Origin of the sequence: Bacillus sp. FSL R5-0416, from assembly GCF_037975425.1 — a bacterium.
Lineage (GTDB): Bacteria > Bacillota > Bacilli > Bacillales > Bacillaceae > Bacillus > Bacillus subtilis.
Window position 1 is genome coordinate 754217 of sequence record NZ_CP150252.1, and the last position, 115343, is coordinate 869559.

Below are 115343 nucleotides of genomic sequence, written 5' to 3' on the forward strand. Positions count from 1 at the left end.
GAGTATCATTCGGGGGACATCAATGCGCTCCACCTGTCGTATTTCCGCAGAAAATACCCGGAGGAAAGAGCGTTCCGCACCTGCAATTTAAGAAAAAGCCGCGGTTTCCACCTCGCCGCAATGGGGGCCGATCCGCTGCCTTCTCCAGACGACGCTGATTCTCCGTATCGTATGAAGCTGATCAAAGACAAAGGCTATGTGCACTTTTCAATCAATGGTCTGCCCATTCTTGAGTGGATGGACGACGGCAGCACATATGGGCCTGTGTTAACAAAAGGAAAAATCGGGTTCCGGCAGATGGCCCCCATGAAAGCCGTTTACAGGGATTTTGCCGTGCATCAAGCGGTGAGAAGATGAAGACGACTGTAACGGATGCGCTTTATGCAGGCTGCGAAGCGGTGGTGAAAATAGCATGGCTCAACGGGCTGTGGCTGTTGTTTACACTTTTGGGCGGCGTTCTTTTCGGATGGGCGCCCAGCACAGCCGCGATGTGTGCCGTTATAAGGAAATGGCTGATGGGGCAAAAGGATGTCCCGATATTTCCGTTATTTCTCGATACCTATAAAAAAGAGTTTCTCAAGATTAATGCGATCGGATTGGCGTTTTCGGCTCTTTTGATCATATTGTCTGCCAACTATCATTATTTTTCTGCCAGTACGAATTGGCTGTCCTTTGCCGTAACAAACTGCACGCTGCTTGCAGGGCTTTTGTATATCATCGCGCTGATGTATGTGTTTCCCCTTTATGTGCATTACCAGCTCCCGCTTCGCAAATATATTCCGCAGGCACTGCTGTTTGGCGCCATGAGACCGCTGACAACCGGCTGTATGCTGATCGGGTGCGGATTTGTCCTTTATTTGCTTTATACGCTTCCTGGCCTGATCCCATTTTACGGCCCGTGTTTATTTGGGCTTGTGTTGATGTTTTTTGCTCTTAGGGGATTTCAAAAGACGGAGGCCCAGCATCATCAAGCCGGGTAACAAAAAAATGACAAATATGCAAAAAAGTGCAGTGTCCGAAATAGGCAGATGCAAAAAAGTGAAATTGAAGACAGCTCACACAGCGCATAAAATCCAATTTAAGTAAGCGCTTACAGATAAATGAGAAGGAGCTGTCTGATGATTACACGAAGGAAACGCATGTTTACCGCTGTTACGTTGCTGGTCTTGTTGGTGATGGGAGCCTCTGTATGTCCTGTGAAAGCTGAAGGGGCAGCGCGGCAGATGGAAGCGCTGAACCGGGGGCTTGTAGCGGTCAAGACGGACGGGGGCATTTTTGTCAGCTGGCGGTTTCTTGGAACCGAAAACGCATCTGTTTTGTTCAATGTGTACAGAGACGGGCAAAAACTGAATGCTGCGCCTGTCAAAACCACGAACTATGTGGATAAAAATGGATCGGCGGGTTCGACGTATACGGTCCGGGCTGTTGTAAACGGTACCGAACAGCCGGCTTCTGAAAAAGCCTCCGTATGGGCGCAGCCGTATCATTCCGTTCCGCTGGATAAACCGGCTGGCGGCACGACGCCAAAGGGTGAAGGTTACACGTACAGCGCTAATGACGCAAGTGTTGGCGATGTGGATGGTGACGGGCAATACGAGCTGATCCTGAAATGGGACCCGTCCAACTCAAAAGACAATTCACAGGATGGCTATACGGGTGACGTGCTGATTGACGCGTATAAACTGGACGGCACAAAGTTATGGCGGATCAATCTTGGCAAAAACATCAGAGCGGGCGCGCACTACACCCAGTTTATGGTGTATGACCTTGATGGTGACGGAAAAGCGGAAGTGGCAATGAAAACGGCAGACGGGACAAAAGACGGCACGGGCAAAGTAATTGGAGATGCCAATGCAGATTACAGAAATGAACAGGGGCGTGTGCTTTCAGGCCCTGAATATCTCACTGTGTTTCAAGGTTCAACCGGGAAAGAGCTTGTCACCGCAAATTTTGAACCGGCGCGCGGCAATGTGTCGGATTGGGGAGACAGCTACGGCAACCGTGTTGACCGTTTTCTCGCCGGCATTGCCTACCTTGATGGACAGCGGCCGAGCCTGATCATGACCAGAGGGTATTACGCTAAAACCATGCTAGTTGCCTATAACTTCAGGGATGGAAAGCTGTCAAAGCTTTGGACGCTGGACTCCTCAAAGTCAGGAAATGAAGCGTTTGCCGGACAGGGGAATCACAACCTGAGCATCGCGGACGTTGACGGGGATGGAAAAGATGAGATTATTTTCGGCTCAATGGCTGTTGATCATGACGGGAAAGGCATGTACTCGACCGGCTTAGGCCATGGGGATGCCCTCCATACAGGAGATCTTGATCCGGGCCGGCCGGGGCTTGAGGTGTTTCAAGTTCATGAGGACAAAAATGCAAAATACGGCTTATCTTTCCGGGATGCTGCAACCGGAAAAATCCTTTGGGGCGTTTATGCCGGCAAGGATGTAGGCCGGGGAATGGCTGCTGATATTGACCCGCGTTATCCGGGACAGGAAGTGTGGGCAAACGGTTCTCTCTACTCAGCGAAAGGAGTCAAAATCGGAAGCGGGGTTCCGTCCTCGACCAACTTCGGCATCTGGTGGGACGGCGATCTGCTCCGGGAACAGCTGGACAGCAACCGAATTGATAAGTGGGATTATCAAAACGGCGTATCGAAAAATGTGCTGACTGCATCAGGCGCAGCGGCTAACAACGGCACAAAAGCAACACCGGCGCTTCAGGATGATCTGCTCGGTGACTGGCGCGAGGAAGTCGTGTGGAGAACGGAGGACAGCAGTGCTCTGCGCATTTACACGACGACCATTCCGACTGAGCACAGGCTGTATACGTTGATGCACGATCCGGTGTACCGGCTTGGCATCGCCTGGCAAAATGTCGCCTATAACCAGCCGCCGCACACAAGCTTCTTTTTAGGAGACGGCATGGCGGAACAGCCAAAACCAAATATGTATACGCCTTAACTGAAAGGGGGAAGGAACGGGCTGCGCGCAGCCCGTTCCCATCAAATGAAACCAAAAAAGAGGCAAATGGAATACTTGACCAGAGGTTTGATTGCGGTAAAGACAGAACAGGGCGTGTTTGTCAGCTGGCGTTTTCTCGGCACGGATCATGAGACGACGGCTTTTCACCTTTATCGAGATGGAAAGCGGATCACCCGCGATCCAATCGCTGAAAGCACTAATTTTCTCGATCAAAACGGAACGGCTGACTCTGTTTATCAAGTGGCGGCTGTCAATAAAGGACGGGAAGAAAAGCTTTCCAAGGAAGCTCGTGTTTGGCAGGAAAATGTTCTGGAGGTTCCGCTTGCCAGACCGGAAGGCGGTGTGACGCCGGACGGAAAGCCGTACACTTACAGCGCCAATGATGCCAGTGTCGGGGATGTAGACGGGGATGGAGAATATGAAATGATCCTGAAGTGGGACCCATCCAATTCAAAAGACAACGCTCATGACGGTTATACCGGGGAGGTGCTCATAGATGCCTATAAACTGGACGGCACCTTTTTGTGGCGCATCAACCTCGGCAGAAACATCAGGGCGGGCGCTCATTACACGCAATTTATGGTGTATGACCTGGATGGTGACGGAAAAGCAGAAATCGCCATGAAAACAGCTGACGGCACAACAGACGGGAAAGGACATATCATCGGTGATGAGCATGCCGATTTTAGAAACGAACAGGGCAGAATTATGTCCGGTCCGGAATATTTGACGGTGTTTAAAGGAGAAACCGGTGAGGCGCTCACAACCGTGGAATATGAACCGCCCCGCGGCAAGCTGGAGGATTGGGGAGACGGCTATGGAAACCGGATGGACCGTTTTCTCGCCGGGATCGCTTATTTGGATGGGGAGCGGCCGAGCCTTGTAATGGCACGCGGCTACTATACGAGAGCCGTGCTCGTGGCATACGATTTCAGAAACGGAAGGCTCAAAAAACGCTGGGTATTTGACTCCAACCAGCCGGGACATGAAGCGTACGCAGGACAGGGGAACCACAGCTTAAGCGTGGCGGATATCGACGGAGACGGAAAAGATGAAATCATATACGGCGCAATGGCTGTCGATCATGACGGAACCGGCCTGTACTCAACGGGGCTCGGGCACGGAGACGCGATGCATGTAGGGGATCTGGACCCGTCACGAAAAGGGCTTGAAGTGTTCCAGGTGCATGAGGACGCCACGAAGCCGTACGGACTGTCGCTGCGAGATGCCGGAACCGGTGAGATATTATGGGGCGTCCATGCTGGAACTGACGTTGGCCGGGGCATGGCGGCTCATATTGACCCAAGCTACAAAGGGTCGCTCGTCTGGGGAATTGATCCGCCGGGCAATGATGGCATGTCGTATGGGCTTTTTACGAGCAAAGGCGAAAAAATCAGCGACAAAGCGCCCTCTTCAGCCAATTTCGCCATCTGGTGGGACGGTGATTTGGTCAGAGAACTGCTTGATCATGACTGGGACGGAACGATCGGCAGGCCAAAGATTGAAAAATGGGATGCTGAAAACGGCTGTCTGAAGACGATATTTCAGCCGGCCGGCGTGCTGTCCAACAACGGCACGAAAGGAAACCCGGTTCTTCAGGCCAACCTGTTCGGAGACTGGCGGGAAGAAGTGATATGGAGAACGGAAGACAGCAGCGCGCTCCGTATCTATACAACGACACATCTCACCCGCCACCGCTTTTACACGCTGATGCATGATCCGGTTTACAGGCTCGGCATCGCCTGGCAGAATACCGCCTACAACCAGCCGCCGCACACGAGCTTTTACCTCGGAACGGGAATGAAAAAACCGCCGAAGCCCGCCCTGTACATAGCGGGAAGCAAAGCGGAGGCGCCGCTGTAGGAGGACTAAGGGATAAGACGTAAAGGCTGAACGCTACGACAAGATGATTAGAGAACGGGCAGGACGAACCAATGCACAAACGCTGTACGCACCGGTTTTTTCAAGGGAAGAGCTATCCGTGATGGAAGCTGTATAAAAACGAGGGGGAATGAAAAATGGCAAATCATATTTATCTTGCCGGCGATTCGACTGTTCAAACGTATGGAGACAGCACAAATCAAGGGGGCTGGGGGCAGTTTCTCGGCTCGCATCTGCCGGAGCATATTCAGGTGATCAACAGAGCGATCGGGGGAAGAAGCTCGAAAACATTTGTGGAAGAGGGCAGGCTTCAGGCAATCCTTGATGTGATCGAGCCGGATGATTGGCTGTTCGTGCAGATGGGCCATAATGACGCGTCGAAAAATAAGCCGGAGCGCTACACCGAGCCCTACACTACTTATAAACAATATTTAAAGCAGTATATCGCAGGCGCGCGGGAAAAAGGCGCCCATCCGCTTCTCATTACCCCCGTAGCCCGCTTTCATTACGAAAACGGCGTGTTTTTGAACGATTTTCCAGATTACTGCATTGCCATGAAGCAGACGGCTGAAGAGGAAAATGTCCAGCTCATTGATCTGATGGAGAAAAGCCTTGCTTTCTTTACTGAGAAGGGCGAGGAAAAAGTATACACCTATTTTATGATTTCAGAAGGGATTAACGATTACACGCATTTTACAAAAAAAGGCGCAAATGAAATGGCGAAACTTGTGGCAAAAGGCATAAAGGAGCTCGGCCTGCCATTGACAGAATCGATCATCAAAGAAAGGTGAAAATATGATGAGAAAACTGTATCATGGCGCTTGCTATTATCCGGAATTATGGGATGAAGAGACGATTCAGCAGGACATTGACATCATGCGTGAAGTTGGCGTAAATGTTGTGCGGATCGGCGAATTTGCCTGGTCTGTCATGGAACCTGAAGAAGGAAAAATTGACGTCGGTTTTTTCAAAGAAATCATCGCCCGGCTGTATGATAGCGGGATCGAAACGATTATGTGCACGCCGACGCCTACACCGCCGATTTGGTTCTCACATGGCCGGCCCGAACGCATGCATGCCAATGAAAAAAGAGAGATCATGGGGCATGGCTCCCGTCAGCATGCCTGTACGAACAACCCGTATTTCCGAAAAAAAGCCGCCATCATCACCACAGCCATCGCCAAGGAGCTTGGCCGGCTCCCGGGGCTGATCGGCTGGCAGCTAGACAATGAGTTTAAATGCCATGTTGCAGAATGCATGTGTGAGACATGCTTGCGCCTATGGCATGACTGGCTCAAAAATTGCTACGGGGTAATTGAGCGCTTGAATGAAGCTTGGGGAACCGATGTGTGGAGCGAGACCTATCAGACGTTTGAGCAAGTCCCGCAGCCGGGACCGGCCCCGTTTCTGCATCATGCCTCTCTACGCACTATGTATCAGATGTTTTCGATGGAGATGATCGCTTCGTTTGCGGATGAACAGGCCAAAATCATCCGCTGCTATTCAGATGCGCCGATCACGCATAACGGATCAGTCATGTTCAGCGTGGACAATGAGCGAATGTTTCAGAATCTCGATTTTGCCTCCTATGACACGTACGCTTCGCAGGAAAACGCCTCTGCCTTTTTATTGAACTGTGATTTATGGAGAAATCTGAAACAAGGGCGCCCGTTTTGGATTTTGGAAACGAGTCCGTCGTATGCCGCCTCGCTTGAAAGCTCCGCTTACCCGCACGCAGACGGGTATTTGCAGGCCGAAGCCGTATCGTCCTACGCCTTAGGGAGCCAGGGGTTTTGCTACTGGCTATGGCGACAGCAGCGTTCAGGCAGCGAGATTTCCCACGGTTCGGTTCTCAGTGCCTGGGGCGAACCCACCATCGGCTATCAAAATGTGCTGGCGGTTGAGCGGGCAAGAAAGGAAATCGAGCCTATTATTCTATCGACTGAACCCGTTCAAGCCGAGGCGGCGATGACTTACTCTGACAGAGCAAAAGCATTTATTAAAACTGAGCCTCACCGGGGACTCCGGCATCGTTCGCTTGTGACGCATTTTTATGAACGTATTCTCAACACGGGGATTCACCGTGACCTTATTCCGGAAGGCGCTCCACTGGACGGCTATCGCTTGCTGTTTACGCCATTTGTGCCGTATTTGTCTTCTGAATTTATCAAAAAAGCTTCGGCATTCGCTGAAGCGGGCGGCATCTGGATCACCGGGCCGCTGACAGGAGGGCGCACATGCGAGCATACCATTCATACCGATTGCGGACTTGGCGAACTTGAGAAAACGTCAGGGATCAAAACACTTTTTACCTTTCCGATGAATGAGAACGTGAATACAGGAAAAGCGTTTGGCATCACGGCGCCGCTCGGACTATGGAGCGCGGTGTTTGACACAGAGAGCGGAAACACCCTTGGCACGGTTGAATCAGGACCGGGGGCGGGCCATGCATTTCTGACGGAACGGAATTACGGCGAGGGGAAAATTGTCATGCTGGGCTCGCTTCCATCCGGGAAAGAAGGGGATGCGATGCTGGAGGCGCTTGTCAGGCATTACGCCGCTGAGGCAGCCATTTCTGTCCGCTCGGATGTAACACCCGGCACGATCGTTGCCCCGCGCAAAGGCGATAACGGCCTTGTGTGGATCATCGTGAATATGGATGGAAAAGGAGGAAGTGTGACACTGCCGGAAGCGGGAACAGATCTGTTGACGAACCGTTTGGAAAAGGCGGGGAGGCTGGCGGTCGGACCGCATGAATACCGTGTGATTCAATTTGACAATCACAGCTGATTCTTTGCATCGAATCAGCTTTTTTCTATGGAGGGAGAGACCGATGAAAAAGATCAAATGGTTATCAGAACAGCCAAAGTTGACAAGCGGCGTGACGTGGGGCGTGCCATGGAAAAAAGGAGAATTAAAAAAGGGAGACCGTCTGGCGCTTATGAATGAAAACGCGGAAACGCGATATGTGCAAAGCGAACCGTCGGCCTATTGGCCGGACGGGAGCATCAAGTGGACGAAGCACGCGGCGGTGTTTGGCGGTCAGGAAAACCAAAGCTTTACAGTTCGCAAAAGAGAAGTGCCGCAGCCAACTGAATCGCTCAGCATTCTTGAGACAGAGCATGACATCCAAGTGAATACAGGAGCACTCGTTTGTACCATTCATAAAACAGGATCTGATTTCATTCAATCATTGCAGATCAACGGAAAGCCGATCGCCGCAGGCGGGAGGCTCGTTGCAATAAGAGAAACGAGAAAAGAGTCGGCGGCGGAAACGGTTTTTTTGCATGAAAGGTCTGCCAGCTTTATCAAACGGGCGGCGATTGAGCAGAGTGGTCCTGTCAAAGCAGTAGTCAAAATCGAGGGAGTGCATGTGCTCCATAAAACGTATGAGGAATGGCTGCCGTTTGTCATCCGATTAACGTTTTATGCCGGGCTGTCTGAGATCGGCCTTGTGCACACGCAGCTGATTGACAGGAGCGGTAAACTAGAATTCGTTAAGGGGCTCGGCATCGAATTCGACCTTTTTTTGGAGGGAGAGCCGTACAACCGCCATTTCCGCTTTGCGGGAGAGAAAGGGATGTACAAAGAACCCGCCCAACTGTTTGGCACACGTAAATTCAATGAACGATATCCGCTTTATGAAAAACAAATCAATGGCGAAATGCTGTCTCCAGATGAAGAGCATAAGGAATGGTTTGCACATGGCACACAGAATGCGGTTTGGGACGATGTCAAGCTCGTGCAAGATTCCAGCGATCATTACAGCCTGTCAAAACGGACCGGAAAAGATTATGCGTGGGTTGGAATGCTGCATGGCAGCCGGGCGAAGGGGCTTTGCTATGCGGGCGGAAAAAATGGCGGTGTGGCTCTCGGCCTGCGGTATTTCTTTGAGAAATACCCTTCAGCACTGGAAATCACAGGTCTTGCCGGCAGCCGCCCCAAAATGACTATCTGGCTTTGGCCTCCGGACGGCGAAGCGATGGATTTGCGGCATTATACAGGAAACACCCACGTGGCCAGCGCGTATGAAGGCTTTGATGAAATGCGCTCTGATCCGACAGGCATTGCGAACACAAATGAAATCAGCCTGGCGTGCTTTTCGCACATGCCGTCTGACGAAGTCCTCAATGCGCTGGCTGACAAATGGCAGGCGCCGCCGCTCATTGTATGCGAGCCGGACGTCTATTACGAATCAAAAGCACTCGGGGTATGGAGCATCATTGACACATCCCATCCGCTCAAAAAAGAGCTGGAAGAACAGCTTGATGCGGCCTTTCTGTTTTATAAAAAGGAAGTAGAGCAACGCAGATGGTACGGTTTTTGGCATTATGGCGATGTCATGCATACGTATGACCCGATTCGGCATATGTGGCGGTACGATCTCGGCGGATACGCATGGCAAAACAATGAGCTCGTTCCGACCCTATGGCTGTGGCAGGCGTTTTTCCGCTCAGGCAGAGAGGATATCTTTCGCATGGCAGAAGCCATGACCCGCCATACGAGCGAAACGGACAGCTTTCACCTCGGTGAATACGCCGGGCTTGGCTCACGGCATAACGTTGTGCACTGGGGATGCGGCTGCAAGGAAGCGAGAATCAGCATGGCCGGGCTTTATAAATTCTATTATTATCTGACGGGTGATGAGCGGACGGGAGATCTTTTGACAGAAGTGAAGGATGCCGATTATGCCCTCGTCAAAACCGATCCGATGCGCGCTTTTTACGAGAAAGGCAAGCACCCGACTCACGCCAGAACGGGACCGGACTGGGCGGCGTTTTGCTCGAACTGGCTGGCGGAATGGGAGCGGACCGAAAATCCGGAATATCTCAAAAAAATCGAAACGGGAATCAACTGTCTGAAGCGGCTGCCGCTCCGCTTATTATCTGGCCCGACATTTGAATATGATCCGGCGACCTCGATGCTTCATCATATAGGAGACGGCATTGCGGGCGGATATCATATGATCATTGCCTTCGGCGCGCCGCAAGTGTGGATGGAGCTGGCTGAGCTTCTTGATGACCGGGAATGGGAGGATATGCTGAGTGAATTCGGCGAATTTTACACACTCAGTGATGAGGAAAAACGAAAAAAAAGCGGAGGCGCTCTTCATGACGGGCATTTTCACTGGCCGATGTTCGCCGCCGGTATGACAGCCTACGCCGCAAGAAAAAAACAAGATCCTCATCTCGCCGCCAAAGCGTGGAATCTTTTGCTAGAAGATAAGCTCAGCCATACGCCGCTTCCGATCAAACCGGAGCGCATCGAGACATGGACGCAGCTAGAGGAGCTTCCATGGGTGACAACGAACACTGTCTCTCAATGGTGTTTAAATGTCATAGCGGCGCTGGAACTGATCGGAGATTCCCTTCCGGCAAAAAAAGAAACATCGGACAAAAAAGGATAACAGCCGGAATTTCATAGGAGAAATGGTGCAAAAAATGAAGATTGCAAGAATTTATGTAAGCGCTTTATATTGAGAGGGGCAAAGGGGAAATGCAAATTGAAAAAAGGGGGACTTACGCAACATGAAAATAAGAATGCGAAAAAAATGGATCGCCTTGCCGCTTGCTGCCATGATGATCGCCGGATGCAGCCATTCGGAAACATCCAATTCAGCAAGCGGTTCGAAAGATACGATCAAAATTATGGCGCCGCTTTTATCGCCGGAAAGCCCGAGTGATAAGAGCCCTTCATTAAAAGCGCTCGAAAAATACACAGGCAAAGAGATTAAGGTCACATGGGTGCCTGATTCATCCTACAACGACAAATTCAACATCGTCATGGCTTCAGGAGAGATGCCTCACGCGATTGTCATTAAAGATAAGTCAGCCGGCTTTATCAAGTCTGTCAAAGCAGGGGCGTTTTGGGAACTGTCTCCTTATTTAAAAGACTACAAGAATTTAAGCCAGGCAGATGAAAAGATTTTGAAGAACAGCTCGGTGAACGCCGAGGTGTACGGAATCTACAGAACGAGGGATCTGATCAGGGCGTGTATGATCATCAGAACCGACTGGCTGAAAAATGTCGGTCTGGATATGCCGGAAACGCTTGATGATTTCTATGAAGTGCTGAAAGCCTTTAAGGAAAAAGATCCTGACGGAAACGGCAAGGATGATACGTACGGCATGGTCGTGCCGAAATGGATGGGACTCGGCAACGGAAGCCCATGGGATGTTCTGCAAATCTGGTTCGGCGCTCCGAACCGCTACGGTGTTGAAAACGGAAAGCTGATTCCAGATTTTACAACGAAGGAATACATGAATGCGCTCACGTTTTTTAAAAAGCTCTATGATGAGGGATTGATTAATAAGGATTTTGCTGTCATGGATTCTGCGAAGTGGAATGATCCGGTTGTAAAAGGAAAAGCGGGTGTCATCGTTGATACAGGCTCAAGAGCGTCTCAAATCCAAAGCGCGATGGAGGAGGCGGATGAGTCGAACAAGGATATCATTGATATCGTCGGCTCGCTTGAGGGACCGAATGGCAAGCGCACTTTCCCGACATCTGGTTATTCAGGCATGATCACGATACCAAAATCAAGCGTCAAAACTGAAAAAGAGCTGAAAGAGGTGCTGTCCTTCCTCGATAAGATGAATGATAAGGAAGCGCAGATTCTCACGAACAACGGAGTGAAGGGCCGCAATTACGAGCTCAAGGACGGCGTATTCACTTCACTTGAAAAAAATAACAAATCTCTCCTGTATGAGCATGAAGGCTTGGCACAGTTCAGCATGTCGATTCCGAAAAGCGAGTATTACATCGAAGACCAGAAAACCAAGCTCTTCCAGCATCGCAAGGACATCATAACCGAAGGAGAAAAAATAGCCGTCTTTAACCCGGCTGAGTCGCTTGTATCTGATGTCTATACCCAAAAAGGTGCCCAGCTTGACAACATCATCCTCGACGCGAGAACACAATTTATCATTGGAGAAATTGATGAAAAAGGGTTCGCTGATGCAGTGGAGCTTTGGAAAAAAAGCGGCGGCAATGACCTGATGAAGGACTTGAACAAATTGTACCAATCGTCAAAATAAACCGATGCGCCTGCCTTTCGGCGGGCGCCCCGGTAACACGAAAGGAGAACAGATATGGAAACAGTGCCGAAGAAGGGAGATTCACCTGTTCTCACCGCTGGAAAAGGCATCAGCTGGATGGCTGCGCTCAAACGGGACAAATGGCTTTATCTTCTTCTTATTCCCGGTCTGCTTTATTTTTTGATTTTTAAATACTTGCCGATGTGGGGCGTGCTGATCGCTTTTAAAGACTACTCGCCATATCTTGGCTTCTGGAAAAGCGAATGGGTCGGCTTTGATTATTTCAAAGACTTTTTTATGAATCCGGATTTTTTCCGGCTGCTGCGCAACACCCTCATGCTGGCGAGCCTGGATCTTTTGTTTGCCTTTCCCGCGCCTCTCATTTTAGCCCTGCTTTTGAATGAGGTAAGAAAGGCCGTGTATAAAAGATGTATCCAAACCTTCATTTACGTACCCCATTTTGTATCATGGACAATTGTGGTCAGCATCACCTTCGTTTTCTTTACTGTCGATACAGGTGTGATCAACAAAATGATCATGAGCCTGACAGGTGAGCAGATTTCTTTCTTGTCGGATGCAGACTGGTTCCGGCCGATGATTGTGATGCAAAGCATTTGGAAGGAAACAGGCTGGGGAACGATTCTATTTTTGGCAGCGCTTGCTACGGTTGATCAAGAGCAGTATGAAGCGGCCATCATGGACGGAGCGGGGCGGTTCAGGAGAATGTGGCATATTACGCTGCCGGCGATCAGAAGCACCATTATCGTTTTGTTGATTTTAAGAATCGGCAGCTTTTTGAATCTTGGCTTTGAACAGGTGTATTTGATGACGAACTCACTCAACCGCAGTGTGGCTGACATCTTCGACACGTATGTGTACATGATGGGGATTACCCAAGGGGCGTATAGCTACAGCACGGCGGTCGGTTTGTTTAAATCAGTTGTCGGGATTATCTTGATTTTTGGCGCCAATTACATTGCGAAAAAGTTTGATCAGGAAGGATTGTTTTAGAGGAGGGAGAGGTATGGCTGAAATTCACACGATGCACAACACCAAAGCCGGACGGGTGTTTGACGTCTGCAACATTCTGTTTCTCGGCGGTGTCGGCGCGATTACCATTTTGCCGTTTTTATATATTATCGCCGGTTCCTTTGCGACAGAAGCGGAACTCGCCCAGCGGAGCTTCTTTATTTTCCCGAAAACCTTTACGCTTGATGCTTACAAGTATGTGTTTTCGACACCAACGTTCCTTCGAAGCATGGGTGTGTCCATCTTCATCACGGTTGTTGGGACGGCTGTACAGCTGTTTTTCACCTTCACGATGGCGTATCCGCTGGCGAAGCGGCATGTGAAGGGACGGAATCTGCTGTTGAATCTGGTGATTTTCTCCATGCTGTTTTCAGGCGGCATGATTCCGACGTACCTTGTCGTAAAATCACTTGGCCTTTTGGATACGTATTGGGCATTGATTCTGCCGATGGCGATTAATCCGTTCAACCTTATTATTATCAAAAACTTCTTTCAGCAGCTGCCGCGCGAGCTGGAGGAATCAGCAAAAATTGACGGCTGTTCCGAAATCGGCGTCTTCTGGCGGATCGCCCTGCCACTGTCAAAGCCAGTTATTGCGACCTTTGCGCTGTTTTATGCGGTCGGGATTTGGAATGATTTCTTCCACGCTCTCTTATATATCAATGACAGTGCAAAATGGCCGCTGCAAATGGTGCTTCGCCAAGTCACAATTTTATCGGATTTAACGGCGACCAATGGTGATACGATGCAAAATGCAGTTCCGCCGGAGCAGGGAATTAAACTCGCTGTCATTGTCATTGCGACGCTGCCGATTTTGGCGGTCTATCCATTTTTACAAAAACACTTTGCAAAAGGAATGCTGATCGGTTCGGTGAAAGGCTGAGAAAGGGAGTGTTTCATATCAGTACATTAGATCAGATTAAGATTGCCTATATCGGCGGGGGGTCCCAAGGCTGGGCCAGAAGCCTGATGAGTGATTTGTCGATTGATGAACGGATGTCAGGCACGGTGGCGCTCTATGATCTTGATTTTGAAGCCGCTCAGAAAAATGAAGTGATCGGCAATCACAGCGGGAACGGCAGATGGAGATATGAGGCTGTTTCTACTTTGAAAAAGGCGTTATCAGCCGCTGATATCGTCATTATTTCCATTTTGCCGGGATCACTGGATGATATGGAAGTCGATGTCCACTTGCCTGAGCGCTGCGGTATTTATCAGTCTGTAGGTGATACTGTCGGGCCTGGAGGGATCATCAGGGGCTTGCGTGCTGTGCCGATATTTGCGGAAATTGCCCGGGCAATAAGAGACTACGCACCTGAATCATGGGTCATTAATTATACAAACCCGATGTCTGTCTGTACAAGAGTGCTGTATAAAGTGTTTCCCGGAATCAAAGCGATTGGCTGCTGCCACGAGGTATTCGGGACGCAAAAGCTATTGGCGGAAATGGTCACGGAAAGGCTGGGGATAGAGGTGCCGCGGCGTGAGGATATCCGCGTTAATGTGCTCGGCATTAACCATTTTACATGGATCACAAAAGCCTCTTACCGCCATATTGACCTGCTGCCTATATTCCGTGAATTCAGCGCGCACTATGGGGAATCAGGATATGAGCTGGAGGCGGAAAGCTGGAGGGACAGCGTCTTTTGTTCGGCACACCGTGTTGCGTTTAATTTATTTGAAACGTATGGCGCCATCCCTGCTGCAGGAGACAGGCATCTGGCAGAGTTTCTTCCCGGCCCATACCTCAAACAGCCTGAAGTATGGAAATTTCATCTCACACCTATATCATTCAGAAAAAAAGACAGAGCTGAGAAACGACAAGAAACAGAACGGTTGATCGTGCAACAACGGGGCGTTGCTGAGAAAGCTTCGGGAGAAGAAGGCGTGAACATCATAGCGGCTCTTCTCGGATTGGGTGAACTCGTCACAAATGTAAATATGCCGAATCAAGGCCAGGTCTCAAACCTTCCTATACAAGCCATTGTCGAAACAAACGCATTCATCACAAGGAACCGTGTCCAGCCGATTTTTTCCGGAGCGCTTCCGAAAGGTGTGGAAATGCTGGCAGCTAGGCATATATCCAATCAAGAGGCAGTGTCGGAAGCAGGTCTAACAAAGGATACTGGCCTCGCGTTTCAAGCTTTCCTCAATGACCCGCTTGTCAGGATTGACCGCAGTGATGCAGAGCAGCTTTTCAATGACATGCTCCAATGCACCATGCAACGTTGAGCGGAGCTTTTCCGGTTTAGAAAAGAAACCATTGACCATACTGATAGTATAATCAAGAAGTAGGTGCTATCAATATGGGAGATTATTTAAGTGTTGCGGTAGAATTGGTCTGCGGTTTAGGCATTTTATTTATTATCTTAAAGCTTCTCGGGAAAACCCAATTTTCTCAAATTACGCCGTTTGACTTTATTTCTGCTTTAATTTTAGGAGAATTGGTCGGAAATGCCGTCTACGATCATGATATCAAAATCAAAGAAATCATTTTTGCTTCGCTGCTGTGGGGCGTGCTGATTTATGTTATTGAATTTATCACGCAAAAAATGAAATCATCGCGAAAGTTCTTGGAGGGTGAGCCGAATATCGTCATCCGCAAAGGAGAGCTTCAATATAAAGTAATGAAGAAAAATAAGATAGACATTAACCAGCTGCAAAGCCTATTGAGGCAAGCGGGGAGTTTTTCCATCCAAGAAGTAGAATATGCGATTTTGGAAACAAACGGGATGGTCAGCGTGCTTCCAAAATCAGACTTTGACAAACCGACAAATAAGGATTTGCAGATTCCTTCGAAGTCCGTTTCTCTGCCGATCACGTTAATCATAGATGGAGAGATTGTGCGGGATAATTTGAAGGAAGCAGGTGTGGATGAACAGTGGCTGAAACAAGAATTGAAAAAGAAGAACATTGATAAGACAGAGGACGTGTTATTTGCAGAATGGCATAAAAATAAGCCGCTGTATACTGTAACGTACGAACAAAGCAGATCAACATGACTCTTAGAAAAAAGCTTGCAGCAAGGCGCAAGCTTTTTATTGATTGTATGTCCCTTGTTTGACAGCACGTACATGGTACATGCTCACTTCAGTGCTGATCAGATAGTCAGGCTTTGGTTTGCCTTTGTTTGCTTTATGGCCGGCGATATGCGCATCGCTTTTTTCCCATTGCTTCCAGTGATCCTCTGATTCCCAGCGAATCATGACAACAACTTCTTCATCACCGCGGCGCACATTTTTCTCAAGCACTGTCACATCAATTAAACCTTCTTGTTTTTCAATGATTCCTTCAGCGCTGAAACGTTCTATAACTTTATCTGCAAAGCCTTCTTTAACCGTCATTTTTCTCAACTGTACAAACATTTGTCTCACTCCAATCATTCTCACATATGAATAATTGTAAATGAAATTCATTCTCAATGTCAAAGAAAGCGCAGGACGGAATCGAACCGCCGTGCGCAACAGTTTATTCTTTTAATAAAAACACATTTCCGTCTTCGTCCTTAAATTGAACGAAGGTGCCCCACTCCATTTGATTGGGCTCACCGAGAAATTCTACACCGTTTGTCTTCATTTTCTCGTATGTACCAAAGATGTCTTCGCATTCAAACACAATAGAAGCCTTCATTTGCTCTGAGCCTTTCATCATGGCTTTCGGGTAAATGACTAAACGAGTCTCGGCCCCTTTTGGCGCAACCTCCAGCCAGCTTGCTTCAGGTCCCATTGGGTGGTCCGCTGCAATATCAAAGCCTACCTTCTCTGTCCAAAATTGCTTCGCTTTCTGCTGGTCCTCGACATATACAGCAACAGTGCCAATTTGTTTGATCATAGGGAAACCTCCAAGTTGAAAAGATAATAATACTATAACCTGTTTACGGCCGAAGTAACATAAAAAAATCAGCCGGGAAACCGGCTGATTTTTAAAATGAGCAGCTGACAACATCGATGTGATTTGTGTCTAAGGCGAAATAAACCCAGCGGCGCCGTGAGGAATCCCAATAAAAGCCGCCGACAGACCTTCTGCCAAGGATGATCGGGTAAAACCAAAATGAGCGGCCATTGGTTAACCAAACATAGGTAAATCGGAAAAGGCAAGGACGAATGGTGATTGGTTCAACTAACAAAACGGCTCCTTGAGAACCCTGCGGTTTTGGGGGTTTCGCTGGTATTTGGGAAGGAGGAGGTCCCTGTGGCGCACCGCTGAAGCCTGGGCTGGCACCGCTGCCAATACCAGGGCCGGAGCCGCCGCCAAAGCCTGGAACAGCGCCACCGCCAATGCCAGGGCCGGAGCCGCCGCCGAAGCCCGGAACAGCGCCGCTGCCAATGCCAGGCCATGGATATCGGTATTCATATTCAAAAGCAGGCCAAGGCTCATAAAAATGCCCCGCAAACATATAAGGATCAACATAATACATGTGATAACGTCCTTTCTCATTGTAAACTGTACATTGCAGTTTATGCGGGCGGACTCTTATTGGTGCATTCGCCTAAGGATATGAAGCAGGAATGCTCTCAGAGAGCAGAATCATTTGATTTTTCTCTAGTCTTATTCACAATTCCGATTTATCATTTTATAATGAAAGTGCTTCTATTACGAAAAAGGAGACAGACCGTGAATATCGATCAATTATTATATCAATATATCATAGACAACACTGCGGATATTACTGAGAAATGGTTCAGTTTGCGTTGCCAGCTAAAAGGCGAGCTATATTCCGCCAGCCATTTAAGTGAAGAAACGAAAACACTTTTAACCGAGCAGCATACATTTACCAATATAACAATCGCAAGCGCATTTCTGGAGGATCAAACCGATTTTCAAGAAAACATGACAAAATGGGCGCAAAACGTTGCGAAAAACAGGGTAGAGCAGGATGTTCAAGTTCATGAGGTCGTAGAAGCCATATCCAATTCAAGAATCTCATTCTGGGACGCAGTCGTCACATTTATAAAAGAGAATCAGGAGATTGTGACAAATGAGGATGCAGACCGATGGAACCGCATTGTGAATCAGTCGTTCGATAAGCTGATTATTGAATTCTCCGAGCAGTACCAAAAATTCATGCTGATGAGGCTCACATCTCAGCAGGAATTGATCTCAGAGCTTGGCTGCCCGGTTATTTCGATTGCCGATGGAATCGGGATATTGCCGCTTATCGGCTCCATTGATACAAAACGGGCACAGGTCATTTTAGAAACAGTGCCGGTCCGCTGTGTCGAGAGAAAAATCACAAGCCTCGTCGTTGATCTTTCGGGTGTTCCGATTGTGGATACCATGGTGGCTCAGCAATTGTACAACCTGTCTAAAACACTTTTCTTATTAGGCGTCAAAGCCGTATTTTCAGGGATTCGCCCGGATGTGGCCCAAACATCGATTCAATTGGGGCTTGATTTTAGTGAATATGAAACGTACGGCACGCTGAAGCAGGCATTAGAAAACATGGGTGTCCGCTGTATTGTTGAGGAATTGGAAGAAAACAAATAGGAAGTTTCCAGGCATATGATTGTCCGTCACCGGGTGATCATATGCCTTTTTGATTTGAACAGAAATCACCATTGATTTATCAAAAAAAACATAATATTATAATTCTTATAAGAATACTGTGAATTAAAACCTATTCAACAGGGGGGAAGGTCTTTTGGTTTCTAAATCAACGATTGATCCGGAAGTGATTAAAAAAATCATCAGCTCGCTGGAAACACTCGATTTCGGCACGGTTCAGATTACGGTTCATGATTCTCAGATTACCCAAATTGAGAAAATAGAAAAGCACCGTTTTTCGCTGAAAAGGAAAGAATCAAAATGATAATGTAAAGGGCGTTTGTTTTCATTAAATTCTCCTTAAAACATATACATATTTCATCCAATTTTTATATAATAGACCTTTAAGATCATTTTTTAGGAGGATTTTTGACATGCAAGCTACGGTTCACGAGAGTAAGCAATCGATCATGCAACGCATTTTGACAGTCTTTGTCTTCACATTGCTGATCGCGACTGTCGGCCTTTTTATCGGCCAATTTGTTCCTGCCGCTTTGATGCTGCCGCTTTCTATTCTTGAAGTGGCGATGATTATTCTGGCCTTCTGGATGCGCAGAAGAAAAGCGGTCGGGTATGCGTTTGTATATACATTCGCGTTCGTTTCCGGCATTACCTTATTTCCGATCGTCAGCCATTACGCTTCCATCGCCGGCGCCTATGTCGTGCTCGAAGCCTTTGGCTCTACATTTGTCATTTTTGCCGTCTTGGGCACAATCGGCGCAAAAATGAAGAAGGATTTATCCTTCCTATGGTCATTTCTGCTGGTTGCGGTGCTCGCCCTCGCAGTGGTAGGGATTTTCAACATTTTCAGCCCGTTAAACTCAGCGGCGATGATGGCGTATTCCGTGATCGGAACCATCGTCTTTTCCCTTTACATTTTGTATGATTTGAACCAAATCAAACACCGCCACATTACGGAAGACTTGATTCCCGTTATGGCATTATCGCTGTACCTTGACTTTATCAACTTATTCATCAACCTGCTCCGCTTCTTCGGCATTTTGAGCAGTGATGATTAATGAAAAAGCGCCTGTCATTGGATAGGCGTTTTTTGCCATACACAAAAAGGCAGGTGGAGTCGTGCGTCTGTCATGTTGTCAGGCGTGCTATTGAAGGAGCCGTTTGAGCTTGTGCACATTGCATGTGTCATCGGCGGCATATTTGTGACGGCCATAAAGAAAAAACAGCCAATGCGTATCCAGCTGCAGAAAGACGCTGTAGCCTGTCCAGATCGGACGGGTTTTTTAGTCTTTAAACACGCTCAGCCTTTCAAAAAGATCACCAAGCATCTTCACGAACATGTCTTTTTCCTCGTCGCTGTAGTTTTCCATGACAGCGGATATTTTGCTGAAATGGCCGGGCAGAAATTGCTCAAGGCGTGCTTTGCCTTCCGTTGTCAGTTCAATGCTGATTTTTCGTTTATCCTCTGTGTGATGCCTGCGGCTGACAAAACCGTCTCTCGCCAGCCCGTCCAGCAGGCCTGTAATTGTCGCTTTCGTGACGTTTGACTGTTTGGCAAGCTCTGTCGGACTTAACCTATGATCCTTGGCATCAAAGAGCAGCATCAGGATTTTGAATTTTCCTTCTGACAGCCCTCGGCCAGCAAAGTAATGCTCCATCACATGATTCATTTTTTTTGAAATATCAAAAAGAGATAAAAACAATTCAAGAGAGCCGGCGTCAATATTGGCATACGTTTCGGCGTGCTCTGTTATATGCTTATATTTCGGTAAATGTTTTAATTCCATCGCAAGTAGCTCCCGTACATTCGTTGTGACACGATTATAAAGGAGGGAAAACCATAACGCAACTTGGCTTGGAGATGATTGACAGATTTTCTTGGGACATAGTAAGGTAATATAGTTAGGTGCCTAACTAATACATATAGAGCTGAAAAGGTGGTTATTGATATGAAACATATGTTAATTGCAGGAGGCGGCATCGGCGGCTTGTCAGCGGCCATTTCTCTCCGTAAGGCAGGGTTTTCCGTCACCTTATGTGAAGCGGCTTCAGAAAACCGAAAAACAGGTGCGGGGATTCTTCAGCCGCAAAACGCACTGGCGGTGTTAAAAGAACTGGGCGTATTCGAAGAGTGCTGTAAGCACGGCTTTCAAACAGAATGGTTTAAAACGTTTGATGAACAGGGGAATTTGCTGTTTCAAGTCAGTGAATCCTTTTTAGACGATTCACTTCCGGGACGCAATAATATCCTGCGCAAAACGTTAAATGACATTCTCATGAAGCATGCCGAGGCGGCGGGTGTAGACATCAAGTGGGGGAAAAAGGTTGTCGCTTATGAAGAAACAGCTGAATCGGTCACTGCCGTATGTGAAGATGGGGAAAAGATGCAGGCTGACATTCTGGCGGGCTTTGACGGCATTCACTCCGTTGTTCGCGATATAATGCTGCAAAAGGAGACGGAAAAAGAGCATCTCGGCATGGGAGCGTGGCGCTTTTATATCGAACTTCCTGATTACACATTCGAGGACGCAACATTCATGTATAGAAGCGGAGACACACAAATCGGGGTGGTGCCATTGGCAGAACACGCTGGCTATGTCTTCGTCCTCCAGCCTTGCACGAGCGATTACTGGGATGAGGAAGATACCCGGTTTGATAGAGTAAAAGAGATTCTTTCTGGTTTTCGGGGGCTGGATTTTGTCACAAAGCACATGTCAAAACAGCATCCTGTCATCTTTAACAAACTGGAGCAGGTCGCCGTGCAGGAGCCATGGCATAAAGGCCGCGTTGTCATCGGAGGAGACGCTGCCCACGTCGGCGCGCCGACCCTGGCGCAAGGAGCGGCAATGGCGATCGAGGATGCCATCGTCCTCGCCGAAGAACTCCAAAACCACGCCGACCACGAAACAGCATTACAGGCGTACTACAAAAGAAGAGCCCCACGAGCGCTCAAAGTCCAGAACCTATCATCGGAAATCGTCCGCCGCGGGCTGAAAGGAGAGCCGGGAGCGGAAGAACTGATTGGGGAGTGCTATGCGGTGTTGAGGGAAGGGTATTAAATAGGAAAAGTCCAGAAAGTGATTTCTGGACTTTTTTATTCTTGCTCTGTTTTATTCCTTATCCGCTCAATCACCTCATGCAGCCCCTCAGGCTTATAAAACTCCACCGGTGAACTGCCTTTCTCAAACGAAATCGTCTCGGCTTCAATCAGCGCGACATAGCGCCCGTTTACTTTTGCGAGATGAATAGAATCGCCAAAATCCGCTAGCAATCCCTTAATCTCTGTTTCTCCGACTTTCATTTTCAGCTGGGCCTCTGGCGTGTGCTCGATGATTTGGGCGGAGGCTTCGATGACTTGATGGGTGTCGAGGCGCTCTTGGATTTCCCGCTTTTCGCTTGCTTCCCAAATTTCAATGTCGTGCTCGAACTGCTTGAGCTCTTCGCTGTTGTCTTCAAATGTCTCGTAGACGTGCTCCTGCACCATGTTCATGACCTGGTTTTTCATGATTTCCGGCATCGATTCGCCGTACTCGACGAATTTCAGAAAGTCCTCAAAATAGCGGGCGTGCGAGGCCTGGTGGATTTTCAGCTCGCCTTCCTCGACCATTCCTTCCTCGGGCATGTATGGATATTGGATGCTTTTCATGTTTTTTGTCGTGATCGCCATTTCGACTTTTTTAATGAGAGAAGACGCGTCAGAGATGCGGGCGACCTTCGGCTCAAAATCACATTTCATAATGAAGACAAATGACTCGTCAAAGTATTTTCTCGGCACGGCCGAAGCGACGAGAAACACGCCGCCGCGAACCGCGCTTGTGTCAAGGTACGTGCGGACGAACTGCTCGCTCAGCTCATTGAAGTCTTCTATTGTTTCCGCCAGACGCGCGCGGTTGAACATGTTGTAGTTTGGGTTGGAATCAAGCTCGTGGCCGGGCTCGACGATAAAATGGCCGATTTTCGTCGGCACCTGCTCGGACTGCGGATGGCGGTCTGCTTTCCGTTTGACGATTTTTTTCAGTTCCCCGTCGAGAAAGTCCTTCAGCTCGCTTTCTTCAAATTCGCCCGTATCAAGGGTCTGGAAGTGCTTGAACTGCTTGTTCGCCTGCTCATCTTTGCCTTCCACCTGTATGACATAAAAGGATAAAAACCGAATTTCAAAATCCATATATAAACTCACCTTATTCGCGTATTGTACAGCTTCTCAAGTATAGAAAAAACAGCAATCATGCGTCAATTGGGAGAACGGAATAATCATGACCATGAAAGGGAAATGTAGTCAAATAGAAGGCATCTCATACGGAAAGGAATGGTTCGATGAAGGAAACAAGCCCGATTCCTCAGCCGAAGACGTTTGGGCCGCTCGGCAATTTGCCTTTAATCGATAAAGACAAGCCGACGCTTTCGCTGATCAAACTGGCGGAAGAACAGGGCCCGATTTTTCAAATCCATACACCCGCGGGCACGACCATTGTAGTGTCCGGCCACGAATTGGTGAAAGAGGTTTGTGATGAAGAACGGTTTGATAAAAGCATTGAAGGCGCCTTGGAAAAGGTTCGCGCATTTTCCGGTGACGGATTGTTTACGAGCTGGACGCATGAGCCTAACTGGAGAAAAGCGCACAACATTCTGATGCCGACGTTCAGCCAGCGGGCCATGAAGGACTATCATGAGAAAATGGTCGATATCGCTGTTCAGCTCATTCAAAAATGGGCAAGGCTCAACCCGAATGAAGCAGTCGATGTCCCGGGAGATATGACCCGGCTGACGCTCGACACCATTGGGCTATGCGGGTTTAACTACCGCTTTAACAGTTACTACAGAGAAACGCCCCACCCGTTTATCAACAGCATGGTGCGGGCGCTTGATGAAGCGATGCATCAAATGCAACGGCTTGATGTTCAAGATAAGCTTATGGTCAGAACAAAGCGGCAATTCCACCATGATATTCAAACGATGTTTTCGTTAGTCGACAGCATTATTGCAGAGCGCAGATCGAATGGAGACCAGGATGAAAAAGATTTGCTCGCCCGCATGCTGAATGTGGAAGATCCGGAAACGGGTGAAAAGCTCGACGACGAAAATATCCGTTTTCAGATCATCACGTTTTTGATTGCCGGCCATGAAACGACGAGCGGCCTGCTTTCCTTTGCGACCTACTTTTTATTGAAGCACCCTGACAAACTGAAAAAGGCGTATGAAGAGGTCGATCGGGTGCTGACAGATGCAGCGCCGACCTATAAACAAGTGCTGGAGCTTACATACATACGGATGATTTTAAATGAATCACTGCGCTTATGGCCGACAGCTCCGGCTTTCAGCCTTTATCCAAAAGAAGACACAGTCATTGGCGGGAAATTTCCGATCACGACGAAAGACAGAATTTCTGTGCTGATTCCGCAGCTTCATCGTGATCGAGACGCTTGGGGAAAGGACGCTGAGGAATTCCGGCCGGAACGGTTCGAGCATCAGGACCAAGTGCCTCATCATGCGTACAAACCATTCGGAAATGGACAACGGGCCTGTATCGGCATGCAGTTTGCCCTTCATGAAGCCACACTTGTGCTGGGGATGATTTTAAAATATTTCACACTGATTGATCATGAGAATTATGAGCTTGATATCAAACAAACCTTAACACTTAAGCCGGGCGATTTTCACATTAGGGTTCAAAGCCGTCATCAGGAAGCCATTCATGCGGACGTCCAGGCAGCTGAAAAAGCCGCGCCTGATGAGCAAAAGGAGAAAATGGAAGCAAAGGGTGCATCGGTCATCGGTCTTAACAACCGCCCGCTTCTCTTACTGTACGGCTCTGATACCGGCACTGCAGAAGGCGTCGCACGGGAGCTTGCTGATACTGCCAGTCTTCACGGCGTAAGGACAGAGACGGCACCTTTGAACGACCGGATTGGCAAGCTGCCGAAAGAGGGAGCGGTTGTCATTGTGACCTCGTCCTATAACGGAAAACCGCCAAGCAACGCCGGACAGTTTGTCCAGTGGCTTCAAGAAATCAAACCGGGTGAGCTTGAGGGCGTCCATTACGCGGTATTTGGCTGCGGCGACCACAATTGGGCGAGCACGTATCAAGACGTGCCGAGATTCATTGATGAGCAGCTTGCGAAGAAAGGCGCGACTCGGTTTTCTGCGCGCGGGGAAGGTGATGTCAGCGGTGATTTTGAAGGGCAGCTTGACGAGTGGAAAAAAAGCATGTGGGCGGATGCCATTAAGGCATTCGGACTTGAGCTTAATGAAAACGCTGATAAGGAACGAAGCACGCTGAGCCTTCAGTTTGTCAGAGGGCTGGGCGAGTCTCCGCTCGCTAGATCGTACGAAGCCTCTCACGCATCCATTGCCGAAAATCGTGAACTCCAGTCCGCAGACAGCGATCGAAGCACCCGCCATATCGAAATTGCATTGCCGCCGGATGTTGAATATCAAGAGGGCGACCATCTTGGCGTATTGCCAAAAAACAGCCAAACCAATGTCAGCCGGATTCTCCACAGATTCGGCCTGAAGGGAACCGACCAAGTGACATTGTCGGCAAGCGGCCACAGTGCGGGGCATCTGCCATTGGGCCGGCCTGTCAGCCTGCATGATCTTCTTAGCTACAGCGTCGAGGTGCAGGAAGCAGCCACAAGAGCGCAAATACGTGAACTGGCGGCATTTACAGTGTGTCCGCCGCATAGGCGTGAATTAGAAGAACTGTCAGCAGAGGGTGTTTATCAGGAGCAAATATTGAAAAAACGAATTTCCATGCTGGATCTGCTTGAAAAGTATGAAGCGTGCGACATGCCGTTTGAACGATTTTTAGAGCTTTTACGTCCGTTAAAACCGAGATATTATTCAATTTCAAGCTCTCCAAGAGTGAATCCGCGGCAAGCATCGATCACAGTCGGTGTCGTGCGCGGCCCTGCGTGGAGCGGCCGTGGCGAATACAGGGGCGTGGCTTCAAATGATTTAGCTGAGCGCCAAGCCGGTGATGATCTCGTGATGTTTGTACGCACACCAGAATCTCGGTTTCAGCTTCCAGAAGACCCTGAAACGCCAATCATTATGGTCGGACCTGGCACGGGAGTCGCGCCATTCCGCGGTTTCCTTCAAGCCCGCGAAGTTTTAAAGCGGGAGGGGAAAACGCTCGGTGAAGCTCATCTCTATTTTGGATGCAGAAACGATCGTGATTTTATATACCGCGATGAGCTTGAGCAGTTTGAAAAAGACGGAATTGTCACTGTCCACACAGCCTTTTCCCGCAAAGAAGGCATGCCGAAAACGTATGTCCAGCATGTCATGGCTGACCATGCAGAAACGTTAATATCGATCCTTGACCGCGGAGGCAGGCTTTATGTATGCGGTGACGGCAGCAAAATGGCCCCGGATGTGGAGGCGGCACTGCAAAAGGCGTATCAGTCTGTTCATGGCACCGGGGAGCAAGAAGCGCAAAACTGGCTGAGACATCTGCAGGATACCGGTATGTACGCTAAGGATGTCTGGGCAGGGATATAGATAAAGAAGACTGGAGACATCCAGTCTTTTTTGTCCTTTAGAAAAAATGGTGATCGCGCTAAACATTGATGCATACAATAACTTCAGTCCGCCGGAAGGGCGGGCTGTCTGCAAAACCTATTTTTCGTTTTTGCTAGTTTATGTTATTCTTATACTCGGTATCTATTTCTTTTTTCAAAGGCACACATGACAAAAGAAATCCTTTTTTTATTTCTGAGAAAAAAATGTGAAACGAAATGAAGGTTTCTTTCGTCCAGTGATTGGTTTCCAAATGGTTGTAATAAAAATGATATGGTGCGAAACATAAATATTCCGGCTTGCCGCGGTGTATTTATTGTTGTGTGATGCCTTGATTTTGTTTGGAAAGAAGGAATTGGAAGGCAGGATATAAAGAGCAGGTAAATATGAATGAAGAACTTAAAGTGTTTAAGAAAGTAGAGGTTGCCATGAAGAAACTTTTTTCTTACAAACTTAGCTTTTTTGTGCTGGCTGTTATACTGTTTTGGGCAAAAACGTATTTATCCTACAAGACTGAGTTTAATCTTGGGGTAAAAGGCACAACTCAGGAGATCCTCCTGATATTTAACCCATTCTCAAGCGCCGTCTTCTTTTTAGGACTGGCTTTGCTGGCGAAAGGGCGTAAATCAGCCATTATTATGCTGATTATCGATTTCTTGATGACATTTGTGTTATATGCAAATATTTTATTCTATCGTTTCTTTGACGATTTCTTGACGTTCCCGAACATTAAACAGTCCGGAAACGTTGGAAACATGGGAGACGGGATTTTCAGTATCATGGCCGGTCATGATATTTTCTATTTCTTAGATATTATCATTTTGATTGCGGTATTGATCTGGAGACCTGAATTAAAAGAATACAAAATGAAAAAACGCTTTGCGTCTTTAGTGATCCTTTCTGGGATCGCACTGTTTTTCATCAACCTGCACTATGCGGAAAAAGACCGTCCGCAGCTGCTGACAAGAACGTTTGACCGCAATTATATCGTGAAGTATTTAGGTCTGTACAACTACACCATTTATGACGGTGTGCAGACGGCTCAAACAGAAACGCAACGGGCCTATGCAAGCAGCGATGATTTAACAAGCGTCGAGAATTACACGACGTCTCATTATGCGAAACCAAACGCCGAGTACTTCGGCTCTGCCAAAGGCAAAAATATCATTAAAATTCACCTCGAAAGCTTCCAGTCATTCCTGATTGACTACAAGCTAAACGGTGAAGAGGTGACGCCTTTCTTAAATAAACTTGCGCACGGCGGGGAAGATGTGACGTATTTTGATAACTTCTTCCATCAGACAGGCCAGGGAAAAACATCTGATGCCGAGCTGACAATGGATAACTCGATCTTCGGTCTTCCTGAAGGCTCCGCGTTTGTGACGAAAGGCGAAAACACTTACCAATCGCTTCCTGCGATTTTAGACCAGAAGGAAGGCTATACAAGCGCCGTCCTGCATGGTGATTACAAATCGTTCTGGAACCGTGACCAGATTTACAAACATATCGGATATGACAAGTTCTTCGACGCAAGCACGTATGATATGTCAGATGAAAATGTGATTAACATGGGACTTAAGGATAAGCCGTTCTTTACAGAATCGATTCCAAAGCTTGAGTCTCTTAAACAGCCGTTTTACGCGCATTTGATTACTTTGACAAACCATTATCCGTTTAACCTGGATGAAAAAGACGCGTCTCTTAAAAAAGCGACAACTGGCGATAACACAGTTGACAGCTACTTCCAGACAGCGCGTTACCTTGACGAAGCGCTTGAGCAATTCTTCAAGGAGCTGAAGGAAGCCGGCCTGTATGACAACTCAGTCATCATGATTTACGGTGACCATAACGGTATTTCTGAAAACCATAACCGAGCGATGAAAGAGATTCTTGGAAAAGAGATCACAGATTATCAAAACGCACAGAACCAGCGTGTGCCGCTGATGATCCGCGTTCCTGGCAAAAAAGGCGGAGTGAACCATACGTATGGCGGCGAAATTGACGTCATGCCGACAATTCTGCACTTAGAAGGAATTGATTCTCAGAAATACATCAACTTTGGTACTGACTTATTCTCTAAAGACCACGACGATACAGTGGCATTCAGAAACGGAGACTTCGTAACGCCGAAGTACACATCAGTCGACAATGTCATTTATGATACGAAGACTGGTGAAAAACTGAAAGCGAATGAAGAAACGAAGAATCTGAAAACAAGAGTGAACCAGCAGCTGAGCCTTTCAGACAGTGTCCTGTACAAAGACTTGCTGAGGTTCCATAAACTAAATGATTTCAAAGCCGTTGATCCGTCAGACTATCATTACGGCAAGGAGAAAGAAATCAAATAAGATGAAAAAGAGCCTTGAGCGGGCGCATTGCCTTCGCTCAAGGCTCTTTTTTTGGTTATACAACCAACTTGAAAAAATAGATTCCATTTGGTCACCAAGGCTGGCTTTCTCTCATATCATTACAGTAGATTTTGAAACCGGTATTGAAATCGGACAAATTATCGGGGAAATGCCTTGATAGATTGTGAAGATGTACCAGGTTTCGAACTCAATATTCATAGAGATGAGGGGTAGAGATGAAAGCGGTCATTCTCTGCGGCGGAAAAGGAACGAGAATGAGTGAAGTCACGAATGACATTCCTAAACCGCTCGCCATGATAGGCGGCAAACCGATTCTATGGCATATTATGAAAATTTATCAGTACTACGGAGTAAACGAGTTTATTCTGCTGTTGGGCTATAAAGGAGAAAAAATCAAGGAATACTTTCTCGACTATGAATGGAAGCACAACAGCCTGACACTCGACAGCTCTACGGGAGAGGTACAGATCCTGGGGCAGCCTGAAACGTGGAAAATTACGTTTTTGGAGACTGGGGAAGATACGCTGACAGCCGGAAGAATCTTGCAGGCGAAAGACTATATCGGTGATGAAACATTTCTGCTCACCTATGGGGACGGGCTGGCCAATATCAATCTTTTCCATCTCATCAGCTATCATCAGACAAAAGGTGTTGCCGCGACTGTCACCGGCATTGACAAAGTCTCGCAGTTTGGCACCTTGACGGTTGAGGACGGCATGGCGAAAACATTTTCTGAGAAGACATCAAGTGACGGAATCATCAACGGCGGATTCTTCGTTCTCAGTCCAAAGGTTTTCGAGTATTTGCCGAAGGACGGGAACGCGATGTTCGAAGATGAACCGCTGAAGAACCTTGCCAAAGACGGGGAGCTTGCTGTGTACCGCCATTATGGATTTTGGACGGCCATCGATACGTATAAAAATCTCTTAGAAGTCAACAAAATGTGGAATCAAGGACAACAAGTATGGAAGGTATGGTGAATCGATTTGAGTTTCTGGAAAAATAAAAACGTATTTGTCACGGGATGCACAGGTCTTTTAGGAAGCTATTTGGTGAAAGAGCTGATCGATCAGGGCGCAAATGTTACGGGGCTTGTCAGGGATCATGTGCCTCAATCCAATCTTTATCAGGGAGAACATATCAAGAAAATGAATATCGTGCGGGGCTCTCTTGAGGACTTGGCTGTGATTGAACGCGCGCTTGGCGAGTATGAGATCGACACTGTCTTTCATCTCGCTGCACAAGCGATTGTCGGCGTAGCAAACCGCAACCCGATTTCTACCTTTGAAGCGAATATCCTCGGTACCTGGAATATTCTCGAAGCCTGCCGCAAGCATCCGTTAATTAAGCGGGTCATTGTCGCTTCAAGTGATAAAGCTTACGGCGATCAAGAAAACCTTCCATACGATGAAAACATGCCGCTGCAAGGCAAGCACCCGTACGACGTCTCAAAAAGCTGTGCAGATCTGATCAGCCACACCTATTTTCACACGTACGGGCTTCCGGTCTGCATTACGCGCTGCGGAAACTTATACGGCGGCGGAGATTTGAACTTCAATCGCATCATTCCTCAGACGATTCAGCTTGTGCTGAACGGGGAAGCGCCGGAAATCCGAAGCGACGGCACATTTGTACGGGACTATTTCTATATTGAAGACGCCGTTCAGGCTTATCTGCTTCTTGCAGAAAAAATGGAAGAAAACAATCTTGCCGGAGAGGCCTTTAACTTCAGCAATGAGATCCAGCTGACCGTACTTGAACTGGTAGAGAAAATATTAAAGAAAATGAACAGTAATCTGAAACCTAAGGTGCTGAATCAGGGAAGCAATGAAATCAAACATCAATATTTATCCGCGGAAAAAGCAAGAAAGCTGCTGAATTGGACACCGGCCTACACCATTGATGAGGGACTTGAAAAAACGATTGAGTGGTATACGGAATTCTTCAAAAAGTAATGTGAAACGAGGTGAACAAGACTGTGACCAGCGCGTATTGCACCGTTTTATCAAAAGGAAGATTATATCAGGCAGTCGCTTTGTTTAAGTCGTTAGAGCTAGTTGATCAAGACAGTCCCATTTTTATACTTTGCATGGATGAAGATACGCACCGCGTGTTACAGAAGCTGAAGATGAAGCAGCTGAACCTTGTGCCGGTGGCCGCTCTTGAAAATGAATTGCTATTGAAGCTGAAGGAAACTAGAGATCAAAGTGAGTATTGCTGGACGATGAAGCCGATCTTTCTGCAAGCTGTGCTGAACAGCAATCCCGGGCTGGAGCGTGTGACGTATATTGACGGGGATCTCTTTTTCTATGCAGATCCATCGCCGATTTTTGAAAACCAGCCGGACTGCTCGGTGCTGCTTTCACGGGGGGATATTGTAATCCCTTCTTTTGAGAAAGAGCAGATTGACATGCTGCAGCGTCTTTTAGGCAGATATAATTCCGGGTTTATCAGCTTCAAGCATGATGATGCAGGCACGGATTGCTTGGAGTGGTGGAAGGAACGCTGTCTTGAGGAATGCAAAAATGCACCGGGTGAAGGAAAATTCGGTGATCAGGGCTATTTGGATTATATGTCTGAGCTGTTTCCGAATGTGTGTGACATTACAACACCCGGCGTGAACATCGGGCATTGGAATTATGGGCAGCATACGTTTTCCTGGAAAGATGGCCGGATCGTGCTGGAGGATGGCAGTCCGCTGATCTTTTATCATTTCAGCGGATACCGAATCGTCAGCATCAATGAAATCAAACAGATTCATGAAACAACCCGCACAGATCTGCCGTTTGTGCATGAACTGTATCAAGAGACACTGCCGCATATCATTCAGCACATCAAAACGTTAGACCCTGAATTTAACGGTTTTGCTTCAAAAGATGACAACAAATAAATGAGTAAATACAGGAAGTGAAAATGAAGTGAAAGCAAGCGTTATTATTCCTGCATATAATTCGAAGGAGCGTCTTTACAACAGCCTTCTGTCATTAAACCAGCAGGAGTGCGATGAAGAATTCGAAGTCATTGTAGCGGACAATGGCTCTGAGGACGGGACGCTCTCGATGCTTGAGTCATTTCAAGCTGATTTTCCGCTGATCTTTACACGGATTAAAGAAAACAGGGGCATTGCGTACGGACGAAATCAGGCGCTTCGCAATGCCAGAGGAGACATCCTGATTTTCCATGACAGCGATATGCTTGCGGCAAAGGACCTTGTGGCAAAACATATTAAAGCCCATGAGAACGAAGAGAATCTCGTCGTGTGCGGGTTGTTTTGGAAACGGATCTACAGTTTTTATTATGAACGGTTTGAAGAAGAACATAAGGAACAGCTCGCAAAGCTCACAGGTGAAATGCCGAAGAAAGACAAACAAAAGCTGCTGGAGGAGGCGGACATCAAAAACGGAAGCTTTCTTGATAAAAGCTTTGACCTCGATACCGACTTTATAGACGTGCTCAAGAAGATTTTAGATGAGTACGGCGATGACTTGAAAGGCTATCATATGCCATGGCGCTTTTTTATCACGAATAATTCCTCTGTGAAACGCAAGCATGTGGTTGACCTCGGTTTATTTGACGAAGGCATTGTGCGGTACGGGTTTGAGGATTATGACCTCGGGATCAGGCTTCATCAGGCCGGATTGACCTTCAGGCTTCGCCGCGATATTGTCAGTGTTCATCAGGAACATCCAAGCAATTGTAAGTCTGTAGATGATATTCGGGCCAACATTGCCTATATGTGCGATAAATACAATAACATCCGCTCCTTAGACGTTCATCTCGCTTTTAACGGGCCGTTCCCGCCTGACATGACGAACAGAATCATGACTGATATTCAAAAGCTGCTGGAGTCTCAGAAATATGATATGCTGCTGAATCTGTTTCTTGAGCTTCTGCATGTTGTTAAAGAGCGCAACATTGATCCGGATTGGCGAAAGAAAGCCCCAAGGGTGACGGCGAAAAGCTTTGATTTACAAACTGTCCGCAAGCTTCTGCCAAAAGCGAAGAAAAAGCTAGGCGTGAACGATTTTGCCAACGCACTGTATGCGCTTGTCAACGATTTGCTGCACGTGGATCTTAGATCATTGGATGTGGTATAAGTGAGTACATTTCATTTTTCAACGATAGTGTCAAGGACACATATCTTTAAGCTCATGCCTATGATTCATTCTCTCCATGAGCATTGCGATGATTTTCATTTATATGTGCTGTGTGTCGACCAGAAAGCGTATGAATTGCTTCAGCACGTGCCATGGGAGCATGTAACCTTTGTGCAGCTGCATGAAATGGAAGACCCGGAGCTGTTGAAAGCGAAAAGCAACAGAACGTTTCATGAATATTGCTGGACGTTAAAGCCCGCCTTTTTGTTTCATGTGATGAGCAAGTGGGATGACGCTGAGTACTTTGCCCATATGGATACGGATCTATTTTTCTTTTCTGATCCGGCGCGTATTTTTGCAGAAAACCCAACGGCGTCTCTGTATTTGACTGATCATCGTAATTCGCCGCGCTTCATGTCCTACTACGACCGAACCGGACGCTTTAATACAGGCTTTGTCGGTGCCGGTAATACAAAGGAAGCATATGAAGCGGTGTGGCAGTGGAGACAGGACTGTATTGAATTTTGCACGGTCGAAATGGATACGGAACGCAAGACATACGGTGATCAAAGATATGTGGAGAAATGGCCGGAGCAGGTTAAAGGTGTTCATGTTGTCAAATCAATAGGAGCCAATACAGCGCTTTGGAATATCGAAAACTATAAGGTCGGGCAAAAGGACGGCCGCGTGTATATAGATGAAACGCCGCTGATTTTCTATCATTTCTCTGGGTTTACACTGGTGACAGAAAAAGAGTTTAATCTTTGCTGGTACTACCGGATTGAAGACGAAGCGACAATTGAGATGATTTATATGCCGTATATATTAAATCTGAAAAGATGGATTGATGAAATACAGTCGGCGTTTCCGGACTTTGCGGATGGCTTTATCCCGAAGCACGCAGTGCCTGACACTCATTTTATCCAGCTGGATTAAAAAACCCCTGCCGCCTGGCAGGGGTTTTTTCAGCTATGCCATTCTCTCAGCTTCTGGTCACTTGGCAATAGGAAGGCAAGGATGCCGAGAACAGGGAGAAAGGCAATGGCGATCATCGTCGGGGTCAGTCCCGCTGCGTCAATCAGAGCGCCCAGCGCCACAGCGCCGATCGCGCCCATCCCGAAGGCAAGCCCGACGGTTAAACCGGACATTGTGCCGATTTTTCCAGGAACTAGCTCCTGTGCGTAGACGACCGTTACAGAAAAGCTCGACATCAGAACCAAGCCAATCAATGCGAGCACGCCATAGGCGAGAACCGGGCCGGCAAATGGCAGCACAATCGCCAGCGGCGCCGAGCATAACAGCGAACCGAGGATAACGAAGCGTTTTCCAAAACGGTCTGCAAGCGGGCCGCCGAGAAACGTGCCGATTGCACCGAACAGCAAGAAGACAAAAATATAGCTTTGTGCCTGCTGAATGCTTACGTGATAGGTATCCATCGCGTAAAACGTGTAAAAGTTACCGATCGCACTCGTATACCAAGAACGAGCAAAAATGAGAAATATAATAATAATAAGAGCAGATACAACAGATTTGGTGATGGCCGTGTTTTCAGCCGTTTTCTTTTGTTTGCCTGATTTCTGGGCAAGGCTGCCGAGACGTGAGGCGTACCATTTCGCAATATACATGAGAAACAAAACAGCAAGCGCGGCGACAAGCGTGAACCAAACAGCGCCGAATTGCCCGAGCGGTACAAGGATCAGCGCGGTGATCAGCGGCGCCATCGCCTGGCCTGAGTTTCCGCCCACCTGATAAATCGACTGGGCGAGCCCGCGTTTTGTGCCGGCGGCCATATACGCCACACGGGAGCCCTCCGGGTGGAAAATGGCCGAGCCTAATCCAATGAAAAACACACAGCATAGGATCGTTATGAATGACGGGGCAAATGCAAGGCCTAAAATGCCAAGCATGCTGGCGGTCAAACCGACTGGCAGCGCATACGGCCGCGGCCGTTTATCGGTATACCAGCCGACAACAGGCTGCATGACGGATGACACCATGTTTAATGTGAAAGCGATGATGCCGAGCTGTGTAAACGTCAGGCTCATGGAGCGTTCCAAAATAGGGAACATGGCCGGAATCACAGCCTGAAGCGAATCGTTGAGCATATGGCAAATTCCGATAATAATCAAAATCGGATACACCGTGGTGCCTGGTTTTTGAACTGTTTTTTCTTTTAACGGGGCGGCGATAGCCAATTGAGTCTCCTCCTTACATATATAACCAAAGCATACCACCATATTATTCATAAGGTGAAGAATTTATCAAGAGGAAAAAAGATTCTTATGAAAGAAATACCGTCAGCCTGATTAGGAGCTGACGGTATTTTCGATATTCAAAATGTGATATAGCTCTTCAAGCTTACGAATCTCATAGGTTGGTATGATCTCTGGCACATTCGGCTTCATGTCAGGGTTCATCCAACAAGTATCAAGTCCGGCGAGCTGTCCGCCTTTGATATCAGCAGTCAGTGAATCCCCAATGATTAATGTGTGCTCTGCTGAAAATTGAGGAATCCGTTCAAATACGTAATCGAAATATTCCTTCATCGGCTTTTGGAAGCCTGTGTCTTCAGAAACGAAAATGTCCTTGAAGAATGGACATAATCCTGAATCACGGAGACGCTTATATTGTGTGTGAGACACGCCGTTTGTCACGATGTACAAATCAAACTGTTGCTGCAGATTTGAGATGAGATCAAATGCACCGTCAATAAGCTGATGTCCTTCTTCAAGAAAGCGGCGGTATTTTTGCTCAAGTTTGGTTCCGTCAGTCTCATAGCCGTATTCTTTAAGCAAAGCGGAGAAACGTGTGTTTACGACTTCATCCCGTGTCATCTTACCTTCTTCAAAGGCTCTCCAGAGACCTTGATTGATGGTTTTATACTGCGCCTTCATGTCATTTGTTAAAGGAATGTTCTGATCTTCAAACAGCAAACGCAGGGCTAAAGCTTCTGCCGCTTGAAAATCAAGGATGGTATCATCTACATCAAATAATAAAGTGCGGTATCGTTTCATCTGTGTGTCTCCCTTTCTCATATGTATTCAAAGTATAGCACATAAAAAAAGGAAAAAGCCGGCGGGTGAGGCACCACCGGCTGAAAAGAGATTATTTGTTTAATAAGCTGTGTTTTCTCGAATATAGGAAGTAAACCAGTGTTCCGACAGCGATCCAGATGACAAATGAAAGCCATGTGACGCCGGGAAGGCTGTACATGAACCAGAGGCAGATGCCTGCGCTGATAATCGGCACAACCGGAACGAACGGCACTCTGAAGGACGCCTTGATTTCAGGATGTTTCTTTCTTAGCACAATGACAGCAATAGATATGACCGTAAACGCGGCAAGTGTTCCCATGTTCACCAGATGGGCCAGCGTTCCGAGGTTAATAAAGCCGGCGATTCCCGCTGCAACGATCCCTGTCAGCCATGTGTTGCGGAACGGGGTTTTAAATGACGGATGAACCTTTGCGAACAATCCAGGCAGAAGGCCGTCTCTGCTCATGGCAAATGTCAAACGAACCTGAGCGTACAGCAAAGCGAGCATCACCGTCGTAATCCCGATAATCGCACCGACAGAAATAATTCCGGCAACAGCGTCCTGTCCGACGAATTTCAGAGCAAAGGATACAGGATCTCCGACATTCAATTTGGCATAAGGCATCATGCCTGTCAGCACAAGCGATACCGCGATGTACAGAACCGTGCAGACGGCTAGAGCTGAAATAATGCCGACGGGCATGTTTTTTTGCGGATTTTTCACTTCCTCTGACGCGTTAGAAACCGCGTCAAACCCAAGGTACGCGAAGAATACAGTGGCGGCGCTAAGTATGACGCCTTTCATCCCGAAAGGCATAAAAGGAGACCAGTTATCCGGTTTCACATAGCCGATGCCGACAATAATGAACAATAATATGATCGCGATTTTCATCAGTACGATGACGTTGTTAAAGCGTGTGCTTTCCTTGACGCCTCTGCTGACAATCGCAGTGATGAGGAGAATGATCACCGCAGCCGGAAGGTTAAATACGGCGCCCGCCGTGCTTCCCGGCGCTCCTGTCAGTGCAGCCGGAATATGAAGATTGAAGCCGGCAAGCAGTGATTGAAAGTATGAAGACCAGCCGGTGGCAACCGCCGACAGTGCAATGACATATTCAAGCATGAGATCCCATCCGATCAAAAAGGCGAGCAGCTCTCCAAGTGTCACGTATGAGTATGAGTACACGCTTCCCGAAATCGGAATGGAAGACGAAAATTCAGCATAACAGAAAGCAGCCAGCGCACAGGCGAGCCCCGCTAAAATAAACGATATGATGAGGGCGGGACCTGCACCGGTCGCTGCCACTGTTCCTGTAATGACAAAAATCCCTGTACCGATGACACAACCGATACCGAGCAAGGTTAAATCAAATGCGCTTAACGTACGGGCAAGGCTTTTTGACTTGCTCTGCGCACTCAATGTTTCAAGCGGTTTTTTTCTAAATAATGAACTCATCAAAAGTTCCTCCTGTAAATATTCAAAATATTCTAATCATTATATACAGTTCTTGTTGTATTATATTGTCGAAATTTGACGCAGTCAATAAAATATTTTTCTGCTTTAAATGATAGAAGCGAAACAGCGTTGTCGTATCATAGGATAGTAATTTTTACTAATCGTATATTCAATTTTATGCAAGATGAACCGATAGAAAAAATAGATTCGCCCATATTTTGATTTGCGGTTATAAAGGAGATGCTGACCATGTTTCAATATGAAGAGTTGAATAAACAGTTTATCGGCGGGAAATGGCAGGAGGGCAGCAGCCCAAATGTATTGGAAAACAAAAATCCTTATACTCAAAAAACATTCACAACATTCCGTAAAGCGACTGCTGACGATGTAGATGAAGCGTATCGGGCAGCGGCGCTGGCAAAGAAAAAATGGGATGCGGTCAATCCGTTTGAGAAAAGAACCATTTTAGAAAAAGCCGTCACGTATATTGAAGAAAATGAAGAAGCCATTATTTATTTGATTATGGAGGAGCTAGGCGGTACAAGGCTCAAAGCGGCTTTTGAAATCGGACTTGTCAAAAACATCATGAAAGAAGCGGCAACGTTCCCAATCCGCATGGAGGGGAAAATTCTTCCGTCCACAATAGATGGCAAGGAAAACAGATTATATCGTGTGCCGGCAGGCGTTGTCGGTGTCATCAGTCCGTTTAACTTCCCATTCTTTTTATCTATGAAATCAGTGGCGCCTGCACTCGGAGCCGGCAATGGCGTTGTGCTAAAGCCGCATGAGGAAACGCCGATTTGCGGCGGAACGCTGATTGCGAAAATTTTTGAGAACGCGGGAATTCCAGCGGGGCTGCTGAATGTTGTTGTCACAGACATTGCTGAAATCGGCGACAGCTTCGTTGAGCATCCAGTGCCGCGGATCATCTCATTTACCGGTTCTACGAAAGTCGGCAGCTACATCGGACAGCTTGCGATGAAGCATTTTAAAAAGCCGCTTCTTGAGCTTGGCGGAAACAGCGCCTTCATCGTACTTGAGGATGCAGATATAGAATATGCGGTCAATGCGGCGGTGTTCAGCCGATTTACACATCAAGGACAGATTTGCATGTCAGCCAACCGCGTGCTAGTTCATTCTTCTATTTATGACAAGTTCCTTGAGCTGTACCAGGCAAAAGTAGAATCGCTGAAAGTCGGCGACCCAATGGATCCTGATACGATTATCGGGCCATTAATCAACAGCAGACAGACGGACGGGCTGATGAAGACTGTTGAGCAAGCAATTGAAGAAGGCGCTGTACCAGTGAAGCTTGGCGGATTTAACGGGACGATCGTGGAACCGACGATCTTAAAAGACGTCAAACCGTTCATGAGCATTGCCAAGGAAGAGCTGTTCGGACCAGTCGTCTCCTTTATGAAGTTTGATTCAGAAGACGAAGCGGTGGATATCGCAAACGAAACCCCGTTTGGCTTGAGCGGTGCCGTACATACGTCAAATCTTGAGCGCGGCGTGGCTTTTGCGAAACGCATTGAAACAGGCATGATTCACGTCAATGACACGACCATCAATGATGAACCGAATGTAGCCTTCGGCGGTGAAAAGCAATCAGGCCTCGGCCGTTTAAACGGTGAGTGGAGCCTCGAAGAATTTACAACGCTGAAATGGATCTCGGTCCAGCACGAAAAACGCAGCTTCCCTTATTAATGAAAAGGAGTGAATGGAATTGACCATAAATACGGAAAAAGAAACCGCAGATATTCTGGACGCATTTATCAAAGTAGCCCCTTATTTAAACAGCCTGGTTCAGGATGATATTACAATCGGCATTTATGATACGGAAAAACTGCTCGTGAATATACCGGCCAAAACCTTTTCGCTGAACGTAAAAGCCGGCGATCCGCTGCAGGAAGGGGATATCATCACAGATGCCATCCGAAGCAATCAGAAGAAGACGAGCATGGTTCCGAAAGAATTGTTCGGCTTCCCATTGATCGCGCGTGCCATCCCGCTGCACGACGAGAATGGAAGAGTCATTGGAGGCGTCGGCCTCGGAACGAGCCTTGAGGAGTCGTCAAAGCTGCATGATGTCGCGGAAAGCTTATCAGCTGTCGTTGAACAAACAGCCGCGGCTATTTCCGACATTTCTGAATCAATTAACGGGTTTTCAACTCAAATGTCGGGCATTTCCTCTCAGGCGAAAAAAGTAAGCGAAAGCGCCGGTGAAATCGCCGATATTTCAGTAACTGTTAAAGGCATCTCTGACCAAAGCAATCTGCTCGGCTTGAACGCCGCGATCGAAGCGGCAAGAGCAGGGGAGTCCGGAAAAGGCTTCTCTGTCGTCGCAGATGAGATCAGAAAGCTAGCAACGCATTCAAAAGAAAATGTCGGCCAAATTGACCAGATTACGAAAAAAATCCACAGCCTGCTGAAAGGGCTGGAGGAATCCATTGAGTCGATTAACCAGCATACAGACGGACAAGCCGCTGCTGTTGAACAAATTTCCGCCACAATGCAGGAGATTTCAGGAAGCGCACAGCATCTTGCAAAAATGGCCGAAAAAGCGCTTGAGGAAGAGTAAAAGACCGGGGACAAATGTCCCCGGTCTTTTTCTATCCTGCATTTCCATGAAATTCGTCTGACGTTTTACTAGTTTTATTCCAGCGGCTGATTTAAAATGTACACATGAACTTACGTGAGGATTGATAGGAACCATGAGCATATTAAAAGCGGAAAATCTTTATAAAACATACGGAGATAAAACATTATTTGACCATATCTCCTTTCATATTGAAGAGAATGAGAGAATCGGATTGATCGGGCCGAACGGAACAGGAAAATCAACGCTGCTGAAAGTGATTGCCGGCTTGGAATCTATCGAAGAAGGAGAAATCACGAAATCTGGAAGCGTGCAGGTCGAATTTCTTCATCAAGACCCGGAGCTGCCTGCGGGGCAAACAGTGCTGGAGCATATCTATTCCGGTGAATCGGCTGTGATGAAAACCTTGCGTGAATATGAAAAAGCGCTGTATGAACTGGGGAAAGATCCCGAAAATGAACAGCGCCAGAAACACCTGCTGGCAGCACAAGCGAAAATGGACGCAAACAATGCATGGGATGCAAACACCTTGGCAAAAACCGTATTGTCTAAGCTGGGCGTCAACGACGTAACAAAACCGGTCAATGAGCTCTCAGGCGGCCAGAAAAAACGGGTAGTCATTGCCAAAAACTTAATTCAGCCCGCTGATCTGCTCATTTTGGACGAGCCGACAAACCATTTGGATAATGAAACGATTGAGTGGCTTGAAGGGTATTTAAGCCAATATCCCGGCGCCGTCATGCTGGTGACGCACGATAGATATTTCTTAAACCGTGTCACCAACCGCATTTATGAGCTTGAAAGAGGCAGCCTCTACACGTACAAAGGCAACTATGAAGTGTTTTTAGAAAAACGCGCGGAACGGGAAGCGCAGGCTGAGCAAAAGGAAACGAAGCGGCAAAACCTGCTGCGCCGCGAGCTGGCCTGGCTCAGACGAGGAGCGAAAGCCCGCTCAACAAAACAAAAGGCGAGAATTGACCGGGTAGAGACGCTTAAAGAGCAGAAAGGCCCTCAGTCATCAGGTTCACTCGATTTTGCCATTGGCTCGCACCGTCTCGGAAAACAGGTTATTGAAGCGGAGAACGTCATAATCGCTTATGACGGCCGCATGCTCGTCGACCGTTTTAATGAACTTGTCATACCAGGTGAACGGATCGGGATCATCGGGCCGAACGGCATCGGGAAAACAACGCTGTTAAATGCCCTTGCCGGCCGTCATACGCCGGACGGAGGCGATATTACGATCGGACAGACGGTCAGAATCGGCTACTATACTCAGGATCATAGTGAAATGAACGGTGAGTTAAAGGTCATTGACTATATAAAAGAAACGGCGGAGGTCGTAAAAACGGCAGATGGCGATATGATTACAGCTGAACAAATGCTCGAGCGTTTCCTCTTCCCGCGTTCGATGCAGCAGACGTATATCCGCAAGCTGTCCGGCGGGGAAAAACGCCGTTTATACTTGCTTCAGGTTCTCATGCAGGAGCCGAATGTCCTGTTTCTCGATGAGCCGACGAACGATTTGGATACTGAAACATTAAGCGTTCTTGAGGATTATATTGACCAGTTCCCTGGCGTCGTCATCACCGTATCCCATGACCGCTATTTCCTTGACCGCGTCGTCGACCGTTTGATTGTATTTGAAGGAAATGGCGTCATTTCCCGCTTTCAAGGCTCCTATAGCGACTATATGGAGGAGTCAAAAGCGAAAAAAGCGGCCCCAAAACTGACAGCTGAGGAAAAAACGGCTGAAGCCGAGCCGAAGAAAAAACGGAAAAAGCTTTCTTACAAAGACCAGCTGGAATGGGACGGCATCGAAGATAAAATTGCCCAGCTGGAAGAAAAGCATGAGCAGCTCGAAGCTGACATCGCCGCAGCAGGCAGTGATTTTGGCAAAATCCAAGAGCTGATGGCCGAGCAGGCGAAAACTGCTGAAGAGCTTGAGGCTGCGATGGACCGCTGGACAGAATTGTCCCTCATGATCGAAGAACTGGAAAGCTAAAAAGCGTGGCCGCAGCAGGCCGCGCTTTTTTTCACATAATGGACAAAAACGAACCGGCCTGCTTATGTTAGGATAAAATTGTGTGTCAGCGGCACATGGAAAACTAACGGAGATGATGAAGTATGACATGGGCGATCGTGATGTTAATTCTCATGAGTCTGGTGAAAATCGTATTAACCTGTCTTCCTACAGGCGTCATAGAATGGCTGCTCGGCAAATTTGAAGTGCACGCCAAGCTTAGTGGCGAAAATGCGAGTCTCTCTCTAGATGGAAAACGTCTCGAGGGTACAGAGAAGCAGAAAGTGATTGATCAATTTAACGAAGCTGTCTTCCTGGAGAAATATTATATCTATCCAGGTGATGAAGAGCGTTATTTACATCCGGCAAACGGCGGCACGCCGCTGGTGATAGATACAAAAAAAGGAAAAAAAGACGTGAAGCTGTTCGTGTACCGCTACGACGACCATATCGACGTCGTGAAACAGTACAAGAAGAAAGTGATCGCGTATCGAGTGCTTTCTGAAAGCCTTCAAAAAGAGTCTCTGTCAGTGGCGGGGAGTTTAGCTTAAACAGGAAAGTGAAAGACGGGTGCTGTATGCTACTCGTCTTTTTATTGTTTTTTAAACCTTAACGTTTACGTTAAGGTTTAAAAGGTGTATAATGGTAACAGAAACGGCGAAGGGGGATTTACCTTGGAATGGATGAAGATTGATCAAGTGGCCAAAAGAAGCGGACTGACAAAGCGGACCATCCGGTTTTATGAAGAAATCGGCTTGATTCCGGCGCCGAAACGGACAGACGGCGGCGTAAGGCTTTATTCAGAGGATGATATGGAGGAGCTTGAGAAAGTCATCAGCACAAAAGAGGTGCTCGGTTTTTCCCTTCAGGAGCTTCAGCATTTCATGGAAACCAGCCGCCAGCTAGAGTTAAACAAAGAGGGGTATTTGTTGTCACTGGATCCTAAGGAACGGAAAGAAAAACTGGAGGAAATTCAGGAAACCCTGAATCACCAGCTGAGTTTGATTGATGAGAAAATCCGCACATTCCAAAGCTTTAAAGAACGCCTGCAAGGCATGAAAGGCAAAGCGGAACGCGCCATTCAATCAATCGAATGAAAAGTTTGTTAAACGCTATTTTTGTAGCGTTTCTTTTAATGGAATAAAGATGGAGGTTAGGTCAAATGGATAAGACAACACAAGTGAATCAGAAAACGGGTTTGCTCAGCCAGCCAAAAGCGGTATGGGCTGTCGCATTTGCCTGTGTGATTTCCTTTATGGGAATCGGGCTGGTCGATCCAATTCTTCCGGCCATTGCCGCACAACTACATGCTTCACCTAGTGAAGTATCACTCTTGTTTACAAGTTATTTGCTTGTAACCGGATTTATGATGTTTTTCTCAGGAGCCATTTCCAGCCGCATCGGCGCGAAATGGACGTTAATTCTCGGACTTATTTTTATTATTGTGTTTGCGGGGCTTGGCGGCAGTTCAAGCTCAATTGCTCAGCTAGTCGGCTATCGCGGCGGCTGGGGATTAGGTAATGCTTTGTTTATTTCAACAGCGCTTGCGGTTATCGTCGGCGTGTCAGTCGGGGGCAGCGCCCAAGCGATTATTTTGTATGAAGCTGCGCTCGGTCTTGGGATTTCCGTCGGGCCGCTTGCAGGCGGAGAGCTTGGAAGCATTTCATGGCGCGCACCGTTTTTTGGGGTATCTGTCCTGATGTTTATTGCGTTAATCGCGATTTCTTTCATGCTGCCGAAATTGCCGAAACCGGCGAAACGCGTCGGTGTGTTTGATGCGATGAAGGCGCTCAAATATAAAGGTCTGCTGACGATGGCGGTATCTGCGTTCTTATACAACTTTGGATTTTTTATTTTGCTTGCTTATTCTCCGTTCGTACTGGATTTAGATGAACACGGTCTCGGATATGTCTTCTTTGGCTGGGGTCTTCTGCTGGCTGTTACGTCAGTCTTTACTGCGCCGCTCGTGCACAAAGCGCTGGGCACAGTGCGTTCCTTGGTTGTTCTCTTTATCGCCTTTGCAGTCATTCTCATGATCATGGGGATCTGGACAGAGCATCAGACATTGATTATTACATGTATCGTTGTCGCTGGTGCTGTCCTCGGTATGGTGAATACGATCATGACAACCGCTGTGATGGGTTCTGCGCCGGTTGAACGTTCAATCGCGTCTTCAGCCTACAGCTCAGTCCGCTTCATCGGCGGTGCGCTCGCTCCGTGGATTGCGGGAATGCTGTCAGAGCACTTCACCGCAAGCACACCATATACAGTAGGCGGGATCGTCGTTTTTGTCGGCATGCTTGTCCTTCTCATGGGACGTAAACATCTTGCCGGAATTAAGGCGGGTCATTAAAAAGGAATAGTTATTCCTGTCAAGTAGGCAGGAATAAAAAGGTTTTAAACGACCTGAGTCCTATATGTACATGACGGGCTCAGGTCGTTTAATTTCTATTGGAATCACGATATTAAAGTACCTTTTACACGTCTGTAACTATTGCTCCCTTTCAGTTTCCGGGGGCATCGTTCAGGATATTTTTAATCCTGGGCTTCCAATGTTTTCTCCGAAGGCATTCCAATCTTTCCACCACTTATAAAAGCCACCTCTTGAGACTTTCATGACCTCGCATATTCCCCAGCGGCCATCTCTTGTATAATGGGAACTTCAGGATTTACCTACAGGTCTTTTCTTTGGGGATCCTTGGCTTACCTCTTCTTTCCTCTAAAGCAGCTTTTACCCAACAAAGCCTATGGAGGTATTGAATTCCTACGACGATGTTTGTACCTTTCTCTTCTTCATTCAAAATCTCTGTGCCAATCTTTCTCTTAAACGAGATTTCACCATAAGGTTATTCCCTTAAAAACATTAAAAGCTTTTTAAATCAATCTATCTGAAGAAGGGAATTATATCACTCGTGAGGTTCTATTTAATTTTTATAACAAGAGAACGTTCTGGGGGTTTAATGAGTTTATTTAACTATTTTTTCTCTTGTATTTTTATATTTATGGGAAATATATATTGAGGGAGATTACATTTTGTAGTAGAATACTATTGGAAAAAGGAGGTGTAATTAACTGAAAAGGTATATTTTTATTTTTATTTCCATATTATCCATTATAATATTACTATTTTTCATTGATTTAAATCAATCCCAAGGGAGTAAAGTGCTAAGAAAAAAGGGGCAAGAAACAAAAGATTATAAGACTCAACAAGTCGAGTCTTGGGGATTAAGGCTAATTGGGAAGAATGAAAAAATAGAGAAAAAATCCAACATATCTATAGCCATTCTTGATAGTGGAATAGATTCAAATCATGAAGATTTAAAAGGTGTTGTAAAGAAAGAATATAATGCTCTTGAACCTAGTAAAGGTGTTATCGAGGATAAGTTTGGCCACGGAACTGCAGTAGCTGGAATCATAGCTTCTAATGATAATAAGATTGGTACATTAGGAATAGCTCCCTATGCAGATATTTATTCGGTCAAAGTATTGGATGATAAAGGACGTGGTAGTGTAGAGTCTATTGTTAAGGGGATTGAATGGTCAATAGATAATAATGTAGATATTGTTAACATTAGTGTTGGATTGAAAAAAAGTGATCAAAAATTAAAAAGAGTTATAGATGAGGCTAACGAAAAGGGAGTTATTGTAGTAGCTGCTGCTGGAAATAATTATGGATTAAATGCTGATTATCCTGCAAGATATCAAAATGTAATTTCAGTTGGAGCTATAAATAAAAAAATGAAAAGAGCAAAATACTCTGCAAGGGGAAAAATAGATTTTGTTGCTCCAGGTGAAGATATTCTTACAACTTCTCCTAAGGATAATTATATCAATGTTAGTGGAACATCCATGGCAACTCCTTTTGTTAGTGGAGTTATTGCTAATATAATAATGCAAGAACCAGTTAAATATAGTAAAACAAAGAGCCGCTTTACTTCCATTTATAAAACTTTAAAAAAATACTCAACGCCTTATTTATCTGAAAAGTCAGATATGAAATCTTTGGGGAATGGCTTAATTAGTCTAAAAAAGGAGACGAACAATGAAAAAATCAATTAAATTTATAGCGATTTCACTAATATTCGCCATAATTGTATCTATTATCCCTGAAAAAAATGTAGCGAGTGCAGGTGCTGAAACACCAGTAGAGATTACAAATGAAGACCTACAAAGAGCATTGGTGGAAAATGGAGATATAGTGGATCCGGATTCAGTTGAAATAGTTAAAAATAATGAAGACACGATTAAAGCTGAAGTGGACGTCCAAACAGATGATTTCGGAATTGATCAAGATTTAGATGGGAGTGACTCAGAATCACTGATTGATGAAGATTTAGATGAAAGTAGTTCTGAAACAGTAACTGCAGAAGTTGATAAAGAGGACGCGACAGCTATTGTAACATCTGTGGAAAAAGATGAAGATGGAAAAGATATCGAAAAAAAATATGAAGTTGATATCGAAGAAGCTGATGGCGATGATATTGTGGCTACTTTCAAAGACCTTGATACCAATCAAGTTTATGATGTAAATACTAAAGAAGCACAAGCGTCTTTCGCTTTTTTAGTTCCAATTGCTGTTGTAGTTGGTGGCGCTTTAGTTGAGCATTTGGTTGCTGCTTCTTTGGCTATAGTTATAGCGGGTGTAACGTATACTGTTGCTACTAAAGTAAGAAGCAAATTAAAGAAAAAGAAAAAGTACTATTATTATGCTGCGACTCTAAATAAGAATAAAACAAATATGTATATTGGACCAGCACTATCGAAAAAACAAGCAGTTTCTAGACTAAGAAAGGGAGACGTATGGTCAGTTTCTAAAAGCAAAGCAAAAAATGTTGCACAAACTGCGGGCGGTGGAAGAAAACCTGTTGGCCCAGAAATTCATAATAAGAAAGATGGTAAAATAAAGAAGGGTACTTATTATTATCATTACCATACATACAATAGAAAAGGCGGACATTCATTCTATTGATATGGGGGTATGCGGTTGATAATTTTTTCGAAAACAGATAATTAAACGATTTGAAAGTACTAATATTCCATTAGCTCTTAATATTAAACAAGCTAGTCAAGTCTTAATTGATAAATATAATGCAATTGAATTTAATAAAGAAGAAATCGCCGACTTAAAAAAGATCATATAGTTAATTTTAAGAAAATAATAAAATGTTTTGCTATTCAAGACGAAGCTTTATTAAAAAGTTTACGAAGTAAAAGAGAAGAATTTGAAGTTCAGGAAACCATCTCTGAGTCTCGCCATGAAAATATTCAAAGAAGTGAGTACAATAATAATAAGGATTACAGAAGAGCTTTAATGTGGGAATCAATTCAAAATGGTAAAAGAGTAAACAAAATTTTTGAAAGTAAAGATGGTAACTATATTAGTAATTTTACAGTACAAGGTAATGTAGAAAAAATTGAGAAAGAATTAGTGTTTATTAGAGGGATTCTTGAAAAAGAAAAAAATAACTAATCAAAAATTTCAATATTACTTAGATACACTAGTTGACCTAAAATATATTTTAGTAAATAGTTGACAAGGCATTAGTTTTTTGGCACATTTATTTTGCACAATGGATTAATGTCTATTTTATGAATAGTTGATGTCATTAATTTATATTATAGTATTAAAACAGGAAGGAAAAGAGAAAAAATGACTCAATTTTATTACCTAGCTGCAAAAAAACCATTAAAAACAGGTTTTTTTGGTCATACAAAAGCTACAACTAATAAAGGTCATCCAGTAAGGACAGGGCCTGAGGCAGCTGGTATTTATGTTGAAGAAATCGGAAATGTTTCTAATAATCTCACTTTACCTTATCAAGTACAAATTCATGAATATTTAGGCACTTTTGCAATGGACAAACCAGTACCTACAGAGTTAGATTTAAAATGTTTAGAAACGCTCTATCAATACATACACAGCGTCATGAAAAACAGCTTTTCGGTTGAATGGTTCACCGCATGGGCTGATGAGGAAGACTTTGAGCTGTCTGCCAAAAGAGAGCTGACACTTGATGAATTCACATCTCCATTGCAGCTCATTTTAAAAGACAGAGAGCTCCTGAGAATCGTTCAGAAAAAATGGCAGTAAAAAAACCCGCCCTTCAGCAGGCGGGTTTTTTTATAAATTAAAGCACTTTCGTCGTCCAAGACTCGCAGTTCCACGTTTCTGTCGCGATATCCATATAAAAATCTGGCTCATGAGAAATGAGCAGAATGGAACCTTTGTATTCTTTGAGTGCGCGCTTAAGCTCTTCTTTCGCATCGACATCCAAGTGGTTTGTCGGCTCATCGAGCACCAGCAGGTTTGTTTCCGAATTGATCAGCTTGCACAATCTGACTTTCGCTTTTTCGCCCCCGCTTAATACGGAGACGCGGCTTTCGATATGCTTTGTCGTCAGTCCGCATTTCGCCAGAGCGGCCCGGATTTCATACTGCGTATACGAAGGGAATTCGCTCCATACCTCTTCGATGCACGTATTGTTGTTTGTTTCCTTGACCTCTTGCTCAAAATAGCCGGTAAAGAGATGCTCGCCGCGTTCAACCGAGCCTTCAAGCGGCTGGATTTCGCCAAGCAGGCTTTTCAGCAATGTCGTTTTTCCGATCCCGTTCGCGCCGTAAAGGGCGATTTTTTGGCCGCGCTCCATGCGGAGGTTCAGCGGACGTGACAGCGGGGAATCGTAACCGATCACCAGATCCTTCGTTTCAAAAATCAGCTTGCCTGACGTTCTCGCCGGCTTGAAGTGGAATTCCGGTTTTGGCTTTTCTGCCGCCAGCTCAATCATATCCATCTTATCGAGTTTCTTTTGGCGGGACATCGCCATGTTTCTTGTGCTGACGCGGGCTTTGTTGCGGGCAACGAAATCCTTCAGCTCTGCGACTTCCTGCTGCTGCTTTTTGTACGCCGCTTCAAGCTGCTGTTTCTTCACCTCGTAGACTTCCATAAACTGATGGTAGTCGCCGACATAGCGTGTCAGCTCTTGATTTTCTACGTGATAAATCAGGTTGATGACGCTGTTTAAGAACGGAATGTCATGGGAAATCAAGATGAACGCGTTCTCGTATTCCTGCAGGTAGCGTTTCAGCCATTCAATATGCTGTTCATCAAGATAGTTGGTCGGCTCATCGAGAAGCAGAATTTCCGGCTTTTCAAGGAGAAGCTTAGCGAGAAGGACCTTTGTGCGCTGTCCGCCGCTCAAATCGGTGACATCTCGCTCTAATCCGATATCGCTCAAACCGAGACCGCGGGCAATTTCCTCCACCTTGGAATCAATGACATAAAAATCATTGTTTGTCAGCGCGTCTTGAATGACGCCGACTTCTTCAAGCAGCTTTTCGAGCTCGTCGGGATCTGCTTCACCCATTTTGTTGTAAATCTCGTTCATTTCCTCTTCCATCGCAAATAGATAATGGAACGCGTCTTTCAGGACGTCGCGAATAGATTTTCCTTTTTCCAGCACGGTATGCTGATCCAGATAGCCGACACGGACATTTTTTGACCATTCGACTTTTCCCTCATCAGGTTCAAGCTTTCCGGTAATAATATTCATGAAGGTTGATTTTCCTTCACCGTTTGCGCCGATCAAGCCGACGTGCTCGCCTTTTAACAGGCGGAAGGAAACGTTATTAAAAATGGCCCGGTCCCCGAAGCCGTGGCTTAAATCCTTTACAGATAAAATACTCATGTTTACACCTCTATCGTTATCAAACACGCACAATCGGCGTGTAATATTCACCCTTTTGATTATAAAGGAGGATTCGGAATGTTGAAAGGTATAGGAAAGAAAAAGAAAAATTGCGTTCCGGGCGAGGTTTTGAGATACTATGGAATAGATTTCAGGAATTGAGGAGAACAAAATGACGCAAACTTGGCCATTTTTACATAATGCACAATCATTTATACAAGAGAATTGGAATGCTTCCGGCTTTCAAACGCCAACCCCTGTTCAAGAGCAGGCAGCCCAGCTGATCATGGACGGAAAGGATGTCATCGCGGAATCGCCGACAGGCACAGGCAAGACGCTGGCGTATGCGCTGCCGGTCTTGGAGCGGATCAAACCAGAGCAAAAGCATCCGCAGGCGGTGATTTTAGCGCCTTCCCGTGAGCTGGTGATGCAGATTTTTCAGGTGATTCAGGATTGGAAAGCGGGCTCAGAGCTGCGCGCGGCTTCCTTAATCGGCGGGGCGAATGTGAAGAAGCAGGTCGAAAAGCTAAAGAAACATCCGCATATCATTGTCGGCACGCCAGGCAGGGTATTTGAACTGATTAAAGCAAAGAAACTCAAAATGCATGAAGTGAAAACGATTGTACTTGATGAAGCGGATCAGCTTATCCTGCCGGAGCATCGCGAGACGATCAAACAAATTATTAAAACGACATTAAGAGACCGCCAGCTTCTATGTTTCTCTGCCACGCTTAAAAAGGAAACAGAGGATGTGCTCCGCGAATTGGCGCAAGAGCCTGAGGTGTTGAAGGTGCAGCGAAGCAAGGCGGAGGCAGGGAAAGTGAAACATCAATACCTGATTTGCGACCAGCGCGACAAAGTGAAGCTGCTGCAAAAGCTGTCAAGGCTTGAAGGCATGCAGGCACTCGTATTTGTGAGAGACATTGGCAACCTGAGTGTATATGCGGAAAAACTGGCATATCACCACGTTGAACTCGGCGTTTTGCACAGTGAAGCGAAAAAAATGGAGCGGGCAAAAATCATTGCCGCATTCGAAGACGGAGAGTTTCCTCTTTTATTGGCGACTGACATTGCCGCACGCGGTTTAGACATTGAAAACCTGCCATACGTGATTCATGCTGATATTCCAGATGAAGATGGCTATGTCCACAGATCAGGACGAACAGGCCGGGCCGGAAAAGAAGGCAACGTGCTGAGCCTTGTGACAAAATTGGAGGAATCTAAGCTGAAAAAAATGGCGAAGAAGCTTGGTGTTGAGCTGAGTGAAGCTGTGTATGCAGGCGGAAAACTGAAGACGAAATAAAAAGAAGGGCGAAAAGCCCTTTTTTTGTTGTAAAATAATAGAAAAAGTTTCGCACAGGGGGTGGGAAGGTGGTTTCAATAGACAGGTTTCAAGCAGTGAAGGAGTCAGAGCTGAAAATTCTTGAACGCTGGTTTGAGAATGAGGATACCAGACGGAGAATGGATGGGATGCTGCCATTAGATGAGTGGTATGCACGAGTAAATAAAGATAAACACGATACTGTCATCATGGCGTATGATGGACAGCTGCCGGCAGGGATGGTCGTTATTGAGTTCGGGGAGAAGCGGACATATATTGGATTGATCGTCAATCCTTTGTACCGGCTTCAAGGGTACGGAAAACGGATATTGCAAAAGCTGATGACCGAACCTGATTTTACTAGCGTGCGGGAATGGGTGGCATGCATTGAAGAAGACAATCGAATCAGTTTAGCTTGCTTTCAAGCAGCAGGATTCACTTTGGAAGATACAGAACCTGATGAAGATGGTTTTCTTACGCTGATTCTTCGCAGCTGATCTCATCGAAACATAAAAGGAGGGCAAAAAGCCCTCCCGTTTTCATCTTCATTCAGCTCGGATCACTGACCTTGATCAGCTGTTTCCCTTTATTTTCTCCCTTAAATAAACCGAGAAACGCGTCAGGAATGTTTTCGAAGCCTTCTGTGATGGTTTCCTCGTAATGGAGTTTACCAGCCTTCAGCCATTCGGCCAGCTGTTTTGCTCCCTCAGAAAAACGATCGGAGTAGTCGCTTACGATAAAGCCTTGCATCAGCGACTTCGTTTTAATGAGTTTTGATTGGACACGAGGGCCCATGTCATCTGCTTCGCTTTCTGCGTTATAGGAAGAAATGGCGCCGCACACCGGAATGCGGGCAAATTCATTGAGCAGATTCATCACCGCGTCTGAAATCGGTCCGCCGACATTGTCAAAATACACATCGACACCGTCAGGACAAGCGTTTTGAAGCGCTTTTTGGATATCATCCGCTGTTTTGTAATTGATGGCTTCGTCAAACTGAAGCTCCTGTTTTAAATAGTCGATTTTTTCATCAGAACCCGCGATACCGACAACTCGCGCGCCTTTGATTTTGGCAATTTGCCCGACTGTTGAACCGACGGCTCCCGCAGCTCCGGAGACAACCACGGTTTCGCCTTCCTTCGGGCGTCCGATGTCCAGCAATCCGAAGTATGCTGTTAAGCCGGTCATTCCCAAAATGCCGAGATAGGCCGAAGCGGGAGCAAGGCTTGTATCAATTTTTCGCAAGGCAGACTCGCTCACAGCGGAAAATTCCTGCCAGCTGAGATTTCCGATGACGATATCGCCTTTTTTCAATTGGTCGCCGTCTGACACGACTTCAGCGATAACCCCGCCAGAAAGCGCTTCATCCAAGGCGAACGGCTCAACATATGACTTCGTATCCTGCATACGGCCGCGCATATAAGGGTCAACCGAAACATAAAGCGTTTTGACAAGCACTTCCCCTTGCTGGGGTTCAGGAACCGGAATGGTTTCAAAGCGAAAGTCTTCATGAACAGGAATACCTTGTGGACGTCTTGCTAATTGAATTTGCTGCTGAGATGCTGTCATTTTCATCCTCCTATCACTTGGTTGACACCACTGTAACATGGACAGGAGAGGAAATACAAAAGGTAAGCTGGCATACAAAAAAGGAGAGGGGGCTCCTCTCCTTTTCATTTCGCCCGTAATTTCGGGCACAGTCCCGTCGGCAGGCACATTGGCTTCTGGTCGATCGGGCTTCTCATGATGCAGCATTCCAAGCCGAAGACTTCACGGAAAAATGGCTGGGTGAACACATCTTCCGGTGTTCCGGCGTTGTATATTTTTCCGTCCAGCACACTGATTAGATAGTCAGCATATTGAGCGGCTTGGTTTAAATCATGGAGCACCATGACAACGGTGCGGCCATGGTCGCGGTTCAGCTTTTTCAGCAGTTCAAGCACTTCAATCTGGTGTGAGATGTCTAAATACGTGGTCGGCTCATCAAGCAAAAGCAAATCAGTGCCTTGCGCAAGTGCCATTGAAATCCAGGCTCTTTGTCTTTGGCCGCCTGAGAGGGCATCCAGCGTCCGATCCTTCAGTTCAATCATGCCCGTTGCTTCCAGCGCCCACTCTACCATGTCATGATCCTCTTGGGTATGCTTGGATAACAGCTTTTTGTGAGGATGTCTGCCAAAATAGCATAATTCCTCTACCGTCAATCCTTCAGGAGCCTGAGGAGATTGTGGAAGAATGGCCAGTTTTTTTGCGACTTCTTTTGATGGCTGGCGGTGGATGTCTTTTCCTTCTAGTAGCACTGTACCGCTTTTCGGGGCCATCAGCCTGGCGAGCGATTTGAGGATTGTTGATTTACCGCAGCCATTAGCGCCGATGAGCGCAGTGATTTTTCCTTCTTCTATCTTTAAGTCGACTCCGTCAATAATCACTGTACTGTCATATGAAAGAGTGAGCTGGTCTGCAGCCAGTTTTCCCATGGTATCCTCTCCCTACTGTTTCCTCGCTTCGAATTTCAATAAATATAAGAAATAAGGCGCGCCGATCACGGCTGTCAGTATTCCGGCAGGTATTTCAACCGGAGGCATGATGCCGCGCCCTAACGTATCTGCAATTAATAATATAATAGCACCAATCAATGCCGATGCAGGCAGTAAATATTTAGCTTTTTCTCCGGTAAGCCGTCTGGCGATATGCGGAGCAAGCAAGCCGATAAAACCGATTGAGCCGACGACGGCTACACAGCTTCCCGCCAGCGCCACCGCGGTGAAAATCAGGATGAATCTCAGCCGGTTTGCGTTTTCTCCGAGACCCTGTGCAAGCTCATCCCCGAGTGACATAAGATCCAGCTTCGGTATGAGTATGCAGACGATCGGAAAAAGAATTAAAAGCCATGGCGCAAGCAGCTTGACTTCTTCCCAGTTTCTTCCCCAGAGGCTTCCTGTCAGCCAAATGAGTGCAGCATTCACGTCGCCCGGAAACTTGACCATCATATATTGCATTCCGGCGTGGCAGACCGCGCCTAAAGCAATGCCTGATAAAGCCAGTGAAGAGGGCTGAATGCTCTTTTTTCGGGCTATCATTAATAATAGTACAGCAATAATGGCGGCTCCGGCAAATGCGGAGAACGGAAGCACGTATACCGGCGACTCAGGAAAGATGAGAATCACAGCCATCGCCGCAAGTCCGGAGCCTTTTGAAATGCCGACAACGTCCGGGGAAGCGAGCGGATTTCGGATCACACCCTGTAAAATCGCTCCGGCAGCGGCAAGTCCAGCACCGGCCAAAATCGCTAATATAATGCGGGGAAGGCGATATTGCTGGATGATAAATTCAAAGGAATGATCCAGTCCCAGCAGATTCGTCACTACCGCATCAGGTGAAATGTATAATGCACCGATTCCAATGCTGATGACGGACAGAACGATTAAAATCACGGCCAATATGAGTATCGCCAGTAAGGGGCGTTTTTGTTTTCTGGTTGTTTTCTTCATTTCAGGTTTCGCCCTTTCCTTGCCAAATATAAGAAAAACGGCGTTCCGATAATCGCGGTGACAATGCCGACCGGTGATTCATAAGGAAATGCAATCCATCTGGCCAGTACATCTGCGTACACCAGCAAAATGGCACCGAACAGTGCCGAAAACGGAAGCACGTATTGATAATGTTCTCCGATCAGCTTGCGGACAATATGCGGGACGAGCAGCCCGACAAAGCCAATCGGCCCGGCGACGGCTACGGAAGCGCCGGAAAGGATTAAAATAATCAAACTGATCAGAATCCGGATGCCGTTCATATTTTGTCCAAGCCCTTTTGCTGTTTCGTCTCCGAGACCGAGAACAGAAACAGAACCGGAAAATACGAGGGCAAGCCCGATGCCAATGACAGAAAACGGAGCGATGGTTATGACATCCTGCCAGTTGCTGCCGTCGATTGCGCCTGTCATCCAGTACAGAACATCCTCACCTGACTCATTTAAAATAATGATGGCCTGTGTCATAGAGGAGAGGAACAAATGCACGGCCATTCCTGACAGCGCCAGCTTAACAGGCGTCATTCCGCCGGATGAGGCAATCATATACACAATCGCGCCGCCTGCTGCCGCACCCGCAAAAGCGAATATAACAGATGAATAGGGCGATGCCGGCAGAATGACGAGAGAAGCAACGACAAAAAGCGATGCACCCGCATTCACACCGAAAATTTGGGGTGAAGCCAGAGGATTTCTGGTCATAGCCTGCATCAGCGCCCCTGCTACAGCTAGGCTGGCGCCGACAAAAACGCCGATTAAAGTGCGGGGAAGGCGAAGAGTAGAGATGATGAGCTGTTCCTTTGAACCGTCCCATACAAAAAGATATTTCAATGAATCTATGATGCCGATGTCTGAGGCTCCTACTGAAAGATTCAGCCCAAGCCCAAATATAAAAATAATCAGTGCAATGATGAACATCATCAGTCTTGATGATGAGCGCCGTTTGGCTGAATGATACAACAGTCTCACTTCCTTACTGCGTCTGGTTGCAAAAACGAAGAAGCAAGGATTTCCCCTCGCTTCTCATTTGTCCTATTTATTATACACTTTTTTAAGCACATCTTTGGCGCTTGTTTCACTAGACTTGATGCCTCTGAATCTTGTCCAAGTGTCACGGTCCGCATCATAGACTTGTCCATTTTTCACCGCTTTGAGATTTTTCCAGAGCGGGTTCGTTTTCCACTCGTCTACAATGGTTTTGCCTTCGTTGGCTGAGATGAACAAAATATCAGGATCGATTTTGCTCAATTGCTCGAGGCTGACCTCTTGATAGGCGTTATCTGACTTCACGGCGTGTGTAAAGCCGAGCATTTTAAAGATTTCTCCGTCATAGGATGATGATGTATGAAGCTGGAAGGAATCCGCTCTTGCAACGCCGAGAACGATGTTGCGGTTTTCATCTTTCGGAAGTTCGGCTTTTAGATCGTTGATGACTTTTTTGTGCTCGGCAAGCTTTTCTTTTCCTTCATCTTCTTTATTTAATGCTTTAGCAATGGTCGTAAAGCTGTCGATCGTTTCGTCATATGTCGCTTCACGGCTTTTTAATTCAATCGTCGGAGCGATTTGTTTCAGCTGTTTATAAATGTTTTTATGGCGCTCAGCGTCAGCGATGATTAAATCAGGCTTCAAGGAACTGATAACCTCAAGATTGGGTTCGCTGCGTGTGCCTACAGATGTGTAATCAATGGAGCTGCCGACAAGCTTTTTAATCATATCTTTTTTGTTGTCATCGGCTATGCCCACCGGCGTAATGCCGAGATTGCGAACGGCATCCAAGAATGAAAGCTCAAGCACAACCACCCGCTTAGGTGTGCCGCTTACTGTCGTTTTTCCTTCTTCGTCATGGATCACTCTGGAATCCTTAGACTCGCTTTTGCCGCTTCCGTTGTTATTCTGGCTTGATGAACAGCCAGATACAATGAGGCAGGCGAGCAATAAAACACTCATGATGGCAATCAACTTGTTAGAATAGGTGCGCATGTCATTCTTCCTTTTTTCAGATTTAGTAATGAGAATCATTATCACATGTAACACTATAATAGCATGGCTTATCATGTCAATATTTTTTTAGTAAAGAAAGCTGCGTTTTTACTGCTTTCTCATGAAAGCATCATCAGACACAAATAAGTGGTATGCAGCGTTACCGTGTCTTCGAGACAAAAACGCATGGGCGTTGGCTTTAGAGGTTTCGAACATATCAGCAGTGACATAAGGAAGGAGAGTGCTGAGATAACCGGACAATTTCTTTTCTATTTCATCTGTTAGTGCAAATTCAATGTCGCCGATATTCATGATAATCGAGAAAACAAAGTCGATATCGATATGAAAATGTTCCTCGGCAAAAACCGCAAGCTCGTGAATTCCTGGTGAACATCCGGCACGCTTATGGAAAATCTGTTTGACTAAATCACTCACAATCCAAGCATTGTATTGCTGTTCTGGTGAAAAGTATTGCATTAGACATACCTCCTGCTCGTACGGATAAAGGCAGCGTTTCATGGTCGTGTGCTCCGTGCAGCGGCTTCTCTTTAATTTTGATTTTTCTGAAAATAGGTCCCGTTCCTATCACTTTACCATGGACGGAAAACAAATAGCTACTACCATTCCTCCTGTTTTTCTCTTTAATGTTCTGGAATCTGTTTCAGGTACAGACGATCGGGTATGAAAGAAATATAGAAAACATGAAGGAGGAATATCGACATGAAACCAGTTGTAAAAGAGTATACAAATGACGAACAGCTCATGAAGGATGTAGAGGAATTACAGAAAATGGGTGTTGCGAAAGAGGATGTATACGTCTTAGCTCACGACGATGACAGAACGGAACGCCTGGCAGACAACACGAATGCTAATACGATCGGAGCCAAAGAAACAGGTTTCAAGCACGCGGTGGGAAATATCTTCAATAAAAAAGGAGATGAGCTCCGCAATAAAATTCACGAAATCGGTTTTTCTGAAGATGAAGCCGCTCAATTTGAAAAACGCTTAGATGAAGGAAAAGTACTTCTCTTTGTGACAGATAACGAAAAAGTGAAAGCTTGGGCATAAAGCAAGGAAAAAACCAAAAGGCTATGACGGCCTTTTGGTTTTTTTGCGGTCTTTGCGGTGGCATTTTGCAGAATGCCGCAATAGGATAGCGGAACATTTTCGGTTCTGAATGTCCCTCAATTTGCTATTATATTTTTGTGATAAATTGGAATAAAATCTCACAAAATAGAAAATGGGGGTACATAGTGGATGAAAAAAGTGATGTTAGCTACGGCTTTGTTTTTAGGATTGACTCCAGCTGGCGTGAACGCAGCTGATTTAGGCCACCAGACGTTGGGATCCAATGATGGCTGGGGCGCGTACTCGACCGGCACGACAGGCGGGGCAAAAGCATCGTCCTCAAATGTGTATACCGTCAGCAACAGAAACCAGCTTGTCTCGGCATTAGGGAAGGAAACGAACACAACGCCAAAAATCATTTATATCAAGGGAACGATTGACATGAACGTAGATGACAATCTGAAGCCGCTTGGTCTAAATGACTATAAAGATCCGGAGTATGATTTGGACAAATATTTGAAAGCCTATGATCCTAGCACATGGGGCAAAAAAGAGCCGTCGGGAACACAAGAAGAAGCGAGAGCACGCTCTCAGAAAAACCAAAAAGCACGGGTTATGGTGGATATCCCTGCAAACACGACGATCGTCGGTTCAGGGACTAACGCTAAAGTCGTGGGAGGAAACTTCCAAATCAAGAGTGATAACGTCATTATTCGCAACATTGAATTCCAGGATGCCTATGATTATTTTCCGCAATGGGATCCGACTGACGGAAGCTCAGGAAACTGGAACTCACAATACGACAACATCACGATAAACGGCGGCACACACATCTGGATTGATCACTGTACATTTAACGACGGTTCGCGTCCGGACAGCACATCACCGAAATATTATGGAAGAAAATATCAGCACCATGACGGCCAAACGGATGCGTCCAACGGCGCTAACTATATCACGATGTCCTACAACTATTATCACGATCATGATAAAAGCTCCATTTTCGGATCAAGTGACAGCAAAACCTCCGATGACGGCAAATTAAAAATTACGCTCCATCATAACCGCTATAAAAATATTGTCCAGCGCGCGCCGAGAGTCCGTTTCGGGCAAGTGCACGTATACAACAACTATTATGAAGGAAGCACAAGCTCTTCAAGTTATCCTTTCAGCTATGCATGGGGAATCGGAAAGTCATCTAAAATCTATGCCCAAAACAATGTCATTGACGTACCGGGACTGTCAGCTGCTAAAACGATCAGCGTATTCAGCGGGGGAACGGCTTTATATGACTCCGGCACGTTGCTGAACGGCACACAGATCAACGCATCGGCTGCAAACGGGCTGAGCTCTTCTGTCGGCTGGAGGCCGTCTCTGCATGGATCGATTGATGCTTCTGCTAATGTGAAATCAAATGTCATAAATCAAGCGGGTGCGGGTAAATTAAATTAAGAAAGTGAAAAACACAAAGGGTGCTAACCTTTGTGTTTTTTAATTAATTAAAATGTTTATTAACTTAGTTAAGGAGTAGAATGGAAAAGGGGATCGGAAAACAAGTATATAGGAGGAGACCTATTTATGGCTTCAGAAAAAGACGCAGGAAAACAGTCAGCAGTAAAGCTTGTTCCATTGCTTATTACTGTCGCTGTGGGACTAATCATCTGGTTTATTCCCGCTCCGTCCGGACTTGAACCTAAAGCTTGGCATTTGTTTGCGATTTTTGTCGCAACAATTATCGGCTTTATCTCCAAGCCCTTGCCAATGGGTGCAATTGCAATTTTTGCATTGGCGGTTACTGCACTAACTGGAACACTATCAATTGAGGATACATTAAGCGGATTCGGGAATAAGACCATTTGGCTTATCGTTATCGCATTCTTTATTTCCCGGGGATTTATCAAAACCGGGCTCGGTGCTAGAATTTCGTATGTATTCGTTCAGAAATTCGGGAAAAAAACCCTTGGACTTTCTTATTCACTGCTATTCAGTGATTTAATACTTTCACCTGCTATTCCAAGTAATACGGCGCGTGCAGGAGGCATTATATTTCCTATTATCAGATCATTATCCGAAACATTCGGATCAAGCCCGGCAAATGGAACAGAGAGAAAAATCGGTGCATTCTTATTAAAAACCGGTTTTCAGGGGAATCTGATCACATCTGCTATGTTCCTGACAGCGATGGCGGCGAACCCGCTGATTGCCAAGCTGGCCCATGATGTCGCAGGGGTGGACTTAACATGGACAAGCTGGGCAATTGCCGCGATTGTACCGGGACTTGTAAGCTTAATCATCACGCCGCTTGTGATTTACAAGCTGTATCCGCCGGAAATCAAAGAAACACCGGATGCGGCGAAAATCGCAACAGAAAAACTGAAAGAAATGGGACCGTTCAAAAAATCAGAGCTTTCCATGGTTATCGTGTTTCTTTTGGTGCTTGTGCTGTGGATTTTTGGCGGCAGCTTCAACATCGACGCAACCACAACCGCATTGATCGGTTTGTCCGTTCTCTTATTATCACAAGTTCTGACTTGGGATGATATCAAGAAAGAACAGGGCGCTTGGGATACGCTCACTTGGTTTGCGGCGCTTGTCATGCTCGCCAACTTCTTGAATGAATTAGGCATGGTGTCTTGGTTCAGTAATGCCATGAAATCATCCGTATCAGGGTTCTCTTGGATTGTGGCATTCATCATTTTAATTGTTGTGTATTATTACTCTCACTATTTCTTTGCAAGTGCGACAGCCCACATCAGTGCGATGTATTCAGCATTTTTGGCTGTCGTCGTGGCAGCGGGCGCACCGCCGCTTTTAGCAGCGCTGAGCCTCGCGTTCATCAGCAACCTGTTCGGGTCAACGACTCACTACGGTTCTGGAGCGGCTCCGGTCTTCTTCGGAGCAGGCTACATCCCACAAGGCAAATGGTGGTCCATCGGATTTATTCTGTCGATTGTTCATATCATCGTATGGCTTGTGATCGGCGGATTATGGTGGAAAGTACTAGGAATATGGTAGAAAGAAAAAGGCAGACGCGGTCTGCCTTTTTTTTATTTTCACTCCTTCGCAAGAAAACGGATTTTGAAAAATGAGAAAATTGCCTGTGAAAAATGGTATGATCTAGGTAGAAAGGACGGCTGGTGCTGTGGTGAAAAAGCGGTTCCATTTTTCCCTGCAAACAAAAATAATGGGGCTGATTGCGGCTCTGCTGGTCTTTGTCATTGGTGTGCTGACCATTACGTTAGCCGTTCAGCATACACAGGGAGAACGGAGACAGGCAGAGCAGCTGGCGGTTCAAACGGCGAGAACCATTTCCTATATGCCGCCGGTTAAAGAGCTCATTGAGAGAAAAGGCGGACATGCGGCTGAGACGCAAGAGGTCATTGAACAAATGAAAGAACAGACTGGCGCGTTTGCCATTTATGTTTTGGACGAAAAAGGAGACATTCGCAGCGCCTCTGGAAAAAGCGGATTAAAGAAACTGGAGCGCAGCAGAGAAATTTTGTTTGGTGGTTCGCATGTTTCTGAAACAAAAGCGGATGGACGAAGAGTGATCAGAGGAAGCGCGCCGATCATAAAAGAACAGAAGGGATACAGCCAAGTGATCGGCAGCGTGTCTGTTGATTTTCTGCAAACGGAGACAGAGCAAAGCATCAAAAAGCATTTGAGAAATTTGAGTGTGATTGCTGTGCTTGTACTGCTGCTCGGATTTATTGGCGCCGCCGTGCTGGCGAAAAGCATCAGAAAGGATACGCTTGGGCTTGAGCCGCATGAGATCGCGGCTCTATATCGTGAGAGAAACGCAATGCTTTTCGCGATTCGAGAAGGGATTATTGCCACCAATCGTGAAGGCGTCGTCACCATGATGAACGTATCGGCGGCCGAGATGCTGAAGCTGCCCGAGCCTGTGATCCATCTTCCTATAGATGACGTCATGCCGGGAGCAGGGCTGATGTCTGTGCTTGAACAAGGAGAAATGCTGCCGAACCAGGAGGTAAGCGTCAACGATCAAGTGTTTATTATCAATACGAAAGTGATGAATCAAGGCGGGCAGGCGTATGGGATTGTCGTCAGCTTCAGGGAGAAAACAGAGCTGAAGAAGCTGATCGACACATTGACAGAGGTTCGCAAATATTCAGAGGATCTCAGGGCGCAGACTCATGAATTTTCAAATAAGCTTTATGCGATTTTAGGGCTGCTTGAGCTTGGGGAGTATGATGAAGCCATTGATCTGATTAAAGAGGAATATGCGATGCAAAATGAACAGCATGATCTTTTATTCCATAACATCCATTCGCAGCAGGTGCAGGCCATTTTGTTAGGGAAAATAAGCAAGGCATCGGAAAAGAAGGTCAAGCTGGTGATTGATGAGAACAGCTCACTCGCGCCTCTTCCTGCGCATATCGGCTTGTCCCATCTTATTACGATTATTGGCAATTTAATTGATAACGCTTTCGAAGCTGTAGCGGAGCAAAGCGTGAAGGAAGTTTTGTTTTTTATCACGGATATGGGCCATGACATTGTCATTGAAGTATCAGACACAGGGCCCGGTGTGCCGCCAGAGAAAATAGAAGCTGTGTTTGAGAGAGGCTATTCTTCAAAGGGGATGAGGAGAGGCTACGGTCTGGCCAATGTGAAAGACTCAGTGCGTGAACTGGGCGGCTGGATCGAACTGGCGAATCAAAAAACTGGCGGGGCGGTATTCACTGTGTTTATACCGAAGGAGAAACAAAGGGGGAATCCATTTGATTCACATCGCGATTGCGGAGGATGATTTTCGAGTTGCGCAAATCCATGAGAGATTGATTAAACAGCTTGATGGATTCAAGATTATCGGCAAGGCGGCTAACGCAAAAGAGACATTGGCGCTTTTGAAGGAACACAAGGTTGATTTGCTTCTGCTGGATATTTATATGCCGGACGAGCTTGGGACCGCGTTGATTCCTGATATACGAAGCCGATTTCCTGAAGTGGACATTATGATTATCACAGCGGCAACAGAAACCCGGCATTTGCAGGAAGCGCTAAGAGCAGGAATTGCCCACTATTTGATCAAACCCGTAACGGCTGACAAGTTCAGGCAGGTGCTGCTTCAGTATAAAGAAAAAAGGAAGCTGCTCATGTCTCAGCCGGAGGTCAGCCAATCCATGATCGACCATATTTTTGGGAACAGTGTGAAGACAGCTTTGCCGGCAGAGGATTTGCCGACTGGCATTAATTCGATTACACTGCGAAAAATTAAGGAAGCGCTTCAGACTGCGTCAGAAGGATTGACAGCGGAGGAACTTGGGGAAAAAATGGGGGCGTCACGAACAACTGCCCGCCGTTATGCCGAGTATCTTGTGTCAAAGGAAGAAGCAAGAGCCGAGCTTGAATACGGGATTATCGGCAGGCCGGAGAGAAAATATTATTTGGCGGCGGATTAGATATGAAAAAATCTATAATCCTATTGATTTTACTATTGATCTTTATGCAGGGTGATATCAGGCAGGCGGCTGCGCCGCGCCTGCCGGACGGGCCGATAGAAATTGTTGTCCCTGCCGAACCTTCTGGCGGCTGGGATGTCACAGCGCAGGCGATCCAATCAGTTTTGAGGCAGAAGCAGATCGTGAAGGGAGATGTTCATATCGTCTATAAATCCGGCGGCGGGGGAGAGAAAGGCTGGAAATATGTCAACAAAAGCAGCAAACAAACCATCAGCATGACGTCCAGCCTAATATTGAGCAATGATCTTCTCGGGCAAAGTAAATTAAAAATGTCCGATTTTACGCCGCTCGCCATTCTCTCCAAGGAATGGCAGACGGTTGCATTGCCAAAAGGATCAGCGTTAACAAATGGCAAGGATGTGCTGAATGAGATCAACATGCATCCCGGCAAGGTGAGAATCGGCTTTGCCCCGGGGTTTGGCAATGATGATCAGCTCTCGTTCGTCAGAGCGGCAGATATGTACGGCATTGACCCGTTTGACATTCAATTCTCACAGTATGACAGCAGCGAACAGCTCATTCAGGCGCTGATCAGACATGAGATAGAAGCGGCTTCCATGACACTTTCTGAAGCGAAACCATATGAACGAAACGGCGATATCACGTTAGCCGCTGTAACGTCTGATAAAAGGCTTCCCGGTTTTCCAAATGTACCGACGTGGAAGGAGCAGGGAATCCCGTTTGTTTTTTCTCATTGGAGAGGGATTTTGGGCCCGAAAAATATGTCTGAGGAAGAGATTTCTTACTGGGATCAAGCGCTAAAGAAGGTCACCTCTTCACCTGAATGGAAGCGGAAAATAAACGAACAGGACTGGGAAAGCTTTTATTTGAACAGCAGGGAAACGAAACGGTTTTTAGAAGAGCAATCTGCTTTTTATCAAAGCATCATGACAGGAAATTAAGATCCCGGCACCCGGGATCTTTTTCATGCCGAAAATTGATCAAAAAGAACAAAACGGTTTTAAAAAATTAAAAATACAAAAAAAACAAATTATTTACTTGCGGTTGGTTTTCCCATACGATGGCAAAAAGGTAAGACAAAAAGGGGAGTAAGGGAGAAAAAATGTAAGCGGATTCATTTAAGGGGGAATGGATGTGTTAGCAATCTTAGGCTTTCTCATGATGCTTGTGTTTATGGCATTGATCATGACAAAACGGCTTTCTGTTTTAACAGCATTAGTTTTGACGCCGATTGTGTTTGCGCTTATCGCCGGATTTGGATTTACTGAAGTTGGGGACATGATGATTTCGGGGATTCAGCAAGTCGCGCCGACTGCGGTCATGATTATGTTTGCGATCTTATATTTTGGAATTATGATTGATACAGGCCTGTTTGATCCAATGGTTGGCAAAATTTTAAACATGGTCAAAGGAGACCCTTTAAAAATTGTTGTCGGGACAGCGGTTCTTACAATGCTCGTCGCCTTGGACGGAGATGGCTCGACAACGTACATGATTACGACAAGCGCCATGCTTCCGCTCTATTTGCTGCTAGGCATCCGGCCAATTATCTTGGCAGGAATCGCGGGAGTCGGCATGGGAATCATGAACACGATTCCATGGGGCGGTGCGACGCCGAGGGCGGCGAGTGCGCTGGGAGTTGATCCAGCTGAGCTAACAGGGCCGATGATTCCTGTCATTGCAAGCGGGATGCTTTGTATGGTGGCGGTTGCGTATGTGCTTGGAAAAGCGGAACGAAAGCGCCTTGGTGTGATTGAACTGAAACAGCCAGCTAATGCCAATGAACCGGCGGCAGCGGTTGAAGATGAGTGGAAGCGGCCGAAGCTTTGGTGGTTCAATTTATTGTTAACGCTTTCTTTAATAGGATGTTTAGTATCGGGTAAAGTCAGTTTAACCGTACTGTTTGTCATTGCGTTTTGTATTGCACTGATTGTGAATTATCCCAATCTCGAGCATCAGAGACAGCGCATCGCGGCGCATTCCAGCAACGTGCTGGCTATCGGTTCAATGATTTTTGCCGCGGGGGTGTTCACGGGGATTTTGACAGGCACGAAAATGGTTGATGAAATGGCGATCTCACTCGTGTCCATGATACCGGAACAAATGGGCGGATTGATCCCAGCGATTGTTGCCTTAACAAGCGGTATTTTCACATTTTTGATGCCGAATGACGCGTATTTCTACGGGGTGCTGCCGATTTTATCAGAAACAGCTGTCGCATACGGTGTGGATAAAGTGGAAATTGCCAGAGCCTCTATTATCGGCCAGCCGATTCATATGCTGAGTCCGCTTGTGCCATCCACTCATTTGCTTGTCGGACTCGTCGGAGTTTCTATTGATGACCATCAAAAATTCGCATTGAAATGGGCGGTTCTCGCAGTGATCGTCATGACGGCTATCGCTCTATTGATCGGTGCGATCTCTATTTCCGTATGATAATTCAGGCGTAATGACACACACTAACGGCATATAACATTCCGGAGGTGTCATTATGAGTGATCCTTATATGCCGCTGACTTCAGTCAGAAGCGGAACGGGGTTCGAAGCGGCAAAAGGGGTGCACGGCCTGACTGTGCAAATTGCGAATGTCTATTTTATTCAGCTGCCTTCTGAACCTCACTCATTTGTTTTAATTGATGCCGGCATGCCTCAATCAGCCGGCATGATTGTCAATGAAGCCAAACAAAGATTCGGTGAAGGGTTTCAGCTGAAGGCGATTATCCTCACACACGGGCACTTTGACCATATTGGGGCAATCGAAGAGATCCTTGAGCATTGGGATGTGCCTGTTTATGTCCATTCTCGGGAAATGCCCTATGTAACAGGTAAAGAGGATTATCCTCCGGCTCGTCCTGACAGCAAGAGCGGGCTGGTCGCCAAGCTGTCGCCGCTGTTTCCGCGGCACTCCATCGATATTTCCTCACATGTCCAGGCACTGCCGGAAGACGGTTCAGTCCCTTTTCTTGACGAGTGGATGTGGATTGCGACACCAGGACACACGCCGGGCCATATTTCGTTATTCCGCGATGACGGCCGCGTGCTTGTTGCAGGTGATGCTGTTATTACAGTGGAACAGGAGAAAATGGCTGACGTCTTAATACAAAAACAGGAGCTTCACGGTCCGCCGGCTTATTTCACGCCTGACACAGAGACGGCCGCTGAGTCCATTCTGAAGCTGGCCGGTCTTGAACCGGAAGCGTTATTGACAGGGCACGGCATACCGATGACCGGCAAAAACTTTCGAAGTGACTTAACTGAATTGGCAAATCGATTATCGTCTATTTGACACCCGCATTACGCGGGTGTTTTTTATTGTTTTCCAGGAAGTTGCAGAAAAATCATTTGTCTTGCCGCTTAAAAACGATACAATGAAAAGCATGAAGTGATGTGAAGGGGAGAGTTTGTTGGAAGAAAAAGAAATACTCTGGAACGAAGCGAAAGCATTTATTGCCGCATGCTATCAGGAATTGGGAAAGGAGGAGGAAGTGAAAGACCGTCTCGAGGACATTAAAAGCGAAATTGACCTGACCGGAAGCTATGTACATACGAAGGAAGAGCTGGAGCACGGAGCGAAAATGGCTTGGAGAAACAGCAACCGCTGCATCGGCAGATTGTTCTGGAATTCGCTGAATGTTATTGACAGACGAGACGTCCGGACGAAGGAGGAAGTGCGTGACGCCCTCTTTCACCATATTGAAACCGCCACCAATAACGGGAAAATCAGACCGACCATTACGATTTTCCCTTCGGAAGAGAAGGGTGAAAAGCAAGTCGAGATCTGGAATCATCAGCTGATCCGGTACGCTGGATATGAGTCAGACGGAGAAAGAATCGGAGACCCGGCTTCCTGTTCCCTGACAGCAGCCTGCGAAGAGCTCGGCTGGCGCGGAGAACGAACGGATTTTGACCTGCTACCGCTCATTTTTCGCATGAAAGGAGACGAACAGCCTGTCTGGTATGAGCTGCCGCGTTCACTTGTGATCGAGGTTCCAATCATACATCCGGACATCGAGGCGTTTTCTGATTTGGAGCTGAAGTGGTACGGCGTGCCTATCATCTCTGATATGAAGCTTGAGGTCGGGGGCATTCATTATAATGCCGCGCCATTTAACGGCTGGTATATGGGCACGGAGATCGGAGCGAGAAACCTCGCAGATGAAAAGCGGTACGACAAGCTGAAAAAAGTAGCGTCCGTGATCGGCATCGCCGCTGATTACAATACGGATTTATGGAAGGATCAAGCGCTAGTTGAATTGAATAAAGCAGTGCTGCACTCGTATAAAAAGCAGGGTGTCAGCATCGTTGACCATCATACAGCGGCAAGCCAGTTTAAACGGTTTGAAGAACAGGAGGAAGAAGCGGGCAGAAAGCTGACGGGGGACTGGACGTGGCTGATTCCGCCAATTTCACCCGCTGCCACTCATATCTTCCACCGATCCTATGATAACTCAATCGTTAAGCCGAATTACTTTTATCAAGATAAGCCTTATGAGTAAACAATAGAAAATCGATGATGGCCTTCAAGGCTGCGGGATTCAGTCACAGAGATGTCGGTAACCTTTGAGAAAGGGCTTCCGTTCTTTACAGCCTCAACAAACGATTGCAGGGCGTTTTCCGGACCCTCTGCCAAAATCTCGACACGCCCGTCATCACGGTTTTTGACCCAGCCGGCCAGTTTTCGCTTATCAGCTTCCATTTGAACAAAATAGCGAAAGCCCACACCTTGAACCCGGCCGTTTACAATGATTCGGTATTGAAGCATGTAAAAACCACCTTTTCTTTTTATGATAATCAATCATTTTACAACCTGTAAAGGGGATGTGTTTGTATGAAACCAGAGCGCTATTCAGTTCTTTCTCTTAATCTGGGAAAACCGCAGACGCTTGAATATGACGGAAAGAAAATCGAAACCGGCATCATGAAGCGGCCGGCTGAATCAGCCGTCATGCTGTATCGGGAGAATTTTGAAGGAGACGGACAGGCGGACCTCGTCAACCACGGCGGACCTGATAAGGCTGTCTGTGTCTACCCGGCGGAGCATTATCCGTTTTGGGAAGAGTTCCTCTCAAGACCGCTGTCAAATGCCGCATTTGGAGAAAATTTGACGGTCGCGGGCCTGACTGAGGAGAATGTTTGCATCGGGGATGTGTTCAGGCTTGATGAAGCTGTTGTTCAGGTCAGCCAGCCGCGCCAGCCGTGTGTAAAGCTGGCGAAAAAGTTTGGTGTAAAAGAAATGGTGCTGAAGGTCCAGCAAACCGGCTATACAGGGTTTTATTTTCGCGTGCTGGAGGAGGGCAGGGTGTCTCCCGGCGCGAACCTTGAATTGCTGTCCAGAGGAGAGAAGGGCATCTCCGTCCAGTTCGCCAACCGCATCAACTACCATGATGCAAAAAATCTCACCGCCATTGAACTGATTTTAAGTGAGGCTGCACTATCGGAAAGCTGGAGAGCGTCCTTTATGAAAAAAAAGGACAGGCTGCTGCCGGTTGAATAGAAAAAAGCCGCGCATATCAACGTGCGCGGCTTTGCCATATTTAAGATTGTTTTTTCTTTGTTTCAAGCAGGTTGGCAAGAAAATAGGTTTTATAGCTTTGAAGCTTTCTTCCCTCATGGTGCGTGATCCCCTGCTTTTTTAGTTCTGCCACATACCAGCCTTTACTGCCGTAATGCATGTCAGAAAACTCCTTTCCCTATCTGATTTCGAAACGATTGGCATTGTAACATCTATAAAAAGATGCTGAAAAGAGATGCGGGGAAAACTGAGCCTTTCGCACTAGATGTACGAATGTTCTTCTGTATGTATATGCGGAGCAAAAGCCGAATATGATTTAATGGCCGGTTAGTTTGATCATGACAACGCCAAATGTCATAATGGCGAAAACAATGCCGATATATGTGAGCATCCCGTTTTTTTTCTTAACGCCGTAAACGGTCATAATGATGCCTTCAATGAAAAAAATGATGCCGAAAATAATAAACCACATGCAGATAAAGGCTCCTTTCACAGACATAATAGTAGTGTAGCATATCTGAAAGAGCCGGGCTGTGACAATATCAAGAAAGCCGGGCGCATACCGCCCGGCTCATGTTTTATTGTTTATCAACCAGTTTGACCAGAAGCTGTGCCAAATGTTCTTTCTCATCTTCGTCTGCAACGCTCCAAAGCTCTTGCAGCAGCATTTCTTCACCGTTTTGCGGCTCTTCATGCTTTGCGAGGTAGTCTCCCAGGATCGCAGCGCTTTTCACAAGCTTGCCGTCATCCAATCCCAGCTTTTTGCCTCGGTTGACTTGTTTTTTCAGGTAGCCTTTAAATTCCTCAAAGTCTTTTAAAATGTCTTCTTTTATTGTGCCATGCATCGCGTTCATTTCGTTTTCAATTTGGATTTTTTCTTGATCTCTGTGCATTGCAAGACCTCCTCGTGCAGAATAATGATGTTTTACCTGCTATTGGAGGAGGTTAAACCTGCCGGAAGCCTGGAATGTGTTTTACAGTTTTGTCAGGATAATCGGTTCATCTTTTGTGATGACGATCGTGTGTTCAACTTGGGCAACCATGCTTTTATCCGGCGTCTTGAACGTCCAGCCGTCTCCAGCTTCAACAATCGTTTCTGCTTTCGTTGAAATAAACGGTTCAAGCGCGATGACTGTGCCATTTTTGAACAGTGCGTTATCAAACGGATCATAATAGTTCATGATGTGGTTCGGCGCTTCATGCAGGCTTCGGCCGATTCCGTGGCCGGTCAGGGTTTTGATGACGGTAAAGCCTTGAGAGCGTGCTTCATGATAAACGGCTCTTCCGATCTGGTTTTGGCGCTTGCCCGCTTTTGCCTGCTGAAGCCCCTTTTGAAATGCGTTTTCCGCGCATTGGCAAAGCTTATGAAGGCGTTCTTCTCCTTCACCGAGCACAAATGAGATGCCTGTGTCGGAATAGAAGCCGCCAAATTCAGCGGAGATGTCGATGTTGACAAGGTCCCCTGCTTTTAAAATTTTGGATGTGCTTGGTATGCCGTGAGCCACTTCATCATTTACGCTGATGCATGTCACACCTGGAAAATCGTATTCCTTCTCAGGAGCTGAAACGGCGCCGTGCTCATCAAGCACAGCTTTTCCGATAAGGTCAAGGTCTTTTGTGCTCATGCCGGGCTCTGCCTTCCGCTTCATTTCTTCACGCGCAAGCGCGACGATTCTTCCGATTTTTTTCAGGCCTTCTAATTCTTGATCGTTTGTTACAATCATCTGTCATTCCCGCTTTCTTTTTAAATAATCTAGATTAAGCTTACCACAACTGTCTTAAAAATAGGAAACACACGGGCCTGGGAAAAAAGAAATACCCCCGGGAAAATTGGTATAGATCACTAGATATCTTATATGGTATATTTGAAAAAAAAGGGTATGAGGGGGATGGGTATGCTTTCATTTTTACAAAAACTCGGGAAGTCATTTATGCTCCCGATTGCGGTTCTGCCTGCGGTTGGAATTATCCTTGCGCTTGGCAGAGAGGATGTATTTAATATCCCGTTTGTCTATCAGGCGGGGACGGCGGTTTTTGATCATCTGCCGCTTATTTTTGCGATCGGAATTGCCATCGGCATTTCAAAAGACAGCAATGGGGCCGCGGGTTTATCAGGGGCGATATCGTATCTGATGCTTGACGCGGCAACAAAGACAATTGATAAAACAAATAACATGGCGGTGTTTGGGGGAATTATTGCCGGTTTAATTGCCGGTTACACCTATAACCGCTTCAAGGATACCAAGCTGCCTGAATATCTCGGGTTCTTCAGTGGCAGACGGCTTGTGCCGATTTTAACAGCCATTATTACGATCATTTTAGCGGGCATATTCGGAGTCGTCTGGCCGCCGATTCAATCGTGTATAAACTCGTTTGGAGAGTGGATGCTCGGGCTCGGCGGCATCGGGGCAGGCATATTCGGCCTATTCAACAGGCTGTTAATTCCGCTTGGCCTTCACCATGTGCTGAACAATATTTTCTGGTTCCAATTCGGAGAATATAACGGAGTGACAGGGGATCTGGCGCGCTTTTTCGCGAAAGATCCGACAGCGGGCACATATATGACCGGATTCTTCCCAATCATGATGTTCGGTCTTCCGGCGGCTTGTCTGGCTATGGTTGTGACTGCGAAGCCGTCTAAACGGAAAGCGACGGCTGGAATGATGATTGGATTTGCTTTAACAGCGTTTATCACAGGGATTACGGAGCCGATTGAGTTTGCATTTATGTTTTTATCTCCGCTTTTATACGCTGTTCACGCGGTCTTAACCGGGTTATCTTTATTTATCGTCAACTGGCTCGGCATCCGTTCAGGCTTTTCTTTTTCAGCTGGAGCTATCGATTATGTGCTCAGCTATGGAATCGCAGAAAAACCGCTGCTTCTGCTTTTGGTAGGTATATGCTATGCGGCAGTATACTTTATCGTGTTTTATGTACTGATTAAGGCTTTGAATTTAAAAACGCCTGGACGGGAAGACGATGATGTGGATGAAGTGCTGGATGAAAATACTGTCCAGGATGTAAATGAAAACATCATGCTGAAAGGGCTCGGCGGAAAAGAAAACCTTCAAACCATTGATCATTGCGCCACAAGGCTGCGACTGACTGTGAAGGATACCGCTTTGGTGGATGAAGCGCTGCTAAAGAAAGCAGGCGCAAAAGGGGTTGTCAAATCAGGCGGGCAATCGGTTCAAGTCATTATTGGCCCGAATGTGGAATTTGCGGCGGAAGAATTGAGGGCTGCTGTCAAATAAAAAAGCGGAGAGGGCAACCTCTCCGCTTTTTCTTATTTATCTTCGTTATCCTTTGACGTTTCGGAAGAATCTTCGTCATGTTTTGTGTAATCATAATCAGAAGGATTCACCTTCTTAAAACCTTTCGGCTCGTAGAACCGCAGCAGGTCTCCGTTTATGATTTTATCGGACATTTCAAGTTCCTTCTTGACGAGCGAGTCTTCTGACTTGTCGACTTCGGATTCATCGAGTTCTTTACCGGTTTTCGTGTCGTAATACTTACCGGATATTTTCGTGTACTTCGGTGAAATAAAGTCTCCGTTTCGGAACGGAATTACTTCACGGTGTTCTTTCGATAAAATATCAGAACCGGACATCAGATAGTCCTTCGTATCCACTCCGAGCAGATGCAGAATGGTAGGAGCCACATCAACGTCTCCGGCATATTTATGAACTTTCTCGCCCTTCACGCCGGCAGCGTGGATAAAGAGCGGCACCCGTTGAAGCTGGGCGTTGTCGTAATCAGTGATTTCATCTTTGCCAAGCACTTTCGCCATCGCTTTATTGTGGTTTTCAGAGATGCCGTAGTGGTCTCCGTACATCACAATAATCGATTTATCATATAACCCGTCTTTTTTCAGATCATTGAAGAATTGTTCAATGGACTGATCAAGGTAATGGGCTGACTGGAAGTAGTTATCGACGACAGAGTCACCAAAGTCTCCAGCCGGGAAGTCTGTATCCCCCTCATCCATTCCGAATGGGAAGTGGTTAGACAGGGTAATGAACTTCGTATAGAACGGCTGCGGCAGGCTTTCCAGCAGCGGCATTGATTCTTTGAAGAACGGTTTGTCTTTCATGCCGTAGTTTTTCGTGTTTTCTTCGTTCATGTCATAGTAAGCAGAATCAAAGAATTTATCAATGCCTTCCGCTTTGTACATTTCGTTACGGTTCCAGAACGTCTGCGTGTTCCCGTGGAAAGTAGCAGATGTGTAATTCTTAGACTTCAGAATCGCCGGAACGGATTGCAGCGTGTTTTGCGCTTTGTTTACGAAAACTGAACCTTGAGCCAGCGGGTACAGAGAGTTTTCCATCATAAATTCAGCATCAGATGTTTTACCTTGTCCCGTTTGGTGGAAAAAGTTATCAAAGTAGAACGTTTCGTTATCATGTGCCAGTTTATTTAAGAACGGTGTCACTTCTTTGCCGTCAATTTTATAGTCGATGATAAATGACTGCAAAGATTCAAGTGAAACGTAAATGACGTTTTTTCCTTCCGCTTTGCCGAAATACACGTTATTCGGCACATCGTAATTGGCTTTCATGTAGTTTTCCACTTCCGTCACGTCGCTGGAATCGGCAAGCGCGCGCTGGCTGTTGGACTTGATATTCTGTACAGCGTCATAAATCGTGAAATTGTATGTTCCCAAGTATTTCACAAGATAGTTCCGGTCGAATGATCTTGTCAGCAATTCAGGACGGTCTGATTCCGCAACTGCCAGGTTGATCAAGAACACAAGAATTGAAGACGCAAAAATAATTCGGAACGATTTTTTGCTTGACGTTTCGGCAGGCTTGTTTACTTTGATCGCCAAGATGATCAGGATGATCGTATCGATAAAGTAAAAGGCGTCAGTCGGTCTCATCAGCGAAAATGCGCTGTCACCGAGTTGGCCGCCGTTTGTTTTAGCCTGCATAATGACCGGAATTGTAATAAAATCATTGAAAAATCTGTAGTACACAATGTTTGCGTACAGTAAAAAAGACATTAAAAAATGAATCACTATAATGGCTGTCTGCTGTAATTTTTTCTTGAACAAGAGTCCAAAGCCAAGAAAGAACAAGCTTGAGCTAAGAGGATTCACAAAAAGCAATATTTTTTGTATCGTGTTGTCTATTCCTAAGTTGAAGTTCAGGACATAACCGACATACGTTTTGATCCATAACAGGACGACCGCAATTAAGAAGAAGGCCAGTCCTCTTTCTTTTATAAATGTTTTCATTGTTACACTCCTTTTTTCCGATCCAGTTCGAGCGAAACGATAGAAAAAACGAACGTATCCAATATAACACGAATCAGCAGATTAGAAAAGTGAAAATCGTATGATGGAGAAAGTGGCGAAAAACGCCGTCGAATCAACGTTTCGCTTTGATATTACCAAATGTAAAACAAGGTATCTTTCTAGAAATAAAGGAATAAAATGGTACGTTGAGAATTGTATGATAAAATATAAGGTATAGATAAAAAGAGGTGAAATGATGGATTTTTCCCATATTGTGTCTGAAGATAAAATTAAGCGCGCCATCAAAGACGGGGACTTTCAAAACCTCCCGGGAATGGGGAAGCCGCTGCCGAAGGATGACGCGGCACACTTGCCGGAATCGCTGCGCATGGGCTATCGTATTTTGAAAAACGCGGGAATGGCAGAGGACGAGGGCGCGCTCAAAAAAGAGCTTATGACCATCGACCATTTAATCGAAAAGTGCTATGACGAAAAAGAACGCGAGCAATTAATCAGAAAAAAATCTGAAAAGCAATTGCTGCTTGATAAGCTTGTCGACAAAAAAGGCATGTTTTCAAAGCCAGCATCCGCTTTTTATAAGAATAAAGTATATGACCGGCTTGGACGAAACAGACCTTCTTCCAGCTGATTTGTCTTTTCTGCAGGATGGCGATTGATAAAAGCCATCCTTTTTATGTTCCAAGTTCTATGTCAAAAGGTTTATGTTTTTCCATCTATGGGAAATGATTCATAAACGAAAAAAGGGTGATGGGATGGAACGACTATTAGTATGGATAGAGCATATATCTGATTGGCTGTGGGGTCCGCCGCTAATCATCCTGCTGACGGGGACGGGGTTGTATTTCACTATTTTGCTGAAAGGTTTTCAATTTCGCTATCCTTTATACATTTTCAAACAGACAATCGGCAGCGTAGGAAAAAAACCGAAGGGAGAGGGCACAGTCACACCGCTTCAGGCATTGACCTCAGCCCTCAGTTCAACGATCGGTGCAGCGAACATTGTCGGTGTGCCCGCCGCTATTATGTTTGGAGGACCAGGAGCGGTTTTTTGGATGTGGCTGATTGCCTTATTTGCCATGGCGATTAAGTTTTCTGAAAGTGTTCTTGCTGTTCATTACAGAGAAAAAAATGAGCAGGGTGAATACGTCGGGGGACCGATGTATTACATAACAAAAGGGCTGCGCATGAAATGGCTCGGCGTATTCTTCTCTGTTGCGCTGATTGTGGAGCTGATCCCCAGCATTATGGTTCAGGGAAATTCGGTTTCAGTCTCGCTTGCTGAGACGTTTTCTTTCAATAAAATATACGCAGGAATCGGAATTGCGTTTTTGATTGGGTTAGTGGTGATAGGAGGGGTAAAGCGGATCGGAAAAGTAACAGAGTTTGTCGTGCCTCTTATGGCAGGGGCATACGCAGGTGCCGGTCTCCTAATTGTTCTCATGAATCTATCATCAGTGCCGGCGTTTTTCTCTCTCGTTTTTTCAAATGCGTTTACCTCTTCTTCAGCAGTTGGAGGGTTCGCAGGTGCTGCGTTGGCGGAAACCGTTCGCTGGGGATTTGCCCGCGGGCTTTATTCTAATGAAGCCGGAATGGGAACAGCCCCGATTGCACATGCGGCAGCAATGACTGATCATCCTGTGCGGCAAGGGTTTTGGTCTGTGATCGGCATTGTCATTGACACCTTGATCATCTGCACGACCACCGCTTTTGTCGTTCTTGCATCTGGTGTCTGGACAGGGAAGAACGCCTCAATTGATCCGGCAGCACTGACGACGGCTGCATTTCAGCATTATTTCGGTTCTGGCGGAGGGTACTTCGTTTCGGTTTCCCTAGTCTTCTTTGTCGTATCAACCATTATGGTTGTCATTTTTTACGGCGTAAAGCAAGCTGAATTTCTGTTCGGGCGGCTGGCAGGACACGTGATTAAATTCGTTTATTTAGCGGCTATTATCATAGGTGCCGCAGGCGGAGCAAAAGCCATTTGGGGCTTTTTGGACTTAGCATTGGCTTTTATTCTCGTCCCAAATGTGATTGCGCTGTTGTTATTGAGCAGAAAGGTAAAAGCGCTGTACACCGAATTCTTTACATCTGAACAGTACTACCTGAAAGATATAAGAAAAACAAAACAGAATCCTGTTTATCAAACAAAAGAAGCTAAAAACTCCTAGTGCTTTGCTTTGGCGCCGAACAACGCTTTGCTTTTTATGATCAAATAAATGAGTAAAGGCAGCAAAAGAGAAATCACTACATTAATGATTGGTTTGATTCTGTTAAAGTCGATTAGCTGATTTGTATTTAAAAAGAACCAAAAGCTGCATACGACTGAGAACATGCCGGTTGGTGTATACATGGCTTTCGGGTCGATTTTTGAGTGTAAAAACGAAAGGCCGTATACCACGATATATAGGGAACCTGCTATCTTCACCATAATGACCGGAATCCAAAAAGCCGCGATGACCAGGTCTGAGCGATCCAGAAAATCCGTAATGCGGATCTGCCTGATGACCATATAAGCAGGATCAAAGAAAGTAGATGTCAGGTTGGGACCAAAGACAGAAATTGAAGAAAATAACATCACGGCCAGCAATAAAGCACCCAGCAGTATCGCGAAAATGGTGTATTTTAGCGGGACGCTCTGGTTTGAGAAGAGAAGCGGAAGGATAATCAATTCCCCCATTGTCCCAAACGCGTAATAGCCTGATTGAAGATATGGGATTAGACCTTCAAAAACAGGCGTCAAGTTTTGAAGCTCAATTTGTGTGGCCAGCGTGAATGGAAGGAACAAGACCAGGGTGCCGAATGGAAATAAGAATATCTGCGCCATTCTGGTCAATGTTTCTTTTCCCTCTCTGGCAATACAGATCGCCACAAAGATAATAACACCGCCCAGAACAGCCATTGGTGTTCTCGGGAGAAATAAAATGTTAATCAAATTGATGAAAAAACGTATATCATGAGCATTGATTAACAGGAAATACAAAGAAAACAGTAAAATGATAATCCGGCCTGCGATTGGTGAGGAATCGCTCAGCAGCTCATAGATATTTTTATCCTGATGCTTTTTCATCAGCCTATGCATGAGCCAGAGTGCCGGAATCACGATGACAACGCCGAGGATGTAGCTGTGCCAGGCATTTTGTTTTGCTGATTCGATCATGAGAATCGGAGCATGCTTTAATCCGACCGCTAACGTATACAGAGCTCCGAAAAATAATCCTTGGTATGCAGAGGTCTTGTCCATAAAGCACATCCTTTCTGTCATGTTCAAAACGGAATATATTTAAACAGGTGCCCCAGCCGCGGAAGCAGGGGATTCACTCTCATATAAATCCATAGAAAAGCACTTCCTGCAATTAGCAGGCTGAAGGCCCATTTTGTTAGATTGTTAGCGGAACGAAAATTCTTCCATTCATATGCGTATATGGCAATGCACACAATCAATGTCTGTACGATATAGCTGATCATGCTGACGCACCTCCATTAATGGCTGATCGTTTTGTATAGGACACCGCCCTGCTCAATCGTCACAATTGGGACGACGTGAACCTCCATATCCTTATATACCTCTTCCCATTCCTTTTTCAGCAGATTCTTCGTGGTTGCCGTGCTTCTGATGGTCCTGTCTTGAAAGCCGGCCGGGTCCGCCTTTAGCTTTTGCAAACGATGAACGGTGCTGATCACGTCCTTCTTTATGGTTCTGTTTAATGCTTTTTGAATGATGTAATACTGGTCAGTTTCTCTCGTCTCATAGGTTGATTGGTTTTCCATAATAATTCCTTTGGCTCTGATCTCGATTGTCATTGACAGCTTTCCGTTTTTTTCAGCGGCATGAAAGGATGCATTGGACTTTTGAAGCTGAATGGATGCTTGTCCCATTTGATTCGGCAGGTCTACTATGAATTCTGGCTGGCGGGCTTGATTAAGCAACATCAGGGCTGCTGTCATGTGTTCATCTTTGAAAATATCCATCAATCTGTCCTTTTTAAAGATCGCAAGCCCGTCAATTTTCAAATTAGATTTGCCTTTCCCTCCAGGTTTTGTTTTAGATGCAGAGATGACCGGTGCATACGGATCACTGCCTATTTCTACTAGATCAGACATGAATCTGCTTAAAAAAACGGGGCGGCTCGTTGCGATAATGGCCAGCTCCCGAATCATTTCCGCCGGAAACTGTTCAAGCTGAACATCGGTGTTTAAAATGTCCCGCGCTTCTCCCCGGCTGACTAAAATGAGCGCCGTTAATCTGTTCTGCGGATTTCGCGTTAAAATATCAAAGACTGGGGCAACGCCGTCTCTCGCCATATCCTCTCCAATAATGACTGTACGTCTGTGGGACGTATTGATTGTCCGTGACAAGGAGGTTTGCAGCTTGTTGTTTGCTTCTCTGATCGTAGTGCCGGAAGCTGAATCAACATACCATGTTTTTGAACCGGCAGTTCCGCCGCCGCCCCCTGTTTGTCCGCCTAATTGACCGACCAAGGGAATCTGCATGGCCACTCGATACTGATCTTTTTTCTTATCAATGGCTGAGCTGACAACAAATGCAATGTCATTGATTTCTGTCCGGTCCCAGCACCCCGTTAGAAGGATACAAATGAGAAGCGGCAAAACACACTTATATATTGTTTTCTTCATCTTTTGGGTCCTCTCTTTTCGCTCCCTTCTGTCCGTTGCCGCGCGAATACGTGCCCGGCCTTCTGGTCATCGTCCACCAAGGCGCCCTGACAAAAATATCTTTTACTTCATCTCGTTTAAACGGAGAAATCCCGGATAAATAAGGAATGCCGAAAGATTGCAGCTTGCATAAATGAAGCACTAAGATAATCGTGCCGAGCATAATGCCGAATATCCCAAAAATACTTGCCAAAAACATAAGCGGGAAACGAAGCATCCTGATGGAGATAGCTAAGTTAAACCGCGGAATTGTAAATGACGCGATCCCTGTTAACGATACGATGATCACCATGGGGGCAGACACAATTCCCGCTTCAACAGCGGCTGTCCCAATGACTAGGGCCCCGAGAATACTGACGGTCTGGCCGATGGTTTTAGGCAGGCGCACTCCCGCCTCACGGAGAGCCTCAAAAGAAATTTCCATAATCAATGCTTCTATGATGGCGGGGAAAGGAATCGGTTCACGCGCGGAGGCCACACTGAACATTAAGTTTGTCGGCATTAAGTCCTGATGGTATGTAATAACGGCAACATAAATAGCCGGCAAATATAAAGCAACGAATAAAAACATATAGCGAAGCCAGCGGATTAAGTTAGACATCAAATAACGCTCATAGTAATCTTCACTGGCCTGCATAAGCTGCCAAAACGTAATCGGGCCTGTTAAGACAAAGGGCGTATTATCTGTGAAAATGGCAAATCGGCCTTCGAGAAGCTGGGCGGCGACGGTGTCCGGCCTTTCTGTGTATTGCAGCTGGGGGAATGGCGAGTACGTGTCGTCTTCGATAAATTCTTCAATATATCCGCTTTCTAAGACAGCATCAATCTTTATCTTTTTGATTCTTTTTTTTGCTTTGTCAATGACCTTTGGATCGGCAAGCCCGTCAATATAGGCCAAGACAACATCTGTTTTGGTTTTTGTGCCGATTTTAAATGAGATCATTTTAAGCTGAAACGTTTTGACGCGAAACCGCACAAGAGCGGTATTGACCCTGAGGCTTTCAGTGAAGCCCTCTCTTGACCCTCTGATGGTCGATTCTGTTATCGGCTCTTCAATGCTTCTTCTTTGTCCGCCTTTTATATTTAAGATCAGGCCTTTTGAGTGCCCGTCGGCAAATAAAACCGCGTTCCCCTCAATGATGGATGCAGCCACTTTACTCATACTCGTTTCTATTGCAACACTTGAAATTGATAGAGTATTTTGCAGCGCCTCTTCATGTTCATCTATTTGATCCGTCAAATGCATTAAGAAAGGGCGGAGGGCGTGATCCTGAATATGTTCAGATTTTACAATTCCTTCGATATAAACAATAAATCCGCACAGCCCGTTTCCAAAGTCAAATTGTCTAAATACGATGTCTGAGCAGCCTTCTGTTAATAAGATCAGATTATCGAGGTTTTCCTTCAAATTGAGAGAGATCGGTCTGTCCTGATTGTCTTCAAGCTCTTTGATGAGCTGAAGCGCTTTGTCGCGTTTATTCATAGAGACTCACCCTGCTTTTTAATGTCACAATAAGTGCTTGTGACTTTTAGGGTAACCTTGTCTGTTTCATATATTCCAGACTAGGATGAAAGCGCTATAAAAAAGTGTTGACTACCTGTATATACAGGAATACAATATGATTATAAGTTGTATATACAAGTTATAAAAACGGATACGGAGGGGTTGGCATGGGGGAACTGAACAAATCGGCACGTCAGATTGTCGAAGCAGTCGGCGGTGCTGAAAATATTGCAGCGGCAACTCATTGTGTTACACGTTTGCGTTTTGCTTTAATAGATGAAAGCAAGGTTGACCAAGAGATGCTTGATCAAATTGATGTGGTAAAGGGATCATTCTCGACAAACGGACAGTTTCAGGTCGTAATCGGCCAGGGAACTGTCAACAAAGTATATGCTGAACTGGTCAAGGAAACGGGAATTGGCGAGTCAACAAAGGATGAAGTGAAAAAGGCCTCAGAAAAAAATATGAATCCTTTGCAGCGTGCTGTGAAAACGCTTGCAGATATTTTTATTCCAATATTGCCTGCGATTGTCACGGCGGGTCTTTTAATGGGGATCAATAACATTTTAACGGCGGAAGGCATTTTCTTCAGCACAAAATCGATTGTGCAGGTTTATCCGCAGTGGGCGGATCTTGCTAATATGATTAACCTGATTGCAGGCACGGCCTTTACGTTTTTGCCTGCGTTAATCGGATGGTCTGCCGTCAAGCGGTTCGGCGGCAATCCGCTTCTCGGCATTGTGCTCGGAGTTATGCTCGTGCATCCTGATTTGCTGAATGCGTGGGGATATGGCGCGGCAGAACAAAGCGGAGAGATCCCGGTATGGAATCTATTCGGCCTAGAGGTGCAGAAAGTCGGCTATCAGGGCCAGGTACTCCCAATTTTGCTTGCTTCTTATATGCTGGCGAAGATTGAGGTATTTTTAACAAAACGCACACCTGAGGGCATACAGCTGCTCGTTGTCGCACCAATTACGCTTCTCTTAACAGGATTTGCCTCTTTTATCATTATCGGCCCGATTACATTTGCGATCGGTAATGTACTGACTTCAGGGCTTATCTCGGTGTTTGGTTCTTTTGCCGCACTGGGCGGTCTGTTATATGGCGGTTTCTACTCAGCGCTCGTGATTACCGGTATGCATCACACGTTTCTTGCAGTCGACCTGCAGCTCATCGGTTCAAAGCTCGGCGGCACCTTTTTATGGCCGATGCTGGCGCTTTCTAATATCGCACAAGGTTCGGCCGCTCTAGCCATGATGTTTATCGTGAAGGATGAGAAACAAAAAGGCCTCTCCCTCACATCAGGGATTTCTGCTTATCTTGGCATTACAGAGCCTGCCATCTTTGGGGTGAATCTGCGATACAGATTCCCGTTTATCATTGCAATGGTCAGCTCTGGCCTGGCCGGAATGTATATTTCTTCTCAAGGTGTGCTGGCAAGCTCCGTCGGTGTCGGCGGCGTGCCGGGGATTTTCTCAATCATGAGCCAGTACTGGGGCGCGTTTGCAATCGGGATGGCTATTGTATTGATCGTGCCGTTTGCCGGAACATACGCGTATGCGAGATTCAAACATAAATAACAAATGGGGAGCGGGACGTGTTGAACGTTCCCTTTTCCCGTTTTCAATTTAAATATGGTGGTGGAAACAGATGAAAACAGAACAAACGCCATGGTGGAAAAAAGCTGTGGTTTATCAAATTTATCCGAAAAGCTTTAACGATACGACAGGAAATGGTGTCGGCGATCTGAACGGCATTATTGAAAAGCTTGATTACTTAAAAACACTTCAGGTGGATGTGCTTTGGCTGACGCCGATTTATGATTCTCCGCAGCATGATAATGGGTACGATATTCGTGATTATTACTCGATTTATCCTGAATACGGAACGATGGAGGATTTTGAGCGGCTAGTGTCCGAAGCACATAAAAGAGACCTGAAAGTCGTCATGGATCTTGTTGTCAATCATACGTCAACAGAGCACAAATGGTTTCGCGAGGCGATCTCTTCAATAGACAGCCCGTACCGTGATTTTTATATATGGAAAGACCCGCAGGAAAACGGTTCTGTTCCGACGAACTGGGAATCGAAATTCGGCGGCTCGGCATGGGAGCTTGACGAAGCATCGGGCCAATACTATTTGCATCTGTTTGATGTGACGCAGGCTGATTTGAATTGGGAAAATGAAGAGGTCAGAAAGCATGTCTATGACATGATGCATTTTTGGTTTGAAAAGGGAATAGACGGCTTTAGGCTTGATGTCATCAACCTGATTTCTAAAGATCAGCGCTTTCCGAATGCGGAGGAAGGCGACGGCCGCTCTTTTTACACTGACGGGCCGCGGGTGCACGAATTTCTGCATGAAATGAACGAAAAGGTGTTTTCACATTACGACAGCATGACGGTCGGTGAGATGTCTTCAACAACCGTAGACCACTGCATCCGGTATACGAATCCTGACAATAAAGAACTTGATATGACATTCAGCTTCCATCATCTCAAGGTTGACTATCCTAACGGCGAAAAATGGGCCTTGGCGCCGTTTGATTTTTTGAAGCTGAAGGAGATCCTATCCGACTGGCAAACGGGGATGCACGCAGGAGGAGGATGGAACGCTCTGTTCTGGTGCAATCATGATCAGCCGCGCGTTGTATCAAGATATGGAGATGATGGCGCATATAGGGTGAAATCGGCGAAAATGCTTGCTACGGCCATTCATATGATGCAGGGCACGCCTTATATTTATCAGGGTGAGGAGCTGGGGATGACGAATCCGAAGTTCACTGACATAAGCTCCTATCGGGATGTCGAATCGCTGAACATGTATCACGCCTTTAAGGAAAAAGGAATGGCTGATCAAGAGATTACAGCCATTTTACAGGCGAAATCCCGTGACAATTCCAGAACCCCCGTTCAGTGGGATGCTACGGAAAATGGTGGTTTTACAACGGGCACACCATGGATACCGGTTGCAGGAAATTACCGGGAAATCAATGCTGAAGCGGCGCTGAGAGATCAGAATTCGGTGTTTTACCATTATCAAAAATTGATTCAGATTCGCAAAATGTATGACATTGTGACAGAGGGTACGTATGAGATAATTGCAAAGGATGACCCGAACATTTTTGCGTATCTCAGACACGGCAGCAATGAAAAGCTGCTCGTGATCAATAATTTTTACGGGACAGAGGCGGCCTTTACACTGCCGGACTCTTTAGCGCCTGACGAATGGAAGGCAGAGGTGCTGTTGACGAACGATGAAGCAAGGGAAGGGCTTCAGAACATGACGCTTCGCCCGTATGAGTCCATTGTTTATCGTTTAACGAAACCGTGTTAAACTAAGCTGGGTGGTCCATAATGAAGGTGAATAAATTCATCACAATTTATAAAGACATCGCACAGCAAATTGAAGGCGGCCGATGGAAAGCGGAGGAGATTCTTCCGTCTGAACATGAGTTGACCGCACAGTACGGTACATCAAGAGAAACGGTCCGAAAGGCGCTTCATATGCTCGCGCAAAACGGTTATATCCAGAAAATCAGGGGAAAAGGCTCCGTCGTGCTCAATCGTGAAAAAATGCAGTTTCCCGTTTCGGGCCTTGTCAGCTTCAAGGAGCTCGCGCAAACGCTTGGCAAAGAAACGAAAACAACTGTACACAAATTCGGGCTGGAGCCTCCGTCAGAGCTGATCCAAAAACAGCTCCGGGCCAATCTGGATGACGACATCTGGGAAGTCATCAGGTCTAGAAAGATTGACGGGGAACATGTGATTTTGGACAAGGATTACTTTTTCAGAAAGCATGTCCCTCACCTGACGAAAGAAATTTGTGAAAACTCCATTTATGAATATATAGAAGGAGAGCTCGGTCTTTCGATCAGTTACGCCCAAAAAGAAATTGTCGCCGAGCCGTGTACGGACGAGGACAGAGAGCTGCTCGATTTACGCGGCTATGACCATATGGTCGTGGTGAGAAACTACGTCTTTTTGGAGGATACCAGTTTGTTTCAATATACGGAAAGCAGACACCGTCTCGACAAATTCCGATTTGTTGATTTTGCGCGGCGGGGGAAATGAGAGAGGCGCCTGCCTGCGGCAGCGCGCTTTTTTGTTTGGTATCAAAATTGATACTATCCAACAAAAATGTGCGTACTTTTACTTTTTATCATAATGGCTACAATAGAGATGAGAGTAACCTAAAGGAGAGGTGTTTTACATGGCAGATCTAAAGAAACAAATTCTGGATGCATACAATTTCAGGCATGCGACTAAGGAATTTGACCCGAATAAAAAAGTGTCAGACAGCGATTTTGAATTTATTTTAGAAACAGGAAGACTGTCTCCGAGCTCACTCGGCCTTGAGCCTTGGAAATTTGTCGTCGTCCAAAATCCGGAGTTCCGCGAGAAGCTTCGTGAATACACATGGGGCGCGCAAAAGCAGCTGCCGACCGCAAGCCATTTCGTCCTGATTCTTGCGCGTACAGCGAAGGATATCAAATATAACGCGGACTACATCAAACGTCATTTAAAAGAAGTAAAACAAATGCCGCAAGACGTGTACGAAGGCTATTTAAGCAAAACAGAAGAATTCCAGAAAAACGATTTGCATTTGCTTGAAAGTGACAGAACATTGTTTGACTGGGCATCAAAACAAACCTATATCGCGCTTGGCAACATGATGACTGCCGCTGCGCAAATCGGTGTTGATTCCTGCCCGATAGAAGGCTTCCAGTACGATCACATTCACCGTATTCTTGAAGAAGAAGGCCTTCTGGAAAACGGAAGCTTCGATATTTCTGTGATGGTGGCATTTGGCTACCGAGTGAGAGACCCTCGTCCGAAAACAAGATCTGCTGTTGAAGATGTTGTGAAGTGGGTTTAAATAAAGAAAGCTGCTCGCTTAGCGAGCAGCTCTTTTTTATGCCTGATTCGCTCTATTCTGTTTTCTCCTCTGATGTAAGTACATTGCGGTGCCGAGTGCGCTGATCAGAAATCCGGCCAACAGGATCGAGTACATGGATGTGGCAGTGTCCGGAAGCAGGCCGCCAGCCGGACCGTCTGTTCCTGATCCGCCCGAACCGTTTCCTCCAGAGCCGTTAGTCGGTTGAGTGCCGGGAGGCGTATCATTTCCTCCGTTTCCGTCAGTTGGCTGTTTTCCGCCTGGTTTGTCGGAGCCGCCGCCATGATTGCCGTCATCACCGCCTGTCGGTTGATCTGACGGGAATGCAGGCGGTTTGTTGTTCTCTCCGGAATTTAAGATCGTGTATTCGCTGAAGTGGTTTGTATATCCTGTCACCATATCATCGTCGACTGATCCGTGATCTGTCTTTATGAAAGCTTTCTTTTTCCTGTCGACATGATAAATGGCAGGGTTATGGGCTTCTTCAATATCAAACATGCGAAGCGAAAGCTGAACGGGCTCCTTGAATGATTTTATTTCTTTTCCTTTTTGCATCACTGTAAAGTCATATACATCTGCCAGTGACACATCCAATTCTCCTGTCGACTTGATTCCGATTGCAGTGTCTGCTGATTTAAGGTTCGCCATTGGCATCTTCATGCTGTACCAGTAGTTGAACACCGTCAATGAAGGATCTGATTCTCTTTCTTTCAAAAGTTTGACCTGATCTTTTTTCATTTTAAGATTGATAGGCTTCTCTTGAGATCCTTCATGTGTTCCATAATAGACAAACGGCGTGTTGGCATTTTTAGCGTAAATCGCAAATTTGTCTTCATCAAGTGTCCAGCTGCCGTCCTTCTGCTTTGTCGGCAGGAATACTTCTTTGATCCGTCCTTCAAGCTTAGGAGAGACCTTGTTTCCTAGTTTTTTCAGCTGTTCGGTGAAAATCTCATAATCAACGTAGCCAAGGTCTTCACCATGGGAGGCTTCTGTAAAGACAGAATATCCGTCTCCTCCGGCACCGACAAAATTATTTGTTGCCACGCGGTAGGTATCATCCGTATTTATAGCAACTTTGTCTCCGTTAGGCGATTCAATTTTCACTTCTAACACACGGTGTCCAGGTTCGTTGTTTAATGTAAAGGTATATTCGATTCCGGCCACCTGAGGGAAAGCGCCGCCGCCATTTTCCACATTGCTTAAGCCTTGTTCAAGGGCTTCTTTAATTTGTTTTCCGGTTAAATCGGCCACGTAAAGCGTATTGCCGAACGGCATCACGTTGAGCACCTCGCCGAGTGTGATATCACCTTTGTCAATGCCGGCTCTGATGCCGCCGCCATTTGTTATCGCTATTCTGGCGCCGGCTGCTTCTTTCGCTTTTGCCAGCATACCGTCCGCAATGAAGTTTCCGAGATTTGTTTCCTTCGTGCGCACATGCTCACGCTGGCCGTCAAGCGCCACATCCGTGTAGCCGACTTTTTCATTTTTTACGTCTTCTAATTCATTTTTGAACTGATCGAGCTCTTGTTTTGCTTCTGGGTTTTCTTCTGTATGTTCATCAATTGGCAGCACGCTCAGATTTGATTTATCTGTTTGCACAACGCCTTTTTCATCAAACGCGACATCAACGCGCCCCAAGAATTGGCCGTATTCTTTTGCCTGCGCCACGATCGTCGGTTCTTCGCTGTTTACGACCTCCATTTTGTCAACGAGGGTGTGAGTGTGTCCGCCGATGATCAAGTCAATGCCTTTTACTTTTTTGGCTAGCTCAAGATCACGGTTATGACCGATATGGGTTAAAGCAATAATTTTATTTACCTGTTCTTCTTCCTGAATCGCTTTGACGGTGTTTTGTGCTGTTTCAAAGGCATCATTGAATACGATGCTTTTGCCCGGGCTTGATGTGGTGGCCGTATCTTCCGTTGTCAGGCCGAATACGGCGACTTTCTCCCCGTCAACGTCTAACAGAATGTAAGGGTGGATGCCGGCCTCTTTCTTTTCACCTGCGGTAAAGGTTTGCGGCTTTTTGACAAATGATTTCAGTTTGGGCTCATTTGACACATCTACGTTTGCGCTGACAATCGGAAATTCCGGCGCTTCAAAGTGATAGCGGTTCGCCGGATCAACGGTTGCGCTGTTTCCGCTTAGAAAATCAGAAAGCACTGTCGGGCCTTTATCAAATTCATGGTTCCCGAAGGTCATGGCGTCATAGCCCATCATGTTCATCATTTTCAGATCGGCCAAACCGTTCCATTTAGTAAAATACAGATCGCCGGAAAACACATCTCCCGCATCAAGGAGAATGTTGTGATTTGTTTCGCTGCGTACTTCGTTGATTTTCGTCATTCGTCTCGCTGCATCATCGAGATGTGCGTGCGTATCATTGGTGTGCATGACGGTCAGGTCCCACAGTCCGTCTTTAGGAGGATCTGGATTTGAATCATCATCGAATTGCAGCTTATACACACCATAGCCTTCATTCGCAGACTTGCCTACATAAGCGACGTCGTCTGCTTTATCGGCAAATGGCTTGGCCAAAAGCGAGGATTCAAACGTCAGATTCGTGCCGGAAACAGGCGCGATTGACCAGTTGTTGTCTGCCTTTGGATTGACTGTTTTTTGTTCAATAATGTAATCCATCAGCACCTGCCTATTTTCAACTGCAGAGCCGTGGACAATTTTATCGCTCGTCAGATGAGGGAACCCGCCGCCTCCGGACGCACGATAGTTATTGGTGACCACGAGAAATTCCTGGCTTGGGCTGATCGGCTTGCCTTCATAGGAAAGGTTGATGATCCGGGATGAATCCGCATTGATCACTTTTCCGTTCTCATTGTATTTAGCCGGTTTTGTCACATCGACCTGATATGTGACACCGTCAATCACGTCAAAATTATAGGAGCGGAAATTCTCGTTCAGCAAGGCCTGATCGCCGCCTTTGGCTGGATCAATTTGGTTGAATTGGCCTGCTGACATCTCCAGCCAGTCCTTCACTTCGCTGCCTGTCAGCTTGACGATTTGAACAGTATTATCGTAAAGGTACAAGTCACCGACATTTTTAATCGCAAGATCTCCGGCTGGAATGTTTGTATAGTAATTGGCTCCGTTTCTGCCGCCTGCTTTAAACGGCGCCCCCGCAGACAAAATTGGAAGGTCCTTGTACTCAGTATCCTTCATTTCTTTTTGGGCATACCATTTTTGCGCGTCAGTCACGATCTGAATGGAAGGATCATCTTTGACCTGTGCAAAGAAGCTGTTAATATCTGCTTCGGTTTTGCCGACTGGCTTTCGGACATACTCCAGTGTGTTTTGGTGTGTTTGCTGAATGGTGTTTGTAACGGTCTCGTTTCTTGATGTGACGTTGCCAGCAATAGATTCAATACTTCCTTTGGAATCTGCTACCTTCCATGAGCCGTCCGCCTTTTCAAGCTTGAGGTCAATCACGCCTAAATATTTGCCCCAGCTGCTTGGCATGACGACAGGAATGCCGTTTATTGTTCCCTTTTCCACATTGAACTGAGCAACACCCGCATACTCGGCGGAAGGAAAGAGTCCGTGCTGATGGCCCGAGATAATCGCGTCAATGCCTTTCGTTTTGGTGGCAAGGTCAAACACGGCGTTTTCTGCACCTGATGATTGTGACTGCTTTTCAATGCCGGTGTGGGCGAGGGCAATAATGACATCTGCGCCTTCCGCCTTCATTTTCGGGATCGTTTCATTGGCGGATTCTACGATATCCTGCACCTGAACCTGCCCCTCGAGATTCTTTTTGTCCCATGTCATGATTTGCGGCGGGACAAAGCCTATGTAACCGACTTTTACTTTCTGCTCATTACCGTTTTCATCAATGAGGTTTTTTTCATTAATCACATACGGCGTATAACGGTTTTTACCGCTAGTTGTTTTGACGTTGGCATTTACAATCGGGAAATCGGCTCCTTTGATTGTGCCGTCGAGAAAGTCGAGCCCGTAGTTGAATTCATGATTGCCAAGCGTTCCGGCGTCGTATTTCAGCGCATTCATGATGCTGATAATCGGATGGGTTTTCGTGCCGGAGATAATGTCGTCTTTTTGATATTTCACCGCGTATTCACCCAGCGGATTCCCTTGAATCAAGTCGCCGTTATCCACAAGCAGGGTGTTAGGGTTTTGCTCGCGGTGCTTTTGGATCAATTGCGCTGTTCTCGCCAGACCGAAATCCGCCGTTTCTTTGTCGCTGTAGTAATCGTAATCCATCATGTTGGCATGAATATCAGTCGTAGCCAAAATATTCAGATGCACCTGAGGAGCCGCGCTTTCTTCTGCATGAATGGGTGGTGTTGGGAGGATTAGGCTAAGTATCATAATTGGGGGCAAAAGAATACGGAGAATGTTTTCGACGTGTGTTCGTCTTTTCTGTATTCTCACCAGTTCTCCACCTTTCAACGAAATTTGTGTTACAGCTCCTATTGTAAGAATATTTTGTAACTATTTGTAGGTGTTTCTTTATGATTATTGTAAAAGGGAGAAAAATGAGTATTATGTAGCAGTATCAAGCGACAAATACTGGGTATTTATACTTATCGTTTGTCACAATCGCGGAATGTTTATTTTAGTGTGGCTGGGGTAGAGTGTTTTATGTAGACATATAAAGCGGGAGGTTATGAATCATGGGGAAAAAAATTGCAGTTGTTTTAACAGATTATTTTGAGGACAGCGAGTACACTGAGCCTGCGAAAGCCTTTAAAGAAGCGGGACATGAACTGACTGTCATCGAAAAAGAAAAAGGAAAAACAGTAAAAGGCAAGCAGGGAACAGCGGAAGTGACGGTTGACGCGTCCATTGACGACGTAAACCCTTCAGACTTTGATGCGCTTTTGATTCCCGGAGGATTTTCACCAGACCAGCTTCGCGCTGACGATCGTTTCGTCCAATTTACAAAAGCGTTTATGACTGACAAAAAACTGGTATTCGCCATTTGCCACGGCCCGCAGCTTTTAATCAATGCGAAAGCGCTCGACGGCCGAAAAGCGACGGGCTATACGTCCATTCGTGTTGACATGGAAAACGCCGGTGCCGACGTTGTGGACAAGGAAGTGGTTGTTTGCCAGGATCAATTGGTCACTAGCCGCACACCGGACGATATACCGGCATTTAACCGCGAGTCATTGGCATTGCTTGAGAAATAAGAAAAAACGGACGCTCTTGGGCGTCCGTTTTTTTGTTGCTTAGGCCTGGGGACCTGTCAGTTTCTTGTACCTGTAATACAAGAAAGCAGCTGCAGCCGTTCCGATGACCGCAATGCCGAAGTCGAATATGAAAATATGGGCGATGCCCCCCGCTTTTGCGATAAGCCCTGTTGCAATCGGCAGCAGAATCGATGCAAGGCTTGAAGCGGTCGCTACAATTCCGGTAACGGTTCCTTTTCGCTTCCAGAAAAGCTCTGTCATTAACGTAATGGTAATTTGAAACACACCCGCAGTTGAAAAGCCTAAGAAAAAGGCAGTGATGTCCAGCACAACTGGGATATGAACGGTCAGCATGACTGCGAGCGTACATAAAGTAATAATAGGATATAAGAGCGTTATGAAGACAGGTTTGACCCATCTGTTCAGCAAAACGGCTAATAATAAAACAGATGCCAGAGATCCTATACTATAATAGCTCAGCAATTGTACAGATGCTGATTCAGCTAAACCGGCTGCCTTTTGCGCGTAGCTCGGGAGCCAGATTTGAGAAACCGTAAATAAAGCCGTGGATGTAAAACCGATGATAATCAGTGCGGTGCCTTCTTTCTGAAAAACGGGTTCAGACAAGAAAACGGGAGATTCCTGTTGGCCGCTATTAGTTGGTTTCTTATGTTTTTTAGGAAACGAAAGCGTTGATAAATAAATAATATTCAGGAGATAGACCGCTGCCGGCAGATAAAAAGCAAATCCGTAAAACATGCTGTGGTCTGCTAAAAATGTGATCAAAAGCGGCAAAAGTGCGGCCCCGACAGACATAAAGGCTTTGACCAAGACATTCGCCGAACCGGAAGCAGATGGAAAGAGCTCGGTTAGGGCCGGATATGTTCCGGCATCCATCGCTGAATTTGCTACTCCGGCTAATAAGGCGAACACAAACGCCAGCTCATAGCTCGGTGATAAAGGAATACCGACTAAAAAGACGGCCATAATTCCCGCAGAAGCGACAACAAGCGGCTTTCTGCCGATTTTATCTGATAGAACTCCGGAAATGCCGTATGTCAGCAGTTTGCCAAACCCGATAGCGGCAATGACATAACTGATGCCGGTCGGATCGGTATTCCACTGTTTTGTTAATGAAGACATATTGGATGCGAGAATGATGTTGACCATCCCCAGAAAGAAGTAGTTGATATACATTCCGGATGCTGTTTTGATAGATGTCGTTTGCATGCTTGTACTCCTTCAAATCTTATTCGAACACTTTGCTGTTTTGGTTTGGGGAAATGATAAAAAAGACTCGCCGAGATTCCGGCCAGTCTCATTATTTACGAAGCGAGGCTAATTCTTGAGCAATCGCCTGCATTTCACTTGGGCTGAATGATTCTTTTTTCATCACCATGCTGTGAAGGTACGTGAGGTCTTCAATCTTCTCATCACTGAAATCCTCCGCTTTGATTACGCCGACGTTCAGCATGTTCAGCTTTTGGGAAATCTCTTCAATCATTTGAGTTAATGTTTCTGTATTTGGGCTGGACAAATGGTTCCATCCTTTCTATGCGCAATATAGGTATGTTTTATTCTAACAGAATTTCATCAGAAAAAAACCCTATTCTAAAAGCAGGCTGTTTATTCCAAAAAAGTGAAGACATCAGTTGAAAAGGAAATGAACATCCTACTAAGATAATCATGAAGGTTTCTTTTTAGAGAAATAGGGGCAAAGAATAGGGAGGTTGGACAACATGATAAGCGTGTTATTTGTTTGTTTAGGAAACATTTGCCGGTCTCCGATGGCGGAAGCGATTTTTCGGGACCTTGCAGCCAAAAAAGGATTAGAGGAGAAAATCAAGGCGGACTCAGCGGGAATCGGCGGCTGGCACATCGGCAATCCGCCGCATGAGGGAACGCAGGAGATATTGCGCAGAGAAGGAATCAGCTTTGATGGCATGCTGGCGCGACAAGTCAGCGAACAGGATCTGGCCGATTTTGATTACATCATTGCAATGGATGCAGAAAATATCGGAAGTCTCAGAAGCATGGCGGGATTTAAAAACACCTCACATATCAAAAGGCTTTTGGACTATGTTGAAGATTCAGATCTTGCCGACGTTCCCGATCCTTACTACACAGGGAATTTTGAAGAAGTCTGCCAATTAATCAAATCGGGCTGTGAGCATCTGCTTGCGTCTATTCAAAAAGAAAAACAATTGTGAGTGAAAGGAGAATTTGCATGAACAACGAACGTTTAATGCTGAAAGGGATATTTCTCGGAGCTGTGGCAGGCGCGGCGTTATCACTGCTCCATAAGCCGACAAGACAGGCGTGCGGCATGAGATGGCTGACATGCAAGCATAAACTTTCACTGTATAAAAGCAATCCGGAGCTGTTAAAAAACACTGTCATCACAAAAGTGGATGAGGCCAAAAAGCTCGCCCAAACGCTTTCAAAGGAAGTCGACTTTGTGAACCAGCAGGTGAAAGAGCTGAAGAAAACAACGCCGCAAGTGATGGAACTCGTGCAAGAAACGAAAGAGCATTTTTCAAAAAAATGATCAAACATGCGAGGTGAGACGACATGAGTTTTTTGAAAGAGCTTTTCAGCAGATACACCCTTCATGAAGGACAAAGTAAATCAGCGGAGCTGGCGTATTTTTTTCTATTGTCACTGTTTCCGTTTTTGATTTTTATGCTGACGCTCACCGCGTATCTTCCGCTTTCTACCGATGATGTTTTAGGAGTCATAGAACAATATGCTCCCGCCAGTGCGATGTCTCTCGTTGAATCCATTACCCATCAAACCTTAAATAATCGAAATGGCGGTTTGCTGTCATTCGGGATTATCGCCGCATTATGGTCTGCGTCTAATGGAATGAACGCGATCGTCCGGTCGCTGAACCACGCGTATGATGTGGAAGAAAACCGCTCTTTTATCATTGTTCGTCTAACCTCTATTTTTTTGACGATTGCCATGGTATTTACGATTTTAGTGGCTTTGCTTCTGCCGGTATTTGGCCGGGAGATTGGAAGGCTCGCTTCTGACTTTGTCGGCGCGTCGGATCTGTTTTTATCCGTCTGGGCCACCATTCGCTGGGGTGTCAGCCCGCTTGTGCTTTTGATTGTTTTTTCCGCGCTGTATGTGATTGCGCCGAACAAAAAGCTGTCTCTCCGGTTTGTCATGCCGGGTGCGGTCTTTGCGACCATCGGCTGGATCGTTGTCAGCACATTGTTTTCATTTTACGTCAGCACGTTTGCGAACTATAGCGCCACTTACGGGAGCATCGGGGGAATCATCGTTCTGATGATTTGGTTTTACTTGAGCGGCATTTTAATTATCCTAGGCGGAGAAATCAACGCTCTTTTACATAAACGTAAAAAGCTTCCTGATGAAAATCCCTACCATTAGCGCACCCTATAAACGAACTTCGGTTCAAAAAGAAGTCGGGGGGATATCGTGATGACCAAGCATACGAAAAAAGGCGGAAGCCATAACAAACAAAATTCGAAAAGCAAATCGAGCCATAAAACAAGCGGAAGCGCCAACGGACAAAACGGCTACCATTAGCATAAAAGCCTCCTGACATGATGTCGGGAGGCTTTTTGATTAAGAAGATGAAGAATAGGTTTCAGCCGGTGACCAGCTTTTCGGTTTGCCCAGCACAAGGGCCAGCCACACAGCGCTAAGCGTGAGAGTAATGAAGTAGAACAAGTTTGCGCTTTCAAATGTCTGCATATACCAGCCGCCGGCAACCGGACCGAGGATGCTGCCGAGACTGAATGTAATGCCGCAAAGCAGGTTTCCCGCCGGCAGGAGATGAGGCGGAAGAAGATCTGTCATATAGCTGATGCCAAGTGTAAAGGTTGATCCTACTGCCATTCCTGCAATAAAAAAGCAGCCGCCGATCACGTAAGGCGAAGGAAATACACCGGCGATGAAAAAGCAAAGAGCCCCAGTCAGTAAAATCACCAGCAGCACATTCCGCCTGCCGTATTTATCGCTGAGGATGCCGAGCGGAAACTGAAAGATAATGCTTCCAATCGCAAATGCGGGAAGGATGATCGCTACTGCGTCTACTGATATCCCCAAACGGAGCGCGTACACCGGAAAGCTTCCGTTCAGCGCCGTTTCCAGAAAGCCGTAGCCAAATGTAGGCATAAAGGCAACCCACCCAAACAGCATGGCCTGATAAAATCGCCTGAAACTATTGTCTGATTTGGTTTCATGAGGACTGGTTTCCGGGTATGCATTTTGTAGAAAGAAAACAAAAAGCCACGCAAACAGACTGATGCAGCCGGACACGATAAAAGGAAGCGACGGACTCAGCTTGACAAGCGGCACCATGAACGGGCCTGCGGCAAAGCCAAGGCCAAAGGAAAGCCCGTAAATAGACAGGTTTCTTCCGCGATTTTGTTTTGATGACATGGAGGTCACCCACGTTTGCGTAGAAAAGTGAAGCATGTGGTCGCCGATTCCAATGAACAGGCGAAGCAGGAACCAGACCCAAACTGACTGAAGCCAAATAAATCCGAATAAGCTTAAAATGACAATGCTTCCGCCCATGACGATCAGCGGCTTGAACCCGAGCTTTCTGAGCGGCGCTTCCATAAACGGCGAAGCCAAAAGCACACCGATATACAGCCCGGTCGCGTGCAGGCCGTTGATAGCAGCGGATTCTCCATTTGTTTCAAAAATGATTGAAATGACAGGCAGCAGCATGCCTTGTGAAAACCCGGAAATGGATACGAGCAAGACAAGGATAAAGAAATGAAATCGTGACATCGTGTCAGTTCTCCTTATGTGGAATCTATGTTGATCGTACAATGTTTTCCAAAAGCAGGCAACCTGAAAAAAGCCTATATCACGCTATACATTTGCCCTCGTGTAATCATGAAGGTTTTTGTGAAGAATAAAAATAAAACAAGTCATAAAAAAGGAGCTATTTCACCATGAATCGTATCTTTTTTATTTTAGTGGCGGCCGGTGTTCCGCTTTCTGTGATTGGCAGTTTGATGCATTGGCCTTCCGCGGTTCTATTTGCCGTTTATTGCGTGACGATTATCGCGCTTGCAAGCTATATGGGGAGGGCGACAGAATCACTGTCCATCATTGCAGGACCGCGTATCGGCGGTTTGTTGAATGCAACCTTCGGGAATGCGGTGGAGCTGATTATTTCCCTTTTTGCATTAAAAGAAGGCCTGACAGGAATCGTGCTTGCCTCTTTAACCGGTTCAGTGCTGGGGAACCTGCTGCTGGTAGCGGGCCTATCGTTTTTTGTCGGCGGTTTAAAATATAAGCGGCAGGAATTTAATATCCATGATGCCCGCCATAACTCCGGGCTTCTGATTTTTGCCATCATTGTCGCCTTTGTGATTCCGGAGGTATTCTCTGTTGGTATGGGAAACGCCAGCAAGCTCAATTTAAGCATCGGCATCAGCATCATTATGATTCTGTTATATGTGGCGGCGCTGTACTTTAAACTTGTCACGCATCGGGGCGTTTATCAGCCGAATAATGCCGCTCAGACTGAAGAAGAGGAAGAGCCGGAATGGTCAGGGAAGGTTGCGACGATTGTCTTGTTTGCGGCAACGATTGTGGTTGCATACATATCCGAAAACCTGGTCCATACCTTTCACTCGGTGGCTGAACAGTTCGGGTGGAGCGAGCTGTTTATCGGGGTCATCATCGTGGCGATTGTAGGAAATGCGGCGGAGCACGCGTCAGCGATTATTATGGCCTTCAAAAATAAAATGGACATTGCGGTTGAAATTGCAGTCGGCTCTACGCTGCAGATCGCTATGTTTGTCGCACCGGTTCTCGTCATCTGTTCTATCTTTTTTCCGACAAGCATGCCGCTTGTATTTACATTGCCTGAGCTTGTCGCGATGGTATCAGCGGTTCTCTTGATGATCGCGATTTCGAATGACGGGGATTCCAACTGGTTTGAAGGGGCGACACTGCTTGCTGCATATGTCATTATGGCGATCGGCTTTTTCCTTCTTTAACCTGAAAAAATGATGGATAACAACAAAGCGGGATGAAAAGACTAAGGGAAAATGCCATAGAAAGAGTGATATGATGAAAAAGCTATTTCATTCCACACTTATCGTGTTGTTATTCTTTAGTTTTTTCGGCGTTCAGCCCATCCACGCGAAAAAGCAGTTTAAGGTTCCTAATTCTGTCGCAAGCATTTCAAAGGAAAACACGTATCCGAATGCTTCACAGGATCAGCCAATGCTTCAGCCGAGCAAGCTGGCAAAGGAATTGCTCGATCATTCTGAGGTAAAGATTGAAAATCCGCATCTCATCAAAATGCTGAATGAATCCAACATATCCGGCACACCGCTTGCAGTAGGGTACCGGGCGACAATATTTCTCGGGAAATGGGCGCTCGGCTATGAATCAAATGAAACAGTCGCAAACTGGGAATATAAAAAAATCAATACAAACCGTGCGGATAACCGCGGCGGGAAAGAAACTGCTGAAATGCATTATGCCCAGGAACAGCAGTACAGAGTGAAGGGCGGCTTGACAGCTAAAGTTCCAAATGCTGAAGATGTCAAAAGCATGATGATGCAAAAAGCAATGAAGAAAACGAACCTTCCGCTTGCATTTGAGACGGTCATTGGGGCTGGCACAAAACGGGATCAGATTTATAAAGTCGCTCCTAAAAAAATCGGTTATTTACATGCATATGCACCGGCTGTGAATGAAAAAGGAAAAGTGACTTACGGAGAAGTGTACTTAGTGCTGAAAGGAAATAAACGAAAACTCGTCGTGAAAAATGTCACGTCACAGGGCATCGGCGCGTGGATTCCGGTTCAAGATCATGTCACATTTGGCTTTCAGCTTTCCTCACTGCCAAGATAAATAAAAAACTGATTCCAACTCGGAATCAGTTTTTTTGTTTATTGGGTTCTCTCGATTCGGACCGCTTCCTCAAGCATTTGCACATTGTTTTGGTAGAGCTGGCGAACGAGAACCCGTCTGACTGCAAGGCTGGCACTGAAATAATCATCATCTTTCACCATGCCTTTAACCGTAAATTCGACGCCGCGATTGATTTTATTCAATGCGGTGATGCCGTGGATTTGAAACGGTTCTGTCGGATTGCCGAATTCATCCCGCTTCAATGAATCACGAAGCTCTTCATTCAGCATGTCACATGCCTCTTCCAACACGCTGTACACGCGGTCCGGATCTTCTTTAAAGCTGATAAGAAAGGATTCGGTAATCCGCATAAAATCAATATTATAGTTCTCTATTTGTCTGACCTCGCCGTTGCTGATGGTGAGCAGCTTCCCGCTCCATTCCCGGATTTGCAGCGAGCGGAGGCCGATTTCCTCCACTGTCCCGTTGAACAAGTTGTTGACGGTGACATAATCGCCTTTGTGCAGCTGGCGTTCATATATTAAGAACACACCAGCCAGCACATCTTTGATCAGCGATTGGGCGCCAAAACCGATCACGATACCTGCTACGCCCGCCCCGGCCAATATCTTGCCGAAATCATGCACAAATAAAGAAATAACGTAAAAGATAAAACCAATTGTCGCCGTATACTGGGTGACAGAACGGACAAGGCTTTCAATCGTTTTTTCCTTTTTTTCTTCAATAAAATCCGTCCGTTTAAAAAACAGCTGTACCAGCCGGTTGATGATAAAGACACCGATCCAAAGGATAACGGCAACGAGGAGAATATCGACGATTTTATTTTGAAAAATCTCCGTAAGTGTTTCTTTCATCCGCATCTAACTCCTGGCTTGACGTTTTGTGAAGTCTGTATCCTGATAATAACTGTTTTTGACAAGAACATTCGGTCCGAGGCACCGGACATTCGGGCAGTGGCAACTTAGTTCTTTCGCAAGTTTGGTCTCTCTCCACTTTTCATAGGCGGAAGGGAGGCTGTCCGTCTGAATGTTGCCAAGCGGCGGGGTATCACCGAAATCGGTCACGATAATGTTTCCGTCGAAAATGTTCACATTCAGGCGGGACCGGCCATCAGGGTCATTTCGCACTGTGACGTTTTTCGCCGCGCGAAGCCGGCGAAGCAGCTTTTGATCGTCTTCGTCCGGACTGCAGGCATAAAACGGCAGCGTTCCGAACAGCATCCACGTATTTTCATCACGAATATCCAGCAAGCGGTGAATGGCCTGTCTCATCTCTTTCAGGCTGAGGGATTCAAGAGCGCTTGCGAAATCGCTTGGATACATTGGGTGGACCTCGTGACGCTGACATTTCATATCTTCTGTGATTTGGCGGTGAATATGCTCAATATGCGGAAGTGTTCGTTTGTTCAGCATCGTTTCCGCAGATACCATTACTCCGGCATCCACGAGCGTGCGGCTGTTTTCGATCATTTTTTCAAAATAGCGCGCGCGCTGTTCGAAGGTCGGTTTTCTGTCCATCATGGCAAAGCCGATTTCAGCAAAATCTTCAACTGTACCCCAGTTATGAGAAATATGTAGCACATCGAGATACGGAATGATCCATTCGTACCGCTCGATGTCGAGGGTCAGATTTGAATTAATTTGTGTCCGCACACCCCGTTCATGGGCATATTTCAATAAAGGAACAACATATTCTTTTACTGATTTCAACGAAAGCATCGGCTCTCCGCCTGTGATGCTGATGGATCTGAGGCGCGGGATTTCCTCCAGCCGTTTTAACAGAAGATCTATTGGCAGAGCATTCGGGTCTTTAGGCTGCAATGTATAGCCTACAGCACAATGCTCGCATCTCATATTGCACAGTGTCGTCGTTGTGAATTCAACGTTTGTCAGCTGCATGTCTCCGTATTGGTCAACATCCATATAGGCTTCCCAAGGGTCAAACTCGGGCGTAATCGGACGCAGCTTCGTGTTTTGTGTCATGACTATCTAACTCCTTTATAAATGGGCATACTAACGCTGCCAACAGTTAATTTTAGACCTGATTTGCCAAGATCGCAAGTAGCGCGGTGATTGAAAAACGGCAAAAAATGAGCTACCATATTAAAAAATGAATGGAGGAACAGAATGGGGAACGCCGTAAACAATAAAGTTCAGCAGATTGATTATTTAAAGAACAGACTTGACATGTTTATGAACGTCATCGATTCATTAGACCCTGAAGCAACCGACGTTGAAGATATAGACAGGCTTATCAGCATGCTTGATGACCTGGAAGCCAAATACGAACGTTTTAAAAAAGATTGGGAATAAAACCGCGCGCCCGCCGCGGTTTTTTTATTGGCATAAAGCAACAGTATAAAACAAAGCCCCTATCTGTAAAATAAGAAAAAATGCAGAAGGAGCGCTGGCCATGAAGTGGATGTGTTCAATATGCTGCGCCGCCGTATTGCTTGCCGGAGGTGCAGCACAGGCGGAAGCGGTGCCGAATGAGCCGATTAATTGGGGCTTTAAACGAAGTGTCAATCATCAGCCGCCAGATGCCGGGAAGCAGCTGAACAGTTTAATTGAAAAATATGACGCGTTTTATTTAGGGAATACAAAGGAAAAAACGATCTACTTAACGTTTGATAACGGATATGAAAATGGCTATACGCCAAAAGTGCTTGATGTCTTAAAAAAACATCGCGTAACAGGAACGTTTTTTGTCACCGGGCATTTCGTAAAGGACCAGCCTCAGCTGATCAAACGTATGTCAGATGAGGGCCATATTATCGGCAACCATTCCTTTCACCATCCGGATTTAACGACAAAAACAGCTGATCAGATTCAGGATGAACTTGATTCAGTCAACGAAGAGGTTTATAAAATTACGGGAAAGCAGGACAATCTGTACTTGCGTCCGCCGCGCGGCGTGTTCAGTGAGTACGTACTGAAAGAAACGAAACGCCTCGGCTATCAAACCGTTTTCTGGTCGGTCGCTTTTGTTGATTGGAAAATCAACAACCAAAAGGGAAAGAAATATGCCTACGATCATATGATCAAGCAGGCGCACCCGGGAGCCATTTACCTGCTTCACACCGTATCGAGGGACAATGCAGAAGCGCTGGATGACGCGATTACAGATCTGAAAAAACAGGGCTACACTTTTAAAAGCATTGATGATCTGATGTTTGAGAAAGAAATGAGGCTGCCGTCTTTGTAAAAGAGAAAAACCTCTCCTTAAACGGAGAGGCTTTTTATTATTTTAAACATTTAATCAGTGCGGCCCAGTCCAGATCCCCGAAGCCTTTCTCAATCCCGCTTTCAAAATGGCTCTTGGCCAGCTCGGCAAGAGGAAGATTTGCAGAAACCTGTTTTGCGGCGGCGAGTGCCAGGTTGGTATCCTTCAGCCCTAAAGACATTTTGAAGCCGGCCGGCTCAAATTTCTGCTCGGCCATAATGGTTCCGTAATTTTGATAGACTGGAGAACCAAAGAGCGCGCTGGCGATTTCTAAAAATTGTTTTTGTTCTAAGCCGTATTTCTCCATCATTAAAAAGGATTCAGATAACGCCTCCAGCATGGACACAAGCAAGAAATTGATGCTGATTTTGGCTGCATTTGCCGTCTTGCTTTCTTCGCCGACGTCAAATACCTGCTGGCTCAGGCTGTCGAGCAGAGGCTTGGCAGCTTGCTTTGCTTCCGCCGGTCCGGCTGTTATGATACGGAGCGCGGCTTTGGCTGCGGCATCCGGTCTGCCAAGAACAGGAGCGGCGAGAAAAAATTGTCCTTTCTCTGCATGAGCTGCTGCGAGCTTTTCTGAGAACTCAACACTGATTGTGCTCATCGAGATGTGAATGCCGTTCTCTGCTAATCCTTCAAGCAGCCCGTCTTCTCCGAATGTCACGGCGCTGACAGAATCATCATCTGCAAGCATAGTAATTACAATATCAGCGGACTTTGCCGCCAGCCGCGGCGTATCAGCTGCCTGTGCGCCTTTTGTGACAAATTCTTCTGTCTTTTGTTTCGTCCGGTTATAGACAGTCAATTCGTAGCCTGCTTGAAGAACATTTCGGGCAATGGGCTGTCCCATATTGCCGAGTCCGATGACAGCAATTTTCAATCTGATCACTCCCTGAATATTTTTTCCATTATAAACAATATGAACAGAATATGCATAGCGATCGGCTTACAACAAAAAAGAACAGCTGCTCGCTGTCCTCATTTAAAAATATTGAACCATCCTTTATGTACAAACCAAATCAGCATCCCGATCACAAGCGCGGCCATCAGGCCAAGTACAGCAAAATATCCGTATTTCCAATGCAGCTCCGGCATGAAGTCGAAGTTCATACCGTATACACCGGCAATAAAGGTGAGCGGGATGAAAATGGTTGATACGATCGTCAGTGTCATCATAATCGCATTCATCCGGTTTGAGTTTAGCGTCACGTAGCTGTCACGCAAGTCGGACGTCATGTCACGGTTGGATTCCACAATTTCAGACAACTTTAACAAATGATCATATATGTCGCTGAAATAGGCTTTCGTTTCCCGCTGCTCTTTCACATGGTCAAGGCTTAAAATCCGGTAGAGCAAATCACGCATCGGGATAATCGTCCGTCTCAAATGCAATAGGTCTGTTCTGAGATCAAACACCTCGTTCATCAGCGTTCCATACGTTTTGTGGGGACGGCTTTCTTCAATTTCATTCAGCCGGTCTTCAATTTTATACACGAGAGGAAAATATTCATCAACAAGCTGATCCATGATCATATAAGAAATATGCCCGGGCCCTTTTTTCAATATATCCGGTGAAGCATACAAACGCTCCCGGACTTTAGCGATACCGGGCGTTTCGTGTAAATGAAAGGTGACGACAAATTTTTCGCCTTGAAAGATATCGACTTCCTCCGTCTCAAGTGTTTCCTTATTCAGCGCATGAATCACGTAAAAACGATAGCCGTCATAATGGTCAAGCTTCGGCCGCTGCATATGCTGGAAGCAATCCTCAATGGCAAGCGGGTGAAAATGAAAAAAATCTCTCAATAACGCCGTTTCCGTATCCTCCGGGCCGTAAAAATCAACCCAGTACCATGCAATATCAGGCTGTTCCACTCGTTCGATCGGTATATTTTTCAGCAGCTGATGCTCTGTTGTGATTGCGGTAATGTTGATCATAAACAACCCTCCACCTGCCATTATATCATGCGGTCTTTATGAGAAAAGTATACGGTATTCTCTGCCTAATTCAAGCGGCATGTTATACTGAACAAAAACGGAAAAAGGGTGGATCTCATGTGGAAGGAAAAAGTATCTGTCACGCCTCCGTATCATTTTGACCGCGTGCTGGACAGGCTGTCTTTAGACCCCCTCAATGCTGTTGATCGAGAGGCTAGGGAAGTCCGTGTGCCAATCAGAAATCAAGCGGGGGACGTATGTATTGTAAAGGTACAGGCGTTAGGCCATGCGGGCGAGCCTGAGTTCCTCGTCAGCGGGGAAACGGATCAGGGAGAAATGATGAAGGAAATCAAGCGGATTTTTCAATGGGAAAATCATTTGCAGCACGTTCTGGATCATTTTTCAAAAACGAGCCTGTCCGCCATTTTTGAAGAGCATGCCGGGACGCCGCTTGTTCTGGACTACAGCGTGTACAACTGCATGATGAAATGCATTATCCACCAGCAGCTCAATCTTTCCTTCGCTTACACGCTAACAGAACGGTTTGTTCATGCGTTTGGCGAGCAGAAGGATGGCGTGTGGTGCTACCCAAAGCCGGAAACGATTGCAGAACTCGATTATCAGGATCTGCGTGATCTGCAATTCAGCATGAGAAAAGCGGAATACACCATTGATACATCAAGGATGATCACAGAAGGCACACTCAGCTTGTCAGAGCTGCCGCATATGGCGGATGAAGACATTATGAAGAAACTGATCAAAATCAGGGGTATCGGCCCGTGGACTGTGCAAAACGTCCTCATGTTCGGACTTGGCCGTCCCAATTTATTCCCGCTTGCCGATATCGGCCTCCAAAATGCGATCAAACGCCATTTTCAGCTGGACGATAAGCCGGCAAAGGATGTCATGCTGGCGATGAGCAAGGAGTGGGAGCCTTATTTAAGCTATGCGTCTTTGTATTTGTGGAGAAGTATAGAATAATTCATCTGACAATGAAGGAAATCCTGCAAACGTGTTATACTAGAAAGATGTGAAAAAACCATTTCACTTTCTGCCATCTGCAGAAAGCTTTATATAGAAACGGAGAGAACAACGTGAACCAACAAAAGAAACAGGCGCCTGTCGAACTGAAGGTCGGACAAACCTTTCCGCTGACGATTAAGCGTCTCGGCATTAACGGAGAAGGTGTCGGCTATTTTAAGAAAAAAGTCGTCTTCGTGCCCGGCGCGCTTCCTGGCGAAGAAGTTGTTGTGCAGGCCACAAAGGTCCAGCCGAAGTTTTCGGAGGGCCGCATTAAGAAAATCCGCAAGGCATCTGAGCACCGGGTGGCACCGCCTTGCCCTGTTTATGAACAATGCGGCGGATGTCAGCTTCAGCACCTTGCATACAGCCAGCAGCTTCGGGAAAAACGCGATATCGTCATTCAGTCTCTTGAACGCCATACGAAGTTTAAAGTTGAAAACATGGAAATCAAAGAAACGATCGGCATGGACAACCCGTGGAATTACCGCAATAAAAGCCAATTCCAGATCGGGCGCTCGCAAAGCGGCAGCATCATCGCCGGCTTATACGGCCTTGATTCTCATGATATCGTGCCGATTAAAGACTGTATCGTTCAGCATCCGGCAACGAACAAAACAACAGGCATCGTCCGCCGCATTTTAGAGGACTTCAATGTGTCTGTTTATAATGAAAGAAAACGAAAAGGCGACGTTCGCACGATCGTGACGAGAGTCGGCTTTGAAACAGGCGAAGTGCAGGTCGTGCTTGTAACCGCAAAAGAAACGCTTCCGCACAAGGAAGAAATCGTCAAAGCGATTCAAAAGCGATTGCCAGAGGTCAAATCCATTATTCAGAATGTAAACGGGGCGAAAACTTCAGTGATTTTTGGCGAGAAAACAAAACAGCTCGCCGGAAAAACAGTAATTCAAGAAGTGCTCGGCGACGTATCTTTTGAATTGAGCGCCCGCGCTTTCTTCCAGCTCAATCCGGAACAGACCGTCAAGCTGTATGATGAAGTGAAAAAAGCGGCGCAGCTGACCGGAAAAGAAAAAGTCGTTGATGCGTATTGCGGCGTCGGCACTATCGGCATGTGGGTGGCGGACGGAGCGAAGGAAGTCCGCGGCATGGACGTCATCAAGGAATCAATTGACGATGCTAAGAAAAACGCCAAAAAACACGGCATGGCAAATGCCACATACGTAACAGGAACAGCCGAGCACTGGCTCCCGAAATGGACGAAAGAAGGCTTCCGCCCGGACGTCGTCATCGTAGACCCGCCAAGAATCGGCTGTGACAGCACGTTCCTGGACACGATCAAACAAGTCAAACCGAAACGCTTCGTCTACGTATCCTGCAATCCATCCACGCTCGCGAAGGATTTGCAGACGCTGTCGAAGGACTATCGCGTGGACTATATTCAGCCTGTCGATATGTTTCCGCAGACGGCGCATGTGGAAGCAGTGGCGAGACTTGTATTGAAATCGTCTAACTAAAAAGAACATTTCCCAGTCATAAAATAGTTTTCCTAATAAGACCTGGATTTCGGTAAAATAAACAATTCCGATTTCCGGGTCTTTTTCGTGCGCAGCCCTTGTCCTAACTGTCTTTCCCCAATTTTATCTTCCTTCTTTTCTCGGAGATCTTTATTTTAACTGGCGAAAAGAATTGAAAAAACGTGTTGAAAAGCGGGTGAAAAAAAGCGTTATTTAACCGGAAAAATTTCCTTCAAGTATGATTAAAATACATGAGAAGAATGATGTGAAATCATAGATATATTTTTCATAATTTGTAAAATTATATATTGACTTGCAGTTATTACGTGTGAAATATTGATTATAGGAATATAAGGAAAGGTATGGCGTATATCATTTCAAGAGTCATTCGATGTAAAAAGTTGAAACATTGTAATAAACGAAAGAGGTGAAAATGATGGCCAACCCCATTTTAAAATGAATAACGTATGAGCACTACAACAATTAAATAATAGTGCCGACGATAACAACTATTACAGTAATACCTACAATGGTTATATCCTTGCGACAATCATGCTTCATAATAATTTAGATTGACACTTGGCTAAAAAGTATTGCAGAGAAGGAAATGGATAATTAAATGGATAAAGTATACAAAAAACGACCGCTATATAAAAGAAGTTGGTTTCAAACATTTTTGGCATTTTTAGTATCTCAGTTTTATTTTAATTTTGTAGAATTAACGGGATGGGGTCCTAAGTATAGAGAAATGAATGGATTCCCAGCAAACATAGTTGAACTAGATTTCTTTCAAACATATCTTTCATTCTATGATAATCCATGGTTTAATATTATTACTGTTTTCTTGGGAGTTTTCACTATTATACAAATAATTACAGGGATAACAAAGGATATTCGGAAATTAAAGCAATAACCTCTGATGCCTTATTTAATGATGAAAGAAAATGAACACTTTCTTAATTATCTTATGAGTGAAGACTGCGACACTTAGTCAGCAGTCTATTTTATTGGTTCTGGATCAGGATTACCGAATTATAACCCTATACAAATATATAGTAGGTTGCCACTTGCTGCGTTGGTTATTTTCTAAATCATGAGCAAATCCCAAATGATTCAGATTGAAGTTCTTGAATTCTTTTAAATAAGGATTTATTTTCTCTTCTCATCCTCTTTACTCCATGTGATTCATAAGTAGTAGCAGCTTAAGTAGAGGTTTTTTTATTCTCTAAAGTACTCAGTTATACCATCCCCAACTCAATTTGCTTAATCAAAGTTTATCTCTTGAAATTAGTTTTTCCGCAAATATGATATTGAGATAAGGATATGGTGTAGCGTTAAATATCTTATCCTCAATAACAGGACAATTAGTTTGCGTTGGTAATATGGAGAACTCATATGATATTCTATTTAGGTTGGAATTCTTTTTATCCAAAAAGTTCAAAAGTAAGGCCACAAAGAAAGACGAAGGTCAGCGCCAGTGTTAACCACAATATAAAAAATGGTGTAGATAATCATCCCATGTGAAAATGTTCAAAATTTACTATAGATTGATAAGAAATGCTTTCGCATGCGAAAAGAAGCATGGTCAGTTTTTTAATATTGAGATACAGGTATAGCCGTATCCCCTAATGAAAGGATTTGATTTTTGTTATGACAGAAAATTTCTGGCGTGAATTACCACGGCCATTTTTTGTACTGGCACCAATGGAAGATGTGACAGATGTTGTTTTCCGGCATGTAGTAAGTGAAGCAGGCAGACCGGATGTATTTTTTACAGAGTTCACAAACTCAGAGAGCTATTGCCACCCGGATGGGAAGGATAGTGTGCGCGGCCGTTTGACGTTTACAGAGGATGAACAGCCAATGGTAGCCCATATATGGGGGGATAAGCCTGAAAACTTCCGTAAAATGAGTATTGGCATGGCAGAGTTAGGATTTAAAGGCTTAGATATCAATATGGGCTGCCCTGTGCCTAATGTGGCGGGGAATGGAAAGGGAAGCGGCCTAATTTGCCGTCCTGCAGTTGCGGCAGAATTAATACAAGCTGCAAAAGCAGGGGGATTGCCTGTAAGCGTGAAGACAAGACTTGGATACACGGATGTAGATGAATGGCGCGAGTGGCTGACACACATTTTGAAACAGGATATTGCGAATCTTTCTATTCATCTGCGTACAAGGGCAGAAATGAGCAAAGTAGATGCGCATTGGGAGCTCATCCCGGAGATTAAGAAACTTCGTGATGAGGTGGCACCAGATACACTGTTGACAATCAATGGAGATATCCCTGACCGCCAAACCGGCTTGAAACTTGCTGAACAATACGGTGTTGATGGAATTATGATAGGGCGCGGTATTTTTACAAATCCATATGCCTTTGAAAAGGAGCCAAAAGAGCATAGCAGCAAGGAATTGCTTGATCTCTTAAGGCTGCATCTGGATCTCCATGACAAATATTCAGCATTAGAAGCGCGTCCGTACAAGCCTCTTCCTCGCTTTTTCAAGATTTACCTCCGCGGGTTCCGAGGGGCAAGTGAATTAAGAAATCAATGCATGAACACAAAGTCAACAGATGAAGTGCGTGCATTGCTCGACGACTTTGAGAGAAAGTATCTTGATGGGATAGAGTAACTGCAGTGCTTGATTCAAAAAAGGCTAACACAATTCTTGACTAAAATACCTGGATTTTCGGTAAATCCGGGTCTTTTTTGTACGCAGCTTTACTCAGCCTGTCTTTTCTCTAATTTATTGCAAGAAAACAATGGTATATTTAGTGGAGATATCTTATAAAGGGGGAGAGAAAAATGAAACGGCTATGCATCATCCCCTGCGGCAAGAAAAAAATCTGGGACGTCCAGCCTGATGCCGGGCCGGTAAGAGCAGAGGACGCTTATCTCAGCCCGTTTCATCAGGCGTGCGAGTGGTATGCGAAAGCATTTTTCGATGAGTGGGTGATTTTGTCTGCGAAGCACGGGTTCCTCCGCCCTAATGATCTCGTTTCGGGAAATTACGATGTCACTTTTGGCACCGGTCATCCGGAAATCATGACAGCGGACGAGCTGAGCCGCCAATTTCACGAAAAAGGCTTTTCTGATATCGAAGAGCTAGTCATGCTTGGCGGAAAAAAATATCGAAGCGTTCTAAACGCCGTCATCGGAGAACACCAGCATATCAGCTGGCCGCTATCATCTTACAAAGGCATAGGCTACATGCTCCAAGCGCTGAACCGGGCTGTTGAAGAAAAGCATGAACTGTAGCACGCACATATGTAGAAAAGAGTGTGAACATGTGTGCCAGCGGGTTATCAAAAACAGATGCCGAAAAGATGGCGGTATCGCATATGTCAAATATTCAATTGATTTTCTTTCAAAAGCAGCTATTCAGTCAAACGAGGCAGAGAAACTAGGAAGTTAAAAAGATTTCCAAGGAAATAAATACGTCGATCATTGTCAAAGGCCGGGTGATATCCGGTCTTTTTTGCATGCTGTAAAACGAGACAAATGAATCAGTTTGAGACAAAACGAGACACACGTCTCAAACTGTCTCCAAAGTGAAGACGAGAAGACTGATTTTACGGGCTCAAAAGACTGGCACACTTCTTGCATTTATAATGGTGAACCCTAAATAGAAGGAGGCGCACAAAATGAAATTGTTAAAACGAGAAGGCTTGTCATTAACTGAGGAAAAAGCGCTGTGGATGTACCAAAAGATGCTGGAGATCAGGGGCTTTGAAGACAAAGTGCATGAACTGTTCGCCCAGGGAGTGCTTCCCGGATTCGTTCATTTATATGCCGGTGAGGAAGCCGTGGCTGTAGGGGTGTGCGCTCATTTACATGATGGCGACAGCATTACAAGCACCCACAGGGGACATGGACATTGTATCGCCAAAGGCTGTGATCTGGACGGCATGATGGCGGAAATTTTCGGGAAAGCGACCGGATTGTGCAAAGGCAAGGGCGGTTCTATGCACATTGCGGATCTTGATAAAGGCATGTTAGGCGCAAATGGAATCGTCGGGGGCGGCTTTACGCTCGCATGCGGATCAGCGCTCACGGCTAAATATAAACAGACTAAAAATGTAAGCGTTTGCTTTTTCGGAGACGGGGCAAATAACCAAGGCACCTTCCACGAAGGGCTGAATTTAGCGGCTGTATGGAACCTTCCTGTCGTGTTTGTCGCCGAAAATAACGGCTATGGCGAAGCCACCCCATTTGAGTACGCATCAGCCTGTGATTCAATCGCCGATCGGGCGGCTGCTTATAACATGCCGGGGGTTACAGTTGACGGCAAAGATATTTTAGCAGTTTACCAGGCCGCCGAGGAAGCGATAGAAAGAGCAAGAAACGGCGGCGGCCCGTCTTTGATTGAATGTATGACCTACAGAAACTACGGCCATTTCGAAGGAGATGCCCAAACCTATAAAACGAAGGATGAAAGAGTTGAGCACCTTGAAGAAAAGGATGCCATTCAAGGTTTTAAAAACTACCTTTTAAAAGAAACAGATGCTAATAAGCTGTCAGACATTGAACAGCGTGTCAGCGAATCGATTGAAAAAGCCGTCTCGTTCAGCGAAGACAGCCCATATCCAAAAGATTCGGAGCTGCTGACAGATGTGTATGTGTCATATGAAAAAGGAGGAATGTAAGAGATGGCGAGAGTCATAAGCATGTCAGACGCGATCAATGAAGCAATGAAGCTTGCGATGAGAAAAGACGAAAATGTGCTTTTGATCGGTGAGGATGTCGCCGGGGGAGCGGCGGTCGATCATTTGCAGGATGATGAAGCATGGGGCGGTGTATTAGGGGTCACAAAGGGACTCGTACAGGAATTCGGGCGTACAAGAGTGCTGGACACTCCGATTTCTGAGGCGGGCTATATGGGAGCGGCTATGGCTGCGGCATCAACCGGTTTGAGACCGATTGCCGAGCTGATGTTTAACGATTTTATCGGCACGTGCTTTGATCAGGTGATCAACCAAGGGGCGAAATTCCGTTATATGTTTGGCGGAAAAGCGCAAGTGCCGATTACCGTCCGCACCACATACGGAGCAGGGTTCCGGGCCGCTGCCCAGCATTCACAAGCGCTATATGGCCTTTTCACGAGCATCCCTGGACTGAAGACGGTTGTTCCATCCAATCCGTATGATGCCAAAGGTCTTCTGCTTGCAGCAATAGAAGATAATGATCCGGTGTTCTTCTTTGAAGACAAAACGTCCTACAACATGAAGGGCGAGGTGCCGGAAGATTATTATACAATTCCCCTCGGAAAAGCGGATATCAAACGCGAGGGCAATGATGTTACGCTCTTTGCAGTCGGCAAGCAGGTCAATACTGCGCTTGAAGCGGCTGCACAGCTTTCAGAGAGGGGCATCGAAGCCGAGGTCCTTGATCCGCGCAGTCTGTCCCCTCTGGATGAGGATGCGATTTTCACATCGTTAGAAAAAACAAATCGTCTGATCATCATTGATGAAGCCAATCCGCGATGCAGCATTGCCACGGATATTGCTGCGATTGTCGCTGACAAGGGCTTTGATTTGCTTGATGCGCCGATTAAACGGATTACAGCGCCGCATACACCGGTTCCGTTTTCACCAGTGCTTGAAGATCAATATTTGCCGACACCAGATAAAATTGTCAGCGTCACGCTTGAATTGCTTGGCGAGCCGGCAATGAATTAAAGGGGGGACACAAATGGCGGTAAAAGTAGTGATGCCAAAATTGGGAATGGCCATGAAACAAGGGGAAGTATCGATATGGAATAAAAAAGTAGGCGACCCGGTTGAAAAGGGAGAAAGCATTGCCAGCATTCAATCGGAGAAAATTGAAATGGAGATCGAAGCGCCTGAAAAAGGAACGCTGATCGATATCAAAGTGAAAGAGGGAGAAGAGGTTCCGCCCGGCACAGCAATCTGCTATATCGGGGACGCCAATGAGTCGGTGCAGGAAGAGGCGAGCGCGCCTGTTGCTGAAGACAGTGTGCCGCAAGCCATTCAGCCCGTCAAACAAGAAAACAAACCCGCAGCCTCCAAAAAAGATCGAATGAAAATATCTCCAGTCGCCAGGAAAATAGCAGAAAAAGCAGGATTAGACCTAAAACAGCTGAAAGGAACTGGACCAGGCGGACGAATCGTGAAGGATGACGTGACAAAGGCCCTTGCTGAACGGAAAAAAGATCAGGCAAAGCCTGTGTCGGAGCAGAAAGCGCAGGAAATCCCGGTGACAGGCATGAGAAAGGTCATCGCTGCCCGAATGCAGGAAAGCTTGGCAAACAGCGCGCAGCTGACGATCACAATGAAAGCTGATATCACCAAGCTTGCCACTCTTCAAAAACAGCTTTCACCAACTGCGGAAGAGAGATACGGCACAAAACTGACGATCACTCATTTTGTCTCAAGAGCCGCCGTTCTCGCTCTGCAAGCTCACCCTGTGCTGAACAGCTTTTATCAAAATGAGCGCATCATCACACATCCCCATGTACACCTTGGTATGGCTGTAGCCTTGGAAAATGGCTTAGTGGTGCCTGTCATCCGCCATGCTGAAAAGCTATCGCTGATTGAACTGGCTCAATCCATCTCAGAAAATGCCAAAAAAGCACGCGAGGGACGTGCGGGAAGCGAAGAACTGCAAGGCTCTACCTTCTCCATTACAAACCTTGGCGCGTTTGGAGTTGAGCATTTCACACCGATACTAAATCCGCCGGAAACAGGCATTCTCGGCATCGGAGCAAGCTATGACACGCCGGTGTATCAAGGGGAGGAGATCGTCAGAAGCACGATCCTGCCACTCAGCCTGACATTTGATCACAGAGCGTGTGACGGCGCCCCTGCCGCTGCATTCCTGAAGGCGATGAAAACATATTTGGAAGAACCCGCAGCATTAATTTTATAGGAAAAGCAGGTGAAAACGACATGACATTAGCCATTATCGGCGGGGGACCTGCAGGCTATGCGGCTGCGGTTTCCGCGGCACAGCAGGGCAGAAACGTGCTGCTTATTGACAAAGGCAAGCTTGGGGGGACCTGCCTGAATGAAGGCTGCATCCCGACAAAGTCTTTGTTAGAAAGCGCAAACGTTCTTGATAAAATCAAGCATGCCGACAGCTTTGGGATCGAACTTCCGGCAGGTGCGATATCAGTCGATTGGAGTAAAATGCAAAGCCGAAAACAACAGGTTGTCAGTCAGCTTGTCCAAGGCGTTCAGTACCTAATGAAGAAAAATCAAATACAGGTTGTAAAGGGAACAGCCTCCTTTCTTTCTGAAAGAAAGCTCTTAATCGAAGGAGAAAAAGGAAAAGAAATCAGAGAGGCGGACCAAGTATTGATTGCCTCCGGATCAGAGCCAATCGAGCTGCCTTTCGCCCCGTTTGACGGCGAATGGATCCTCGACAGCAAAGACGCGCTTTCTCTTTCCGAGATTCCGTCTTCACTAGTCATTGTCGGCGGCGGTGTCATCGGGTGTGAGTATGCAGGGCTGTTCGCCAGATTGGGATCGAAGGTGACCATCATTGAAACAGCGGACCAGCTGATCCCGGCTGAAGACGAAGATATTGCCCGTCTTTTTCAGGAGAAACTTGAGGAAGACGGTGTCGAAGTGCATACCTCATCCAGATTAGAGCGGGTGGATCGGACGGCCAAAACGGCAATATGGAAAAGCGGTCAGCGAGAGTTTAAAACGAAGGCCGATTATGTGCTGGTGGCGATCGGCAGAAAACCCCGTCTTGACGGGTTACAGCTGGAACAGGCCGGAGTTGATTTTTCTCCAAAGGGCATTCCGGTGAATGGGCACATGCAGACGAACGTGCCACATATTTACGCGTGCGGAGATGCTATAGGGGGCATTCAGCTGGCGCATGCCGCTTTTCATGAGGGCATCATCGCTGCTTCGCATGCTTCCGGAAGGGATGTCAAAATCAATGAGAAACATGTGCCGCGCTGCATCTATACGTCCCCGGAAATCGCGTGTATCGGAATGACAGAACGACAGGCAAGAAGCATATACGGCGATGTGAAAATTGGCGAATTTCCTTTTTCCGCAAACGGCAAGGCGCTCATTAAACAGCAAGCGGAAGGAAAGGTCAAAATCATGGCTGAACCGGAATTCGGCGAAATCGTGGGTGTCTCGATGATTGGCCCGGATGTAACCGAGCTCATCGGCCAAGCGGCAGCGATCATGAATGGTGAGATGACGGCAGATATGGCGGAGCATTTTATCGCTGCGCATCCGACTTTATCGGAAACATTGCATGAGGCGCTGTTAAGCACGATCGGGCTTGCAGTACATGCATAATAAAGGAAAAAGCAGGCGCATGGATATAAGGCGCCTGCTTTTTTTATTGTTGAAAGCGCTTTATTTTTCCCCTACAATAGATGAAAACGGCGTGTAAGGGAGGAGCGATCAAGGAAATGAATTCGGTCCCAAACGATTTGCAAACCTGGAAACGTTTTGTGAAAGACGGTGTGCTTGACGAAGCCCGATTAAGAAAACGGATTGCCGAGTCATGGCATCGCTGCAAAAAAGCTGAGGTCAATCCTTATTTAGAAAAAGGCCCGAAGGTTTTACAGCAAACGGAGCTGGATCAGCAGTCAAAAAAACATTCATTCTTCTTGACGACCGCAAAGCCTTACCTCGAAAAACTGCTGCCTGCCATAAAAGAAATGGAAATGATGGCGCTGCTAATTGATTCAGACGGTGTTGTTCTGGCATTGGACGGCCATTCCCGCGCGCTCTATGAAGCCAAACGCATCAACTTTGTCGAAGGGGCATGCTGGACGGAAACGGCTGTCGGAACAAATGCGATTGGCACGGCGCTCCACATTAGCGAGCCGGTTGCGATACAAGGATCAGAGCATTACTCCATTGCTTCCCATCTTTGGAACTGTTCAGCCGCTCCGATTCACCATGAGGATGGCAGCCTTGCGGGTGTGATTGACATATCGTGTCCGGCGGCAGGCGCTCATCCTCATATGCTCGGTATTGCCACTGCGATCGCCTATGCAGCTGAACGGGAACTCGCAGCTAAAAGCCGTGAGAAAGAGCTCGAGCTGATCAGCCGTTTTGGAGAGAGGGCTGCATCCAGTGTGCCGATGGTCCTATGCAATAACAAGCAGCACATCATCAGTGCGAGCATACCGATTCGAACCTCAATGCCTGATTGGCAGGGCCGGCACCTGTATGAGTTGAAGGAACGGGGCTACTCAATCGAAAAAGCTGTCACCATAGGAGATGGCGGCACTTGTTTTTATCTTTCGGAACATAAGAAAAAGAAGGTGTTTCGATTCAATGGAGTGATCGGGAAAAGCGGTCGATCGCAAGCGATGCTGATGAACCTTGAACGTGCAGCTGCGGCAGATGCAACGGTCTGTTTGTCGGGCGAAACTGGTACGGGAAAGGAAGTCGCGGCTCGCGCGCTTCATGAGAACAGTGAGAGACGGCACGGTCCGTTTGTTGCTGTCAATTGCGGAGCGATTCCGTCTGATTTGATTGAAAGCGAACTATTCGGATATGCAGAGGGCGCTTTTACGGGAGCGAAACGAAATGGCTATAAAGGCGCCTTTCAAAAAGCGAATCAAGGCACATTATTTTTAGATGAAATCGGAGAAATTTCCCACTCGATGCAGGTTGCGCTTTTACGAGTGCTTCAGGAACGCAAGATAACGCCAATCGGCGGGACGAAAGAAATTCCGGTTGATATCAGAGTTATTGCCGCCACACATTGTGATTTACGCGAGCTTGCCGAAAACGGAAAAATCAGAGAGGACTTGTTTTACCGTCTTCATGTCTATCCAATTGAACTCCCTCCATTACGCGATCGCACCGAGGATATCCCGGACCTCTTTGAGTACTACAAACAGAAGAATCATTGGCCCGGCGAACTTCCTTCTGATTTTTGTGATGTGCTGAAGCAATGGAAGTGGCCGGGGAATATCCGTGAGCTGTTTAATGTGTTTGAACGTCTTTCTATCAGATTTCCGGACGGCAAGCTGAGGGATGAACCGCTACCCGCTTTACTGGAAGCCGCTGGATTGCCGGCCAGCTCTGCAGAAAAAAAGCCGGCTGCTGCCGGCGTGCTTACCTTTCGTGAGCAAATCCAAAAGGATATGATGATCAAAGCGCTTGAATCTGCAAAAGGAAACGTCTCTCAAGCTGCCAAAATCAGCGGGATCCCCCGTAGCACTTTCTACAAACGCCTGAAAAAATTCAACTTGTCCGCTGAATCATAAAGCATACTTCCTTCAGGAAATGGAAACGTTATGTATTGAAGGAGGGTGTTACGATGAATATTCAAAGGGCGAAAGAAATTGTAGAATCTCCCGACATGAAGAAAGTAACATACAACGGCGTTCCTATTTACATTCAGCACGTAAATGAAGAAACTGGAACAGCAAGAATTTATCCGCTTGACGAACCGCAAGAGGAGCATGAAGTGCAGCTGAACAGCTTAAAAGAGGATTAAACAAAAATGGCCCGCTTCATAAGCAGGCCATTTTGTTATCCGCGCGGCGCAAATAAAATAACACAGACACCGATGAGACAAATGAATGCGCCGATCCAGTCATACAGATCAGGTGTTTTCCGGTCAACAAGCCATCCCCACAGGACCGCAAGCACGATGAATACTCCGCCATAAGCGGCGTATACACGGCCGAAAGATGGGAAGGACTGAAACGTCGGAAGAATGCCGTATACAATGAGGATCAGCGCCCCGGCAATTCCGTAGCCGGCTGGCTTTGCCTCTCTCAGCCATAGCCAAACCAGATATCCGCCGCCAATTTCAGCAAGCCCTGCCGCGAGAAATAAAAGAATGGTAATCAGCATCATGAGCACTCCTCAATTTGCATTTATCTTTCATTATAGAGGAGGAGAGCTTTTAAAGCTTCGGATGATTCTCAAATTCCTTCAAATACGCTTTTCGCTGAACCTCTGTAAATTGGCTGATCCAATTGTTTTGAGCCTCTTCATTCAAATGGGGAAGGATATAGCGTTCAACCGCTTCGAAAAACAGCGGATTCGCGATGATGTTCCAGGTCGGGATTCGAACGATTTTGCCGTCTGTTTTCTCGATGATAATATCCTCAAAAAAGATCCCTTTCAAACTGTATTGATGGCGCCCCATATAAAGCCGCTTCACCTCGGAAAACAGCACGCTGCGCTTTCTCGAGAAGATTTCGCCACTAGGTCCGGTCTTTATGGTGAAAATGACATTTCCACGGCTTGTGAACGCAGGAAAAGCCATAAAGAATGTG

General features: G+C 46.2%; 107 protein-coding genes and 2 pseudogenes (2 of these 109 running past the window's edge). 74 read left to right on the forward strand and 35 right to left on the reverse strand.

Features of this window, described 5'->3' with window-relative positions:
* The 12 genes from NYE20_RS03920 to NYE20_RS03975 form a co-directional block, all read left to right on the forward strand.
* Positions 1 to 357, forward strand: the 3' portion of a protein-coding gene (locus NYE20_RS03920; RefSeq protein ID WP_070548679.1) for a YesU family protein. It extends 306 nt beyond the left edge of the window; 357 of the gene's 663 nt are visible here — the last part of the coding sequence; its start codon lies off the left edge, out of view; the stop codon is at positions 355 to 357.
* Positions 354 to 980, forward strand: coding sequence for a YesL family protein (locus tag NYE20_RS03925; protein WP_339184565.1), 627 nt, complete (start codon positions 354 to 356; stop codon positions 978 to 980). The genes NYE20_RS03920 and NYE20_RS03925 overlap by 4 nt, the downstream gene beginning before the upstream one ends.
* A 120-nt stretch (positions 981 to 1100) precedes the next feature.
* Positions 1101 to 2963, forward strand: coding sequence for a rhamnogalacturonan lyase (gene rhgW, locus NYE20_RS03930; RefSeq protein ID WP_161621411.1), 1863 nt, complete (start codon positions 1101 to 1103; stop codon positions 2961 to 2963).
* A 45-nt stretch (positions 2964 to 3008) separates the two neighbouring features.
* Positions 3009 to 4847 (forward strand): rhamnogalacturonan exolyase, encoded by a 1839-nt coding sequence (gene rhgX, locus NYE20_RS03935; RefSeq protein WP_161621412.1) that lies wholly within the window; start codon positions 3009 to 3011, stop codon positions 4845 to 4847.
* Positions 4848 to 5002: 155 nt separating this feature from the next.
* A complete protein-coding gene (locus tag NYE20_RS03940) occupies positions 5003 to 5656 on the forward strand; it encodes a rhamnogalacturonan acetylesterase (protein ID WP_003233813.1) in 654 nt (217 codons plus the stop codon).
* A 7-nt stretch (positions 5657 to 5663) separates the two neighbouring features.
* Entirely contained in the window at positions 5664 to 7655 is a 1992-nt protein-coding gene (yesZ, locus tag NYE20_RS03945; RefSeq protein ID WP_128747340.1) for a beta-galactosidase YesZ, read from the forward strand.
* Positions 7656 to 7698: 43 nt separating this feature from the next.
* Entirely contained in the window at positions 7699 to 10272 is a 2574-nt protein-coding gene (locus tag NYE20_RS03950) for a hypothetical protein (RefSeq protein WP_161621413.1), read from the forward strand.
* A gap of 121 nt (positions 10273 to 10393) precedes the next feature.
* On the forward strand, positions 10394 to 11902 hold the full coding sequence (locus NYE20_RS03955; protein WP_339184571.1) for an extracellular solute-binding protein: 1509 nt from the start codon (positions 10394 to 10396) through the stop codon (positions 11900 to 11902).
* 54 nt (positions 11903 to 11956) lie between these two features.
* Complete coding sequence (locus NYE20_RS03960) at positions 11957 to 12913, forward strand: sugar ABC transporter permease (RefSeq protein ID WP_003233808.1); 957 nt, start codon at positions 11957 to 11959, stop codon at positions 12911 to 12913.
* 13 nt (positions 12914 to 12926) lie between these two features.
* Complete coding sequence (locus NYE20_RS03965) at positions 12927 to 13814, forward strand: carbohydrate ABC transporter permease (RefSeq protein ID WP_003242715.1); 888 nt, start codon at positions 12927 to 12929, stop codon at positions 13812 to 13814.
* A gap of 8 nt (positions 13815 to 13822) precedes the next feature.
* The gene (gene lplD / locus NYE20_RS03970; protein ID WP_161619323.1) at positions 13823 to 15163 is read left to right on the forward strand and encodes an alpha-galacturonidase LplD; all 1341 of its coding nucleotides are present in this window, start codon (positions 13823 to 13825) and stop codon (positions 15161 to 15163) included.
* A 74-nt stretch (positions 15164 to 15237) separates the two neighbouring features.
* A complete protein-coding gene (locus NYE20_RS03975; protein ID WP_032726686.1) occupies positions 15238 to 15933 on the forward strand; it encodes a DUF421 domain-containing protein in 696 nt (231 codons plus the stop codon).
* A 36-nt stretch (positions 15934 to 15969) separates the two neighbouring features.
* Here NYE20_RS03975 and hmoA read toward each other — a convergent pair whose 3' ends face one another.
* From hmoA to NYE20_RS03990, 3 genes are all read right to left on the reverse strand, one after another.
* The gene (gene hmoA, locus NYE20_RS03980; RefSeq protein ID WP_003243958.1) at positions 15970 to 16296 is read right to left on the reverse strand and encodes a heme-degrading oxygenase HmoA; all 327 of its coding nucleotides are present in this window, start codon (positions 16294 to 16296) and stop codon (positions 15970 to 15972) included.
* A gap of 103 nt (positions 16297 to 16399) precedes the next feature.
* Entirely contained in the window at positions 16400 to 16762 is a 363-nt protein-coding gene (locus tag NYE20_RS03985) for a VOC family protein (protein WP_003233803.1), read from the reverse strand.
* Positions 16763 to 16853: 91 nt separating this feature from the next.
* Positions 16854 to 17348, reverse strand: a complete 495-nt coding sequence (locus NYE20_RS03990; protein WP_161621415.1) for a hypothetical protein — start codon at positions 17346 to 17348, stop codon at positions 16854 to 16856.
* Between the two features lie 197 nt (positions 17349 to 17545).
* On the opposite strand from NYE20_RS03990, the gene NYE20_RS03995 reads away from it, so the two are divergent.
* The 3 genes from NYE20_RS03995 to NYE20_RS04005 all read left to right on the forward strand — a co-directional run bounded on the left by NYE20_RS03995 (position 17546) and on the right by NYE20_RS04005 (position 19494).
* Positions 17546 to 18418 (forward strand): STAS domain-containing protein, encoded by an 873-nt coding sequence (locus tag NYE20_RS03995; protein WP_029317447.1) that lies wholly within the window; start codon positions 17546 to 17548, stop codon positions 18416 to 18418.
* A gap of 154 nt (positions 18419 to 18572) precedes the next feature.
* On the forward strand, positions 18573 to 18740 hold the full coding sequence (locus tag NYE20_RS04000; RefSeq protein WP_077671638.1) for a YezD family protein: 168 nt from the start codon (positions 18573 to 18575) through the stop codon (positions 18738 to 18740).
* A 109-nt stretch (positions 18741 to 18849) separates the two neighbouring features.
* Positions 18850 to 19494 (forward strand): Bax inhibitor-1 family protein, encoded by a 645-nt coding sequence (locus NYE20_RS04005; RefSeq protein WP_015252597.1) that lies wholly within the window; start codon positions 18850 to 18852, stop codon positions 19492 to 19494.
* Positions 19495 to 19719: 225 nt separating this feature from the next.
* Here NYE20_RS04005 and yetL read toward each other — a convergent pair whose 3' ends face one another.
* A complete protein-coding gene (gene yetL, locus NYE20_RS04010) occupies positions 19720 to 20223 on the reverse strand; it encodes a transcriptional regulator YetL (protein WP_071578241.1) in 504 nt (167 codons plus the stop codon).
* A 162-nt stretch (positions 20224 to 20385) separates the two neighbouring features.
* On the opposite strand from yetL, the gene NYE20_RS04015 reads away from it, so the two are divergent.
* A complete protein-coding gene (locus tag NYE20_RS04015; protein ID WP_161621416.1) occupies positions 20386 to 21495 on the forward strand; it encodes an FAD-dependent oxidoreductase in 1110 nt (369 codons plus the stop codon).
* 35 nt (positions 21496 to 21530) lie between these two features.
* Here the strand turns inward: NYE20_RS04015 and NYE20_RS04020 are convergent, their stop codons facing one another.
* Entirely contained in the window at positions 21531 to 22601 is a 1071-nt protein-coding gene (locus NYE20_RS04020; protein ID WP_072173394.1) for a DUF3900 domain-containing protein, read from the reverse strand.
* Positions 22602 to 22750: 149 nt separating this feature from the next.
* Here NYE20_RS04020 and cypD point away from each other — a divergent pair, with 149 nt between their 5' ends.
* The 7 genes from cypD (at position 22751) to NYE20_RS04055 (ending at position 33356) form a co-directional block, all read left to right on the forward strand.
* Entirely contained in the window at positions 22751 to 25936 is a 3186-nt protein-coding gene (gene cypD, locus NYE20_RS04025) for a bifunctional P-450/NADPH--P450 reductase (RefSeq protein ID WP_339184582.1), read from the forward strand.
* 446 nt (positions 25937 to 26382) lie between these two features.
* Positions 26383 to 28302: a lipoteichoic acid synthase LtaS1 gene (ltaS1, locus tag NYE20_RS04030; protein WP_015252593.1), complete on the forward strand. Its 1920-nt coding sequence runs from the start codon at positions 26383 to 26385 to the stop codon at positions 28300 to 28302.
* Positions 28303 to 28538: 236 nt separating this feature from the next.
* Positions 28539 to 29303 carry a glucose-1-phosphate cytidylyltransferase gene (locus tag NYE20_RS04035; RefSeq protein ID WP_041851194.1) on the forward strand — a complete coding sequence of 255 codons (765 nt, stop codon included), beginning with the start codon at positions 28539 to 28541 and terminating at the stop codon, positions 29301 to 29303.
* A 6-nt stretch (positions 29304 to 29309) separates the two neighbouring features.
* On the forward strand, positions 29310 to 30278 hold the full coding sequence (locus NYE20_RS04040; protein WP_003233783.1) for a GDP-mannose 4,6-dehydratase: 969 nt from the start codon (positions 29310 to 29312) through the stop codon (positions 30276 to 30278).
* 23 nt (positions 30279 to 30301) lie between these two features.
* Positions 30302 to 31213, forward strand: coding sequence for a putative nucleotide-diphospho-sugar transferase (locus NYE20_RS04045; RefSeq protein ID WP_038829570.1), 912 nt, complete (start codon positions 30302 to 30304; stop codon positions 31211 to 31213).
* Positions 31214 to 31241: 28 nt separating this feature from the next.
* Positions 31242 to 32420 (forward strand): glycosyltransferase family 2 protein, encoded by a 1179-nt coding sequence (locus NYE20_RS04050; RefSeq protein WP_038829569.1) that lies wholly within the window; start codon positions 31242 to 31244, stop codon positions 32418 to 32420.
* Positions 32421 to 33356 (forward strand): putative nucleotide-diphospho-sugar transferase, encoded by a 936-nt coding sequence (locus NYE20_RS04055; RefSeq protein WP_161621419.1) that lies wholly within the window; start codon positions 32421 to 32423, stop codon positions 33354 to 33356.
* Positions 33357 to 33385: 29 nt separating this feature from the next.
* Here NYE20_RS04055 and NYE20_RS04060 read toward each other — a convergent pair whose 3' ends face one another.
* From NYE20_RS04060 to NYE20_RS04070, 3 genes are all read right to left on the reverse strand, one after another.
* On the reverse strand, positions 33386 to 34615 hold the full coding sequence (locus NYE20_RS04060) for an MFS transporter (protein WP_014479139.1): 1230 nt from the start codon (positions 34613 to 34615) through the stop codon (positions 33386 to 33388).
* A 111-nt stretch (positions 34616 to 34726) separates the two neighbouring features.
* Positions 34727 to 35434, reverse strand: a complete 708-nt coding sequence (locus NYE20_RS04065) for a YjjG family noncanonical pyrimidine nucleotidase (protein WP_101501751.1) — start codon at positions 35432 to 35434, stop codon at positions 34727 to 34729.
* Between the two features lie 91 nt (positions 35435 to 35525).
* Positions 35526 to 36911 (reverse strand): amino acid permease, encoded by a 1386-nt coding sequence (locus tag NYE20_RS04070; RefSeq protein WP_003233771.1) that lies wholly within the window; start codon positions 36909 to 36911, stop codon positions 35526 to 35528.
* Positions 36912 to 37160: 249 nt separating this feature from the next.
* Here NYE20_RS04070 and yfmT point away from each other — a divergent pair, with 249 nt between their 5' ends.
* The 10 genes and pseudogenes from yfmT (at position 37161) to NYE20_RS04120 (ending at position 47541) form a co-directional block, all read left to right on the forward strand.
* The gene (gene yfmT, locus NYE20_RS04075; protein WP_014479141.1) at positions 37161 to 38618 is read left to right on the forward strand and encodes a benzaldehyde dehydrogenase; all 1458 of its coding nucleotides are present in this window, start codon (positions 37161 to 37163) and stop codon (positions 38616 to 38618) included.
* 13 nt (positions 38619 to 38631) lie between these two features.
* Complete coding sequence (locus tag NYE20_RS04080) at positions 38632 to 39492, forward strand: methyl-accepting chemotaxis protein (RefSeq protein WP_003233767.1); 861 nt, start codon at positions 38632 to 38634, stop codon at positions 39490 to 39492.
* Between the two features lie 133 nt (positions 39493 to 39625).
* A complete protein-coding gene (locus NYE20_RS04085) occupies positions 39626 to 41515 on the forward strand; it encodes an ABC-F family ATP-binding cassette domain-containing protein (RefSeq protein ID WP_161621420.1) in 1890 nt (629 codons plus the stop codon).
* A 122-nt stretch (positions 41516 to 41637) separates the two neighbouring features.
* A complete protein-coding gene (locus NYE20_RS04090; protein WP_021481229.1) occupies positions 41638 to 42084 on the forward strand; it encodes a YfmQ family protein in 447 nt (148 codons plus the stop codon).
* A 123-nt stretch (positions 42085 to 42207) separates the two neighbouring features.
* Positions 42208 to 42630 (forward strand): MerR family transcriptional regulator, encoded by a 423-nt coding sequence (locus NYE20_RS04095; RefSeq protein ID WP_014479143.1) that lies wholly within the window; start codon positions 42208 to 42210, stop codon positions 42628 to 42630.
* A gap of 65 nt (positions 42631 to 42695) precedes the next feature.
* Positions 42696 to 43886: an MFS transporter gene (locus tag NYE20_RS04100; protein WP_021481228.1), complete on the forward strand. Its 1191-nt coding sequence runs from the start codon at positions 42696 to 42698 to the stop codon at positions 43884 to 43886.
* Between the two features lie 809 nt (positions 43887 to 44695).
* Positions 44696 to 45592 carry a S8 family peptidase gene (locus tag NYE20_RS04105; protein ID WP_021481227.1) on the forward strand — a complete coding sequence of 299 codons (897 nt, stop codon included), beginning with the start codon at positions 44696 to 44698 and terminating at the stop codon, positions 45590 to 45592.
* Positions 45576 to 46502, forward strand: a complete 927-nt coding sequence (locus tag NYE20_RS04110) for an SAR2788 family putative toxin (protein ID WP_021481226.1) — start codon at positions 45576 to 45578, stop codon at positions 46500 to 46502. Before NYE20_RS04105 ends, NYE20_RS04110 begins: the two co-directional genes overlap by 17 nt.
* 342 nt (positions 46503 to 46844) lie before the next feature.
* Positions 46845 to 47003, forward strand: a complete 159-nt coding sequence (locus NYE20_RS04115; RefSeq protein WP_021481224.1) for a hypothetical protein — start codon at positions 46845 to 46847, stop codon at positions 47001 to 47003.
* Positions 47004 to 47387: 384 nt separating this feature from the next.
* A pseudogene (locus tag NYE20_RS04120) lies at positions 47388 to 47541 on the forward strand (hypothetical protein).
* A gap of 120 nt (positions 47542 to 47661) precedes the next feature.
* On the opposite strand, the gene NYE20_RS04125 reads toward NYE20_RS04120, so the two are convergent.
* The gene (locus NYE20_RS04125) at positions 47662 to 49218 is read right to left on the reverse strand and encodes an ABC-F family ATP-binding cassette domain-containing protein (RefSeq protein ID WP_021481222.1); all 1557 of its coding nucleotides are present in this window, start codon (positions 49216 to 49218) and stop codon (positions 47662 to 47664) included.
* Between the two features lie 172 nt (positions 49219 to 49390).
* Here NYE20_RS04125 and NYE20_RS04130 point away from each other — a divergent pair, with 172 nt between their 5' ends.
* Together NYE20_RS04130 and NYE20_RS04135 are read left to right on the forward strand one after the other, a co-directional pair.
* Complete coding sequence (locus tag NYE20_RS04130; RefSeq protein ID WP_032726670.1) at positions 49391 to 50521, forward strand: DEAD/DEAH box helicase; 1131 nt, start codon at positions 49391 to 49393, stop codon at positions 50519 to 50521.
* 68 nt (positions 50522 to 50589) lie between these two features.
* On the forward strand, positions 50590 to 51036 hold the full coding sequence (locus NYE20_RS04135) for a GNAT family N-acetyltransferase (RefSeq protein ID WP_046160188.1): 447 nt from the start codon (positions 50590 to 50592) through the stop codon (positions 51034 to 51036).
* Between the two features lie 52 nt (positions 51037 to 51088).
* Here the strand turns inward: NYE20_RS04135 and NYE20_RS04140 are convergent, their stop codons facing one another.
* The 6 genes from NYE20_RS04140 to NYE20_RS04165 all read right to left on the reverse strand — a co-directional run bounded on the left by NYE20_RS04140 (position 51089) and on the right by NYE20_RS04165 (position 56522).
* On the reverse strand, positions 51089 to 52108 hold the full coding sequence (locus NYE20_RS04140; RefSeq protein WP_038829549.1) for an NADP-dependent oxidoreductase: 1020 nt from the start codon (positions 52106 to 52108) through the stop codon (positions 51089 to 51091).
* Between the two features lie 104 nt (positions 52109 to 52212).
* The gene (gene yfmF / locus NYE20_RS04145) at positions 52213 to 53013 is read right to left on the reverse strand and encodes a Fe(3+)-citrate ABC transporter ATP-binding protein YfmF (protein ID WP_003233737.1); all 801 of its coding nucleotides are present in this window, start codon (positions 53011 to 53013) and stop codon (positions 52213 to 52215) included.
* 12 nt (positions 53014 to 53025) lie between these two features.
* The gene (gene yfmE, locus NYE20_RS04150) at positions 53026 to 54027 is read right to left on the reverse strand and encodes a Fe(3+)-citrate ABC transporter permease YfmE (protein ID WP_003243506.1); all 1002 of its coding nucleotides are present in this window, start codon (positions 54025 to 54027) and stop codon (positions 53026 to 53028) included.
* Positions 54024 to 55025: a Fe(3+) dicitrate ABC transporter permease FecD gene (gene fecD / locus NYE20_RS04155; RefSeq protein ID WP_014476116.1), complete on the reverse strand. Its 1002-nt coding sequence runs from the start codon at positions 55023 to 55025 to the stop codon at positions 54024 to 54026. Before fecD ends, yfmE begins: the two co-directional genes overlap by 4 nt.
* A 72-nt stretch (positions 55026 to 55097) precedes the next feature.
* Positions 55098 to 56045 carry a Fe(3+)-citrate ABC transporter substrate-binding protein YfmC gene (yfmC, locus tag NYE20_RS04160; protein WP_046160190.1) on the reverse strand — a complete coding sequence of 316 codons (948 nt, stop codon included), beginning with the start codon at positions 56043 to 56045 and terminating at the stop codon, positions 55098 to 55100.
* 108 nt (positions 56046 to 56153) lie between these two features.
* A complete protein-coding gene (locus NYE20_RS04165) occupies positions 56154 to 56522 on the reverse strand; it encodes a YfmB family protein (protein ID WP_003233730.1) in 369 nt (122 codons plus the stop codon).
* A 243-nt stretch (positions 56523 to 56765) separates the two neighbouring features.
* Here NYE20_RS04165 and NYE20_RS04170 point away from each other — a divergent pair, with 243 nt between their 5' ends.
* The 10 genes from NYE20_RS04170 to nosA all read left to right on the forward strand — a co-directional run bounded on the left by NYE20_RS04170 (position 56766) and on the right by nosA (position 67053).
* The gene (locus NYE20_RS04170) at positions 56766 to 57113 is read left to right on the forward strand and encodes a general stress protein (RefSeq protein ID WP_003233729.1); all 348 of its coding nucleotides are present in this window, start codon (positions 56766 to 56768) and stop codon (positions 57111 to 57113) included.
* Positions 57114 to 57302: 189 nt separating this feature from the next.
* Positions 57303 to 58565, forward strand: a complete 1263-nt coding sequence (locus tag NYE20_RS04175; protein ID WP_161621421.1) for a pectate lyase — start codon at positions 57303 to 57305, stop codon at positions 58563 to 58565.
* A gap of 126 nt (positions 58566 to 58691) precedes the next feature.
* Entirely contained in the window at positions 58692 to 60128 is a 1437-nt protein-coding gene (locus NYE20_RS04180) for an anion permease (RefSeq protein WP_015383080.1), read from the forward strand.
* Between the two features lie 127 nt (positions 60129 to 60255).
* Positions 60256 to 61884 (forward strand): two-component sensor histidine kinase CitS, encoded by a 1629-nt coding sequence (gene yflR, locus NYE20_RS04185; RefSeq protein WP_064671899.1) that lies wholly within the window; start codon positions 60256 to 60258, stop codon positions 61882 to 61884.
* Positions 61856 to 62536 carry a two-component response regulator CitT gene (gene citT, locus NYE20_RS04190; RefSeq protein WP_014479151.1) on the forward strand — a complete coding sequence of 227 codons (681 nt, stop codon included), beginning with the start codon at positions 61856 to 61858 and terminating at the stop codon, positions 62534 to 62536. The genes yflR and citT overlap by 29 nt, the downstream gene beginning before the upstream one ends.
* Positions 62537 to 62538: 2 nt before the next feature.
* Positions 62539 to 63498, forward strand: coding sequence for a tripartite tricarboxylate transporter substrate binding protein (locus NYE20_RS04195; RefSeq protein ID WP_014479152.1), 960 nt, complete (start codon positions 62539 to 62541; stop codon positions 63496 to 63498).
* 25 nt (positions 63499 to 63523) lie between these two features.
* Entirely contained in the window at positions 63524 to 63649 is a 126-nt protein-coding gene (locus tag NYE20_RS04200; protein WP_064671902.1) for a hypothetical protein, read from the forward strand.
* A gap of 42 nt (positions 63650 to 63691) precedes the next feature.
* Positions 63692 to 64993, forward strand: a complete 1302-nt coding sequence (gene citM / locus NYE20_RS04205) for a citrate transporter CitM (protein WP_161621422.1) — start codon at positions 63692 to 63694, stop codon at positions 64991 to 64993.
* A gap of 55 nt (positions 64994 to 65048) precedes the next feature.
* Positions 65049 to 65843: an MBL fold metallo-hydrolase gene (locus NYE20_RS04210; protein WP_015383086.1), complete on the forward strand. Its 795-nt coding sequence runs from the start codon at positions 65049 to 65051 to the stop codon at positions 65841 to 65843.
* A gap of 118 nt (positions 65844 to 65961) precedes the next feature.
* Complete coding sequence (gene nosA / locus NYE20_RS04215; protein WP_161621423.1) at positions 65962 to 67053, forward strand: nitric oxide synthase; 1092 nt, start codon at positions 65962 to 65964, stop codon at positions 67051 to 67053.
* Here nosA and NYE20_RS04220 read toward each other — a convergent pair.
* Entirely contained in the window at positions 67044 to 67319 is a 276-nt protein-coding gene (locus tag NYE20_RS04220) for an acylphosphatase (protein WP_003233709.1), read from the reverse strand. The two genes, nosA and NYE20_RS04220, sit on opposite strands and share 10 nt — an antisense overlap.
* A 66-nt stretch (positions 67320 to 67385) precedes the next feature.
* On the opposite strand from NYE20_RS04220, the gene NYE20_RS04225 reads away from it, so the two are divergent.
* Positions 67386 to 68051, forward strand: coding sequence for an MOSC domain-containing protein (locus NYE20_RS04225; RefSeq protein ID WP_014479155.1), 666 nt, complete (start codon positions 67386 to 67388; stop codon positions 68049 to 68051).
* Positions 68052 to 68091: 40 nt separating this feature from the next.
* Here NYE20_RS04225 and NYE20_RS04230 read toward each other — a convergent pair whose 3' ends face one another.
* From NYE20_RS04230 to map, 4 genes are all read right to left on the reverse strand, one after another.
* Positions 68092 to 68229: a YflJ family protein gene (locus NYE20_RS04230; protein ID WP_003239885.1), complete on the reverse strand. Its 138-nt coding sequence runs from the start codon at positions 68227 to 68229 to the stop codon at positions 68092 to 68094.
* A gap of 156 nt (positions 68230 to 68385) precedes the next feature.
* On the reverse strand, positions 68386 to 68541 hold the full coding sequence (locus tag NYE20_RS04235; protein WP_003244572.1) for a hypothetical protein: 156 nt from the start codon (positions 68539 to 68541) through the stop codon (positions 68386 to 68388).
* A 106-nt stretch (positions 68542 to 68647) separates the two neighbouring features.
* Positions 68648 to 68962: a DUF3243 domain-containing protein gene (locus NYE20_RS04240; protein WP_029317494.1), complete on the reverse strand. Its 315-nt coding sequence runs from the start codon at positions 68960 to 68962 to the stop codon at positions 68648 to 68650.
* Positions 68963 to 69043: 81 nt separating this feature from the next.
* Positions 69044 to 69793 (reverse strand): type I methionyl aminopeptidase, encoded by a 750-nt coding sequence (map, locus tag NYE20_RS04245; protein WP_003233698.1) that lies wholly within the window; start codon positions 69791 to 69793, stop codon positions 69044 to 69046.
* Between the two features lie 171 nt (positions 69794 to 69964).
* Between map and nagE the strand changes: the two genes are divergently transcribed.
* On the forward strand, positions 69965 to 71323 hold the full coding sequence (gene nagE / locus NYE20_RS04250; protein WP_003243372.1) for an N-acetylglucosamine-specific PTS transporter subunit IIBC: 1359 nt from the start codon (positions 69965 to 69967) through the stop codon (positions 71321 to 71323).
* A 32-nt stretch (positions 71324 to 71355) separates the two neighbouring features.
* Here the strand turns inward: nagE and ltaS are convergent, their stop codons facing one another.
* The gene (gene ltaS, locus NYE20_RS04255) at positions 71356 to 73305 is read right to left on the reverse strand and encodes a lipoteichoic acid synthase (RefSeq protein ID WP_003233694.1); all 1950 of its coding nucleotides are present in this window, start codon (positions 73303 to 73305) and stop codon (positions 71356 to 71358) included.
* Positions 73306 to 73405: 100 nt separating this feature from the next.
* On the opposite strand from ltaS, the gene NYE20_RS04260 reads away from it, so the two are divergent.
* From NYE20_RS04260 to NYE20_RS04270, 3 genes are all read left to right on the forward strand, one after another.
* The gene (locus NYE20_RS04260; protein ID WP_021481208.1) at positions 73406 to 73543 is read left to right on the forward strand and encodes a hypothetical protein; all 138 of its coding nucleotides are present in this window, start codon (positions 73406 to 73408) and stop codon (positions 73541 to 73543) included.
* An 18-nt stretch (positions 73544 to 73561) separates the two neighbouring features.
* Positions 73562 to 73954, forward strand: a complete 393-nt coding sequence (locus NYE20_RS04265; RefSeq protein ID WP_003233692.1) for a DUF1992 domain-containing protein — start codon at positions 73562 to 73564, stop codon at positions 73952 to 73954.
* A gap of 124 nt (positions 73955 to 74078) precedes the next feature.
* Positions 74079 to 75494 carry a sodium:alanine symporter family protein gene (locus NYE20_RS04270; RefSeq protein ID WP_015252561.1) on the forward strand — a complete coding sequence of 472 codons (1416 nt, stop codon included), beginning with the start codon at positions 74079 to 74081 and terminating at the stop codon, positions 75492 to 75494.
* Here NYE20_RS04270 and NYE20_RS04275 read toward each other — a convergent pair.
* The 4 genes from NYE20_RS04275 to NYE20_RS04290 are packed head-to-tail and all read right to left on the reverse strand — an operon-like array spanning position 75491 to position 79483.
* The gene (locus NYE20_RS04275) at positions 75491 to 76567 is read right to left on the reverse strand and encodes an endospore germination permease (protein WP_041851179.1); all 1077 of its coding nucleotides are present in this window, start codon (positions 76565 to 76567) and stop codon (positions 75491 to 75493) included. The two genes, NYE20_RS04270 and NYE20_RS04275, sit on opposite strands and share 4 nt — an antisense overlap.
* Before the next feature lie 23 nt (positions 76568 to 76590).
* Positions 76591 to 76791, reverse strand: a complete 201-nt coding sequence (locus NYE20_RS04280) for a hypothetical protein (RefSeq protein ID WP_003233686.1) — start codon at positions 76789 to 76791, stop codon at positions 76591 to 76593.
* 15 nt (positions 76792 to 76806) lie between these two features.
* On the reverse strand, positions 76807 to 77961 hold the full coding sequence (locus NYE20_RS04285; protein WP_041851178.1) for a Ger(x)C family spore germination protein: 1155 nt from the start codon (positions 77959 to 77961) through the stop codon (positions 76807 to 76809).
* Positions 77942 to 79483, reverse strand: a complete 1542-nt coding sequence (locus NYE20_RS04290) for a spore germination protein (protein WP_339184609.1) — start codon at positions 79481 to 79483, stop codon at positions 77942 to 77944. Before NYE20_RS04290 ends, NYE20_RS04285 begins: the two co-directional genes overlap by 20 nt.
* 188 nt (positions 79484 to 79671) lie before the next feature.
* Here NYE20_RS04290 and treP point away from each other — a divergent pair, with 188 nt between their 5' ends.
* From treP to NYE20_RS04310, 4 genes are all read left to right on the forward strand, one after another.
* Entirely contained in the window at positions 79672 to 81084 is a 1413-nt protein-coding gene (gene treP, locus NYE20_RS04295; protein WP_003233682.1) for a PTS system trehalose-specific EIIBC component, read from the forward strand.
* A gap of 70 nt (positions 81085 to 81154) precedes the next feature.
* Positions 81155 to 82840, forward strand: a complete 1686-nt coding sequence (gene treC, locus NYE20_RS04300; RefSeq protein WP_049140621.1) for an alpha,alpha-phosphotrehalase — start codon at positions 81155 to 81157, stop codon at positions 82838 to 82840.
* A 20-nt stretch (positions 82841 to 82860) separates the two neighbouring features.
* Positions 82861 to 83577, forward strand: coding sequence for a trehalose operon repressor (treR, locus tag NYE20_RS04305; protein ID WP_003233679.1), 717 nt, complete (start codon positions 82861 to 82863; stop codon positions 83575 to 83577).
* A gap of 139 nt (positions 83578 to 83716) precedes the next feature.
* Entirely contained in the window at positions 83717 to 84382 is a 666-nt protein-coding gene (locus tag NYE20_RS04310) for an NAD(P)H-dependent oxidoreductase (protein ID WP_014476144.1), read from the forward strand.
* A gap of 36 nt (positions 84383 to 84418) precedes the next feature.
* Here NYE20_RS04310 and NYE20_RS04315 read toward each other — a convergent pair whose 3' ends face one another.
* Positions 84419 to 88807 (reverse strand): multifunctional 2',3'-cyclic-nucleotide 2'-phosphodiesterase/3'-nucleotidase/5'-nucleotidase, encoded by a 4389-nt coding sequence (locus NYE20_RS04315; protein ID WP_339184612.1) that lies wholly within the window; start codon positions 88805 to 88807, stop codon positions 84419 to 84421.
* 242 nt (positions 88808 to 89049) lie between these two features.
* Here NYE20_RS04315 and yfkM point away from each other — a divergent pair, with 242 nt between their 5' ends.
* Entirely contained in the window at positions 89050 to 89568 is a 519-nt protein-coding gene (gene yfkM / locus NYE20_RS04320; RefSeq protein ID WP_133953914.1) for a general stress protein 18, read from the forward strand.
* A gap of 39 nt (positions 89569 to 89607) precedes the next feature.
* Here yfkM and NYE20_RS04325 read toward each other — a convergent pair whose 3' ends face one another.
* Positions 89608 to 90798, reverse strand: a complete 1191-nt coding sequence (locus NYE20_RS04325) for an MFS transporter (protein ID WP_161621426.1) — start codon at positions 90796 to 90798, stop codon at positions 89608 to 89610.
* Between the two features lie 91 nt (positions 90799 to 90889).
* Positions 90890 to 91105 carry a DUF1128 domain-containing protein gene (locus tag NYE20_RS04330; protein WP_010330293.1) on the reverse strand — a complete coding sequence of 72 codons (216 nt, stop codon included), beginning with the start codon at positions 91103 to 91105 and terminating at the stop codon, positions 90890 to 90892.
* Positions 91106 to 91307: 202 nt separating this feature from the next.
* Between NYE20_RS04330 and yfkJ the strand changes: the two genes are divergently transcribed.
* From yfkJ to NYE20_RS04345, 3 genes are read left to right on the forward strand one after another with little or no spacing between them, the layout of a single operon-like run.
* Positions 91308 to 91778, forward strand: a complete 471-nt coding sequence (gene yfkJ, locus NYE20_RS04335; RefSeq protein ID WP_019712686.1) for a protein-tyrosine-phosphatase — start codon at positions 91308 to 91310, stop codon at positions 91776 to 91778.
* A 17-nt stretch (positions 91779 to 91795) separates the two neighbouring features.
* A complete protein-coding gene (locus NYE20_RS04340) occupies positions 91796 to 92116 on the forward strand; it encodes a hypothetical protein (protein WP_161621427.1) in 321 nt (106 codons plus the stop codon).
* 23 nt (positions 92117 to 92139) lie between these two features.
* Positions 92140 to 92967: a YihY family inner membrane protein gene (locus NYE20_RS04345; protein WP_161621428.1), complete on the forward strand. Its 828-nt coding sequence runs from the start codon at positions 92140 to 92142 to the stop codon at positions 92965 to 92967.
* A 198-nt stretch (positions 92968 to 93165) separates the two neighbouring features.
* Here NYE20_RS04345 and NYE20_RS04350 read toward each other — a convergent pair whose 3' ends face one another.
* A complete protein-coding gene (locus tag NYE20_RS04350) occupies positions 93166 to 94341 on the reverse strand; it encodes an MFS transporter (protein WP_003243008.1) in 1176 nt (391 codons plus the stop codon).
* A gap of 167 nt (positions 94342 to 94508) precedes the next feature.
* Between NYE20_RS04350 and cax the strand changes: the two genes are divergently transcribed.
* Together cax and NYE20_RS04360 are read left to right on the forward strand one after the other, a co-directional pair.
* Positions 94509 to 95564, forward strand: a complete 1056-nt coding sequence (gene cax, locus NYE20_RS04355; protein WP_003242902.1) for a calcium/proton exchanger — start codon at positions 94509 to 94511, stop codon at positions 95562 to 95564.
* A 70-nt stretch (positions 95565 to 95634) separates the two neighbouring features.
* Positions 95635 to 96429: a YfkD famly protein gene (locus NYE20_RS04360; protein ID WP_003233657.1), complete on the forward strand. Its 795-nt coding sequence runs from the start codon at positions 95635 to 95637 to the stop codon at positions 96427 to 96429.
* Between the two features lie 38 nt (positions 96430 to 96467).
* Here NYE20_RS04360 and mscC read toward each other — a convergent pair whose 3' ends face one another.
* Together mscC and yfkAB are read right to left on the reverse strand one after the other, a co-directional pair.
* Positions 96468 to 97310 (reverse strand): mechanosensitive ion channel protein MscC, encoded by an 843-nt coding sequence (mscC, locus tag NYE20_RS04365; RefSeq protein WP_010886444.1) that lies wholly within the window; start codon positions 97308 to 97310, stop codon positions 96468 to 96470.
* Positions 97311 to 98432, reverse strand: a complete 1122-nt coding sequence (yfkAB, locus tag NYE20_RS04370; RefSeq protein WP_003233655.1) for a radical SAM/CxCxxxxC motif protein YfkAB — start codon at positions 98430 to 98432, stop codon at positions 97311 to 97313.
* Positions 98433 to 98576: 144 nt separating this feature from the next.
* Here yfkAB and NYE20_RS04375 point away from each other — a divergent pair, with 144 nt between their 5' ends.
* Positions 98577 to 98762 carry an SE1561 family protein gene (locus NYE20_RS04375; protein ID WP_072173377.1) on the forward strand — a complete coding sequence of 62 codons (186 nt, stop codon included), beginning with the start codon at positions 98577 to 98579 and terminating at the stop codon, positions 98760 to 98762.
* 100 nt (positions 98763 to 98862) lie between these two features.
* Entirely contained in the window at positions 98863 to 99654 is a 792-nt protein-coding gene (pdaA, locus tag NYE20_RS04380; RefSeq protein WP_003244439.1) for a delta-lactam-biosynthetic de-N-acetylase, read from the forward strand.
* 37 nt (positions 99655 to 99691) lie between these two features.
* Here pdaA and NYE20_RS04385 read toward each other — a convergent pair whose 3' ends face one another.
* Both NYE20_RS04385 and corA read right to left on the reverse strand, forming a co-directional pair.
* On the reverse strand, positions 99692 to 100552 hold the full coding sequence (locus NYE20_RS04385) for an NAD(P)-dependent oxidoreductase (protein ID WP_072173376.1): 861 nt from the start codon (positions 100550 to 100552) through the stop codon (positions 99692 to 99694).
* A 98-nt stretch (positions 100553 to 100650) separates the two neighbouring features.
* On the reverse strand, positions 100651 to 101610 hold the full coding sequence (gene corA, locus NYE20_RS04390) for a magnesium/cobalt transporter CorA (RefSeq protein WP_003233650.1): 960 nt from the start codon (positions 101608 to 101610) through the stop codon (positions 100651 to 100653).
* A gap of 117 nt (positions 101611 to 101727) precedes the next feature.
* Here corA and NYE20_RS04395 point away from each other — a divergent pair, with 117 nt between their 5' ends.
* The 12 genes and pseudogenes from NYE20_RS04395 to NYE20_RS04450 all read left to right on the forward strand — a co-directional run bounded on the left by NYE20_RS04395 (position 101728) and on the right by NYE20_RS04450 (position 114553).
* Positions 101728 to 102591, forward strand: a complete 864-nt coding sequence (locus tag NYE20_RS04395) for a DNA-3-methyladenine glycosylase (protein ID WP_049140612.1) — start codon at positions 101728 to 101730, stop codon at positions 102589 to 102591.
* A 113-nt stretch (positions 102592 to 102704) separates the two neighbouring features.
* Positions 102705 to 104105, forward strand: coding sequence for a 23S rRNA (uracil(1939)-C(5))-methyltransferase RlmD (rlmD, locus tag NYE20_RS04400; RefSeq protein ID WP_161621429.1), 1401 nt, complete (start codon positions 102705 to 102707; stop codon positions 104103 to 104105).
* Positions 104106 to 104724: 619 nt separating this feature from the next.
* Positions 104725 to 105018 (forward strand): YfzA family protein, encoded by a 294-nt coding sequence (locus tag NYE20_RS04405; RefSeq protein ID WP_120027900.1) that lies wholly within the window; start codon positions 104725 to 104727, stop codon positions 105016 to 105018.
* A gap of 737 nt (positions 105019 to 105755) precedes the next feature.
* The gene (locus NYE20_RS04410; RefSeq protein WP_038829507.1) at positions 105756 to 106733 is read left to right on the forward strand and encodes a tRNA-dihydrouridine synthase; all 978 of its coding nucleotides are present in this window, start codon (positions 105756 to 105758) and stop codon (positions 106731 to 106733) included.
* A gap of 173 nt (positions 106734 to 106906) precedes the next feature.
* Complete coding sequence (locus NYE20_RS04415) at positions 106907 to 107359, forward strand: DUF6884 domain-containing protein (protein ID WP_038829506.1); 453 nt, start codon at positions 106907 to 106909, stop codon at positions 107357 to 107359.
* A gap of 67 nt (positions 107360 to 107426) precedes the next feature.
* Positions 107427 to 107516 (forward strand): annotated as a pseudogene (locus NYE20_RS04420) (hypothetical protein); the annotation flags it as partial.
* Between the two features lie 229 nt (positions 107517 to 107745).
* Complete coding sequence (gene acoA / locus NYE20_RS04425) at positions 107746 to 108747, forward strand: acetoin:2,6-dichlorophenolindophenol oxidoreductase subunit alpha (protein ID WP_003242898.1); 1002 nt, start codon at positions 107746 to 107748, stop codon at positions 108745 to 108747.
* Between the two features lie 3 nt (positions 108748 to 108750).
* A complete protein-coding gene (acoB, locus tag NYE20_RS04430; protein ID WP_029317476.1) occupies positions 108751 to 109779 on the forward strand; it encodes an acetoin:2,6-dichlorophenolindophenol oxidoreductase subunit beta in 1029 nt (342 codons plus the stop codon).
* A gap of 13 nt (positions 109780 to 109792) precedes the next feature.
* A complete protein-coding gene (gene acoC, locus NYE20_RS04435; RefSeq protein ID WP_125121389.1) occupies positions 109793 to 110989 on the forward strand; it encodes an acetoin dehydrogenase complex dihydrolipoyllysine-residue acetyltransferase in 1197 nt (398 codons plus the stop codon).
* Between the two features lie 20 nt (positions 110990 to 111009).
* The gene (gene acoL / locus NYE20_RS04440; RefSeq protein ID WP_072175496.1) at positions 111010 to 112386 is read left to right on the forward strand and encodes an acetoin dehydrogenase complex dihydrolipoyl dehydrogenase; all 1377 of its coding nucleotides are present in this window, start codon (positions 111010 to 111012) and stop codon (positions 112384 to 112386) included.
* 116 nt (positions 112387 to 112502) lie between these two features.
* Positions 112503 to 114320, forward strand: a complete 1818-nt coding sequence (acoR, locus tag NYE20_RS04445) for an acetoin dehydrogenase operon transcriptional activator AcoR (protein WP_038829501.1) — start codon at positions 112503 to 112505, stop codon at positions 114318 to 114320.
* A gap of 53 nt (positions 114321 to 114373) precedes the next feature.
* Complete coding sequence (locus tag NYE20_RS04450; RefSeq protein ID WP_003244276.1) at positions 114374 to 114553, forward strand: small acid-soluble spore protein H; 180 nt, start codon at positions 114374 to 114376, stop codon at positions 114551 to 114553.
* A 35-nt stretch (positions 114554 to 114588) separates the two neighbouring features.
* On the opposite strand, the gene NYE20_RS04455 is transcribed toward NYE20_RS04450, so the two are convergent.
* Entirely contained in the window at positions 114589 to 114918 is a 330-nt protein-coding gene (locus NYE20_RS04455) for a YnfA family protein (RefSeq protein ID WP_010886445.1), read from the reverse strand.
* A gap of 49 nt (positions 114919 to 114967) precedes the next feature.
* On the reverse strand, positions 114968 to 115343 hold the 3' portion of the coding sequence (locus NYE20_RS04460) for a YfjD family protein (protein WP_161621431.1). The gene runs 167 nt beyond the window's last position; only the last 376 of its 543 coding nucleotides appear in the window; the start codon falls outside the window, past its right edge; it ends in the stop codon at positions 114968 to 114970.

Bases quoted from the DNA above. Each gene is read 5' to 3' on its own strand.
- yetL (WP_071578241.1), bottom strand. From the start codon at position 20,223: ATGGAATTAAAACATTTACCGAAATATAAGCATATAACAGAGCACGCC.
- nagE (WP_003243372.1), top strand. From the start codon at position 69,965: ATGCTTTCATTTTTACAAAAACTCGGGAAGTCATTTATGCTCCCGATT.
- NYE20_RS04285 (WP_041851178.1), bottom strand. From the start codon at position 77,961: ATGAAGAAAACAATATATAAGTGTGTTTTGCCGCTTCTCATTTGTATC.
- NYE20_RS04015 (WP_161621416.1), top strand. From the start codon at position 20,386: ATGAAACATATGTTAATTGCAGGAGGCGGCATCGGCGGCTTGTCAGCG.
- NYE20_RS04240 (WP_029317494.1), bottom strand. From the start codon at position 68,962: ATGCACAGAGATCAAGAAAAAATCCAAATTGAAAACGAAATGAACGCG.
- hmoA (WP_003243958.1), bottom strand. From the start codon at position 16,296: ATGTTTGTACAGTTGAGAAAAATGACGGTTAAAGAAGGCTTTGCAGAT.
- yfmF (WP_003233737.1), bottom strand. From the start codon at position 53,013: ATGGGAAAACTGGCTGCAGACCAGCTCACTCTTTCATATGACAGTACA.
- NYE20_RS04140 (WP_038829549.1), bottom strand. From the start codon at position 52,108: ATGACAGCATCTCAGCAGCAAATTCAATTAGCAAGACGTCCACAAGGT.
- acoC (WP_125121389.1), top strand. From the start codon at position 109,793: ATGGCGGTAAAAGTAGTGATGCCAAAATTGGGAATGGCCATGAAACAA.
- yfmE (WP_003243506.1), bottom strand. From the start codon at position 54,027: ATGAAGAAAACAACCAGAAAACAAAAACGCCCCTTACTGGCGATACTC.
- NYE20_RS04415 (WP_038829506.1), top strand. From the start codon at position 106,907: ATGAAACGGCTATGCATCATCCCCTGCGGCAAGAAAAAAATCTGGGAC.
- NYE20_RS03965 (WP_003242715.1), top strand. From the start codon at position 12,927: ATGGCTGAAATTCACACGATGCACAACACCAAAGCCGGACGGGTGTTT.
- treR (WP_003233679.1), top strand. From the start codon at position 82,861: ATGAAGGTGAATAAATTCATCACAATTTATAAAGACATCGCACAGCAA.
- NYE20_RS04085 (WP_161621420.1), top strand. From the start codon at position 39,626: ATGAGCATATTAAAAGCGGAAAATCTTTATAAAACATACGGAGATAAA.
- NYE20_RS04110 (WP_021481226.1), top strand. From the start codon at position 45,576: ATGAAAAAATCAATTAAATTTATAGCGATTTCACTAATATTCGCCATA.
- NYE20_RS04450 (WP_003244276.1), top strand. From the start codon at position 114,374: ATGAATATTCAAAGGGCGAAAGAAATTGTAGAATCTCCCGACATGAAG.
- NYE20_RS04220 (WP_003233709.1), bottom strand. From the start codon at position 67,319: ATGCTTCAATACCGAATCATTGTAAACGGCCGGGTTCAAGGTGTGGGC.
- NYE20_RS04310 (WP_014476144.1), top strand. From the start codon at position 83,717: ATGGCAGATCTAAAGAAACAAATTCTGGATGCATACAATTTCAGGCAT.
- acoA (WP_003242898.1), top strand. From the start codon at position 107,746: ATGAAATTGTTAAAACGAGAAGGCTTGTCATTAACTGAGGAAAAAGCG.
- treC (WP_049140621.1), top strand. From the start codon at position 81,155: ATGAAAACAGAACAAACGCCATGGTGGAAAAAAGCTGTGGTTTATCAA.
- rhgW (WP_161621411.1), top strand. From the start codon at position 1,101: ATGAGAAGGAGCTGTCTGATGATTACACGAAGGAAACGCATGTTTACC.
- NYE20_RS04035 (WP_041851194.1), top strand. From the start codon at position 28,539: ATGAAAGCGGTCATTCTCTGCGGCGGAAAAGGAACGAGAATGAGTGAA.
- NYE20_RS04090 (WP_021481229.1), top strand. From the start codon at position 41,638: ATGACATGGGCGATCGTGATGTTAATTCTCATGAGTCTGGTGAAAATC.
- yfmT (WP_014479141.1), top strand. From the start codon at position 37,161: ATGTTTCAATATGAAGAGTTGAATAAACAGTTTATCGGCGGGAAATGG.
- NYE20_RS03925 (WP_339184565.1), top strand. From the start codon at position 354: ATGAAGACGACTGTAACGGATGCGCTTTATGCAGGCTGCGAAGCGGTG.
- NYE20_RS03990 (WP_161621415.1), bottom strand. From the start codon at position 17,348: ATGTATTATGTTGATCCTTATATGTTTGCGGGGCATTTTTATGAGCCT.
- NYE20_RS04170 (WP_003233729.1), top strand. From the start codon at position 56,766: ATGAAACCAGTTGTAAAAGAGTATACAAATGACGAACAGCTCATGAAG.
- NYE20_RS04005 (WP_015252597.1), top strand. From the start codon at position 18,850: ATGCAAGCTACGGTTCACGAGAGTAAGCAATCGATCATGCAACGCATT.
- yfmC (WP_046160190.1), bottom strand. From the start codon at position 56,045: ATGCGCACCTATTCTAACAAGTTGATTGCCATCATGAGTGTTTTATTG.
- acoB (WP_029317476.1), top strand. From the start codon at position 108,751: ATGGCGAGAGTCATAAGCATGTCAGACGCGATCAATGAAGCAATGAAG.
- yesZ (WP_128747340.1), top strand. From the start codon at position 5,664: ATGAGAAAACTGTATCATGGCGCTTGCTATTATCCGGAATTATGGGAT.
- treP (WP_003233682.1), top strand. From the start codon at position 79,672: ATGGGGGAACTGAACAAATCGGCACGTCAGATTGTCGAAGCAGTCGGC.
- NYE20_RS03960 (WP_003233808.1), top strand. From the start codon at position 11,957: ATGGAAACAGTGCCGAAGAAGGGAGATTCACCTGTTCTCACCGCTGGA.
- NYE20_RS04080 (WP_003233767.1), top strand. From the start codon at position 38,632: ATGGAATTGACCATAAATACGGAAAAAGAAACCGCAGATATTCTGGAC.
- mscC (WP_010886444.1), bottom strand. From the start codon at position 97,310: ATGCGGATGAAAGAAACACTTACGGAGATTTTTCAAAATAAAATCGTC.
- NYE20_RS04325 (WP_161621426.1), bottom strand. From the start codon at position 90,798: ATGCAAACGACATCTATCAAAACAGCATCCGGAATGTATATCAACTAC.
- NYE20_RS04020 (WP_072173394.1), bottom strand. From the start codon at position 22,601: ATGGATTTTGAAATTCGGTTTTTATCCTTTTATGTCATACAGGTGGAA.
- NYE20_RS04360 (WP_003233657.1), top strand. From the start codon at position 95,635: ATGATGAAAAAGCTATTTCATTCCACACTTATCGTGTTGTTATTCTTT.
- map (WP_003233698.1), bottom strand. From the start codon at position 69,793: ATGATTGTAACAAACGATCAAGAATTAGAAGGCCTGAAAAAAATCGGA.
- ltaS (WP_003233694.1), bottom strand. From the start codon at position 73,305: ATGAAAACATTTATAAAAGAAAGAGGACTGGCCTTCTTCTTAATTGCG.
- rhgX (WP_161621412.1), top strand. From the start codon at position 3,009: ATGAAACCAAAAAAGAGGCAAATGGAATACTTGACCAGAGGTTTGATT.
- yfkAB (WP_003233655.1), bottom strand. From the start codon at position 98,432: ATGACACAAAACACGAAGCTGCGTCCGATTACGCCCGAGTTTGACCCT.
- NYE20_RS04125 (WP_021481222.1), bottom strand. From the start codon at position 49,218: ATGAGTATTTTATCTGTAAAGGATTTAAGCCACGGCTTCGGGGACCGG.
- yfkJ (WP_019712686.1), top strand. From the start codon at position 91,308: ATGATAAGCGTGTTATTTGTTTGTTTAGGAAACATTTGCCGGTCTCCG.
- acoR (WP_038829501.1), top strand. From the start codon at position 112,503: ATGAATTCGGTCCCAAACGATTTGCAAACCTGGAAACGTTTTGTGAAA.
- NYE20_RS04410 (WP_038829507.1), top strand. From the start codon at position 105,756: ATGACAGAAAATTTCTGGCGTGAATTACCACGGCCATTTTTTGTACTG.
- NYE20_RS03950 (WP_161621413.1), top strand. From the start codon at position 7,699: ATGAAAAAGATCAAATGGTTATCAGAACAGCCAAAGTTGACAAGCGGC.
- acoL (WP_072175496.1), top strand. From the start codon at position 111,010: ATGACATTAGCCATTATCGGCGGGGGACCTGCAGGCTATGCGGCTGCG.
- NYE20_RS04210 (WP_015383086.1), top strand. From the start codon at position 65,049: ATGAGTGATCCTTATATGCCGCTGACTTCAGTCAGAAGCGGAACGGGG.
- ltaS1 (WP_015252593.1), top strand. From the start codon at position 26,383: ATGAAGAAACTTTTTTCTTACAAACTTAGCTTTTTTGTGCTGGCTGTT.
- NYE20_RS04200 (WP_064671902.1), top strand. From the start codon at position 63,524: ATGCCGAAAATTGATCAAAAAGAACAAAACGGTTTTAAAAAATTAAAA.
- NYE20_RS03955 (WP_339184571.1), top strand. From the start codon at position 10,394: ATGAAAATAAGAATGCGAAAAAAATGGATCGCCTTGCCGCTTGCTGCC.
- yfkM (WP_133953914.1), top strand. From the start codon at position 89,050: ATGGGGAAAAAAATTGCAGTTGTTTTAACAGATTATTTTGAGGACAGC.
- NYE20_RS04235 (WP_003244572.1), bottom strand. From the start codon at position 68,541: ATGTGGTTTATTATTTTCGGCATCATTTTTTTCATTGAAGGCATCATT.
- NYE20_RS04065 (WP_101501751.1), bottom strand. From the start codon at position 35,434: ATGAAACGATACCGCACTTTATTATTTGATGTAGATGATACCATCCTT.
- NYE20_RS03975 (WP_032726686.1), top strand. From the start codon at position 15,238: ATGGGAGATTATTTAAGTGTTGCGGTAGAATTGGTCTGCGGTTTAGGC.
- NYE20_RS04340 (WP_161621427.1), top strand. From the start codon at position 91,796: ATGAACAACGAACGTTTAATGCTGAAAGGGATATTTCTCGGAGCTGTG.
- NYE20_RS04130 (WP_032726670.1), top strand. From the start codon at position 49,391: ATGACGCAAACTTGGCCATTTTTACATAATGCACAATCATTTATACAA.
- NYE20_RS04405 (WP_120027900.1), top strand. From the start codon at position 104,725: ATGGATAAAGTATACAAAAAACGACCGCTATATAAAAGAAGTTGGTTT.
- NYE20_RS04195 (WP_014479152.1), top strand. From the start codon at position 62,539: ATGAAAAAATCTATAATCCTATTGATTTTACTATTGATCTTTATGCAG.
- NYE20_RS03985 (WP_003233803.1), bottom strand. From the start codon at position 16,762: ATGATCAAACAAATTGGCACTGTTGCTGTATATGTCGAGGACCAGCAG.
- NYE20_RS04280 (WP_003233686.1), bottom strand. From the start codon at position 76,791: ATGATCAGCTATATCGTACAGACATTGATTGTGTGCATTGCCATATAC.
- NYE20_RS04345 (WP_161621428.1), top strand. From the start codon at position 92,140: ATGAGTTTTTTGAAAGAGCTTTTCAGCAGATACACCCTTCATGAAGGA.
- NYE20_RS04230 (WP_003239885.1), bottom strand. From the start codon at position 68,229: ATGCATTACGGCAGTAAAGGCTGGTATGTGGCAGAACTAAAAAAGCAG.
- NYE20_RS03940 (WP_003233813.1), top strand. From the start codon at position 5,003: ATGGCAAATCATATTTATCTTGCCGGCGATTCGACTGTTCAAACGTAT.
- pdaA (WP_003244439.1), top strand. From the start codon at position 98,863: ATGAAGTGGATGTGTTCAATATGCTGCGCCGCCGTATTGCTTGCCGGA.
- NYE20_RS04100 (WP_021481228.1), top strand. From the start codon at position 42,696: ATGGATAAGACAACACAAGTGAATCAGAAAACGGGTTTGCTCAGCCAG.
- NYE20_RS04290 (WP_339184609.1), bottom strand. From the start codon at position 79,483: ATGAATAAACGCGACAAAGCGCTTCAGCTCATCAAAGAGCTTGAAGAC.
- NYE20_RS04270 (WP_015252561.1), top strand. From the start codon at position 74,079: ATGGAACGACTATTAGTATGGATAGAGCATATATCTGATTGGCTGTGG.
- NYE20_RS04375 (WP_072173377.1), top strand. From the start codon at position 98,577: ATGGGGAACGCCGTAAACAATAAAGTTCAGCAGATTGATTATTTAAAG.
- NYE20_RS04115 (WP_021481224.1), top strand. From the start codon at position 46,845: ATGTGGGAATCAATTCAAAATGGTAAAAGAGTAAACAAAATTTTTGAA.
- NYE20_RS04165 (WP_003233730.1), bottom strand. From the start codon at position 56,522: ATGCAATACTTTTCACCAGAACAGCAATACAATGCTTGGATTGTGAGT.
- cypD (WP_339184582.1), top strand. From the start codon at position 22,751: ATGAAGGAAACAAGCCCGATTCCTCAGCCGAAGACGTTTGGGCCGCTC.
- NYE20_RS04070 (WP_003233771.1), bottom strand. From the start codon at position 36,911: ATGAGTTCATTATTTAGAAAAAAACCGCTTGAAACATTGAGTGCGCAG.
- NYE20_RS04350 (WP_003243008.1), bottom strand. From the start codon at position 94,341: ATGTCACGATTTCATTTCTTTATCCTTGTCTTGCTCGTATCCATTTCC.
- NYE20_RS04395 (WP_049140612.1), top strand. From the start codon at position 101,728: ATGTGGAAGGAAAAAGTATCTGTCACGCCTCCGTATCATTTTGACCGC.
- NYE20_RS04260 (WP_021481208.1), top strand. From the start codon at position 73,406: ATGATGGAGAAAGTGGCGAAAAACGCCGTCGAATCAACGTTTCGCTTT.
- NYE20_RS04275 (WP_041851179.1), bottom strand. From the start codon at position 76,567: ATGGACAAGACCTCTGCATACCAAGGATTATTTTTCGGAGCTCTGTAT.
- NYE20_RS04455 (WP_010886445.1), bottom strand. From the start codon at position 114,918: ATGATGCTGATTACCATTCTTTTATTTCTCGCGGCAGGGCTTGCTGAA.
- NYE20_RS04265 (WP_003233692.1), top strand. From the start codon at position 73,562: ATGGATTTTTCCCATATTGTGTCTGAAGATAAAATTAAGCGCGCCATC.
- NYE20_RS04180 (WP_015383080.1), top strand. From the start codon at position 58,692: ATGGCTTCAGAAAAAGACGCAGGAAAACAGTCAGCAGTAAAGCTTGTT.
- NYE20_RS04225 (WP_014479155.1), top strand. From the start codon at position 67,386: ATGAAACCAGAGCGCTATTCAGTTCTTTCTCTTAATCTGGGAAAACCG.
- NYE20_RS04175 (WP_161621421.1), top strand. From the start codon at position 57,303: ATGAAAAAAGTGATGTTAGCTACGGCTTTGTTTTTAGGATTGACTCCA.
- cax (WP_003242902.1), top strand. From the start codon at position 94,509: ATGAATCGTATCTTTTTTATTTTAGTGGCGGCCGGTGTTCCGCTTTCT.
- corA (WP_003233650.1), bottom strand. From the start codon at position 101,610: ATGATCAACATTACCGCAATCACAACAGAGCATCAGCTGCTGAAAAAT.